Genomic DNA, 110,011 nt, shown 5'->3' with positions numbered 1-110,011 from the left:
GCCACGCAGATGTACGACACCCTTCTCCAGATGGTCCGTTAAGGGGAGCCGACCCATGACCCGTGTTGCCACCATTCCGCTCCAGCGCACCATGGCCAGCGCCATCTCCGGCGCGCAGGAAAAGCTCGCGATCACGCAGAAGCAGCTGTCCACCGGCAAGAAGGCGACCGACTTTGCGTCGCTCGGCACCGAAGCGGTGCGCAACCTTTCGGCGCACACGCTGCTCGAGCAGCAGAAGGCGCAGTCGAACGTCTCCAAGCGCGTCGGCACCACCATGTCGCTGTACCAGGGGCATATCGAAGGCGTGCAGACCGCCAACACGGCGCTGCGCCAGCAGATCCTGAGCGCCATCGGCACCGGCCAGTCTTCCGGCCTGCAGCAAGCGATGGAAAGTGCCTTCTCGCAGATGCGCTCCTCGCTGAACGCGAACGAAGGCGGCGTGCCGCTGTTCGGCGGTTCGCAGACCGACAGCGCGCCCTTCTCGGTCTCGACGCTCGCCGATGCTGCGACGGTACCGGCAGATCAGGCCTTTCATGACGACAATGTGCTCGCCAGCGCCCGCGTCGCCGACGGCCTCGACGTCCAGTACGGCGTCAATGCGAGCTCGTTCGGCTCCGGCCTGTACGAGGCCTATCGGGCGATGGCGCAGATCGGCCCGATCGGCGACAAGCTTACCGACGCGCAGGTGACCGCGCTGCAGGGCGTCGTCACCAAGATGGATGCCGGCCTGAAGCAGCTCAACGCCGTCAATGCCGACAACGGCCGCAAGCAGAGTCAGATCGACGATCTGACCAAGCGCGGCGAAGAGCGCTCGCTGCTGCTGCAGCAGGTGATCCAAGACAATGAGGACGCCGATCTCGGCCAGGTCGCGATCGACCTGTCGCAGCAAAAGACCGTGCTCGAGGCGAGCTATTCGGTATTCTCGCAGCTCTCCAGCCTGAGCCTCGTCAAGTATCTCTGAGCGCGATCGCGCGCTCGAACACTGCGCTCAGCATCGGCTCGGTCAGCCGGCCGATGCTCTGATTGTACCGCGACACGTGATAGCTATCGAGCACCGTCTGCCCCTTGGGCAGGCGGTGCTCGGCGCCATGTGCGAAGCGCGCCTTGGGCAGCTTGCCGCCCAGCGCCTTCACCGCCGACTGGTGCGCGATCTCCCCCAGCGCCACGACGATCGGCGCGTGCAGCTGACCGGCGAGGAACGGGCGGCAGGCATGGATCTCGGCCGGGGTGGGGCGGTTCTCCGGCGGCAGGCAGCGCACGGCGTTGAGGATCTGCACGCCCGTCGGCTCGCCCGCTTGTGCCAGCCCCAGCTTCTCCAGCACCGCGAAGAGCATCGTTCCCGAATCGTCGCCGGTGAAGGCGCGGCCGGTGCGGTTTGACCCCAGCCGTCCGGGCGCGAGGCCGACGATCGCGATCGGCGCGTGCTGGTCGCCGAGCATCGGAACAGGTGCGTTCCACCAATCGGGCTGTTCGGCGCGCAGCTGCGTGCGCAGCGCGACGAGACGGGGGCAGAGCGGGCAGTCGCGATCGGGTTCGGGGCTTGGCGTGGACATCAGGGGGCGATAGGCGCGGGGACGTGTCCGTCACAAGCTACATCATCGCCCTTGGCTCTAACCGTCGCGGCCGCCACGGCAGCCCGCGCGCGGAGGTGCGGTCGGCGCTGGCGGCGATCGGCGGGGTATGCGCGGTCTCGCGCATCCACGAAACGGCCCCGCTGGGGCCTTCGATCCGGCGCTTCGCCAACGCCGTTGCGTGGATCGAGACCGAGGAAACGCCCGAGGCGCTGCTGCGCCGGCTGAAGGCGGTCGAGCGCGCCTTCGGCCGGCGGCGGGGGCAGCGCTGGGGTGCGCGGGTAATCGATCTGGACATCGTGCTCTGGTCTGGCGGCTGCTGGGCGAGCCCCACCCTTACCGTGCCGCACCCCCAGTATCGTGCGCGTCGCTTCGTCCTGGCCCCGCTGGCGGAGGTGGCCCCGCATTGGCGCGATCCGGTGACGGGGCGCACGACGCTTCCGTTGCTCCACGCGGTTGACCGGCGGCGCCCCTGCGCCTAGGTGGCGGGATGTGGGTCCGTAGCTCAGTCGGTAGAGCAAGCGACTTTTAATCGAGAGGTCCCGGGTTCGAATCCCGGCGGACCCACCACCGCCTCTCGGGAAGCCTATCAATGCCGCAGAACGGCGCATTGGGGCGCCGCGCGATGGTCCGCCGGCAGCGACAGGATCGGCCGCGGCGGGAGTTGCGCGCGACTTGCTTGTCCAGATGCCGCATCCCTCGCCCGAATATCGATGATTCTGCCCCGGTCGCGACGCGTGCCGTCGAGATCGTAGCCGGCGCGCTGCGTCGGTATTGGGCTTGTTCAGGTACGATGCAGTAATAACCGATTCATAACCTGAGGGAGTGTGTCATGTTCCTGCCCGTCGCCGCGACCATCGCTGTTGCCACGCCATCCGCTCTCCCTGCCGCGATAAAGCGCGCCAAGCCCGGCGACGTGATCCAGCTGGCAAGCGGGAACTACGGTGCGGTTGTTCTGGATGACGCGCAGGTAACGATCACCAGCGCCGACCCGAACCGACGCGCGCTGATCTCGCGCATCACCTTGAACAACGTGCGCAACACCACCCTTTCGGAGCTGGAATTCTCCCATGTGCCCGCGCCGGGAGAGGGCAACGGCCAGGCGGCGATCCGGATCAACAACGGATCGAACATCAAGCTCGACAATCTCTATGTGCACGGCGTGATCGACGGGCAGGTCGCGGGCGATGCTAATGGCATTTCCGCGATCAATGTCGACGGGCTTACCGTCACGAACTCGCGGTTCCTCGAGGTCAATGCCGGCATTTCAGTAGTCGGCAGCCGTCGCGTCTCGATCGACCACAACGACATCGGCTTCATCGGTTCGGACGCAATCGAGATCCCCGGCGCCAACACCGTCACGATTTCCTGGAACAAGATCCACGATTTTCGTACCAACCCCGGGATCCATCCCGACGGGATCCAGTGCTGGACAACGCGCCAGCCGTCGGGCTGCAAGAACGTCCGCATCTTCCGTAACGAGATCACCGGCAGCCCGGGGCACGAACCCCAGGGGATCTTTTTCGGCGACGAGGACAGGGTGGGCGGCTACGAGAACATAGAAATCACCGGGAACCGCTTCGTCTGCACCATGTGGCATGCGATCAATCTGTACGGCGGCCCCAGGAATGTCGTGATCCGCTTCAACAGGGTGATCGCCGGGCCCAACTTCATCCCCTGGATTCGTGTCGATGCCCCGGCGAAGCTGGAGGGCAACTCCGCGCCCGCCTATTTCATCGTCAATATGAAGATGCCCATCCTTCCTCCCGGAAACGCCATCGGCGGCCGACTCGGTCAATAGCCGGCCACGTTCCAAGGCGAAAATCCCATGCCGCCGGCGTGATGCGCAACGTCGAGTCTGGCACACAGGGATTGCCGGCGCTGCTGCTCGCGTCGGCCTTTGCACGTTTTGATCGTGCCCCCGTGCGGCCATCGCTGAGAAATAAAACGAAGCTCGGCAATTTCGTCTTGATACCATATATCATCCCCGATACATCCCCGCGTCACGCTCCCTTCAGAAAGCAGAATTTGATGTCGCGTCGCGCCCTTCTCCTGTCCTCTTCGCTCGTGCTGTTGCCGGTCTCGGCGTTCGCGGATCCCGATCGCGCAGCGCCTGCGCCCGCCGAGACCGAACAGGCGAAGGATGCGGTGGCCCAGCAGCCGCCGGCGATCATCGTCACCGCGCCCTATCGGCTGAGCGAGACCGACGTGCTGTCCGGTACCTCGGTGGTGACCGGCGAGGAGCTGACCCGTAACCTGCGGCCGACGATCGGCGAGACGCTGGCGCGCCAGCCGGGCGTGTCGGCCAGCTCGTTCGGCCCGAACGCCTCGCGGCCGATCCTGCGCGGCTTCCAGGGCGAACGGGTGCGCGTGCTGACTGACGGGATCGGCTCGATCGACGTGTCGAACACCTCGGCCGATCACGCGGTGATCATCGATCCGCTGCTCGCCGAGCGCGTCGAGGTGCTGCGCGGTCCCTCGGCGCTGCTGTTCGGCTCGTCGGCAATGGGCGGCGTGGTCAATGTGATTGACAGCCGCATCCCGCGCAGCGTGCCCGAGAAGGGCTATCGGCTGAGCGGCATCGGCACCTATGGCTCGGCCGCGGAGGAGCGTTCGGTCGGCGGGGCGGGGGATGTCGCGGTGGGCAGCCACCTCGTGCTGCACGCCGACGGCTCCTATGCCAAGACCAGCGACCTCAAGATCGGCGGCTATGCACTCGCCGCCGACAAGCGGCGCCAGGCGCTGGCGAGCGCGGCGCTGCCCGCCGATCCGGACGCGGAAGAGCCGATCGACTTCGCGGCCAACGCCGCGGTGAAGAACCGCCTGCCCAACAGCGCTGCCAAGACCTGGACGGCGGGTGCGGGGGCGGCGATCATCACCGATACCGGCACGCTCGGCATTGCCTACAGCCATTATGACAGCCTCTACGGCGTGCCGATCCGCTTCGCGACCCAGCCCGGGGAAGGGCAGGAAGCGCCGCGGCTGAGCGTCGTCCAGAACCGGCTCGACCTGCGCGCCGAGGCGGAGACCGGCGGCGGCTTCCTCCAGAAGGTGCGGCTGCGCGCGGGCTATGCCGCCTATCGCCATTTCGAGCTGGAGCCCGATGGCGGTGTCGGCACCGCCTTCTACAACAAGGGGCTGGAGGGCCGGCTGGAACTGGTCCAGGCCGATCACGGCGCCTGGAAGGGCGCGAGCGGCATGCAATATTTCGCGCGCGACTTCGACGTGCAGGGCGACGAAGCCTTCCTGCCGAAGAACAAGACCCAGCAGGTCGGGCTGTTCACCCTCCAGCAGCTCGACCTGGGCGCACTCAAGGCCGAGGCGGGGCTGCGCTACGAGTTCACTGATCTCTCGGCCAATCCGGTGCTGGACGATACCCGCTTCTTCAACGGCAAGCGCAGCTTCCAGGCGCTGTCGGGCTCGGTCGGTGCATCCTACGGCGTCAGCCGCGACGTGCGGATCGGCTTGAACCTGTCGCACACCGAGCGTGCGCCGTCGGCTGAGGAACTGTTCGCCAATGGCGCGCATGCCGGCACCGAGGCCTATGAGCTAGGGAACCCCGATTTCCGGCTCGAGAAGAGCTGGGGGCTGGAAGCCACCGTGCACGCGCATGGCGACGGCTACAGCTTCGACGCCTCGGCCTATTACAACTGGTTCTCCAACTATATCAGCGACAACCAGGCGCCGCAGGCAGTCTGCCAGGCGGCGGCGGCACCCAGTGGGCGCACGGTCGACCTGCCCTGCTTCCAGTTCACCCAGCGCGACGCGCGCTATTATGGCTTCGAGGCCGAAGGCTCGGTGCGGCTGGCGCAGCTCGGCGACTATACGGTCAACCTCGACGCGCTGGGCGACTATGTCCATGCCAACATCGTCGACGAGGGGCCTGCGCCGCGCATTCCGGCGCCGCGCGTGCTGGGCGGCATCGAGGCGCAGTCGGAGCGGATTACCGGCCGGCTGGAGGCCGAGCATGTCTTCGTGCAGAACCGCATCGCCGCGTTCGAGACGCGCACCGCGCCCTATACGATGGTCAACGCGACGCTCAGCCTGAAGCCGTTCCCGACCATGCCGGGAACCACGCTGACGCTGTCCGCCAACAATCTGTTCGATGTCGAGGCGCGGCGCGCGAGCAGCTATCTGAAGGACTATGCGCCGCTCGCAGGCCGCGACCTGCGCGCGACGCTGCGCTTCAGCCTGTAGTCGAGCTCGTCGCGTCGAGCAGGTCCCCGATCGCGCCCGTCGGGCTCGCTTCGGGGATTGCCGCCATCGCCGCGCTGATCCGGGCCGGGTCCACGTTCGGGGTCGGCTGGGTCAGCAGGTCGAAAGCCTGGGCACTGGGGAGTGCCTTGAACGCGGCGCCGTAACGCGCGCGCAGCGCCTGCAGCTTGGCTTCCTGGTTGAGCATCGCCAGCGCCACCGCTTGGCGGAGCACGATCGCCTGGGCGGGCGGGGTCATCGCGCCGGGCGCGGGCAGCGTGGCCTCGTTCTCGGTGATGAACGAGCCCCAGTTGCGCGTGCGCCAGTGGATCTCGCTGCGCACGCCGCTGCCGCCGGGTACGCCGTCGAGCGCGGCCATCGCCGCATCCTCGCGGCCCAGCTTGTAGAGCGCCACCGCCTCGATCCGCTTGCGATCGAAGCGCATCGCGTCCGAATAGCTGGCCTGCTCGGTGGCGTGGAGCGTGTCGAGCGCCTTCACCGGATCGCCGGAAAGGATGAACAGCGACGCCACCTTCACGGAAAGCGGGCCCTGCGCCACGTCCTGGCGACGCTGCATCAGCTGGTACTGGAGCAGCTCGGCCGCGCGCGGATAGAGCCCGGCATCCTGCAGCCGCTGGGCGAGGCGCAGCGCGAGCGCGTCGCCTTCGGCACCGGCGGGCCCTAGTTCCTTATAGTCCCAGTAGAGGCCGGCCGCCTCGGGCAGCGGGGTGCCGCTGTCGGGGGCGAGCATCTCGGCAAGCCAGGTCTGGATCTGCTTGAGCATCGGGCCGGAATCGCCGTCCGGGCGATAGAAGCGGAACAGCGTGGCGGCGCTGCGCAGCGCGGCGCGGCGATTGTTCGTCTCCAGCGCGAGCTGATATTCAAGCCGGAGCGCGCCCGCCTCGATCTCGTCTCCGCGCCAGCCATAGCGCAGCGCCTCGAGCTGCTTGACACCTTCGGCCGGATCGATGCGGTGAAGCTTCAGATCGCCTTCGATATGCGCAAGCTTGGCCTCGGCCTGGATCTCGGGCGAACCGCTCAGTTCGGCGCGCGACAGGCGGAACAGCCCCTCGGCGGGATCTCCCGAGGCGAGCAGCGCCTTGCCGCGCAGCAGATTGGCCTGCGGGTCCTGTTCGCCGAACAGCTTGAGCCAGGCAATCGCCGGCTGGCCCTGGCCGATCGCGATCGCACCACGCGCGGCGGCGAGGGTGAAGGGCTTGCGCTCCTGTGGCGCGCGCCCGTTGATCGCGGGCACCGCGCAGTTGATCTGGCGGGCGGCGGCCTTGGCGTCGCCGGTGCCGGCCAGCGCGCGGACACGCCAGGCACAGGCCTCGGCATTGCCTTCCAGTTCTGGCAGCGACAGCGCCTCTACCGCGTCGCGGTTATGGCCGATCATCACCAGCGCGGCGCCGGTGGCGAGCTGGAACGGCGCGACGAGCGCGAGATCCTCGTCGTCGGCCTCCATCGTCTCCAGCACGCCCAGCGCCTCGGCGCCCATGCCGCGGCGGATCAGCGAGCCGACATAATGCCAGCGGGCGAGCTGGCGGGTTTCGGGCTTGGCGTGGATGATCTCGTCCCATGCCGCTTCCTCGCTCAGTTCGGGCCAGTCGCGGCTGTCGGTGACGATCGGCATCTGCGCGAGCGTGGCGGCGAAGGGCGGCAGCACCGGGCGGCCGGCAGCCGGCGCTGCGGGTGCGCTAGCCTCAGCGGTCGGCGCGGCTGGGGCAGCACCATGATCGGCCGGCGCATGTGCCGGATCGCTGGGCGGGGCGGCGGCGGTGCTGGCGAGCAGCGCGACGATCAGCAAACGGCGCATCAATGGGCTCCGGCCATGAGGTAGGTGACGACCGCGCCGCCGAGGATGCAGGCGATGATGAAGATCATGGCAGGCACGATCGGCAGTCCATCCGCGCCGGCGGCTTCTGCCGGCCCGGCCTGGCCGTTTTGCGTCTCGCTGGTGTCGACGGCATTGCCGCGGGCGCCCGCATCGGCGACGACGCGCATCCGGGCGGGGCGTTGATCGTGGCTCATTTGTAATCCGTTAAGTGCTTGTCCCTTATTTATAGGACGTGCGTGGCCGCAGCGGCGGCCGCACCCATACGATTAGCAGGAGAAATTTGGTGCGCGGCAAGCAGACGCTGGCGATGCTCGGACTGGTGGCAATTGCGGTTTCGCCGCTGCCGGCGGGGCGTGCGCTGGCCTCCGGCGGCGGTGGCGAGGGCGAGGGTCTGCATCTGGTGAAGATGGAGCCGATCGCGGTGCCGATCGTCGATTCGGACCGCGTCGCGGGCACGCTCAATTTCCAGCTGGTACTCGAGGTGCACGACGCCGCCAGCGCTGAAAAGCTTGCTGCGGCGATGCCGAACCTGCGCATGGCGGCGATCGCCGGCGGCGTGGAATTCGCGCGACTCGACGCCTCGGCACTCCGCGCGGTGAACGTCGCGGATCTCGACAAGACGCTCACCGGCGCCCTCAAGACCGTGGCGCCGGACCTTGGCCGCGTGCTGATCGTCGAAGTAGGCGCCTCGCAGAACTGAGCACTTCGGGGGGCGCCACGCGGTGCGTCGGCCTTCAATTCCACCCGCCTAGACTCGTAGCGCCGGCGTCAATGGGTGGATGTCGATTAACCTGCGCGTGGAACGGCGGGTGCGAGCATGCCCGGCGCCGCCGCCGTCGCGCGTCGGCCATGGCCGGTGGTCCGGCGCCCTAGCCAATTGGCGATATGGTGGCCCGGCCACGCGAGCAGGATCGCTTCGGCTGCGAATGCGGCCTGTCCGTTCGCCCCAACGAACGGACGAGCGGCTATCCGTAGATAGGCGGGCCCCGGCCTTGGCCGGGACCCGCGATATGCATCGGCGTGCCGAGCCTCAGCGCGGGCGCGGCGTGCCGCCGAAGGGCATCGGCGTGGCCGGGCGACGGTCGCGGCGGGGAAGCTGCGCCTGATAGGCGTGGCCGCAATGGTCGACGCAATAGGGGAAACCCGGGTTCACCTTCTCGCCGCAGAAGTGGAAGTCCGGCTCGCCCGGATGGCCGAGCGGCCATTTGCAGATCTTGTCGTTCAGATCGAGCAGCGTCGTCTTGCCGGCGATCGCCTCGCTCGGCTTGGCGGGGACGAGGCGGCGCGGCGGGGCGGGGGTGCTCGGCGGGGCCTGCTCGCCCGGGTTCTGGCGGATGAAGCCGCCCGGGCCGACCGAGCGGAGCACCGGCTGCGGCGCGCGCGGTGCGGCGGGCTCGGCAGCGTCGGAGTCGCCGTCGTCGGCAGCATCGAAGGGCGCGGGTGCGGCGGGCGCGGGCGGCGCCGCGCGCGGGGCAGGGGCCGGCGCGGCCGCCTGCGGGCGCGGCGCGGCGGGGGCCGGCGCGGGCTTGGGCGCGGGCGCCGGCTTGGGCTCGGCCGGTGCAGCAGCAGCAGCAGGTGCCGCCGCGGCAGCCTTGGCTTCGTTGGACTTCACCGGCGACGGGCGCGAGGGCAGGCCGAGGCGGTGGGCCTTGCCGATCACCGCGTTGCGCGACACGCCGCCCAGTTCCTCGGCGATCTGCGTCGCGGTCAGGCCGCTGTCCCACATCTTCTTCAGCGTCTCGATACGCTCGTCGGTCCAGCTCACTTCGGTTCCTTCGTCTTGCGGGCGGCGGCGTCAGCGGGTACGCGATCGCGTCATGAGCAGCCACCCCGAAATCGGTTCACAGCTTCCCGAGCCGGGCGTTCCGGTGATTCGCAACGTCAACTGGGGAGGCTTGCGCACCCTCTATATCAAGGAGGTGCGCCGTTTCTTCAAGGTGCAGCTCCAGACGGTGTGGGCGCCGGCCGTCACCACGCTCCTTTATCTGGTGATCTTCACGGTCGCACTGGGGGGCGGCGGGCGGACCGTCACGCTGGACGGTGTCTCGATTCATTACGCCGATTTCATCGCCCCCGGCCTGATCGTGATGGGCATGCTGCAGAACGCCTTCGCCAATGCCAGCTTCTCGCTGCTGGTCGGCAAGATCCAAGGGACGATCGTCGACTATCTGATGCCGCCGCTGTCCACCGGCGAGATGCTGGCGGCGCTGGCCGGCGGATCGGTGACGCGGGCCTTCTGCGTCGGCGGCACGGTATGGCTGGCGATGGCCTTGTGGGGCGTCCACGTCTTTCCGGCGCATCTTTGGGCCGTTCTCTGGTTCGGTTTCCTCGGCTCGCTGTTCCTCGCGCTGATGGGCGTGCTGACCTCGATCTGGGCGGAGAAGTTCGATCACGCCGCCGCGATCACCAACTTCGTCGTCGCGCCGCTGTCGCTGCTCTCGGGCACCTTCTACTCGGTCGAGAACCTGTCGCCGGTGTTCCGCGCGATCAGCCATGCCAACCCGTTCTTCTACATCATCTCGGGCTTCCGCTATGGCTTCCTCGGTGTCGCCGATTCGCCGGTGCTGCTCGGCACGGCGGTGATCCTGGGGCTCGACGTGGTGCTGGGGCTGTTCTGCTACGGGCTGCTGCGCCGCGGGTGGAAGATCAAGAGCTGAGCGAAACCCGGTCTTAAGCCGACTCCCGCTATGGCTGCGTCCCCCGATGGACGCCGCCCATGCTGCACTATGATTCCGCCCATTTCGACGCCCGGTCCGACGACACCACCTCGCTGGCCGAGATACTGGGTGCCTTTTCCTACGCGCTAGACCTGACCGAGGGGCAGCCCGCCGGCCATTCGCTGCGCGCCTGCTGGATCGCCAGCCGGATGGCGGTGGCGTTGCGGTTGTCGGCGGCGGACCGGCGGACCGTCTATTATGCGACGCTGCTCAAGGACCTGGGCTGCAGCAGCAACGCCGCGCGGATCGCCGAACTCTATCTCGCCGACGACCGCAAGGTGAAGCAGGAGCACAAGCTGCTGGCGGTCGGGCTCGGGCCGACGCTACGCTATGTCTTCACCCGCACCGGCCAGGGCGAGCGGCTGGGCGCGCGGGCCAAAGCGATCCTCGCCATCCTGCGCGACGGCAACGCCATCGTCACCGATCTGATCCAGACCCGCTGCACCCGCGGCGCCGACATCGCCCGCCAGCTCCGCTTCCCCGAGCCGGTGGCGCAGGCGATCGCCGCGCTCGACGAGCACTGGGACGGCAGCGGCAAGCCGCTGGGCCTGCGCGGCGACGCGATCCCGCTGGCGGCGCAGCTGGCGCTCCTCGCCCAGATCGCGGACGTGTTCCATGCCGCGGGCGGCCCGCAGGCGGCGAGCGAGGAAGTCGCGGCGCGCGCGGGCAGCTGGTTCGATCCGGCGCTCGCGCGGTGCTTCGCGGTGCTCGTTGCGCGCGAGCCTGGCTTCTGGGCGGACCTTGCCCATCCCGCGCTCGAGGCCCGGGTCCGCGCCTTCGAGCCGAAGGAGCAACGCGTCGCGATCGACGAAGACTATCTCGATGACATTGCCGCCGCCTTCGGCGCGGTGATCGACGCCAAGAGCCCCTATACCGGCGGCCATTCGGGTCGGGTGGGCGCCTATACCGAAACGCTCGGGCAGATGCTGGGCGTGGAAGGTGCCAAGCTGCGCACGCTCAAGCGCAGCGCGATGCTCCATGATGTCGGCAAGCTGGCGGTGAGCAGCCGCGTGCTGGAGAAGCCGGGCAAGCTCGACGAGATCGAATGGGAGGAGATGCGCAGCCATGCCGCGCATACCACTGCGATCCTATCGCGCATCGCGCCGCTGCGTGACATGGCGGCGGTGGCAGGCGCCCATCACGAGCGGCTGGACGGGCGCGGCTATCCGCTGGGGCTCGACGCGATGCTGATCGCGCGCGAGGCGCGGATCATCACCGTGTGCGACTTCTACGACGCGCTCACCGCCGATCGCCCCTATCGCGCGGCGCTGCCGGTGGAGCAGGCGCTGGGCATCATGGCGGCCGAAGTCGGCAAGGCGATAGACGGCGAGGTGTTCGCGGCATTGCGCGATATCGTTACGAAGGAATAACTTCTATCCGATAGCGAAGAAGGATCGGCGCGCGGGGGCGGGCCGGAGGACGGGGGTCGCGATGAAATCTTGGGGCTGGGTGCTGCTGCTGGTCGCGGCAGGATGGTCGCTGGCGGGGTGCAGCCAGCCGCGGCCGAAGCCGATTCTGGGCTGCGCCTATCAGCTGGTGCCGCTTACCGTGCAGACGCCTGGCGGCCCTGCGCCGATGCGGCTCCAGGCGATGCCCGATGCCGAGCGCTGGGGCGAGGTGCTGCGCGAGCGCCGGCGCCTGCGGTCGGGCGCGGTGCAGGCCAAGCGGGGCACGCCGCCCGCCGACCAGTTCCTCGCGCTGAGCGGCGGCGGCCAGCACGGCGCATTCGGCGCGGGCTTCTTCTACGCGATGGGCACGCTGCCGAGCTGGGACATCGTCACCGGGGTCAGCACCGGTTCGCTTCAGAGCACCCTGCTGTTCCTCGCCAACCAGCCGGTGCCCGAGGACCGCACCGATTACAGCTGGGTCGACGGCCCGCTGTCCGGCCAGGGAGGCGATGGCCGGTTCGTGGTGCGGCCGCATGTTTCCAATGTCGGCGACCTGGTGCTTGCCTATTCGATCGCGCGCGAAGGCGATCTGCTGCAGGTTCGCAAGGGCGGGGCGGCGCTGGGCACGGTGTTCCGCGGCTCGGCGGCGCAGTTCGGGCCGCTGCGCGCGCGGCTGCTGAAGATCATGACGATCGGCACGCTGCGCGCGGTCGGCCGCGAATGGCGCGACCAGAACCGCCAGCTGTTCGTCGGGGTGAGCAACCTCGACGACGGCGAAGGCTATGCCATCGACATGACCGAGCTCGCCGCGCGGGCGCTGACCACCGAGGCACCGGCCGAGCTGTCGCGGATCCAGGGCTGCTATGTCGATGCCCTGCTCGCCTCGTCCTCGGTGGCACCGGGCGTGCCGCCGCTCACGCTCGACACCCGCCGCGGCACCGAGATGTACATGGACGGCGGCGCGCGCTTCGGCGTGTTCCTCGAGCCCATGCTGCGCGCCTTCCAGGATGCGGGCGGGGGGCGCGCGCAGGTGACGCTGATGGTCAACACCACCATGGAGGCGCCGCGCTGGAGCGGCGGGGAGGGGCCGCGCCAGCGCTGGTCCGCCGCCGATGCCGCGGCGCGCGTGGTGAAGCTGCTGGAGACTCAGGTCTATCGCTTCTCGGCCGCGAGCGTGGAGACGGTCAGTGCGATGAACGGCGGGGTCGACATGGCCTATCTCGGCACTGCCGGCATCGCCGGCGGCGAAGCGCCGCTCGATCACCAATATAACGGCAAGAGTTGCGCCGCGTGGCTGGCGCTCGACGCTGCTGCCAAGCCGCTGCAATTCTCGCCGCGCTACATGGCGTGCATCGCCGATTACGGCCGGTCGCGCGGCGCAATCGCGCAGTGGAATCGCCGCCTGCCAGCACAGCCATAAAGGCAGGTTGACCTGCGGCCCCCTGCGGCCCTAGATATGCGCGAGGGCGGCCCGGATAGGTCGCCCTTTTGCGTTTCTGGAGTTTCCCCAACCTTTTTTCGTCAAGGAGTATCGTTCCCATGACCATCACCCCGCTCATGCCCGTCTACCCGCGGTGCGGTGTGCGGCCGGTGCGAGGCGAGGGCTGCTACCTGATCGGGGAACGAGGGGAACGCTATCTCGATTTCGCCGCCGGTATCGCCGTCAACGCGCTGGGCCATGGGCACCCGCATCTGGTCAAGGCGATCGCCGACCAGGCGGCCACGCTGATGCACGTGTCGAACCTCTACGGCAGCCCGCAGGGCGAGGCGCTGGCCGAGCGTCTGCTCAAGCACAGCTTCGCCGACACGGTGTTCTTCACCAATTCGGGCGTCGAGGCGATCGAGTGCGCGATCAAGACCGCGCGCCGCTACCACTATGCCAACGGCAACCCGCAGCGGCACAAGCTGATCACCTTCAAGAACGCCTTCCATGGCCGTTCGCTGGGCGCGATCTCGGCAACCGACCAGGGCAAGATGCGCGACGGGTTCGAGCCGCTGCTGCCGGGCTTCGACTATGTGCCGTTCAACGATCTCGAAGGTGCGATCGCCAAGATCGACGACGAGACCGCCGGCTTCCTGGTCGAGACGATCCAGGGCGAGGGCGGGATGACCGCCGGCAAGCCCGAGTTCATCCAGGGCCTGCGCAAGGCGGCGGACGAGCACGGACTGCTGCTGATCCTCGACGAGATCCAGTGCGGCTATGGCCGGACCGGCAAGATGTGGGCCTATGAGCATTACGGCATCACGCCCGACATCATGACCTCGGCCAAGGGCATCGGCGCCGGCTTCCCGCTCGGCGCCTGCCTCGCCACCGAGGAAGCGGCCAAGGGCATGGTCGCCGGCACCCACGGCTCCACCTATGGCGGCAACCCGCTGGCGATGGCGGCCGGCATGGCGGTGCTCGACGTGATGGAGGAGCCCGGCTTCCTCGAGCATGTCACCCGGATGGGCGAGCGCCTTCGCCAGGCGTTCGAGCAGCTGATCCCCAACCATGATCACCTGTTCGAGGAGATCCGCGGCAAGGGCCTGATGCTCGGCATCAAGATGAAGGACACGGTGGTCAGCCGCGACTTCGTCGCTCATCTGCGCGACCATCACGGGCTGCTGACCGTGGCCGCGGGCGAGAATGTGTTCCGCGTGCTGCCGCCGCTGGTGATCGACGAGAGCCACATCGCCGAGGCGGTGGACAAGCTGAGCGCCGGTGCGCGCAGCTTCGCGCCCGCGGCTGCGGCCTGAGGACTGAACCGATCCTCCCCGGGACGGGGAGGGGGACCATGCGAAGCATGGTGGAGGGGGTTCTCCGCAAAGGGCGTCGCTGGTGGAGGGCCCCCTCCACCCCGACGCTCCGCGTCGCGGTCCCCCTTCCCGTGCCGGGGAGGATGTTATGACCCGCCACTTTATCGATCTCACCGATGCCGGCCCGGATGCCATTGCGGCGATGCTGAACGACGCGATGGCGCGCAAGCAGGCCCGCGCCGGCTGGCCCAAGGGCAAGCCCGACGCCGATGCCCCGCTCGCCGGCCACACCCTTGCGATGATCTTCGAGAAGAACTCCACCCGCACCCGCGTGTCGTTCGACATGGCGATCCGCCAGCTCGGCGGCACCAGCATCGTGATGGACGCCGGCTCGATGCAGCTCGGCCGCGGCGAGAGCATCGCCGATACCGCGCGCGTGCTCTCGGGCTATGTCGACGCGATCATGATCCGCACCGACGACCACCAGAAGGTGATCGACATGGCGAAATACGCCAGCGTGCCGGTGATCAACGGCCTCACCGACGCCTCGCATCCCTGCCAGATCATGGCCGACCTGCTGACCATCCTGGAAAACGGCAAGGCGCTGCCGGGTCTCAAGGTCGCCTGGCTGGGCGACGGCAACAACGTGCTCGCCTCGATCATGGAAGCGGGCGGGCTGATGCAGTTCGACGTCGTCGCCGCCTGCCCGCAGGGCTATCAGCCGAGCGACGCCGACGTGGCGAAGGGCAAGGGCCGCGCGCGCGTCGTCGGCACCGCGCGCGAGGCGGTGGAGGGCGCCGACATCATCGTCACCGATACCTGGATCTCGATGGGCCAGGCCCATGCCGAGACCAAGCTCAAGGCGATGATGCCCTTCCAGGTCACGCAAGCGCTGATGGCCGCCGCCAAGCCCGACGCCCGCTTCCTCCATTGCCTGCCCGCGCATCGCGGCGAGGAAGTCACCGACGCGGTGATAGACGGGCCGCAATCGCTGATCTGGCCGGAAGCGGAGAACCGTCTCCACGCGCAGAAGTCGGTCCTGCGCTGGTGCTTCGGCCAGCTCTGAGGAAAGACCTTTGAGCCTGTGTTCCCCTCCCGCTTGCGGGAGGGGCTAGGGGAGGGGAGAACGGTCTAGCATGTGGTGGCGCTGGAGACGGCGCCGCAACGTCAGGCCCTCCCCCAATCCCTCCAGCAAGCGGGAGGGGCTTTAGATCCCCGCCAGCGCGCTCACTGCGACGACATCGGCCATCGGCAGCGCGCCGATCGCCTGCTCGACCGAGGCCAGTGCCTGCTCCGCCGATTGCTTGTCGCTGCCGTCGCGGGGGTCCTCGTCGCGATGCTTGTGGTCCTTGCGGCGTAAGGCGGCCTTGAGCTCGCGGGCCAGGGCGCGGGCTTCGTTCTTGAAATCGTCGTCGGCCCTGGCACGCGCGGCATCGGCGGCGCGCTTCTCGTCCGCCGCCTTGTTCGTGCCGAGCGCGGCCGCGTCGGGCTTGGTCGGGTCGGCCTCGTCGGGGGCCTTGTCCTTTTCGGCGGTCTCGGCAGCGGGCGTCGCTTCATTCGCACCTGCGGCAGGCGCGTCGGGCTTGGCCTCGGCCGCCGGCGACGCTGCGCCGGCCGAGGCATCGCCGCTATCCGCGCCCGCCAGCTCGACCGTGCTGCCGCCGGCACTGGTATAGCTCTTCACCGCCGCGGCGAGCTCGCGCGCGATCTGCGCGGCGGCACGGGCGAGCTTCTTGGGGTCGCCGGCATAGATCATCTTGAGCGCCTGCAGCCGCGCCTTCAGCTCCTGCACCTTCTGCGCGGCGCGTGCCTTCTGGTCGTCCTTGGTCTTGGTCTTGATCGTCGCCAGCGTCTGGACCGCCTGCTTGGCCTCCTCCAGCTTGCGCGCGGCCATCTCGTCTTTCTTGGAGAGCGGCGCGGTGGTGGCGGCGTTCGCCCCGGTGCTGCGCGGCCGCGCAGCGGGGGCGAGGGCGGCAAAAGGCGCGAGCGAGAGCTTCATATCTACTTCATAGAAGAAATAGGTGTCGCAAGACGCAACGGGTTGCGTAACAAATTGAACAGGACGCCTAACAATCCCGGCCGGACACCCCATTATAGATAGCGCTGACGTCGCATGCGACGGATATCGGGCCGCCTCGGCTCCTCCCTTTGTCCCTTTCTAGCCTCACCGAAGCCGGGATGCGCCGCTGTTGGCGCATGCCCGTCATGCCTGGGACAAAGGATGCCCAATATGATCACCGGAACCGTGAAATTCTTTAATAACGACAAGGGCTATGGCTTCATCGCGCCGGAAACCGGCGGCGGCGACGCGTTTGTCCACATCTCGGCTGTCGAGCGCGCCGGCATGCACACGCTCGATAAGGACCAGCGCGTTTCCTACGAGCTGGAGACTGATCGTCGGGGCAAGACCTCGGCAGTGAACCTTCAGTCCGCCTGAAGCACGGCCGTTCGGGCGGGCGCTGTCGTGCTCGCCCGAATTCATGAAGATCCGGCGGGGGAGACCCCGCTTCCGGGAAGGTAGAACGGCATGTCCAGAGCAATCAATGTGCGCGCGGAGAAGGACCACGTCGTGGCGACCTGCGCCAAGCGCAAGATCGCGATCAGCGCGATCGAGACGCTGCAGTCGGGCGGTACGCGCGTCGTGATGAACAGCGCGGCCGATACGGCGATCATCGCCAAAGCCTATGGCAGCAAGGTAATCGCCGGTGCCGTGACGCGCGTGCCGACGAGAATGGGGAGACTGTAAGAGATGGCGGCATATAGAGCCCCGAATTTCCAGGAACGCGCCACGGCGGCGTCTGAGGCCAAGCGCAAGGCGCTGGCCCAGCTGCGGGCAAGGCCCGTGGCGGATGCCGCTACCCTGGCGGCGGCCAGGGAGCGGCGCCTGGCCGCCGAACGTGCCGACGCCGAGAAGCGCGCCGCGGTCTTGGCCGAGCGCGAGCAACACGCCGAAGCCGAGCGTGCGAGCGAGGCCGAGGCCGCGCGTGCGGCAGAGGCTGCTGCAGCAGCAGCGGCAGCAGCGGCAGCAGCGGCGATGCCGGTGCTGACCGAGGCCGACCGCAAGGCGGCGCGGGATGCCAGATATGCGGCGCGCAAGAACAACAAGCGCGCGCGTTGACCCGATCGCGGCCGCAAGGTCGTGACGGTGCAGGGGACAGGAGCAGCGATGGCCAAGGGTCAGAAAAAGTCGAACAAGGAAGTGCGCAAGCCGAAGGCCGAGAAGCCTCCGAAGCAGAATGCCTCCAACCCTAGCACCAAGGGCAAGCCGGTCGAGATGACCACGCTGAAGTCCTGACAGGGAGGGGGCGGCTTCGGCGGTCCCCTTCGATCGCAGTTCGCCTTCCTGCCTCAGAAAATTGGTGGTGCCTCCTGCGGCACGCCTCTTGGCGTCGATGCGATAGCATGTACCTTCCGTCTCGTTCAGCCAGATCCGTCGATGCGCGGGTCCGGTAAACCGGGGGCAAGGTTTGTCGTATCTTCGATCAGGCAGGCGACGACATTTTGCGGTGGTCATCCTTTTGGGCGTTGTCGCGTCTTTGGCCGCGGGCAGCTACTCGGGCAGGGCGAAGGAAGCGTATTTCGATCATGTCTTTGCCACGTGCTACGGCGGCAAGGTTCGCGCAGGCACCTGGACCGACCCGCTGGACCGCGGCCTCGGCACGCTCGACGCGACGTCCCGAGAGTTCGTGGCGCGCAGCGAAACCGATAAAGCGATAATCGCCTGCACGAAGCGCTGGGCCGGCTGGATCATCGAGGACGCGCCGCCACGGGACGACAGAAGTCCTTGTGCGCTGAGAGTCACCGTGGGGGGGCAGAATGTGCGACCGCTCGGCTACGACGTCACGATCCATCACGAGAGATGCGTTCGATCGTTGCATGCCGACTGCATGCCAAGCAGATCCTCGCAGCGCCTAAACTTCCTAAGCTTCGCGCCGCCGCCGCCGCCGCTGCTCCGCATTGTTTCCCGCCGCAAAGCCCCTATTTACACCTCCGAACCCAGAAAATGCGTTCGTCGGAACGCGCGGAGTCACCCCGACTTCTCGCGGCCGCAAACGAATGCCGGAGACGTATCGTGACTCACCCCGTTCCCGCCGCCGATCTCGATCGCGTGACCGGCTTTGCCATCCCCGAGCGCCATGTCCGCGGCCGCGTCGCGCGGCTGGGGCCGGTGCTGAACGAGATCCTCTCGGCCCATGCCTATCCCGCGCCGATCGAGAAGCTGCTGGCCGAGGCGCTGACTCTCACCGCGCTGCTCGGCAGCACGCTCAAGGATGCCGAGGGGCAGATGACGCTGCAGGCGCAGACCCAGCGCGGCATCGTCAGCCTGATGGTGTGCGACTACAAGAATGGCGAGCTGCGCGGCTATGTGCAGTTCGATGCCAAGCGGCTGAGCCAGCTCGGCAAGAACCCGTCGCTCAGCGCGCTGTTCAACGGCGGCTATCTGGCGGTGACCTTCGACCAGGCGCTCACCAACGAACGCTATCAGGGCATCGTGCCGCTGGAAGGCGCCTCGATCGCCGAGGCGGCGCAGAGCTATTTCTTCCAGTCGGAACAGATTCCCACGCTGGTGCGCCTCGGCGTGCACAAGGACAAGACGACCGGCAAGGTGATCGCCGGCGGCCTGTTCCTCCAGCATCTGCCGGAAGGCGAAGTGGGGCGCGAGCGGCTGCACGTGCGGCTCGACCATCCCGAATGGCAGCACGTCGAGGCGCTGGGCGGCACGATGGGCGCCGACGAACTGGCCGATCCGGCGATCCCGCTGGAAGGGCTGGTGTGGCGGCTGTTCAACGAGGAGAGCGAGGTGCGCATGCTCGCCGGGCATGATCTGTCGCGCGGCTGCCGCTGCGGGGCGGACTATATCCAGCAGGTGCTCGCCAAGTTTCCCGAGGAAGAGCGCGCCGCGATGGCCGACGAGGGCGGCGTGATCAAGGTCGATTGCGCCTTCTGCTCAAAGCAGTTCCCGGTGGCGCTCGCCGATTTCGTTCCGCCGTCGTTGTAAAGCCGTAATCCTCCTATGATATGTGACTCGGCGGACGGTGCCGTGGGAGCGGCGCCGTCCCCGACAAGGAGTTTGAACGGGTGAACAAAGGCGTGCTGTGGGCGGCGGTGGTCGGGTTGGCGCTGGTGACGGCGAGTGCATCGGCGCAGCAGCGTCCGGGTGCGGCGGCGGCGACGGCGCGGCCGGTGGACGTGCCGGCGATCAACCTGATCCAGAAGGGCAAGTGGTCGGCCCGCGACAGCGAGGGCAACGAGCGCGTGATGTGCGTGCGCGACCCCTATCAGATCCTCCGGCCCGAGAAGATCACCACGCCCTGCCAGAATGTGGTGATGGAAAGCGCCGCCAGCCGCGCAACGGTGCGCAGCGTCTGCACCGGCCATGGCACGATGCTCACCCGCATCACCACCGACACGCCGCGCCAGGTGACCGTGGAGATGCAGGGCGTGATCGACGGCCAGCCCTTCTCCGAAACCTATGACGCAAAGCGCATCGGGGACTGTTCCTGAGCGCGTTGGTTACCATTCATTAACCGGTTGAGGATAGAAGGATGAGGTCCCCAGGGAGGTGTCTCTCCCTGGTTTGGTTTTCCCATTTCTATCCTTTCCGGCCGTCCCTTCGGGGGCGGCCATTTTTTTGCCGGCGAAAGCGCCTACATGCCGCCGATGACTCAAAGCATTGCCATCGCCCTGGTATCGGGCGGACTCGATTCCATGGTCTCCGCCGCGCGTGCCCGCGAGGACGGCCACCGCCTGCTCGCCCTGTCGATCGACTATAATCAGCGCCACAAGGTCGAGCTGGACGCGGCGGCAAAGATCGCCGCCATGCTCGGCGCCGAGCGCCATGTCGTGCTGCCGCTGGACCTGCGCGCCTTTGGCGGCTCCGCGCTGACCGCCGACATCGACGTGCCCAAGACCGGCGTCGGCAGCGACATTCCGGTCACCTATGTTCCGGCGCGCAACACCATCTTCCTCAGCCTCGCGCTGGGCTGGGCCGAGGCGGCGGGCGCGCGCGATCTGTATATCGGCGTCAATGCGCTCGATTATTCGGGCTATCCCGATTGCCGGCCCGAGTTCATCGCCGGGTTCGAGAAGCTGGCCGAGCTGGCGACCAAGGCGGGTGTGGAGGGCGAGCCCTTCCGCATCCAGGCGCCGCTGCAGAACATGAGCAAGGCCGATATCGTCCGCGAGGCGGCCCGGCTGGGGCTCGACGCGGGGCTCAGCTGGTCCTGTTACGATCCGACGCCCGAAGAGCTGCACTGCGGGCTGTGCGACAGCTGCCGGCTGCGGTCGCGCGGGTTCGAGGAAGCCGGGCTGCCCGATCCGACCCGCTACGCCACCCACCCATGAGCTACGCCGTCAAGGAGATGTTCCTCACCCTGCAGGGGGAGGGCGTCAACGCCGGCGCGAGGGCGGTGTTCGTCCGCTTCGCCGGCTGCAACCTGTGGTCAGGGCGCGAGGAAGATCGCGCGACGGCGGTCTGCCGCTTCTGCGACACCGATTTCGTCGGGATCGACGGGCTGGGCGGTGGCCGGTTCGCGGATGCGGCGGCGCTGGTCGCGGCGGTGGAGGGCCACTGGGGTCCCGGCCACAACAAGCGCTTCGTGGTGCTGACCGGCGGGGAGCCGATGCTCCAGATCGACGATGCGCTGGTCGAGGCACTCCACGCCCGCGGCTTCCGCATCGCGATCGAGAGCAACGGCACGCTGCCGGTGCATCCCGGCATCGACTGGGTGTGCATTAGCCCAAAGGCGGGGAGCGAGGTGGTGCAGCGGCGCGGCGACGAGCTCAAGCTGGTCTGGCCGCAGCCGGGCACCGACCTGGAAGCGATCGAGGGCTGGGACTTCGCCCATTTCCTGATCCAGCCGATGGACAGCGCCGAGGCCGAGGCGAACACCCGCGCGGCCATTGCAGTCGCCATGGAGCGGCCGCGCTGGCGGCTCACGCTCCAAACCCACAAGCTGCTGGGCCTGCGCTAACGAAAAAGGGGTGGCGCGACGGCCACCCCTTTTTGTTTCGGCTTGGGCTTGATTCAGCCCAGGGAGCCGCACTTGCGTACCTGGTACTCGCCGTTCCGCCAGCACTTGTCGTTGCCGAACTGCGGCAGCGGGCGCAGGACCGGCCAGACGAAGGTCACGCGGCGGGTGCGGAAATGCTGCTCGCCCCAGGCCTTGAGGCTCTCGCGCAACTCGCGCATCCGGCGTTGCGCCACATCACCCACCGTCCCGCGCGGCGCGTACACCACCTCCTGGCCGATTGAGGCGGCCGTCTGGCAGAAAGACAGCTGACCAGAGACGGTGGAAAAGCTCGAATAGACGCGGGTCGAGAACACGTCGAGCGCGTTCTGTGCGGCCTTCTTCGTCTTCGCGGTTTTTAGGAAATATTTCTCGAGCGTATCATATGCTTTATTGAACTCGTCATCATGATCTTTGCGGGCGGCGACATAGTTGTCGTCGGCCAGCAGCGTCGGCTCGAACTTGCATTGCAGTGCAGCAACGTTGAGCCCGGCGCGCAGGCTCCATACCAGCGCTGCCCGTAGCTCTGCCGGGGACGCGCCCGGCATTGCCTGGGCGATCATGCCCGGCTCGGTGCCGGTGACCGGCGGACCCGAAAGATCCACCGACTTGAAGAAGAATTGCGCCGAAGCAGGCGCCGAAACGCACATTGCCGCGAGGGCAGCCATGCCCAAAGTGATACGCCGACCGAGCATCCCATCCTCTTGATACCGCTATGAGAGATGTTCGTTAGGGCGTTTCGATTCGTCGCCCAAGCCCCTTTTTTCCAAACACGACGATCTGTGGTGCGCGGGGCGGGGCCGACCCCGAAACGAGAAGGGCCGCCCGGTTGCCCGGACGGCCCTTTCGTAACGTACGCCGAAGCGCGATGATTACATCGCGTTCGAAGCGTTCATCGTGCCGTTGTCGACGACGGCGTTGTCAACCGGCGCAGCGACGTCAACGTTGGTGACTGAAGCGTCGGTGGTGTTTTCCGGAGCAACGACTTCGGTGGTGTTGTTGACGTTGGTTTCGGTGTTGCTGCTGCAAGCCGAGGCCAGGAGGGCCGCACCGGCGATCATCGAGCCAGCAACGATCTTCGAAAGGACTGCACGCATGTAATAGCTCCCTAGATAATGGATTTGGACGACGCTTGTACGCCGTTAATACCCAAACCGTGCTGGACATTAGACGGTTCGGGGGACACCCTCAAGACTCGAATTTATCCCGCGCGATCCAGAGCGTCCAAAAATGGCAAAAATGTGGCCTGCAGCGCCTGATCGAAGCGGTCCGTCGCAATCGGTTTGCCCAGCCTGGCGGCGCTGGTGACGGGGAATTCGGCGATTCCGCAGGGCACGATTCCAGTGAAATGGGTCAGATCGGGATCGAGGTTGATCGCGAATCCGTGCAGCGTCACCCATTGCCGGATTCGTACGCCGATGGCGCCGATCTTCGCCTCGACGCCCTGATCGAGCGTCCAGATGCCGATGCGGCCGGGCGCGCGGAACGCCTCGATGCCGCAGTCGCCCAGCGCAGCGATCACCCAGCCTTCGATCGCGTGGACATAGTTGCGTACGTCGCGCAGCCGCTCGCGCAGGTCGAGCACGACATAGCCGATCCGCTGGCCGGGGCCATGATAGGTATAGCGCCCGCCGCGCCCGGTGCGGTGGACGGGGAAGCGAGGATCGAGCATTTCGGCGGGATCGGCGCTGGTGCCGGCGGTGTAGACGGGCGGGTGCTCGAGCAGCCAGACCAGTTCCTGCGCACTGTGCGCGGTGACGGCGGCGGCGCGCGCCTCCATCGCGGCATGGGCTTCGGCATAGTCGATCGGCCGGGGCTCGACCCGCCATTCGATGGTTTCGTGCATGATCGTCGCCGCTTGCGCCCTTCCGGCCGCCAAGGCAAGCATTGGCAAGGCGGTGCCCCCCGGCTAACACCCCGGGTCCCTCACGCAAGGACTTCGCCGCATGGCAAAAATGAGCATCGTCTGGGATCGCACCACGGCGTTTGTCGGGGAGAATCTGGGCACGCTGGTGCCGCTGGCGCTGGCGGCGTTCGTAGCACCTGGCGTGATCAACAGCTGCGCCTCGGCCGCGGCGGCGACGGCGAGCCCGGGCGTGCGGTTGGCGGTCGGCGCCCTGGTGGTGCTGGTGTCGATCGTTTCCTTCTGGGGTTCGCTCACCGTGATCGCGCTGGCGACCGGCGCGGGCGCCCGTGCCGATGCGGGGCGGCTGGCGGTACGGCGGCTGCCGGCGGCGCTGCTCGTCTCGATCGGCATCGGGCTTGCCGCGGCCGTGGCGATGCTGCCCCTGCCCGTGCTCCTCGCGGCGCGCGGCTATGACGTGCTGACGATCGCCACGGGGCAGGCGAGCGGCATGACCATCGATCCGCAGACGTCGAGCATGGTCGCGCTCTGGGTGCTGGTGCTGGTCCTGGCCTTCTTCTTCCTCTTCACCCGGCTGCTGCTGGTCAGCACGGTGGTGCTGCGCGAGGGCTTGCTGTTCGGTGCGGTCGGTCGTTCCTGGGCGCTCACCCGCGGGCATGGCTGGCGGATCTTCGGCCTGCTGCTGCTGTTCACGCTGATCGGCGGGGTCGCGCAGCTCGCCGCGCAGCTGGTGTTCGGCAGCGTATTCGCCCTGCTCTTCGGCAACGCCCCGGGCCTGACGACGGCGATGCTGCTTACGACGATCGTCACCGCGAGCGTGCAGGCGGTGGTGATGCTGCTGCTCGCGGCATTCCAGGGCAAGCTCTACGTGGCGCTGACCACGACCGATTCGGTGTGGCCCGCATGACGCTGCGCCTGGCTGGCCTGTTCGCCGACGCAAAGACCCTTTGGCAGCGCGAGCGTGCACTGGTGCTGCCCGTCGCGGGGCTGTTCTTCCTGCTGCCGAGCCTCGGCATGCTGCTTCTGATGGTGCAGGGTGCCCCCGATCTGGAATCGCTTTCCGATCAGGCGGTGCTGCTCGCCTTCTACCAGAAGTTCGTCGAGGCGAACGTCGTGCCCATCGCGCTGGCCTATCTGGCCGTCGATTACGGCATCTTCGCGCTGTTCAGCCTGTATCTGCGCGGGCAGGGGCAGACGCTGGGGCAGGTGATGAAGGCGGCGCTGCGGCGGCTGTTTCCGTTCCTGGTACTGGAAGTGGCGGTGAGCATCGGCTTCCAGCTAGGCTTCTCGCTATTCATCGCGCCGGGGCTGTTCGTCTTCGCGCGGACCTGGCTGGCGGCGCCCGCCTATGCCGCCCGGCCCGAGGCGGGGCTGATCGAGGCGTTCAAGCAGGGCTGGGTGCGCAGCAGCGGCGTAACCGGGCTGCTCTTCCTGCTGGTCGCGGCGATGGTGTTCGTCGGCGGCATCGGCGCGATGGCGGTATCGAGCATCTTCACCGGGCTGATCGCGACCGCGGCGGGCGGGGGCGTGGTGCCGGAGTTCCTCGGCTATCTGCTGCTGTCGATGATCGGTGCGGGCGTGTGGACCGCGCTGGTGATCCTGCGCGTCGCTGCCTATCGCGCGACCGAGCCCAGGCAGGGAATGTGAGGCGCCGCGTCCGGCGGTAGCACGCCGAGCAGGCGCGGGTCGGGAAAGGTTTCGATTGTGCGCTTGTACGGCACGAAGCCGTGGCGGCGATAGAAGCCGAGCGCGGCGGGGTGGTCGAGCGTGCAGGTATGGACCCAGACGCGCGTCACCTCCTTGCGCCAGGCGAAGGCCAGCGCTTGCGCCATCAGCCAGGCGCCATGGCCCTTGCCGGTGATCTCCGGCACCAGCCCGACATAGGCGAGTTCGCAGGTGGCAGCGGTGCGGAAATCGAGCTCGAGCATGCCGACCTCGACGCCCGCCCGGTCCACCACCGCGTAGACCGCGACCTGCGGATCATCGAGAATCGCCCGCAGCCGCGCCTCCTCCATCACCAGCCGCGAGAACCACAGCCACGGCCCGCCCACCCGGCGGAACAGCGCGCGATATTTATCGCTGTCGGGCGCGGGCCAGTGGACCAGCCGGAACGGGGAGGGGGCCATCGGTCGCGGCCTGGGCCGTTCGCGCATCTCCAGCGCGGTGACGATGGTGGCGATATGGTCGTTTGCGACGGGCAGCAGGCCCATGGGCTCAGCTCCAGGCGGCCATCGGCGGCAGGCTCATCAGGATTGCATCGACATTGCCGCCGGTCTTGAGGCCGAACAGCGTGCCGCGATCGTAGATCAGGTTGAACTCGGCATAGCGGCCGCGCCATTCGAGCTGGCGCTGGCGATCGGCATCGTCGAACGGCTGGTCCATCCGCCGCCGCACCAGCTTCGGGTACACGTCGAGAAAGGCGCGGCCGACATCCTGGGTCAGCGCGAAATCCGCCTCCCAGTCGTTTTCGAGATGATCGTAGAAGATGCCGCCGACGCCGCGATGCACCTTGCGGTGGGGGATGTAGAAATAGTCGTCCGCCCATGCCTTGAAACGCGGATAATAAGACGGGTCGTGCGCGTCGCAGGCGGCCTGTAGCCGGGCGTGAAAATCGGCGGTGTCCTCCTCGTACGGCAGCGGCGGGTTGAGATCGGCGCCGCCGCCGAACCAGCGCTTGGTGGTGGTAAGGAAGCGCGTGTTCATATGGACCGCGGGCACGTGCGGATTGGCCATGTGCGCGACCAGGCTGATGCCGGTGGCGAAGAAGCTGGGGTCCTCGCCCGCGCCGTGGATGGTCTTGGCGAAATCGCCCTCGAACGCGCCGCCGACGGTGGAGACGTTGACGCCCACCTTTTCGAACACCCGGCCCTTCATCACCCCGCGCACGCCGCCGCCGCCGGGCGCGCCGCTGGCGTCGACACGGTCCCAGGCGAGGTATTCGAACGAAGCGTCCGATCCGGCCTCGCGCTCGATCGCCTCGAATTCGGCGCAGATCGAATCGCGCAGGCCCTCGAACCAGGTGCGGGCGCGTTGCTGCTGGTCGTCGAGCGTGATCATTGCGGGAATCCTTCGGTCTGGCGTAGCGCCTCGGCCAGCCCGATGCCCGTTGCGACCGCGAGGTTCAAGGAGCGCAGCTCCGGTCGCAGCGGTATTCGCACTGCAGCATCGGCCCGGTCGTGCACGAAGTCCGGCACACCGCTGCTCTCCGCACCGAACAGCAGCGTGTCACCGGCCTCGAAGCGGGCCTCGGGCAGGCGAATGCCGCCACGGGTGGTGAAGAGCACCAGCCGCGCAGGCAGCCGCGCTTCGAAGGCGCTCCAGTCGGCATGCCGCACCGTTTCGGGTTCATAGTCCATCGCCGCGCGCTTGCGGGCGCGATCGCCCCAGGGAAAACCCATAGGTTCGATCAGGTCCACCGCCACCCCCATGCACGCCGCCAACCGCAAGATGGTGCCGACATTTCCTGCAATTTCAGGCTGGAACAACGCGACGCGAATTGTGGAGGGCGAAGTCATTTTGCAGTGCAACATTAAGGCCTTGGAGACGAGAAGATGAAAAACCCTGTTGGCAAAGCTGCATCGCGCCGTCTATCAAACTTAGGATAGCCACCGGAAACCCGGCCGGCACTGAGCTTCGTTTCGTCCGCGTTCCTCTCTCCGCGGTTCTCATGCGGAAGAGTTCCCGAAGTGCAAGGGCTAGAGCATGGCAACGTTTGAAGAAGGCGTTACTCCCGATCAGACCGTAGGCCCAGGCGGCGAAATCCTCGAGAATCCCCGTCGTCGCGATTATCTTCTCTATGCCGCACCTGCGGTTGCCGCGGTCGGTGCCGGCGTGGTGGTGCTGCCGCTCGTCAATTCGATGAATCCGTCGGCCGACGTGCTGGCGCAGTCGACCACCGAGGTCAATCTCGCGGCGATCGAGCCGGGGCAGGCGATCAAGGCCAGCTTCCGCAAACAGCCCTTGTTCGTCCGCAACCTCACGCCGCAGGAAATCGCCCAGGCCGAAGCGGTGCCGATCTCGAGCCTGCGCGATCCGCAGACGCTCGATCAGCGCACCAAGGAAGGCCACAAGAACTGGCTGATCACGCTGGGCGTGTGCACCCATCTCGGCTGCGTGCCGCTGGGGGCGGGCGAGGGCGAGAGCCGGGGGCCGTTCGGCGGCTATTTCTGCCCGTGCCATGGCTCGGCCTATGATACGGCCGGCCGTATCCGGCAGGGGCCGGCACCGAAGAATCTCGAAGTACCAAAATATAATTTCACGTCCGACACGGTTGTCACAGTCGGGTGAGGAGAGACCTGGATGAGCTTTCCCTGGGCGCGCCATTACGAGCCGAAAAACCCGGTGATGAAATGGGTGGACGATCGGCTGCCGCTGCCGCGGTTTGTCTATAACGCGATCGGCGCCGGCTATCCGGTGCCGCGCAACCTGAATTACTTCTGGAACTTCGGCATTCTGGCCGGGCTTTCGCTGGTGATCCAGATCGTCACCGGCATCGTGCTGGCGATGCACTTCCACAGCTCGGCGACCGGCGCGTTCGAATCGGTCAACGGCACGATCATGCGCGACGTGAACGCAGGCTGGTTCCTGCGCTTCGCCCACGCCAACGGCGCCAGCATGTTCTTCATCGTGGTGTACATCCACATCTTCCGCGGCCTCCATTACGGATCGTACAAGGCGCCGCGCGAGATGGTGTGGCTGCTCGGCGTGGTGATCTTCCTGCTGATGATGGCCACCGCCTTCATGGGCTATGTGCTCCCCTGGGGGCAGATGAGCTTCTGGGGCGCGCAGGTGATCACCGGCTTCTTCTCGGCGATCCCCGTGGTCGGCGACTGGATCCGCGTGTGGCTGCTCGGCGGCTATGCGCCGGACGATGCCGCGCTCAACCGCTTCTTCTCGCTCCACTATCTGCTGCCCTTCGTGATCGCGGGCGTGATCATCCTGCACATTTGGGCGCTGCACATTCCCGGCTCCAACAACCCGACCGGCTTGGAGGTGAAGGGCGAGCAGGATACGGTGCCGTTCCACCCCTATTATACCGCCAAGGACGGCTTCGGGGTCGGCATCTTCCTGATCCTGTTCTCGATCCTGATCTTCTTCTATCCGGACTATCTCGGCCACCCGGACAATTACATCCCGGCCAACCCGCTCTCGACGCCTGCGCACATCGTGCCCGAATGGTATTTCTGGCCCTTCTACGCGATCCTGCGCGCCTTCACCGCGGACTTCATCCTGCCGGCGAAGCTGTGGGGCGTGCTGGCGATGTTCGGCTCGATCCTGCTCCTGTTCTTCCTGCCCTGGCTGGATCGCTCGCCGGTGCGCTCGGCCAATTACCGGCCGATGTACCGCGTCGCCTTCTGGGTGCTGGTTGCCGACGTGCTGATCCTCGGCTGGTGCGGCGGTTCGCCTGCGGAGCCGGTCTATGTGATCACCAGCCAGATCGCCGCCGCCTATTATTTCGCGCACTTCCTGATCATCGTGCCGATCATCTCGCGGATCGAGACGCCGCGCCCGCTGCCCAATTCGATCACCGAAGCGGTGCTCAAGGGTGAAGGCGGATCGCGCATCACCGCCACCGCGGCGACGGCATAAGGGGGCCGGGAACCATGACGTCGATCTTCTTCCGCTCGATCAAGTTCCTGATCGGTGCCGGCTTCGTCTTCGTGCTGCTGCTCGCCCTGCTGGGCAGTATCACCGGCCTGATCAAGGAACCGCCGAAGCAGACCGCCGAACAGGCGCTGCACAAGCATCCGAAGGAGCTGGACCTCCCCTCGAACGGGCCGCTCGGCAAGTTCGACACCGCCCAGCTCCAGCGCGGCTTCAAGGTGTACAAGGAAGTCTGCGCGGCGTGCCACTCGCTGCACATGATCGCCTTCCGCAACCTCAAGGACCTGGGATATAGCGACGCCCAGGTGAAGAAGATCGCGAAGGAATGGGCGAACAAGCAGCCGGCGTTCGACGAGAAGGCCGGCACCTGGGGCGAGCGCGACAACATTCCCTCGGACCATATCCCCAAGGTCTATTATGCCGGCACCGGCAACCCGCCGGACCTCAGCCTGATCACCAAGGCGCGGCATGACGGCGCCGCCTATGTCCATTCGCTGCTGACCGGCTATGGCGAGAAGCCCGATCCGGCGAAGGCAGCGCAGTTCCCCGAGGCGACGAAGACGCCCGACGGCATGTACTTCAACCCGTATTTCGCCAATCTCAACATCGCGATGCCGCCGCCGCTGACCAGCGAGGGCCAGGTGCAATATGACGACGGCACCCGCGCCACCGTCGACCAGATGGCGAAGGACGTCTCCGCCTTCCTCGTCTGGACCGCCGAGCCGACGCTGCAGACGCGCCACCAGGCGGGCGTGGCGGTCGTGATCTTCTTGCTGTTTGCCACCGGGCTCGCCTATGGCGCGTACCTCACGGTTTGGCGCGGCATGAAGCATTGATGGACACCCAGCAGAACGAAGACATCCGCAGTCGCATTCGCACCATCCCTGACTTTCCGAAGCCGGGGATCCTGTTTCGCGACATCACCACGCTGCTGCTCGATCCCGAGGGGCTGCGGCTGACGATCGAGAAGATGGCGGCGCAGGTTGACGGGAAGATCGATCTCGTTGCCGGCGTCGAGGCGCGCGGCTTCGTGTTCGGCGCGGCGCTGGCGGTGCGGCTCGGCACCGGCGTGCTGCTGATCCGCAAGGACGGCAAGCTGCCGGGTGCAACGATCGCCGAGGATTACGCCCTCGAATATGGCACCGACCGGATCGCCATCCATGCCGATGCGCTGGTGCCCGGCGCCCGCGTGCTGCTGGTCGACGACCTGATCGCCACCGGCGGCACGGCGCGCGCGGCGGTGCGGCTGCTGCGCAAGGCGGGGGCGGAGGTGGTCCAGGCCTCGTTCGTTGTCGACCTGCCCGATCTGGGCGGCGCGGATGCGCTGCGCAGTGACGGGATCGCCGTCGCGGCGCTCGTCGCGTTCGAGGGCCACTGACGGAACTCCGGCGGGCATCCGTGCGCTTCTCCGCCCGAGGGGCGCGGCCGGGGGCACTGCCCCGCCGCGCCCCTCCGGCACAGGAGCGTGACTCATGCATATCGGCTTGAAATCCATCCTCGGCGCGGCGCTGCTTGGCAGTGCGGCGGCACTCGGCGGCTGCATGGATGACGGCTATGGCTATGGCGGGTCACGTGTGGCGGTGGGCTACGGCGCAGGCTATGGCAGCCCCTATTGGGGCTGGTACGACGACTATTATTATCCCGGCACCGGTGTCTATGTGTACGACCGGTATCGCCATCGTCGCGCCTGGAACGATGGCCAGCGCGCCTATTGGGAGCAGCGCCGCGGTGCCTGGCGCGGCGAGCAGCGCTGGCGGAACAACTGGCGCGACTTCCGCGGGCGCCCAGGCGGGTGGCACCGGCGTTGAGTGCCGCCTGTACCATCGCGTGATGCACCTTCGCGTGCCTAATCCTCTCATTTACTAGATATGCATCGGCTGTGGTATTCGAAGGACCCCGATCATCGCCCGGCATTATCGAGATGCAGATCGGAAGGTAAATGTGTTGCTAGTACAATGATATTTCGCTCGTGCCTACGTAACTTTCCTCTATCTGCAAATCCGTAACCGCAACCTTCCAATCTCCTATGATATCTTTGACAGAGATCAAGGACTGGGGTGCGGTATGGAGTGGTTCAAGGCGAATGCACCGATTCGACTGAAGCTGTTGATCGCCTTCGGTCTGTTCGTCGGCTTCATGGTGGCGGTTACCGCCGTGGACGCGATTCTGCCTTGGGCGCTGTCGCTGGAGGTCGATGCCGGGCTTACCTTGTGCGCGCTGATCTGCGCCTGGTGGCTGCGCGAAGCGATCGCCGTACCCTATGTCACTACCGTCGTTCGCATGGAGGCACTGGCCGCCGGCGACCTCAAGAGCCCGGTCGCCTATACCGACTTCACCGATTGCGTCGGCCGCCTGACGCGCGCCATGGCCAGTTTCAAACAGGCCGCCGAGGCGCAGATCGAGCAGAATGCGCTCGCCAAGGAGCATGCGGCGGTGGTCCGCGGTATGGCCGTGTACTTCCAGCGCCTCGCGGACGGCGACCTCAGCGCCAAGATCACCGAGCACTATCCGCAGGAATTCGGCGATCTCAAGGATGGCTACAACGGCGCGATCGATCGCCTGCGCGACCTGATCGACGCGCTGATGGACAGCACCCAGTCGATCGAGACCGGCAGCCGCGAAATCGCGCAGGCCTCGGGCAATCTTGCGCGCCGCACCGAGCACGCCGCCGGCGAGCTCAGCCAGACCGCGGTGGCGGTGAAGCAGATCACCGGTAGCGTGCGCGAAACCGCGGCCGCAGCAGACCAGTCGCTCGCCGCCAGCCACTCGGCGCGCTCCGCGGTAACCGAAGGCCGCAATCGTACCACTGCCGCCACCGTAGCCATGGAGGCGGTGACCGAAAGCTCGCGCGCCATCGACGGCGTGATCGAGGGGCTGGAGAAGATTGCCTTCCAGACCCGGGTGCTCGCGATGAACGCCGCGGTCGAGGCAGGCCGCGCTGGTGAAGCGGGCCGCGGCTTCGCGGTCGTCGCCGACCTGGTGAGCGCGCTGGCCCTGCGGGCCGAAACCGAATCGGCGAGCGCCAAGGAACAGCTCACCCGCGCCCGAGACGAGATCGGCACCGCCGTCGCCGCGGTCGGCCTGATCGACGAGGCCTTCCAGACCATCGAGGCCTCGACCGAGGACAGCGCGCGCCGGGCCGACGAGATCGCCCGCGCCAGCCGCGAGCAGGCCGATGCGACCAAGGCAGTGTCCGGGGCGCTCAGCTCGATCGAATCGGGCATTCAGCAGAATGCCGCGATGGTCGAGGAAACCTCGGCGGCGACCACGCACCTGCTCCGCGAAGTGGAAGTGCTGAGCGGCCAGACCGGCGCGTTCAAGCTCGAGCGCGGTGCCGCCAAGCGGCGCGCGGCCATGCTGGAGGCGGCCTGAGGTATTGCGCGACAGGTGCCGGACGTAGCCGTCGGAGCGATCCCTACCGCACTCGGCCATGCGCGTGCGCGAACAGCTGCTAGGCGAGGCCGATGCCGCCGGGCGGGCCCAGTGGTCGCTGGTGGTGCTTCATCGGTAAGGGGGGCGCAGAAATCGGCCGCCCACATCACCGATGCTTATCATCACGCCGGCATCGATTCCAGATGCGCCGGACGCCGGATCACGCCGTCGTGCGGCGCGCGATCAGGGCGTTGGCGATAAAGGTGAGGACCGCTTCGCCCTGCTGGTTGAAGCTGGTCAGCCGGCTGCGGACGATGCCCATGTCCGGGCGGCTCTGCGAGGCGCGGGCTTCCAGCACTTCGGTTTCGCAGCGGAGCACGTCGCCGGGGTAGACCGGCTTCAGCCAGCGCAGTTCGTCCACGCCTGCCGCGCCCAGGCTGGCGATCGGGTCCGCTTCGTAGTGCGCGACCAGCATTGCCATCGTCATCGCGTTGGTGTGCCAGCCGCTCGCCGCCAGCCGCCCGAAATGGGTCTTGGCTGCCGCCTCGTCGGAGAGGTGGAACGGTTGAGGATCATATTTGCGCGCGAACTCCAGCACTTCCTCGCGGGTGACCTCGTAGCGGCCGAAGCTGGCGCGATCGCCCGGGCGGATATCGTCGAAGAAGCGCATGGCAACGAGTTTCATTCAGAAACCCGACGCTGGCAAGCGGATTCAACGGGGCTGGAGCAGGCCCCGAAACGGCACGTCGTCGCCGTCGAGCCCTGCCTTGGGCGGCAGCCCGAGCAGGTCGCGGAGCAGCGGGGCGACGTCGACATTGTCGAATGCTGGCAGCGTGCCGTGGCGGAAGGCGGGGCCGGCGGCGACGAACAGCGCGGCCATGTCCGGGCTGCGATTGTCATAGCCGTGCTCGCCGCGGGTGAAGGGCGCGCCGGGCAGCGTCTCAACGATCATCCAGCGCGGCTCGGCGAGGCAGAAGAGCGCGGGTACGCGCGCGTTGGTGCCGAAGCGGAACCGCGCCGGGATGTCCGCCTTGCGCCAGCATTCCATGTGGGGATGCGGCCGGAGCAGCGCCTGCTCGACCAGCGCTTCCTTGCCGGGCAGTGGGTTCAGCGCGGCGAAGGGGCCGCCTTCGATCAGGTGGTAGCTGTCCTTGGGCAGGCCGAGCGGGATGACGCGGGTGTCGCTGGTCTCCGACATGCCATGGTCGGAGACGACGATCAGGTTTGCAGGCTGGTGTAGCGCCGCCAGCCCCTCGATCAGCGCGCCAATCTGCGCGTCGACCTGCGCCGCCGCCTGCGTGACTTCAGGCGAGTCCGGACCATGACCGTGGCCCACGGTGTCGACGCGGTCGAAATAGAGGGTGACGAAGCGCGGGCGGTTGGCGGCCGGGCGGCGGAGCCAGTCGAGCACGGTGTCGACGCGCTGCGTGTCGTTGATCGCCTGGTTGTACTGGAGCCAGTCGCGCGGACGGGTGCCGCCGGCATAGTCGCCGTGGTCGGGCCTGGTGACACTGCTGCCCCAGGCGACGTTCGCGCCGGGCCAGAACACGGTGCCGGTCCGGATGCCGGCCTTCTCCGCCTCCACCCAGATCGGCGCGGCGGCGTTCCACCAATAGGGCGCGTCGCTGGCGGTGGTGAAGGTTTCGTTCGGGTGGGCGGGATCCTCCATCCGGTTGCCGACGATGCCATGGTGATCGGGCACCAGCCCGGTGACCAGCGTCCAATGGTTGGGGAAGGTCTTGCTCGGGAAGCTTGGGCGCATCGACCCGGTGATGCCCTGCGCGGCTAGGCGGGTGAGGTTGGGCGTGACGCCGCGCTGGAGGTAATCGGCGCGGAAGCCGTCGATCGAGATCAGGATCGTGACGGCCGGGCGGGCTTCCACCGCCGCGGGGGGCGGGGGAGGCGCCTGGACCGGCGGAGTGGCACAAGCCTGGAGGACCGCGATCAGCGCGGCGGCGGCGATTCTGGTGGTCCAGCGCATGCGGGGCTGCATGCGCCGTAATTGTTGCGGGGGGAAGACCGGGCGTTTCCCCCTCCACCATCGCCTTCGGCGGCGCGGTGGAGGAGGCGCCCCGCGCTTACCGCCCCAGCGCCAGTCGCGCGAACAGCGTATAGCTCACCGGCGCCTTGCCATAGGCCGCATCGAGCACGCTCGGCTTGGCGTAGGCGGCGACTGACCCGCCCAGCGCCAGCTCGGTCTGGTGCGCAAGCGGGATGCGATAGGCATAGCCGCCCTCGAACCGCGTCACCCGGAACTTGGTGTCGTGCAGCGGATCGTCATGATCCGGGAAGAGCTCGTCGTTTGCGACATTCTCAACCCGGCCGAATAGGCTGTGCCGACTGGTCAGGTCCCAGTTCGCCTCGGCGGTGAACGCGCTCAGCACCGGCCCGGGCAGGCGGTGCTTGGCGGCATAGGCGACCATCGCCGAGACTTTGCCGCTGCTATAGTGGAGGCTGGCGGTGGTGCGCTGCTCGTCCTCGCCCTGATGGGTGACTTCGGGGCTCTTGAGGTGCCCGGTCGAGACCTGCGCTACCCAATTGTCCGAAGGCGACCAGCTGGCGCGGACGCTCCAGCTGTCTAGCTTGATGCGATCCACGTCCCAGCGATGCTCGTCGGGCTCGCGGCCGTTGAACCAGGAGCCTTCCAGCTGCACGCGGCCCGCCTGCACGCCGCCGGTAACGACCCCATAGGTGATGTGGCTGCTGTCGAGCCAGTGATGCGCGATCGGCGACAGCGCGAAATAGCGCGCCGAGCGGCGGTGCATGAACGCGCTCGGCCCGAGCGCGGGCTCCGCGACGGGACCGCCATAGACGAACAGCTTGGTGCCCGGCGCGACCTGGGTATCGACGCGCGCGCTCAGTTCCATGAACAGGTCGTGCGGGTGCTGGCGATCGACCAGCGGCTGGCCGTTGGCGGTCTCGCCGCTGGCGAAGAGATTGGGATAGCCGCCCTGGCCCATGGCGGGCTCGAGACTGCCCATCGCGCGGAGCTGCACCGAGGTGCCGCCCCAATCGCGGCTGGCGCTGAGCATCGCCATCGATTCGACGAACGCCTCGTCCTTGCCGCGCGGCCCGCCCTGATCGGTATAGACGCCCCAAAGGTACCCGTGCGCCATCACCATCCAGTCGCCATCGCCGAGCATCACGCCGCGCATCGGCCCGTCGGCCTGGGGCAGCAGCGATGTGCCCGAGCCGCCGGCGGCATGGTCGGAGCCGCCCATCCGCATGGCCGACATCGGTTGGGACATGTCCATGCCGGCCATGTTGTGACCCATGGCGGCGTGGTCCTGCGGCGTGGGCTCGGCGGGCATGGCACCCATGTCGTGCATGCTGTGATCCTCCTGCGCGAGCGCGGGCAGGGGCGCGAGCAGGGCAAGGGCGGCGAGGGTGGTACGCAAGGTTCAGACTCCGAGCAGGGGGCGCGCGAGCATCCAAAGGCCCATCGCGATCATCATCAGGTTTTCGGTGAGCGACACGAAGCCCAGCGGCACGTTGCTGTCGCCGCCGACACAGGCGCATTTCAGCTCGCGGCGATCGACATAGACCGCCTTGAACACCGAGACGGCGCCGATCCCGCCGATGAACAGCGCGAGTGGGGCGGAGAACCAGGTCAGCACGTTCGCGGTCATCAGCAGCCCGGCCGCGGCCTCGGCGAAGGGATAGAGGGTGGCATAGGGCACCCAGCGGCGGGCGAGCAGGTCGTAGCCGAGGAACATCGTCGCGAAGCCGGACACGTCGCGCAGCTTGAGCATCGCCAGCAGGCACATCGAGAAGCTGACGAACCACTCGCCCGCGCGCATCGTGAGCGGCGTCGCATAGGCGGCCTGGCTGGTGGCGAGCGCCATCAGCGCAGCGATGGCGAACAGCGCGAGTACCGGACGATAGGTCTTCGCCTTGGGATCGCGGACCTTCAGGCCGAGGAACTGGCGGAGATCGTCATGCCCGCCGATCCGCCGCTCGCCGATGAAAACCTGCGGCGTGCTCGTCACGCCGTGGCGGGCCTTGAACGCGTCGGTCTCCTCGCGGGTGGTGAGGTGGCGGTCGTCGACCGTGTACCCGTGGCTTTTGAGCAGGTGCAGGGCGCGCAGGCCCCAGGGGCAGACATGCGTGCCCATCACCATGCGATAGAGAATTGCGTGCTTTTCCGAGGCGGATGACATGGGCTTTCCTTCACTCCGCACCCCATATAGGCTCCGTACCATGGTACGGAGTCAAGCCATGTCGCAACTGACGATCGGAAAGCTGGCGGACGCCGGCGGGGTGGGGGTGGAAACGGTGCGCTATTACCAGCGGCGCGGGCTGCTGCCGACGCCCGAGCGTGGCGGCGGGCCCGATGCGGGCGTGCGTCGCTATGGCGAGAAGGAAGTGCGGCGGCTGCGCTTCATCCGCTCGGCGCAGGCAGCGGGATTCACGCTGGAGGAAATCGGCGAGCTGCTCGAGCTCGACGCAACCGACGACCGCACCCGGGCGCGGGAACTGGCTCGGACGCGGATTGCGGCGCTCGACGTGAAGATCGCCGAGCTGGTCCAGGCGCGCGAGGGGCTTGCCCGGCTGGCGCGGGAGTGCGGATCGGGCAGCGCGGGGCCGTGCCCGATATTGGCGGCGTTCGAGGGGTAGGGGGGCAGGTAGGTCCTCTCCCCGCAGGGGGAGGATCGGAGGTTCAGTACGCCATCTCGAATGCGGGCTCGGCGGCCGCGCCGCTGCGATACCCCACCACCTCTTCGTCCACCCGGAACGCCTCGGCGTTGCCGAGCAGCGTCGCCGCCTCGCGGTCGAGCGAGCGGGCGGCGGCGGAGGTCTGCTCCACCATCGCGGCGTTCTGCTGGGTGGCCGCTTCCATTTCGACCACCGACCGGGTGATGTCGGAAATCGCGCCGGCCTGCGAGCGATTGTCCTCGCGCAGCGCCTGGAGCAGTTGCTGGACACTGTCGAAATTCTCGACGATCTCGACCAGCGCCGTGTCCACCGCGCGGACCTCGCTGGCGGCGGTGGCGACGTCGATCTGCGTCTCGTTGATCAGCTCGCGGCCGCGCTTCGCCTCTTCCTCGGCACGCAGCGCAAGCGCAGAGACGAGGTCGGCGACCACCGCGAAGCCGCGCCCGGCCTCCCCGGCACGACCGGCCTCGACGGCGGCGTTCATCGCCAGCACGCGCGTCTGGAAGGCGATCTTGTCGAGCCCCTCCACCACCGTATCGATCGCGTTGGCGCGTTCGGAGACGCTGTTCATCGCGGTCGCGGCGTTCTGCGCGGTGCTGCGGCCCGAATGCACCATCGCCCCGGCCTGTTCGGCGCGCTGCATCGTGATTTCCGCCGATTGGCTGCTGCTCTTCAGCCGGTTCTCGATCAGCTGGATTGCTGCGCTGGTTTCCTGGAGTGTGTTCGCGGTCATTTCGGTGCGGCGGGCGAGATCCTCCGAGGCGGTGGCGATTTCGCTGGAGCCGGTGCCGATGTTGCGCGCGCTGTGGATGGCGGTGCGGAGCATCGCGGAAAGTGCTCCGGCCGCGCGGTTGAAGCTCAGCCGCACGGGCTCGTAGACGCCGGGGAAGGGGGTGGCGATGCGGTGGCGCAGATCGCCTTTCTCCAGCGCGGCAAGCGCGGCGCCCAGCATCTCGCCAACATTTTCCTGCTCGGCGAGATGCGCCGCATCCATCTCGGCGCGGCTGCGCGCGGCAGCGTGGAAGCGGGCGACAGCCTGGGCGATGTCACCCAGCTCGTCGGTGCGGTCACGATAGGGAATGGCGGTGTCCTGGCCGCGCGACAGCATCGTGGTCGCCTGGGCGACCTGCGACAGCGGCTGGGCGACGCGGCGAGTGAGCCACCAGGCGAACCAGCCGATCGTGCCGAACAGCGACAGCGCGAGCAAGGTCAGCACGCCGATTGAGGCCCAGAGCGACTGGGACGAGCGGCCGCCGAACGCCGCCTGTTCCTCGGCGGTGGCGCTGACCAGCGCGTCGATCGCCTTGCGGTGCGCATCATAGGCTTGCGTGAGTACGGCGTAACGGGCGCGGGCGGTGACCATGTCCTTCGCGGCGATCGCGTCGAGAAACGCGCCCTGAGCCTCCTGCCAGAAGCGCATCGCCGGGGTATGCGTGTCGGCGAGGATCGCGCGCTTCAGATGGTCGGGCAGAGCGGACTGTTCCCACACCGCATGGCGCTCATCATAGGCCTTGCGCAGCTCGGCAAGCCGGGCGCGGGTCGCTTCGATCCGCTCGGGATGGTCGAGCAGCAGCGTCGCTTCCAGATAGGGCTCGATGATATATTCGGGCGGGGGCAGAATATCGGCGTTGAGATCGGCGATCTCCATCGATGCGCGGTGCATCGGCCCGCCCATCCGGATCGCATGGATCCGCCACGCCGATACGGCGAAGGCGATAGCCAGAAGCAGGATCAGCGCAATCGCGCCGCTGCGAACCCGCGCGGTAATTGTCATGGAAATCCCCCCGAGGGCCGATGCCCCCGTACCGGACCCATTGTAGAAACATTTCCAGCGCGTTGCCGGTCCGAGCGAAGATTTGTTGCGCATCCGCTCTATTCCGGTCGACGACCGGCGCCAAACGCGGACTAAGTTCACATAGGTTATCGTCGCACGCCGCGGAATGAACGATCGCGGAGGAGAAACATTCTGCCAGCCGCGGCGGCAGACGTGATACCTTGCGTGGAGGAATGGATGGGCGAATCAGGCTACCCGATCGGTGGGGGGCAGCTCGGGCAGCTCATCCGGGATTTCAACTGGGCGGCCACGTCGATCGGGCCGCTGGCGCAGTGGCCGCAAAGCCTGAAGTCGGTTACCCAGATGCTGCTGCTGTCGCCCGTGCCGATCGTGCTGCTGTGGGGCGACGACGGCGTGATGATCTACAACGACGCCTATTCGGAATTCGCCGGCAGCCGGCACCCGGCGCTGCTGGGATCCAAGGTGCGCGAGGGTTGGTCGGAGATCGCCGACTTCAACGACAATGTCATGCGGGTGGGCCTCAGCGGGCAGACGCTTGCCTATCGCGACCAGGAGCTGGCGCTGCAGCGGCGCGGCAAGCTGGAGCCGGTGTGGATGGACCTGGATTATTCCCCCGTTCTCGATGAATCGGGCACGCCGGCAGGGGTGATCGCGATCGTCGTCGAGACGACGCAGAAAGTACTCGCCCAGCGCCAGTTGCGCGAAAGCGAGCGGCGGCTGCGCGCGTTCGTAGAGGCGACTTCGGACGCGATCTACCGGATGAGTCCCGACTGGTCCGAACTCCTCCACATGGACGGCGGCACCTTCCTCACCCACGCCAGCGCCGCCCAGAGTGACTGGAAGGAGACCTATCTCCATCCCGAGGATTTTCCACGGGTGCAGGCTGCGATCGCCGAGGCGGTGGCGACGCGCCGGCCGCTCGAGCTCGAACACCGCGTTCGCCAGGCGGACGGCAGCATCGGCTGGGTGGCGTCGCGCGCGGTGCCGCTCGCCGACGAGGCGGGGACGCTGGTGGAGTGGTTCGGCGCGGCTTCCGACATTACCGAGCAGCGCCGCACCAACGAGCATCTGCGGCTGGTGATCAACGAGCTCAACCACCGGGTGAAGAACACGCTGGCGATGGTGCAGGCGATCGCGATGCGCACCTTCCGCGCCGCGCCCGATCTGGCGGTGGCGCAGGAACAATTTGCCGCGCGTCTGGTGGCGCTGGCCCAGGCCAACGATTTGCTGACCGGCGAGCGCTGGGCAGGCGCGTCGCTGCGCGAGGCGGTCGATCAGGCGGTGCGCCCGCACCAGCATGATCCGGCGCGCTGCACGCTTGTGGGCGCGGACGTACGCATCTCGCCCAAGACTGCGCTGGCCATGGCGCTGGCGATGCACGAACTTTCCACCAATGCCGTCAAATACGGCGCCTGGTCGAACGAAACGGGCCAGGTGGCGATCGCCTGGTCGGTGACGAACGGCCAGCTGCGCCTGGAGTGGCGGGAACGCGGCGGGCCTGCTGTGTTGGCGCCGGCGCGCCGCGGCTTCGGTTCGCGGTTGATCGAGCGTGGCCTGGCGGGGGAACTTGGCGGCACGGTGACGCTTTACTTCGAGCCCGAGGGGCTGCGCTGCACCGTCGAGGCGCCGCTCGCCGCCGTTACCGTAGAGTAGGATTTTTTGCCGTGCGTGTCCTGATCGTCGAAGATGAAATGACGATCGCCTTCCTGATCGAGGACATGCTGGCGGATCTCGGTCACGAGGTGGTGGAGATCGCCATGCGGCTGCCCGAGGCGCTGGAGGCGGCGCGGCGGGTGGAGGCCGATCTGGCGATCCTCGACGTCAATCTCGACGGCCACCATTCCTTCCCAGTCGCGGACATCCTTGCCGAGCGCGCGATCCCCTACGCCTTCGCCACCGGTTATGGCGCGCTGGGGCTGGAGGGCGCCTATTGCGAGCGGCCGGTGCTGGCCAAGCCGTTCCTGCGCGAGCATCTCGCCGCGCTGATCGCGAAGGCGTGCGGATAGCGGAGCTTCTTAGCCCCTCCTTCCTCTATTCTCCCCTCCCGCTTGCGGGAGGGGCAGGGGGAGGGTGTGTGCGGGTAGCGGGCGACACCGTGTCAGCAAGCGCCTCCACGTCGCAACCTCCCCTAACCTCTCCCGCAAGCGGGAGGGGGAAATATTCTCAGCTGTGCAGGAAGTGCATCACGTCGCCGTCCTGGACGACATAGGCCTTGCCTTCCGCACGCAGCTTGCCGGCTTCGCGCGCCTTGGCTTCGCCGCCGAGCGCCACGAAGTCGTCGTACGCGATCGTCTCTGCGCGGATGAAGCCCTTCTCGAAATCGCTGTGGATCTCGCCCGCGGCGTTGGGCGCGGTGGCGCCGCGATGGACGGTCCAGGCGCGCGCTTCCTTGGGGCCGACGGTGAAGAAGGTCAGCAGGTCGAGCAGCTTGTAGCCGGCACGGATCACGCGGGCGAGGCCGGTCTCCTCCAGCCCGAGCTCGCCGAGAAACTCGCCGCGCTCCTCCACCGGCATCGTCGCGATCTCGGCCTCGATCGCCGCCGAGACGACAACCGCCTGCGCGCCTTCGGCCGCCGCCTTGGCGAAGACCTTGGCGGACAGTTCATTGCCGTTGGCCGCGTCTTCCTCGTTGACGTTGCAGACGTAGAGGATCGGCTTGCCGGTTAGCAGCTGGGCGAGCCGCAGGTGGCGGGCCTCGTCCTCGTCCTTGGGCACGGTCAGCCGCGCGGGCTTGCCGTCGCGCAGCAGGTCGAGCGCCTGGCCGAGCACCGATGCGGCGGCTTTCGCTTCCTTGTCGCCCTGTGCCGCCTTCTTGGCGAGGTTGGGCACACGCTTCTCAAGGCTCTCGAGGTCGGAGAGCATCAGCTCGGTCTCGACCGTCTCGGCATCGGCGATCGGATCGACGCGGTTGTCGACATGCTGGATGTCGTCATTTTCGAAGCAGCGCAGGACGTGGACAACCGCGTCCACTTCGCGGATGTTGCCGAGGAACTGGTTGCCCAGGCCTTCGCCCTTGCTGGCGCCGCGCACCAGGCCGGCGATGTCGACGAAGCCGAGCTGCGTCTCGATGATCTTCTGCGAGCCGGCGATTTCCGCCAGCTTGTTCAGCCGCGGATCGGGCACGGCGACATTGCCGACGTTCGGCTCGATCGTGCAGAATGGATAGTTGGCCGCCTGCGCTGCGGCCGTCTCGGTCAGCGCATTGAAAAGCGTGGACTTGCCGACATTGGGCAGGCCGACGATGCCGCAACGGAAACCCATGGTAGTTCGATCCTGTCGTGAAGGGGGCCGGCGGGCGCGCCGGCGATATGCGGCGCTCGATACGCGCAGGCGACGGCTTTTTCCAGTGTAACGCGTCCAGCCTTGACGCAGGGCCGTTCATCTGGGGTACAGGGGGCCAAGGCATTTCCTGTGGTGCGCCAGGTTCTCGAGGAGTTTTCGTATGATTCGCCGTTATGTCATTTTGGGCAGCGCCGCGGCTGCGGCCGCGCTGGCAAGCTGCAGCGGCGGTGGGAACTCCTCGCCCACGCCGACGCCGACCCCCACCTCAAGCGGCTCGGCGACGCCAACTCCGACGCCCACCGCTACCTACACTGCCTTCCCGCTCACCGCCGCCGCCGAATTCAGCACGCTGAACGCGACGACCAACTATACCGGCGATCCCGCCGCGGGCGCCGTGACGCTGGGCGTGACCGCGACCGAGACCTTCACCAGCCGCGTCAAGCTGGCCGCGACCACCGACCTCACCAACGGCACCTTCGTGATGGACGAGGCGACCGAGGAGTCGCGCTTCACCGGCACCAACGTCACCGCCACGGCGGCACCGACGGTGACTGAATTCGTCTATCGCAGCGTCAGCACCGCGACCGGCGCGGCGGCGGGCAATTTCAGCCAGCTCGAAGTGCTCAACAACATCGGCGCAGCGACCGTGACGACCAGCGACAGCCTGCTCAAGCAGCTGACCGTGCTGAGCTATGCCAACTGGTGGCGCGGCGATTCGACCACCGGCCAGAAGCGCCTGACCTATGCGATCTGGGGCTATCCGACGCTGAGCTACGACATGCTCACCACCGGCACGGCGAGCTACAATGCGCGGATCGTCGGCCGCGCGGTCAGCGTCGCCAACAACGCGACGACGATCGTCCGCGTCGGGGGCACCGCGACCGTCTCGGTCAACTTCGCTACCGGTCTCGTCACCACGGCGATGAACCTGACGACGCTGCCGAGCGGCGGCGCCGAGACCGCCTATGTCACGCTGAATGCCCAGGGCGCGATCCCGATCGGGCAGAACCAGTTCAGCGGCAGCCTCGTCAGCGGTGGTCCGGCGACCGGCACGATCACCGGCGCCTTCTACGGCTCGAAGGGCGTGAACCTAGGCATCGTCTTCGGCGCCTCGGGCACGATCAACGGTGCGGACACCCGCATCGTCGGCGAAGTGGTCGGCGTGAAGCAGCAATAAGCGACGCCGGTGTCTGAAACGAAAAAGGGGGCCCGGGAAACCGGGCCCCCTTTTCGTCTGTCCGTTGATCAGCCGCGCTGGACTTGCGCGGTGCGAAGCTTGCCCGCGGCGTCATATTCGATCCGGTAGATCTCGAAGCTCGGCCCCGTTGCGCTGCGGCCGAGATAATAGATATCGGCTGACGGACCGCTGGAATCGGGTTCGCCAAGCAGTTCCCGCACCGCCTCGCGAGATGCCCCTGCCACGACGCCTGCACCACCTAGTTGCGACACCATTGCGCCACGGCGGTTCTCGCCGTCATAATTGCCGCGCTCCGCTGCCCAGGCACTCTTGTCGAACTGCATCTGCGCGCCTCCACAGCCGGCCAGCGCCAGCGCCACGATCGTCCCCAATGCCGTACCCGCCTTCACGACCCGTTCGCGCTGGCATCGCCCTTGGGCGTCTGCATGACCCCATCCGCCGGGCGGGGATCGGCCATGCCGTGCTGCCCGCGGGCAACGGTGTCGCTGGGCGCCAGGTGCCCGCTGCGATCGACCACCATCAGCTCGCCGTCGTCCAGGGCCTTCTGGACGAGGTCCGCCAATGCCTCGGGGGATGCCCCGGGGTGTTCGACCGCAATGCGGCGACCGACTTCGTTGTTGTACAAATCCATCGCCTCCCGCACCGCGCCGTTGCCAGGCAGCCCTTCATGCGCCGTGGTGAACTGCTTCGTCCAGTTCTCGCCGAACTCGGCGGTGAGGCGGGCGTTCCAATAGGCGTGCCGGAACGCATCGGTATGGCCGTCATTCTTGGGATAGGCGCGGGCGGCGAGCGCTTGCTTCTCGGCAGGCAGCGCCGCGATCTGTTGCCGCGCGCCTGCGGGAATCGTGGTGGGCGGCGGCACCCGCTTTTCCGATACCGAGAATGCTTCGTCGGCGATGTTCTTGAAACTGTTGAGGCCCAGGATTCCGCGATCGCGGGTAAGATTGTCGAGCAGCTTGCCTTCGGTCTGGGTGATCGTGCGAGTGCCGCCGATCCCACCGAGGGGGATCGCGCCGAACAGGCTCGGGCTCCAGGCGATCGTCTTGTCGTCGGGCACCTGATAGTCGCGCTCGATCTGCCGCGGATCCGGTCCATGGCCGATCGGCGTTAGCGGCCGTGCATAGGGTGCGCCCGCGGCGCCGCTTCGGTCGATGGCCAGCATATCGGTCCTCCATTGCCAAGTGCGTGGCAGGGTCGCCGATGCTGCGCCGCTGCGCCATCAACGGATCGACTAGATGGCCCTGCGCCTACCGCGCGCCTGCGAGCGGCGGGGAATAGTCCGCCATGGTCATGAAGATGCTCTCGACCTTGGTGACGATCTTGCCGTTCGCCTCGGACTCGGCGACCACCTTCTGCCAGTCGGGATCGGCGCCGAACGCCTTCCAGTCCGCCTCGCGGGCTTCGCGACTGGGATAGGCGAGGATGTAGACCACGCGGCCCTCGGGCGCATCCGGCCGGGGCAGTTCGTTCCAATAGGCGACGTTGCGCATGCCGTGCCTGGCGAACAGCTTGAGCGTGTGGTTGCGGAAGCGGGCGTTGAGCGCCTCGGCCTTGCCCGGCGCCGGATAATAGATGCGCAGCTCGTAGACCGGCTGCGGCGCCGGGGCGGGGGCGGTCTGGGCCGCGGCGGGCGCGGCGAGCGGCAGCAGCGCGAGCAGGGCGGGCAGGACGAGGCGCATGGGGCATCCCTTCATCGACAGTTGCCCCAGGATGGCACGGGCGGTGCTACCGTTCCATCGCAACCTCATTGATTCAGGGTAAGAACCCGAAGCGCCCGGCGCTCAGTCCTGCATGCGTCGCGCGACTTCGTTCATGAAGCGCACATCGTCGCCCGCCGCCAGCCAGGGCGCCTCGGCGGCGATCGCACCGAGCATGTCGGACAAGGGCTCGATCTCGGCCTTGGCATAGTTGCCGAGCACATAGCCGGTCACCCGGTCCTTGTGTCCCGGATGGCCGATGCCGAGGCGCACTCGGCGGAAGTCGGGCCCGAGATGCGCGTCGGTCGAGCGCAGGCCGTTGTGGCCCGCCGTGCCGCCGCCGCGCTTCACCTTCACCTTCATCGGCAACAGGTCGAGCTCGTCGTGGAAGACGGTGACGTCTTTCGGCGCCAGCTTGTAGAAATCCAGGGCGGACCGCACCGCCCGTCCGCTCTCGTTCATGAAGGTGCCGGGCTTGAGCAGCACGACCTTGTCGGTGCCGATTCGGCCTTCCTGGGTCCAGCCCTGGAACTGCTTCTTCGGCGCCGAGAAGCCGTGCACCTCGGCCAGCGCATCGAGCGCCATGAAGCCGACATTGTGGCGGTGCATCGCATATTGCGGCCCCGGATTGCCGAGACCTACCCATAGCTGCATCACCTACACTCCCGAAAAGAAAATCGCCCCCGCACCTAGGGTGCGGAGGCGATCTTTTGAACCCGTGAAGGGAAGGCCGATCAGCCCTCGGCCGACTCGGCTTCCGCTTCGCCGTCCGCCGACTTCAGCGCCGACGGCGCGACGACGGTGGCGATGGTGAAGTCGCGATCGGTGATCGACGGGGTCGCGCCCTTGGGCAGGGTCACGGCCGAGATGTGCAGCGAGTCGCCGACTTCGAGGCCCTTGACCGAGATCTCGATCTGGTCGGGGATCTCTGCCGCGTCGACCACCAGCTCCAGCTCGTGGCGGACGATGTTGAGCACGCCGCCGCGCTTCAGGCCGGGAGCCAGCTCTTCGTCGACGAACACGATCGGCACTTCGACGGTGACGGTCGCGTGCTCGGAGATGCGCAGGAAGTCGACATGCAGCGGACGATCGGTGACGACGTCGAAGGCGACGTCCTTGGCCAGCGTGCGCTCGCCGTTGACCATGATCACCGAGTTGAAGAAGTGGCCGGTGTTCAGCAGCTTCTGCAGCTCACGCTCGTTGACGTGGATGCTGGCGGGATCCTGCTTGTTGCCATAGATCACGGCGGGGACGCGGCCTTCACGACGCAGCGCCCGGGAGGCTCCCTTGCCAGCCCGGTCGCGCGTTTCGGCCGACAGCGTAAGCGTGTCGCTCATGTGTCGATTTCCAATGCGCTAAATGTTTCAACGTGCATGCAGCGGCAGGCCTCCAGGGATGACCCTGCCACGGCAAGCGCGCGCCTATAGGCGAAGCGCAGCGGAATCGCAAGGCAGGTGTTCGGCCCCCGAAAGTTCCGAAAGTTCCGGCAAAACGACATCTGCGCTCTCTGCCCCCGCACCGGCATGGGCCGATCTGCCGAGACATACACCCGAAGTGCAGCTGTAGGGAAGTAAAAGTTCCGCTTTCGTTCTCGTCGGTGCTGTTATTGCAGCCGCTCCACCTTCAACCCGGCCTTGGCCAGCAACGCCAGCACGCTCGCATCCCCCGCCAGATGGCCGGCGCCGACCGCGACGAACACTGTCCCCGGCGCCTGCATCCGCTTGGCGATCCAATCCGCCCAAGCCCGGTTGCGGCGGAGCAGCAGCGTGTCGCGCAGCTCGGAATTGCCGGCGAGATCGGCGTTGAGCATCCGGGCCAGCGTGTCCGCATCGCCCTTGCTCCAGGCGGCGACGGCGGCGTCGATGTTGGCACCGGTCTCGGGCAGGCCGTTCAGCGTGTCGCCGAGCAGACGCCCCTGCGCGGCGGCGGAGAGACCGTCGAAATAGCCGAACTGCTGAGCGGCGGTCTCCAGTCCGGCCAGCCGCTTGCCGGCTTTCTGCGCGGCGGCCTGCAGCACCTGCTCGACGCCGTTCGCATCGTCATAGCCCAGCTTCTGTAGCGGTAGCAGCGAGAGGGTGAGTGCGGCCAGCCATGGCTCGTCGCGGTCTAGCGACTGCGGCGCGAGCCCGGCGGCATGGAGCGCGGCTTCGAGCTTGGCGTGTTCGGGCGCGGGCAGGGCGGCGACGGTCGGGTCGCCGGGCGTGCGGCCCAGCTTGTCGAGCAGCGCCTGCGTCTCCGCCTCGGGCGGCATCACCAGTTCGAGGACGAGCGTGTCCGAGCGCTCGAACGCGGTGCGCACCGGGCCCTCGAACCAGCGCAGGTCGGGGCGGAGCAGATGGACGGTGCCGAACAGATAGAGGGTCGTGTCGCCGTCGCGCACCGCCCACAGCGCAGGCTTGGCCTCGCGCGGCGCGGCGCCGCAGCTGCCGAGGAGGAACAGGGCGGCGAGGAGGAGTGCGCGGAACATGGGGGCGGGCTTGGCGAGATGGGGGCAGGGGAGTCAACGGGTCCCGCCACTCCCACGCCCGTCATCCCGACGAAAGTCGGGATCCATTCGCCCCTCCGCCGGGGATGAAGCCGCGCCGGAAACCCCAATGGATCCCGGCTTCCGCCGAGATGACGGCTGAGGGAGAGGGCACGGCCCCCCCCCTCCCGGTTGACCCCCTCGGCGCCCTGCGCCAAAGCGCTCTCCAAACCTTACAGGGTGACCAACTTGTCCGAACCTCTCAGCTTCCAGCGCATGATCCTGACGCTCCACGACTATTGGAGCACGCGCGGCTGCCTGATCCTGCAGCCCTATGACATGCGGATGGGCGCCGGCACCTTCCACCCCGCCACCACGCTGCGCGCGCTGGGGCCGGACTCGTGGAACGCCGCCTTCGTCCAGCCCTGCCGCCGCCCGACCGACGGCCGCTATGGCGAAAACCCCAACCGGCTGCAGCATTACTACCAGTATCAGGTGATCCTGAAGCCGAGCCCGCCCGACCTGCAGGAACTGTATCTCGGCAGCCTCGCCGCGATCGGCATCGACTTCACCAAGCACGATATCCGCTTCGTCGAGGACGACTGGGAATCGCCCACGCTCGGCGCCTGGGGCCTGGGCTGGGAAGTCTGGTGCGACGGGATGGAAGTCACCCAGTTCACCTATTTCCAGCAGATGGGCGGGTTCGACTGCAAGCCGGTGGCGGGCGAGCTGACCTACGGGCTCGAACGCCTCGCCATGTACATCCAGAACAAGGACAGCGTGTACGATCTCGCCTTCAACGACGCGGGCGTGACGTACGGCGACGTGTTCCTGGAGAATGAGCGCGAGATGTCGACGTGGAACTTCGAGGTCGCCGATACCGACGCGCTGTTCGACCTGTTCCGCAAGGCCGCGGCCGAGTGCGAGCGCTCGCTGGAGGCGAAGCTGCCGATCCCGGCCTATGAGCAGGCGATCGAGGCGAGCCACATCTTCAACCTGCTGAATGCGCGCGGCGTGATCTCGGTGGCGGAGCGCCAGGCCTATATCGGCCGGGTGCGCGATCTGGCGAAGGGCGCCTGCACGGCGTGGATGGAAAAGAACGGGTGGGCAGCGTGACGGACTTTCTTCTCGAACTCCGCTCGGAGGAAATCCCGGCGCGCATGCAGGAAAAGGCGCGGGAGGATCTCGCCCGCCTGTTCGCGGCCGAGCTGGAAAAGGCCGGGCTCAAGGCCGCCGAGGTCGTGTCCTACGCGACGCCGCGCCGGCTGGCGCTGATCCTGAAGGGCCTGCCCGAGCAGACCGCCGCCGTCTCCGAGGAGACCAAGGGCCCGCGCGTCGGCGCGCCGCCTCAGGCGCTCGAAGGCTTCCTCCGCAAGACCGGCCTGACCGCCGACCAGTTGGTCGAGCGCGACGGCGTGCTGTTCGCGATCGTCGACAAGCCGGGTCGCGCAACCGCCGAGGTGCTGGCTGCCGCGATCCCCGCCGTGATCCGCGCCTTCCCCTGGCCCAAGTCGATGCGCTGGGGGGCGGATTCGCTCTCTACCGAGAGTTTGCGCTGGGTGCGTCCGTTGCAGGGCATCGTCGCGCTGTTCGGCAGCGACGTGGTGCCGTGCGACATCGCCGGGGTGACCAGCGGCGCGGCGACGGTTGGACATCGCTTCCACCATCCGGGCACGATCACCATCGGTTCGGCCGACGACTATGTCGAGAAGCTGCGCGCCTGCCATGTCATCGTCGACGGCGCCGAGCGGCGGGGCATCATCGCGCTGGGGGCGAAGATGGCCGCGCAGAAGGCCGGGCTCAGCCTGATCGAGGACGAGGGCCTGCTGTTCGAGAATGCCGGGCTGACCGAATGGCCGATGCCGCTGCTCGGCCGCTTCGAGGAGGCCTTCCTGGCGGTGCCGCCCGAGGTGATCCAGCTCACCGCGCGCGTGAACCAGAAGTATTTCGTCTGCCGCGATGCTGCGGGGAAGCTGGCCAACGCGTTCGTCTGCGTGGCGAATATCGACGCGGCCGATGGCGGCGAGAAGATCGTCGCGGGCAACCAGAAGGTGCTGGCGGCGCGGCTGAGCGACGCGCGCTTCTTCTACGAGACGGACCTGAAGGTGCCGCTCGAAGCGCAGGTGGGGAAACTCGAGAAGATCGTCTTCCACGAGAAGCTGGGCACGGTGGCCGAGAAGGTCGAGCGCGTGGCCAAGCTGGCCGAGTGGCTGGCGGCCGAGAAGATCGTGCCGAACTGCGATCCGGCACTGGCACGGCGTGTGGCAGAACTGGCCAAGGCGGACCTCGTCACCGGCATGGTCGGCGAGTTCCCCGAGCTACAGGGCCTGATGGGCGGCTATTACGCCGCCGCGCAAGGGGAAGACCCGGCGGTCGCGACGGCGATCCGCGATCACTACAAGCCGGTCGGGCAGGGCGATGACGTCCCCGCCGATCCCGTGACGGTGGCGGTGGCGCTGGCGGACAAGCTGGATACGATCAACTCGTTCTTTGAGATTGAAGAGTTTCCGACCGGGTCAAAGGATCCTTTCGCACTTCGTCGTGCGGCGATTGGTATTGGACGGCTTATTCTTGAGAATGGCCTTCGCGCTGATCTCGGCCAAGTCATTCGCCTTGGCTGGCTTGGGCACGCCGCGGACAAGACGCTCAGCGACGAAGACGTCGCGCGTCGGAAGGTGGCAATCTCTGTGGTCGACTTCGTAGTCGACCGCCTCAAGGTCCAGCAGCGTGAGGCGGGTGTCCGCCACGACCTAATCGACGCGGTGTTCGCGCTCGGCGGCGAGGACGATCTCGTCCGGCTGCTCGCGCGGGTGAAGGCGCTGCAGGCGTTCGTCACCACCGAGGACGGCGCCAACCTGCTCGCCGGCTACAAGCGCGCGGCGAACATCCTCAAGAAGGAGGAATGGGGAGCCGGCGCCGTGAACGCCGCGCCCGAACCCGCCGAGGCGGCGCTTGCCGCAGCGCTCGACGCGGCCGAGCCCAAGGCGACCGCCGCGATCGAAGCCGAGCAGTTCGAGGATGCCATGGCCGCGCTCGCGATTCTGCGCGCCCCGATCGACGCCTTCTTCGATCAGGTGACGGTCAACGATACCGATCCGGTAAAGCGCGCCGCGCGCCTCGGCCTGCTCGCGCGGATGCGTGATGCAGTGCACAAGGTGGCGGACTTCGCCAGGATCGAAGGTTGAGGGGCTTAATTGTACGATTAATATCCGTAAATTGGCCTGAAACTGCCATCGTCCCGAAATAATCGGATACCGACAACGTAGTCAGCGGTTCCGCCTTCTTCGCACCTGCGATAGCGCCCTTTCTGTCTTGAAAGGGCGCTTCGATCGGAAGGGGATCAGAATGACGCAATATGTGTACCGCTTCGGCGGTGGTGTTTCGGACGGTGGTGCGGGCGACAAGAATCTGCTCGGCGGCAAGGGCGCGAACCTTGCCGAGATGGCCTCGATCGGGCTGCCGGTGCCGCCGGGCTTCACCATCTCCACCGCGATGTGCACGCGTTATTATGAGGAAGGCGAGACTTTCCCCGAGAGCGTGAAGGCCGAGGTGGCGAACGGCATCGCGCATATCGCCGCGATCACCGGCAAGCAGTTCGGGGACGCCGCCGATCCGCTGCTCGTCTCGGTCCGCTCGGGCGCGCGCGTCTCGATGCCGGGGATGATGGACACCGTCCTCAACCTCGGCCTCAACGACCAGACGGTGCAGGGGCTGGCCGCGACCAGCGGCGACGATCGCTTCGCCTGGGACAGCTATCGCCGCTTCATCCAGATGTATGCCGATGTGGTGCTGGGCCTCGACCATGGCCGGTTCGAGGAAGCGCTGGAGATCGCCAAGGAAGATCGCGGCTTCACGCTCGACACCGAGCTGTCGGCCACCGACCTCCAGGCGCTGGTCGCCGAATACAAGAGCATCGTCCAGGAGCTGTGGAACAAGCAGTTCCCGCAGGACGTGCACGACCAGCTCTGGGGTGCGATCGGCGCGGTGTTCGGATCCTGGCAGTCGGAGCGCGCCAAGGTCTATCGCCGGTTGAACGACATTCCCGCGGACTGGGGCACGGCGGTGAACGTGCAGGCGATGGTGTTCGGCAATATGGGCGACACCTCGGCGACGGGCGTCGCCTTCACCCGCGACCCTTCCACCGGCGAGCGCGCCTACTACGGCGAGTTCCTGATCAACGCGCAGGGCGAGGACGTCGTCGCCGGCATCCGCACGCCGCAATATCTGACCCGGACCGCCCGCGAGGCCGCAGGCGCCAAGCCCGCCTCGATGGAAGAGGCGATGCCCGAGGTCTATGGCGAGCTGGCGGCGGTATTCGACCGGCTCGAGACGCACTATCGCGACATGCAGGACATCGAGTTCACCGTCGAGCGCGCCAAATTGTGGATGCTGCAGACCCGCAGCGGCAAGCGCACTGCCAAGGCGGCGCTCAAGATCGCGGTCGACATGGCGAATGAGGGGCTGATCACGCGCGAGGAGGCGATCCTGCGGGTCGATCCGGCGGCGCTCGACCAGCTGCTCCACCCGACGCTCGACCCCAAGGCGCCGCGCGACGTGCTGACCAAGGGCCTGCCCGCCAGCCCCGGCGCGGCCTCGGGCCTCGCGGTGTTCGACAGCGACACGGCGGAGAAGCGCGCCAATGCCGGCGACTCGGTGATCCTGATCCGCGTCGAGACCAGCCCCGAGGACATTCACGGCATGCACGCGGCGCGCGGCATCCTCACCGCACGCGGCGGCATGACCAGCCATGCGGCGGTCGTCGCGCGCGGCATGGGGCGCCCCTGCGTCTCGGGTGCCGGCAGCCTGTCGATCAACGCGCGCGAGAAGGTGATGCGCGTCGGCAGCCGTGAGGTCCGCGAGGGCGACATGGTCACCATCGACGGCGCCACCGGCGAGGTGATGGCCGGCCAGGTGCCGACGGTGCAGCCCGAGCTGTCGGGCGATTTCGGCACGCTGATGACCTGGGCCGACGAAGTCCGCCGCCTCAAGGTTCGCGCCAATGCCGAGACGCCGCTCGACTGCCGCATCGCGCGCGAGTTCGGCGCCGAGGGCATCGGCCTGTGCCGCACCGAGCACATGTTCTTCGATTCGGCCCGCATCACCGCGGTGCGCCAGATGATCCTCGCCGAGAACGAGGCGGGCCGTCGCGCTGCGTTGGATAAGCTGCTGCCCGAACAGCGCAGCGACTTCCTCGAGATCTTCGAGGTGATGGCGGGGCTGCCGGTGACGATCCGCCTGCTCGATCCGCCGCTGCACGAGTTCCTGCCGCACGAAGAGGCGGAGTTCACCGAAGTCGCCACGGCGGCCGGGGTGGATGTGGACACGCTCAAGCGCCGCGCGGCCGAGCTGCACGAGTTCAACCCGATGCTCGGCCATCGCGGCTGTCGCCTGGGCGTGACCTATCCCGAAATCTACGAAATGCAGGCGCGCGCCATCTTCGAGGCCGCGATTGCCGTGGCGGAGAAGTCGGGTGCGGCGCCGGTGCCCGAAGTCATGATCCCGCTCGTCGCCACCCGGCGCGAGCTGGAGCTGATGAAGGCGGTCGTCGACAAGGCAGCGCAGGCGGTGTTCGCCGAAAAGGGCCGCACGCTCGACTATCTGGTCGGCACGATGATCGAACTGCCGCGCGCCGCGCTGATGGCGGGCGAGATCGCCGAAGTGGGCGCCTTCTTCTCGTTCGGCACCAACGACCTCACCCAGACCACGCTGGGCGTGAGCCGCGACGACGCTTCGCGCTTCCTCACCACCTATGTCGAGAAGGGCATTTACGCCAAGGATCCGTTCGTGAGCCTCGACGTCGAGGGCGTCGGCCAGCTGATTGCGCTCGCCGCCGAGCGCGGCCGCGCGACCCGGCCCGACATCAAGCTAGGCATCTGCGGCGAACATGGCGGCGATCCGGCGTCGATCGCCTTCTGCGAAAAGACAGGGCTCGATTATGTCTCGGCTTCGCCCTATCGCGTACCGATCGCGCGGCTCGCGGCAGCGCAGGCGGCAATTCGAGGAAAGTGATGCTGGTAGTGGCGGTAGCGGTAGCGACGGACGATGCGGCGGCCCTCAGCCGCGAGCTTCTCGCCAGTCCCACCGCCACCGCCGTGCTGGAACGCCGCTGCGGGGGGCCGATTCGGGCGGAGGTCGACCGGACGGCACACAAGGATCCGACGCCCGAGCAGCGGATGCGGCTGGGCGTGGGGCCGGGCGAGCGGGTGGTCTATCGCGGCGTGGTGCTGAGCTGCGCAGGCGTGGCCTTTTCGGTCGCTGAGAACTGGTATGTGCCCTCGCGCCTGACGCCGGCGATGAACGCCGCGCTGGAGCAGGGGGATACGCCGTTCGGCGCGGTGATCCGGCCGCTCAAGCCCCATCGCAAGCCGTTGGAGCAGGTGCTGACCGGGATTGCGCCCTATGTGCTCCGCCACCGCGCGCTGGTGCTGGACGGCGAAGGGCGAGCGCTGGCCGAGGTGGTGGAGAACTACACGGCAGCGGTGCTGCGATAGACGCAGCAGCCTGCACGGCCCCCCTCCAGGGGAGGGGCTATTGTGTGCCTGCTACAGCTTCACCGCGGCATTCCCGCCGTCCGCCCAAAGCGCGGAGCCCGTCACGAAGCTCGCCATGTCGCTGGCGAGGAACAGCGCGGCCTGTGCGATTTCCTCCGGTGCTGCGATCCGCTTCATTGCGTGCAGGCCGGCGGCCCACTCGCGTTGCATATCGTCCCCCGCCATTTCGGTGGCCGTACCGCCGGGGAGGAGCGCGTTGGCACGGATCCCGGCGGCGCCATAGTCGGCGGTGATGCCCCGGACGAGGCCGAGCAGCCCCGCCTTGGCCGCGGCATAGGCGCTCATCCCCGGCAACCCCACGCTCGCGCCGACAAAGCTTCCGGTGAACACCAGCGCGCCGCCGCCGCTTGCCAGCATCGCCGGAATCTGCGCGCGTGCGCCGAGGAACGCGGCGGTGAGGTTTGTCGCCAGAACCGCCGACCAGTCGGCCGGATCGATCGTGGCGAGCGGCTGCATCGCGCCGACCACGCCGGCATTGTTGAAGCCAATGTGCAGCCCGCCGAACCGCGCTCGCGCAGCAGCGACGGCAGCTTCGTGGGTCGCCATGTCGGTAACGTCGCCTGCGACGGTGATGGCGCGCCCGCCTGCTGCTTCGATTGCCGCAGCGACGGAATCGAGCCGATCCTGGCGACGCGCGACGAGGATCAGCGATGCGCCGTGCGCGGCAAACAACTGGGCGGCGGCCCGCCCGATCCCCGAACTCGCCCCCGTGACGATCGCAACCTTACCGGCAAGCAACTGCATCTTCGAACTCCTTCTTTGGAGCCGGCCGGATAGCGGGAGCGGCAAGACGGGGCGTCCCGTTGCTTGTCGTTAAATCGCGGTGGCGGAGATTCCCCAAAGAAAATGCCCTCCTTCCACAGGGGAAGGAGGGCAGGTGGGGATTATCCGGTTTGGACGATCAGAACTTGGCGGTCGCCGACAGGTAGAAGGTGCGGCCGGTAAGGCTCGTCATCTGGAAGGTGTTGGCGTTCGTCTGATACGCCTCCTCCCGCGTGTTGTTCAGGTTGATGATGCCGCCGGTGAAGCCCAGCCACTTGGTCGGCGTGAAGCCGAGGGCGAGGTCGAGCTGGGTGCGGCTGCGCACCGTGTGGATCTGGCCGCCGTCGACGAAGAAGCTGCTGGCCGCATCCTGCTTGTACGAACTGCGATGGTTCACCGAGAGGCGGACGCTGAACATCTGGTTTTCCCAGTACGGCGTCAGATTCCAGGTGAGCTTCGACAGATCGCGCAGGTTGAAGCCGGTGCCGAGCGCGGGCGAGTCCGCATCGACCACGGTGACGTTGCCGGTCGCGCCGAAACCCTTGACCGGCAGGAATTCGTCGAAGCTCTGCGACGCGGCGACTTCCACGCCCTTGATGTGGATGACGCTGTTGTCATTCAGCTTCCGGCTGAAGTTATAGTCGACCTTGCCGTCCGCCGACTGGCAGTTGCCGACCTGGCCGTTCAGCGTCACCCCGTTGAACGCGGTCGGGCAGTAGAACTGGGTGAAGGTGCCGTTCTTCACCGCCTTGTAGAAGCCGGCGATGCTGATCGAGTTGCCGCGGCCATAATAATATTCGAGGCTGATATCGGCCTGGTTGGCGGTCAGCGGCTTCAGGCGCGATTCACCGTTCGATACGGACACGCTGGGGCGGATGCCGGTATTGTCGGTGACGAAGGTGTCGGCCATCTGCGTCTGGCTGTTGAGCAGCGGGCGCACCAGCACCTTGGCGGCCGCGACGCGCGCCACCAGCCGGTTGGTGAGGTCCAGCGCGAAGGAGGCGCTGGGCAGGACGTTGCCGTAATCCTGCACCACATGCTGCGTGCCCAGTAGCGGCGAGCTGCTGTCGGTGCCGGCGGTGAGGTTCGAGGCGACATTCTGGTGGGTATGCTCATAGCGTACGCCCAGGTTGCCGCGTAGCGCCTTGTCGCCGAGCATCGTGTCGATATTGGCCATCGCATAGACCGCCGGGATGTAGCGATCGACGCGGTAGCTGTTCGCCCAGTCGCGCACGTCGGGCACGGTGATGCCCTTCGAGGCGAGGACCGACTGCCAGAGCGGCGCATTGGTCTCGCGGAAGTTGGTCGGGATCGCCATCCGCCCGTCGAGGAAGTTGGTGATCTGCTTGCCGGTGGTGCTGAGATCCGGGATGAACGCATATTCCGGATAGAGGTCCGGCCGGGTCACGTCCGCGTCGCGATCATGGCGGAAGGCGTCCGTCTGGAAGCTCTCGTGGTGATACTTCACACCGAAGGCCAGCGACTTGATGCCGAAGGCGCCGATATCCTTGGTGACGTCCAGCTGTGCTGCCTTGTCCTTGGCGCTCTGGATGTGCGTCGCACCGTCGACAAAGGCGAAGAAGGTGCGATTGGCCGGCGTGAACAGCGAGCCGTTGAGCACGCCGGCTGCGGTGGTGAACTTGACGTTGCTGGGATTGCTGATGTCCAGCGTACCGCCGCTTGCGACGTCGATCGAGTCGATCGAGGCATATTCCTGGAGGTTCGCATCGCCCTTGGTGTAGTGGGCCACGGCGTGCACGTTCCAGCCTTCGCCCGGCTGCCAGTTGATCGTGCCGGTATAGGCCTGCGTCTTGAGGTTGCGGATTTCGGGCTGGTTGTTGTTGCCGACGCCGAACTTGCTGATCGTGATCTGGTCGGCCACGCCGTTGGCGGTGTGGTTGACCTTGATCGCGCTCGTGTCCCAGCGGCCGAACACCAGCTGCTGCGTGTCGTAGCGGGTATCGTCCTTCGAATATTCACCCTGCAGCAGCACTTCGAAATTGGACTGCGGCTTCCACTGGATCGCGCCGCTGGCCATCAGCTGCTTGCTGTCGCGGTCGATACGACGCAGGCGGAAATTGCCCGGCACATAGTTGGTGGGATCGACAACGCCCGGGTTGTACCAGTTCTTGATGAAGGCGTAGTCGCCGCGATCCTTCAGCTTCTGGTAGCTGACGTTGGCCATTACGCCCAGCGTGCCGCCGGCGAAGCTGTCGATATACGCCCCGCTGACCTTGGGCGTGACTTCCTTGCCGCGATAATCGGAATTGTAGCCCTTCACGCCGACGATGAAGCGCGGGCCCTTATAGGCGAGCGGCTTCACGGTATCGATGTTGACGGTGCCCGACAGGCCGCCGGTGTCCATGTCCGCGGTCGGCGACTTCACCACCTGGATCGCGCTGGCGAGATCGGTCTGGATGATGTCGTAGCGGAAGCCGTCCTTGAAGTCGGCGCTGGCGAAGGTCTGGCCGTTGATCGTGGTGCGGGCATATTGCGCGCCGAGGCCACGGATGCTGATCGTCGAGCCGCGGCCGTTGATGTTGGACATCTGGACGCCGGCGATGCGCTGGATCGCTTCCGTGATGTTCTGCGCCGGGAACTTGCCGATATCCTCGGCCGAGATGCCGTCGGTGATGCGGATGTCCTTGCGCTTCGCGTCAAGCGCGGAGGCGAGGCTGGAGCGGAAGCCGGTGACGACGATGTCGCCGCCGGTATCGTCCTGGCCCTGCGCGGCGGGGGCGGCGTCGGTCTGGGCGAAGGCGGGGTCGCCGAGCGCCAAGGCTGCGACACAGCCTGCGGAAAGCAATACCAACTTGGTACCGGAAACGGCGCGACGCGCCTTGGTCGTCGAAGGACTCAACATCAAACCACCCCTCATCAAAAACGGCGAACCCTGCTGCGGTGCTCTGTTTTTTGTGTCCCGAGCTTGCTGCCCGTGGTCCGACAAATGTCCTAGAGGCCTGACCAGTTGTCAAGCCAGTATAAGACAAAGGCATGACCTATTCGGGGCGTGGTTATGAATCGTTCGCGATCGGATATGGCGGAGGTAAAAATTTTATAGGCGTTGAGCAGTTTTCACAAGTGCAAAAGGTTGTGCCTAACGTACGGGAAAGCGGGCACTATCGTACCTTCTCCGCCAGAGGTGCCGCGGCGGTTCCCCATTTGGCGCGCCCACAAAAAAAGCGCCCGGGCGTTGCGCCCGGGCGACAGTCAATCTCTGTTGTAAGGCAGGATCAGGCGTGGTGGCCGAACCTGCGGGCATGTTCGTCGGTCTCGCCTGCACGGAGCAATGCCGCCTGCTCGCGCCAGCGTTCCTCCACGATCGTGCCCTGCGGCAGCCCGAGTCGTTCCTCCAGTGGCCGCTCATCGCCACGCGGCAGTTCCTCGATGTCGCGGAAATGCTGGATGCCCAGCTGGTTGAGCTGGCGCTCGCGATGTTCGTCGATGCCGCGGATCCGGGCAAGCACGTCGGTGCCGCCGTAGAACCAGCTTCGGATCGCGGAATCACGCTTGGTCGGGGCAGGGTCGGCGACCGGCGCCGCAGCCGGGCGGCGATCGGCGATGGTACGCTCCAGCCGCGAATTGGCGGCTTCGAGATCGCGGACGCGGGTGTGGGCGGTGGCGAGTTCCTCACGCAGCGCCTGGTGCGCGTCGCGTTCCGCTTCATAGCGTTCGCGCCAGCGGCGGCCGGCGCTGCTGCTTGCCATGCCGAGCAGCCAGCCGGCGACCAGCGCGAGCGCGAGGCCGAGGAACTGCAAGGGGGTGGTATAGGGCAAGTCGGTCATCAGTCGGGCTCCCGGCAACCCGCCAACAACCTGTCACCCCGCGTTCGGTTCCGTAAGCGTCAATGCATCAGCGAGTCGTTGATCGAGCAGGCAGCGGGCCCGAGGATCACGATGAACAGCACCGGCAGGATGAACAGGATCAATGGAACGGTCATGATCGCAGGCAAGCGCGCGGCCTTTTCTTCCGCCCGCATCATTCTTTCATTGCGGAATTCTGCAGAGAGGACGCGGAGTGCCGAGGCGAGGGGGGTGCCGTATTTCTCCGTTTGGATCATGGTTGTAACGACACCGCGAATTGCATCCAGATTGATGCGCATCGCCATGTTCTCGAAGGCGGCGCGGCGATCGGTGAGGAAGCCCAGCTCGATCGCGGTCAGCGAGAATTCCTCGCCCAGCTCAGGATAGGCGCGGCCCAGTTCCTTGGCGACCCTGCCGAAGGCGGCGTCGACGGTGAGGCCGGCCTCGGCGCAGATCACCAGCAGGTCGAGCGCGTCGGGCAGGCCCTTTCGGATCGCGTCGGTGCGCTTCTGGATGCGGTTCTTGAGGTAGAGGTCGGGCGCCTTGTAGCTGAGCAGGAAGCTGCCCGCGACCAGGCCATAGGCCTTGAGCGGCTCCCAGTCGGCGAACATGTCGGTGCCGTAGACGAAGTAGAGCATCGGTCCGCCGATCACGATCGGCAGCACCAGCCGGCCGAGGATCACGCCCACTGCCCATTCGCGCCTGCGAATGCCGGCCTGGAGCAGCTTGACCTGCGCGGCCTTGACCTGCTCGTCCTGCAGCACCTTGAGCGAGCTGAGGAAGCTGCGGATCCGGTCGGTGGTGTCGCTGCGCTGGACCAGCTTGGCGCGGCGCTTGGACGGGGTGGCGACGATGCCGGCCTTGAGCTGCTCGCGGCGTTCGTTGAGCATCTTCACCCGGCGGCCCATCGGGTTGCGCACCGTGGTGGCGGCATAGATGGCGACGAGCACCGCAAAGGCGGCGATCGCCGACAGGATCGTCGCGACCCAGAGGACGTCGATGCCGAGCAGGGTGGGGCCTGGGGTGGGTGCCATCGCCGTCAGATCTCGAAATTGACCATCTTGGCCATGATGAAGGTGCCGATCGCCATCCACACCAGCCCGCCGCCGCCGGTCACGATCAGCCGCTGATCGGTGAAGAAGTGCATCATATATTCGTTGTTGATCGACCAGATCAGCCCGAAGACGATGAAGGGCAGCGCGCCGACGATGATCGCCGAGGCCTTGGCTTCCGACGACATCGCCTTGATCTTCAGCTTCATCTGCGCGCGCTTGCGCAGCACGTCGGAGAGATTGTTCAGCGTCTCGGCCAGGTTGCCGCCGGTCTCGCGCTGGATCTGGATGGTGATGGTGAAGAACTGGAACTCGGGGGTGCCGAGCCGGTCGGCGGTCTCCTGCAGCGCCGCGTCGAGGGTGCGGCCGATCTTCATCTTGTCGCTGATCGCGCGGAATTCCTCGCCCACCGGCCCCGGCATCTCGAAACCGACCACGCCGATCGTCTCGGTGATCGGCAGGCCCGAGCGCAGGCCGCGGACCAGCAGGTCGATCGCGTCGGGGAAGGTGGCGGTGAACTTGCCGACACGCCGCTTGATCAGGAAGCCGACGACGAAATGGGGGAGGCCCAGCCCGACGAACAGCCCGAACACGAGGGACAGCAGCAGCGGCGCGCCCTTGAGGAACAGCAGCAGCGCCACCGCCAGCGCCAGCCCCAGCGTGGCAAGGCCGTACTGGCCGAGCGTCCAGCTCTTGCCGGTCATCGCCAGCCGCTTTTCGAGCTGTTCCTGGTTGGGCAGCAGCCGCGCGAAGGTGAGGTCGAAGCTGCTGGCCTGCGTCGTCGAGATGCGACGCAGCTGCGCTTCCATCGCATTGGCGCCGGTGGCGCTCACCATGTGCCGGTCGCGCAGCGAGGTCAGCCGCCGCGCGCTCGCCCGCTGCGCCGAGGGGCCGGACAGCGCCAGCACCAGCAGCACCAGCACCGCGGCGACGCCCAGGCCCAGCATCAGGAGGGGCAGCAGCGGCATCGCCCGATTACTTCTTCTTGCTCGCCATCAGCGCCTTGAGGTCGCCGAGCTTGCTGAGCAGCGAGCCGCCCTTGGCCGCTGCCTTGCGCTCGCCTTCGGCGCCGGCATCGGTGATCTCGAGAATGCGGCCAGCGAGCTCGCCGATCGGGGCGAGCCCGCGGTTGGTGCGGCCCACCTCCGCCATCGGCTTGCCGAGCTTGGCGGCTTGGGCGGCCAGCTTCGGATCGAACGGAACGACGAAGTCGATCGGGCGCTCGATCGAGCCCTCGAATTCCTTGCGGCTGATCTCGAGCAGCGCGGGCTGCGGCATCTTGTTGGCGAGGAGGAAGATCTGGGTCTGTGGCGCGTTGGACTTGAACCAGCTGAGGATGCGGATCGTGTCGCGCGCGGCGGCGAGGGTGAGCTCGGTGACCAGCACCGCGACCTGCATGTCGGCGATCAAATGGGGGTGCTGCACCAGCATCTGCCGCGGCAGATCGGTGATCGTGCACTCGAAGGCGCTGCGGATCTCTTCCTGGAGCTGGTAGAAGGCGGCGCCGTCGCCGGTCATCGGCGCGTTGATCGGCGCCTCGGCCGAGAGCACCGCGAGCCGTTCGGAGGCGCGGACCATCGCGCGTTCGATGAACAGCCCGTCGATGCGGCTCGGATTCTCGATCGCGTCGGTCAGGCCGCGGCCGGGCTCGAGGTCGAGCGCCAGCGCGCCGGTGCCGAAATGGACGTCGAGATCGAGCAGCGCGGTGGTGCGGCCCTGTCGCTCGCCCATCAGCCAGGCGATCGACGTCGCGATGCTGGTCGCGCCGCAGCCGCCGCGGGTGCCGATTACGGCGGTCGCCGAGTGGGGCCGGCCGGCGCTTGCGTCGCTATGCTTGGGCGCCGCCAGCGCGGTCTGCGCCTGGAGGAAGGCATCGCGCAGCATGTCCGGGTTGATCGGCTTGAGCAGATAATCCTGGATGCCGCTGGAAATCAGGTCGCGGTATAGCCGCACGTCGTTCACCGCGCCGGCGGTGAGCACGATCGTGCCCGGCTCGCACACTTCGGCGAGCGCGTTGATATCGTTGAGCGGGTCGCCCGATTCGGAGAGGTCGACGAACAGCACGTGCGGGCTGGCCGAGACGGCGAGCGTCTGCACCGCGTTGCGCAGCCCACCCTTGTTGACCTTCTCCGGCGACCAGCCGAGTTCGACCGCGATCGGCCGCATCAGCTCGGCCGTGGCCTCGTCGCAGACGAACGCGGTGAACGGATCGCGGCTAGCTGCGCGGCCGGGGTTGAAGGGGGCGTTCACTTCGGACCCCCGCTCGATTCGGCCTTTACCGTGCCGCCGCCACCGCCGCTGGGCGCGGCCGCGCGATAGGCGCCGATCGCCTTGCTGACGGTCAGCGGGTCGGCGGTGGGGGCGCCTGGGGCGCCGCGCACCAGATCGGCCGGGTCGGCGACCATCGCGGCGAGGTTCGCGGCAGTCGCGCAGCCGAAATTGGAGCTGGTGCTGGCATCGGCGGTCGCGCCGCTGAAATGGCGATAGTCGGGGCAGCCCGGCACCGCGGCGCTGGTGCGGGTGAGCACCACGCGGACGGTGCCCGGCGAGTCCGGGCGGCCCGTGGCGGGCGCGCGATCGGCGAGCAGCAGGCCGTAGCGCCCGGCGGCGGCGGCGATGTCGCTGCGGCCGGTGCTGCCGTCGGCGCCGTCGTCGATCGCGATGCGGTCGCCATAGCGCAGGTTCATCGCGCCCATCCATTCGGCGAGGCGACGGTCTTCGCCGGGGGCGAGCCGGCTGCCGTCGGCCTGGAGGTCGAGCGTCAGGTCTTGGCGGCTGACGATCGGCTGGTGCACCGAATCGAGGCCGCCATTATAGCCCGCGCAACCGGCGAGCAGCAGCGCGGGGGCGAGCAGGGCGAGAGCAGGGCGCGGCAACAAGGCGGTTCTCCTCGACGGGCGCATCACAGGCCGAAGCCCGGCGCGGCGGCGGCGTTCTTGGATTTGCGGGGTGGGCTGGCCGGCGCGATCGGGGCGGGGACCAGCGCGCCGGTGGCGGGGGCCGCGCTTTGCGGCGCCATGCTCGGCATCGGCCGCTCGCCGCCTGACTTGCCCTCGCCCAGCGAGCCCAGGAAGATACGGTCGAAATCGTTGGGTGCCTTGTAGCCGTCGGTCGGCAGGCGGATCTGGTTCGCGTTGACCGGGCGGACGAGGTACGGCGTGATCACGATCACCAGCTCGGTCTCGTTGCGCTGGAACGCATTCGAGCGGAACAGCGCGCCGAGGATCGGCATGTCGCCCAGGCCCGGCGTCTTAGTAATCGAGTTGTTGTGGCTGTTCTGCAGCAGCCCGCCGATCACCATGCTCTCGCCCGAGCCCATCTCCACCGTCGTCTCGCTGCGCCGCGTGGTGAGCGCGGGGATGGTCGTGTTGGCCAGCGTTACCGCCCCCGAGGAGGAGAGCTGCGAAACCTCGGGGCGGACGTGCAGCGAGATCCGCCCGTCCGCCAGCACGGTGGGAGTGAAGGCGAGGCTGACGCCGTATTGCTTGTATTCCACCGTCGTCGTGCCGAGTGCCTGCGCGATCGGGATCGGGATTTCGCCGCCCGCGAGGAAATTGGCGGTCTCGCCCGACAGCGCGACGAGGCTGGGCGAGGCGAGGGTGGAGACCTGGCCGATCGTCTCGCCGAAATCGAGGCTGGCGAGCAGATCGGTGCCGAGGAAGCGGCCGGCCGCACCGAGCATCGTGTTGCCGGTGCTGGGCGCGGGGAAGGAGAAGATGCTGGCCCCCGGCGGCGCGCCCGTGGCGGGGTCCGCGGTGGTGCCGGTGTTAGTGGTGATCGTCCCCGCCTTGCCCTGGCTGATGCCGAACAGGAAGCTGCCGCGATCGCGATTGGTCAGGTTGACGTTGAGGTTCTTGACGAAGCTGCGGCTCACCTCGGCGAAGCGGACCTGCAGCTGCACCTGCAGCGGCGTCGCCGTGCGCAGCCGGTTGACCACGCCGATCTTGAGCGACGCGTTGGGGTCGCTGAGCTTGACGCCCGGGTTGAGCATCGTGGTGAGCAGCCGTTCCGCCTGCTCGCTGTCCTGCGGCGAGCGGACGGTGCCGTTGAGCACCGCGAGCTGACCGACGGTGGTGACGGTGATGTCCGCATCGGGCATCGCCGCCTTCATCATCGCATCGATGCTGCTGATGTTCTGGCTGACGCGGATGTTCGCCGAATAGACGACCGCCCCGGCGGCATTGGTGGCGAACACCGTCGCCTCGCCGAACGCCTTGCCGTAGAGGTGGATCTGTCGGCTGCTCGCGACATAGACGTCGGCGACGCTTGGGTTTGAGGTCCAGACATTGGCCGCGGCGGCGGGAAGGGTGACGAGCTCGCCCTCGCCGATCGACAGCAGCACCTCGCGCACCGGGCGCTGGCTGCCGGCGGGCAGCTGCGCCATTCGGGCGACGGGCTTGGCGCTGCGGTTCTGCGCGAGCGCATGCGGAGCGGCGAGCAGCGCGACGAGGGTCGCGGCGCCGAGGAGGGGGGAGCGCTGCATCTCAGTTCTTTCCGCCGACGGGGACGAGGCTGGCATCGCTGCCGCGCACGACGCGCACCACCGGGCCGATCGGTTGTGCCGCTACCGGCGCGCTGTTCACCGCCGCAGCGGCGGGCGCAGCCGTGCCGGGGGGCGGGCCCTGCGTGGCCGGCACGGTACGACGCTGGAAGCGCGACACATCGGCGCCGGTGACATAGGAATCGCCATCGTCCTGCGGACGGCTGGTCGCGCGGGCGAGGAACGCCTTTTCCTTCTTGGGATCGTCGGGCACGCTCACCGCACCGCTGGCGATCGCCTCGTCGAGGTCGGTCTGCGTATCGGCGAGCGAGCGCAGCGACAGCGACAGGGTGCCGACGGTCTGGGCGACGGCGATCTTCTCGGCGATCTTCGGCGTCGCCTCGACGGTGACGGTCGAATAGGCGGTCACCACGGTCTTGCCCTTGTCGTCGGTCTGCTTGTCGGTGCGCTGGTCGGTGGCGAGAACGCGCAGGTTGCGCAGCACGGTTTCCGAGGCGCGCAGCGGCGCGCCTTCGCCGCTCACCGTCTGGGTGAGGATCAGGTCGATATGATCGCCCGGGAAGACGAAGCCCGCGACGGCGCTCTGGGCGGAAACGGGAACGGTGACGGCGCGCATGCCGGGGCCGAGTGCTGCGGCAAGGAAGCCGCGGTCGCCGGGCTTGACCAGCGCGCCCTGCGTCACCGGCTGGCCGGCAGGCACCGCGAAGCGGACAACAGCGCCCTGCAGCTTGGCGGGCTCACTCTCGCCGCGGACATAGTACGCACCTTCCACGAGGTCCTTGGGCCAGGGGCGGAATTCGAGCGCGGTGGCGTCGAGGATCGTGCCCACCGGGAGTGCGCGCTTGGCGACCAGCACTTCGGTGGTGTTGACCGGCGCGGCAGCAGCTGCGGGCGCTCCCGGCGCCATCGCCCCGGCAGCGGGTGCGGCCGAGCCGAGCACCAGCGTGCGCGCCATGAACGCGGTGATGCCGGCGACCAGCAACGCGCCGACGAGCAGCAATAGCCTACGTGCGTCCATGTTGAACTACGCCTTTTCGTATTCTTTGGCCGACCCGGTTGTGGCGGCGTTAAGCATCACCCAATCCGGTTAAGAATCGGTTCGTAGAGGACAAATCCGGCGCCGAGCGTGATCGCGACGCCGTACGGCACCTCGATCGCGCCGGTGCTGCCGCGGCGGCGCAGCCGCTGGTGGAGCAGCATCCCCAGCGTCAGCGCGCCGCCCAGCAGCGACATCAGCACCAGCATGCGCAACAACGGCACCAGCGGCAGCCACAGCGCGAGCGCGCCGATCAGCTTGACGTCGCCACCGCCCATCGCGCCGATGGCGAACACGCCGATGAACAGCGCGAAGACGATCGCGGCGCAGCCGATCTGCAGCGCGACGTCGGGCCACAGCGCCATGCCGCTCGCCCACCACCAGAGCGGCGCGGCGAGCGCGATCGCGGCGTTCTTGGCATTGGCGATGGTGCGGAAGCGCACGTCCTCGATCCCGGCGGAGAGCAGGAGCAGCGCCAGCGCGCCGAGCAGACAGGCCTGGAAGATCGCCCCCATGGGCCAAATGGGTAGACGGACCGGCTTACGAAACCGTAACCACGCGGCATGGCAGTTTCCCGGAATTTTGCGCGTGCGATCCCCGAGGGCGCGGTGATCGACCGCTGGAGTGCCCCCGATGGCTGGCCGCTCCGCCGCTTCCACTGGCCGGCCGAGGGTACCCCGCGCGGCAGCATCCTGTTCCAGACCGGCCGCGGTGACGTGTTCGAGAAGTATCTGGAAAGCTTCGCGCATTGGCACGGGCAGGGCTGGACGATCACCGCCTTAGACTGGCGCGGGCAGGGCGGATCCGGGCGGCTGACGCCCAAGGGCGATTGCGGCCATATCGACGATTTCGTGACCTATATCGACGACCTCCGCGCTTTTGCCGCGCAGTGGCAGGCGGAGACGCCAGGGCCGCACGTCGTGATGGGCCATTCGATGGGCGGGCATCTGGTGCTGCGCGGGCTGGCCGAGGGAGCCATCGCGCCCGACGCCGCAGTGCTGGTCGCGCCGATGCTGGGGGTACGCAGCGCGCTGGGCAAGCTGGCGCCGCCGATCGCGCGGGTGCTGGCGCGGCTCGGCGATCCGCGACGGTCGGCATGGAAGGGCAACGAGAAGCCCTATACCACCGAGACCCGCGCCAACCTGCTCACCCACGACCCCGCGCGCTATGCTGACGAGCTGTGGTGGCAGGCCAAGGACCGCACGCTGCTGACCGGCGCCCCGAGCTGGCAATGGCTGGTCGCGGCGTTCCGCTCAATGGCGGCGCTGGAAGCGGCGCCGCTGGAGTCGGTGCGCACGCCGCTGTTGTTCGTGATCGCTGAGGCGGACGGGCTGGTCGACGCGCGCGCCGCGCTGCGCATCGCGCCGCGGCTGCCGCAAGCGGAGATGCTGCGCTTCGGGCCGGAAAGCGCGCACGAGATCCTTCGCGAAGCCGATCCGGTGCGCGATCGCGCGCTGGCGACGATCGACGGCTTTATCGCCGCGAGGGCGCCGCGCGCATGACCAAGTTCGACGTCGCGATCGTCGGGGCGGGCATCGCAGGGGCGAGCCTCGCCGCCGAACTCGCGCCGCATGCGCGCGTGCTGCTGCTCGAGGCGGAAGAGCGGCCCGGCTATCACGCGACAGGGCGCTCCGCCGCCTTCTGGTCCGAAACCTATGGCGGGCCGGACATCCAGCCGCTCACCACCGCCTCGGGCCCGATGCTGCGCGAGGGCGGGTTTCTCGATCCGCTGGGGGAACTTCATCTGGCGCGGGCCGGCGACCAGGGGCGAGTCGATGCCTTCCTCGCGGCGTTCGAGGGCAGCGGCGTGGCGCTCCACGCGGTCGACCCGCGCAGCATCGTGCCCGGCCTGCGCGACGACTGGGCGCTCGGCGTGCACGAGCCCGGCTGCGCCTATATCGACGTCGCCGCGCTGCATCAGCATTTCCTCGCCCGCGCGAAGGCGGCAGGCGCGGTGCTGCACTGCTCGGCCGGGCTGGCCGGGACGGTGCGCGAGGGCGGCACCTGGCGGCTGGACACACGGGCCGGCACGTTCGCCGCAGACCTGCTGGTCAATGCCGCCGGCGCATGGGCGGACGAGGTCGCCGCGCTGGCGGGGGCCGCGCCGATCGGCATCCGCGCCTATCGCCGCACCATGGTCCAGCTGCGCACCGATCCGGCCCCACCCGCCGGCTGCCCGCTGGTCAGCGACCTTGGCGGCAGCTTCTACTTCAAGCCCGAGGCGGGCGGGCGCCTGTGGCTCACGCCGCATGACGAAGTGGACAGCCCACCTTGCGACGCCGCGCCCGAGGAAATCGACATCGCCACCGCCATCCACCGCTTCGAGCAAGTGGTCGACTGGCGCGTCGCGGCGCTGGAGCATCGCTGGGCAGGCCTGCGCAGCTTCGCGCCCGATCGGCGGCCGGTCTATGGCCTGGATCCCGCGACGCCCGGCTTCTTCTGGTGCGCCGGGCAGGGGGGCTTCGGCATCCAGACCGCGCCCGCGGCAAGCCGATTGGCCTGCCAGCTGTTGCTGGGGCAGATCCCCGCGCTTGATCCCGACCGTTACTTGCCCGATCGTTTTCGGGATTGATTGGTAAGGCCAAAGGCTTTGCGAAAACCCGTCGCTCGCCTATGAGAGTCGGTGATGAAACTGAACCGAAGCAAACTCTACCAGCGCGTGGCCGCGTCGATCGCCGACGGAATTGAAGGCGGCCGCTGGGCGCCCGGCACGCGTCTGCCCGGCGAGCGTGATCTGGCAGAAGAGTACAAGGTCAGCCGGCCGACGATCCGCGAGGCGATGATCGCGCTGGAGATGAAGGGCTGGATCGAGGCACGCCACGGCTCGGGCCTCTACGTCACCCACCGCGACAGCTCGGGCGGGCTGCGCGAGGATGCGCTCAACCTCGACATCGGCGCGTTCGACCTCACCGAAGCACGGATCCTGTTCGAGGGCGAGGCGGCGGCGCTCGCCGCAGTGTCGATCACCGCCGAACAGCTGGCCGAGCTCGATCACATTGCCGAGGAAATGGCCGACCCCGCCACCGGCAACGCGACGCTGTTCGACGCCGATCACCGCTTCCACATCGCGGTGGCCAATGCGACAGGCAATGCGGCGATCCGCAGCGTGGTGGAATATCTGTGGGAGCTGCGCACCCGCTCGCCGCTCTGCGCCAACATGTTCGATCGCGCGCGCCGCAACGGCGTCAACCCGCGCTATGACGAGCATCGCCCGATTCTCGACGCGCTTCATGCCCGCGATCCGCACGGGGCGCGCGCGGCGATGCGCAAGCACCTGCGCGGCGTGGTCGACGACCTGCTCGAAGCGACCGAGCTGGAACTGCTCGAACGCGCCCGTCACGAACTCGACGCACGTCGGGATACGCTGGCCAAGCGGCTGGAAATCGGCCCGGCCTGATCGCCTGCCGCTACGGCATGCGTGCCCGGCGCAAGATCGTGCCATCCGCGGCAATTTAAGCGTGCGCAGGGTCGCTTGTTCGCCTGTGCTGGTCTATGATGCAGGGGTGAGCAACGCTGCGATTCCCTTCGAATTCCGGGTCGACGTCGAACAGGACGATATCGACTTCATGGGACACGTGAACAACGCGTCCTATCTGAAGTGGGTGCAGGCGGCGGTGGTGAGCCACTGGCAGGCGCTCGCCCCGGTAGAGGCGGTGGCCGAGCATCTGTGGGTCGCGCTCAAGCACGAGATCACCTATCGCCGCCCGGCCTTTCTCGAGGACGACGTGGTCGCCACGGTGCTGCTGGAGAAGGTGCAGGGCGCCCGCGCCTTTTACGAGACGATCATTCGCCGCGGGTCCGAGGTGCTGGCCGAGGTGAAGTCGAGCTGGTGCTGCCTCGACGCCGAAACCAAGCGTCCGGCGCGGCTCGCCAAGGACGTGATCGACCATTTCTTCGTCAAGAGCGCCGATTGACGGAAACATGGCGGACGCATAGCGTCCCGCAATGTTGCCCGCGTTCCGTCGCCGCTATCTCGACCTCTTGGGGTCGATCTACATTTACAATGAGCATCGCGGCTATACGAGCATCGACCGGGTGCTCGAGGCGGTGCGGGTGCGCGCGCCGGACGACCATGCGCTGATCGCCGCGATCGAGAAGCACCGCGCCGACGAGCGCAAGCATTACCATATGTTCAAGCGCTGGTTCGAGCTGCAGGGGCGCATGCCGCTCGCGGTCGACCGGACCTGCGGGCATATCGACCGTTTCGTCGAGATCATGTTCCGCCGCACGATCGACACGCTCGATACCCAGGCGGTGATCGACGACGACGCGCAGTTCGAGAAGCTCTGCCGGGTGATCTCGCTCACCGAACAGCGCGGGCACAAGCAGGTCCACATTTTGCTGAATCATCCGGCGGTGCTGAGCGACAAGGTGCTGACCCGCATCTTCCGCATCATCGAGAAGGACGAGCCGAGCCACTGGGCGCCTTATGACGGCTGGCTGCGCGCAAACGGCAAGCGTGAACCCCGCTGGTGGGAGCGGGCGGTCGACACGTTCATCCACTCCGAACTGCTGTTCGTGAAGCTGCCCTTCCTGTTCCTCAACCCCTTTGTCCGTCGCCGCACCGACTGGGCGGATGACGGCGAGAGGTTGCGTCCGGTGCAGGTGCCGGTGGCCGCCTGAGCGCTTGCGCGGGACTGCGGGCGCGCGCATGGGCCACCGCAGTTTCCATGATGCGAGTACCCGCATGGCCGCCCTTCGTCGTTGGATCGATCCCTATCTGCTGATGCTGCTCGGCACGGTCGGATTGGCCGCGCTGTTCCCTGCTCGAGGCATGTGGGCGAGCATTTCGGACGAGGCCGTGACGATCGCGGTGGCGCTGCTGTTCTTCCTCTACGGCGCCCGACTGGCCCCTTCGGCGATCTGGGCAGGGCTCACCAACTGGCGGCTGCAGCTGACCGTCTTCCTCAGCACCTTCCTGCTCTTCCCGATCCTCGGGCTCGGCGCCTACGCGGTGGCCGGACAGGTGCTGCCGGGCGGAATCGCGCTCGGCATCCTGTTCCTCTGCCTGCTGCCGTCGACGGTGCAGTCGTCGATCGCCTTCACCTCGATCGCGCGCGGCAACGTGCCGGCTGCCTTGTGCAGCGCCTCGCTCTCCAATCTGATCGGTGTGATCATCACCCCGCTGCTCGTGGCGTTGCTATTGCCTAGCAACAGCGGCGCAGGCTTCTCGCTCTCCCAGCTGGAATCGATCGCGATGCAGATCCTGCTGCCCTTTGCGGCGGGGCAGGCGGCGCGGCCCTTGATCGGCGGGTTCATCCTCAAGCACAAGCTGCTGACCATGGTGGTGGATCGCGGCTCGATCCTGCTCGTCGTCTATGCCGCGTTCAGCGAGGGCATGGTGGCGGGGGTGTGGAGCAGGGTGTCGCTCGCTGATCTCGCGCTGGTGCTGGCGTTCAACGCGGTGCTGCTCGGCATCGTGATCGCGGCGACGATGGTCGGCAGCCGCAAGCTGGGCTTCAGCAAGGAGGACGAGATCGCCATCGTCTTCTGCGGGTCGAAGAAGAGCATGGCCAGCGGCATCCCGATGGCGACGATCCTGTTTCCCGGCGGCGCGGTGAGCCTGATCGTGCTGCCGCTGATGATCTTCCACCAGCTCCAGCTGTTCGTCTGCGCGGTGCTGGCGCGCAAATATGGGGCGCGCGACTGATGCGGGTGCTGCTCACCGGATCGTCGGGCTGGCTGGGGCGCTTCCTGGCGCCGATGCTGCGGGGGGCGGGGCACCAGGTGGTCGGGCTCGACGTCGCGCCCGGCGTGGATACGGACGTGCTGGGCTCGGTTGCCGATCGTGCGCTGGTCGAGCAGGTCTTTGCCGAACATGGCGTCGAGGCGGTGATCCATGCCGGCGGGCTGCACAAGCCGGACATCGTGCGATACCCGGCGCAGACCTTCGTCGACGTGAACGTGACCGGCACGCTCAATCTGCTGGAGTGCGCCAAGGCCGCGGGACACGACCGGTTCGTCTTCACCTCCACCACCTCGTTGATGATCAGCCAGGCGATCCGCGACGAGGCGGGCGAGGCGGCGGTGTGGCTCGACGAGGCGAGCGGCCCGCTCGCGCCGCGCAACATCTACGGTGTCACCAAACTGGCCGCCGAGGGGCTGTGCCGGATCGCTTGGGCAGAGCAGGGGCTCGCCACCATCGTGCTGCGCACCAGCCGCTTCTTCCCCGAGGACGACGACACCCACGCCACGCCGTCGGGCGAGAATCTCAAGGCCAATGAGCTGCTCCACCGCCGATTGACGGTGGAGGATGCCGCGCGGGCGCATCTGGTGGCGCTGGAGCGGGCGCCGGCGATCGGCCACGGCGTGTTCGTGATTTCCGCGCCGACGCCGTTCGCCCGCGCAGACTGTGCCGCGCTCAAGCAGGATGCCGCCGCGGTGATCGCGCGCGCCTTCCCGGATGCACCGGCGCTCTACGCCGCGCGCGGCTGGACGCTGCCGGCCCGCATCGGTCGCGTCTATGATTCGAGCCTCGCCGAGCGCGTGCTCGGCTTCCGCTGCGAGACCGACTTTGCCGCAGTGCTCGCCGCGCTGCGCCAAGGGGCGTCGCTGCCGTTCGCGCACGACCCCGCCTATGTCTCGCCGAAGGAAGTCGTCGGCTGAACGCTGGCGAAGACCACGAGCCGCTGGTCTGAGTTTTCGGCGCCTCCCAAACGGGGCAACTGCAATGTACACGGACTATTGACTTCCCCGACCGGCAACAATAGCGTTGCCATGTTAACGTGAACATCGCTCGACGGGAGCGAGGCGGTGGTGCGCTCTAGCGTACCATGGCCGGGTGTTTCGCGCGACTGGTACGATAACCAAGGCGTTGAACTGGAGAGGAGCCGATCGGTAGCCGTGATGCACTTGCTGCATCGCGACAGGAATGATGCGTCCTGACGTTGTCGGCATGCTCGGCGCGTCCCGCCGCGCATTCGCCGCCGCTTCCCCGCCGGTCCGAAGATCGGACGCCGAAAAAGGGAGGTGAGGATGTTCTACGATAAGAGGGATCGCCGCCGCTTGTTGCTGCGGACCACGTCGCTTGCCCTGAGCGTCGCCGGGCTCGGCTTCGTGGCGCTGCCGGCGCTCGCGCAGACCGCGCCCGCGCCGCAAGCCCAAGCGAACGAGGACACGGTCCCCCAGACGCGGGCGGATGCGCAGGATAGCGAGATCATCGTCACCGGCTCGCGCATCGCAGTGAGCGGCTTCAACGCGCCGACGCCGACCACGGTGCTGGGCGAGGAGCAGATCGCCGCGAACGCCCAGCCCAACGTCTTCACCACCATATCGCAGCTGCCGTCGCTGCAGGGCTCGTCGGGCACGCAGGTCAACACCTTCAGCACCTCGAGCGGCCAGCAGGGGCTCAGCTCCTTCTCGCTACGCGGCCTCGGCACGATCCGTACGCTGACGCTGCTCGACGGGCAGCGGGTGGTCGGCGCCAACGTCACGGGCGTGCCGGACGTGAGTCTCTTCCCGCAGCTGCTGGTCAAGCGAGTCGACATCGTCAACGGCGGCGCCTCGGCCTCCTATGGCTCGGACGCGGTAGGCGGCGTGGTGAACTTCATCACCGATACCCGCTTCAAAGGCATCCGCGGCAACATTCAGGGCGGCATCACCACCTATGGCGACGACGCCACCGGGCTGGTGCAGTTGGCGGCAGGCACCAGCGCGCTGGGCGACCGGCTCCACCTCGTCGGCAGCGCCGAATATGACAAGGAGGAAGGCATCGGCGGCGGCGAGTTCGGCACAAGGCTCGCCAACGGCCGCACCTGGTTTACCCAGCGCACCTTGGTCAATCGCGGCGTGCTCAACGACGGGACACCGCAATATCTGGTGCGCGACTGGGCGCAATCGACCACCTTCACCAAATACGGCCTGATCACCGCCGGACCGCTGCAGGGCATCGCCTTCGACCAGAGCGGCCAGCCCTTCCAGTTCCGCTACGGCTCGAACGGCGTACCCGCGAAGAATGCCGCCGGCACCATCCTCGGCTGTTTCCCCGGTTTCTGCGAGGGCGGCGACTTGTCGGGCAATGTCGATGCGGGCCGCTCGCTCAAATCGGCGATCGAGCGGATCAACGGCTATGGGCGCGCCGGCTTCGACATCGCGCCGGACAACGAACTCTACTTCACCATCAACATCGGCCAGGTGAAAACCAACAACCAGCCCGTCAACGGGCAGAACCGGCCGGGCCTGACGCTGCAATGCGCCAATCCCTATGTGCCCGCCCTGGTGCAGCAGGCCTGCGCGACCGCAGGGATCACCAGCTTCCAGTACGGCACCAGCAATGCGGCACTGGGCAATACCCGCGTCTATACCGATCGCCGGCAATATCGCTTCGTGCTGGGCGGCAAGGGGAAGCTGGAGGTCGCCGGCACGCCCTGGAGCTACGACATCTATGGCGAGCACGGCACCAACTATACCGATATCGACGTGCGCAACATCCTGCTGTCGCGTCGTTTCAACCAGGCGATCGACGCGACCACGCTGAACGGCGCGATCGTCTGCCGCGACGCTACCGCGCGCGCCAATGGCTGTCAGCCGCTCAACATCATTGGCGGCAATCCTTCTGCGGCGGCGCTCGCGTACATCATGCCCGAACACGGGCCGTTCCAGCGCACTCGCCAGACCCAGGACGTGGCGAGCATCAACATCTCCGGCTCGCCGATAGACCTTTGGGCCGGGCCGCTGTCGATCGCGTTCGGCGGCGAGTTCCGTCACGAATATTACAAGGTCCGTGCCGACGCTTACGGCGCGGGTTTCGACGCCACCGCACCGGGCGGCGATTATCCGAACGATCCGGTACTGCTCGCCACCGGCAACAACTGGTATGCCGGCAACTACAAGAACGGGCAGGGCGCCTACAGCGTCAAGGAAGCGTTCTTCGAGGCCAACCTGCCGTTGCTCAAATCGGAGAGGCTCGGGCGCGCCAACCTCAACGGCGCGGTGCGCGTGACCGACTACAGCACCTCGGGCACCGTCTGGGCGTGGAAGATCGGCGGGACCTGGGAGCTGCCGATCGACGGTCTCCGCATCCGCGGCGTCACCTCGCGCGACGTGCGTGCGCCCAACCTGTCCGAGCTGTTCGCCGCGCCGGTGACCACGACGCTGCCCAATTTCTTCGACCCCTTCACCAACACCAACGTGCTGGTGATCCAGAACGCGATCGGCAACACCGCGCTCAAGCCGGAGATCGCGCGCAACACCACCGCCGGCATCACGCTTGCCAACCCGGGCTGGCTGCCGGGGCTGAACCTCTCGTTCGACTGGTACAAGATCAAGGTCGACGAGGTGATCTCGAGCCTCGCGGCAGCGGACATCGTCCAGCTCTGCTTCCAGAAGGTGCTGCCGGAGACCTGCGGCGCGTTCAACCTGAGCAACACCGCCGGCCCCAATTTCATCAATGTCCAGGCGTTCAACCTCGCCTCGATCCGCACCGAGGGCTTCGACATCGAGGCGAGCTATCGCTGGGCCCGGCCGCTGGGTCTGCCCGGCAACTTCACGCTGCGCGCGCTGGCGACGCATGTGATCAACAACATCACCGATACCGGGCTGCCGGGCACGATTCCGGTCGACAATGCCGGCAACAACCTAGGCGCAACGCCGAAGTGGAAGTGGCTCGCGGTGCAGACCTATGACAGCGGCCGCTTCTCGCTGCTGGTGCAGGAGCGCTGGTTCAGTTCGGGCACGATCGGCAACCAATATGTCGTCTGCCAGAGCGGCTGCCCGGCCTCGACCGCGGCGCGGCCGACGATCGACAACGCCTATATGCCGGGATCCTTCTACCTCGATGTCGGCGCGACCTTCGATGTGATCAAGGACGTGACGCTCTACGGCAAGATCGACAATCTGTTCGATCGCGACCCGGCCCGCTCGACGATCTTCAACAATCCGGCGCTCTACGACCAGATCGGCCGGGTGTACCGGGCAGGCGTGCGGTTCAAGTTCTGAGCTGCGCTGGCGAACCTCGCCCCGCTTTGGCATAGCCCTTTTTGTCCCCCTCCCGCTTGCGGGAGGGGTTAGGGGAGGTGAGTCAGGCGAGCGGGCGACAGCTTGATGTTGGATGCGTGCGGCGCAGCCCCGCTTCTTCGATCGCAGACTCGGCTTCCCGCACACACCCTCCCCCAGCCCCTCCCGCAATCGAGAGGGGAATTTTAGTTTGGGGGATGGCGATGCGGATCTTGGTACGACTGGGCTTGGGCGCGGCAGCGTTCGCGGTGGTGGCCGCGGGCGGGCTGTACGGCGCGTCCGAATGGGTCATCCGCCGCAGCCATGCCGTGCCGCTCACGCCCATCGCGGTGCCGCACGACACACGGCGTCGCTGGCGGAGGGATCCCGGCTGGCGACGCTCACCGGCTGCAAGAGCTGCCATGGCGACGGCAAGGGCGCGGTGTGGACCCCGGTTGACTGGCGCGAGGGGCAGGTCGCCCCGCCGCCGATCGCCCGTAGCGCCGCGCGCTATTCGGATGCCGAACTCGCCCGGCTGATCCGCCAAGGGGTGACCAAGGAGGGCCGTACGGTCTTCCTCATGCCCGCCTGGTCGATGACGTACCTCGCGGACGACGATGTCGGCCGGATCATCGCCTGGGTCCGAAGCCTCAAGCCCGGGCCCGACGACGTGCAGGCGACGACCTGGTTCGGCCCGGTCGGGCGCTGGAAGATCCTGACCGGCGCGACCCTGCCGAGCTTGGTGGTGGCGCCGCACGGGGTGGCGAAGCGGCCGGCCGATCCGGGGCGGTACCTGACGCGGGTGCTCTGCTCCGAGTGCCACGCGCTCACCGAGCCGCGTGCGCATGACGGCAAGGTGGTACCGCCGCTCGCGCCGATGGCGGCGGGCTATGCACCGGCGGACTTCCAGCGGCTGCTGCATCAGGGCGTTGGGGCAGGGGGGCGCGATGTCGGCTTCATGGGGACGATCGTGAAGGAAAACCTCCACGCGCTGCGGCCGGACGAGGTGGCGGTGGTGCAGCGCTATTTACGTGGGGTGGCGGCTGGGCGGTGATTGGCTGGAAGTGATGGGAAGCTGCCGTCCGTTACGCTTTTCGAGTGCGCGCTTTTCTATCAGCCCACAGCTCAACAACGTTCATAGCAAAGAGAGTAGCACAGAAGCAGACCATGAAACCTTTTTCTAGCGTTGGGTTGATGTGAATGAGTTTCCAATAAGATGCAGCAAACAGCGCGCCACAGATCATACCCGCCCCGCCGATAACCTGCCGAAGTGCGGCCATCCCCTTCTTCTCCACCTGGAGTTGAATAGCAGCGAAATGGGCGGTTGTGCGAACGTCCGCAAGTAGGCGGAATCCGCCCTTCTTGAACCTCGTGCGCCTCACCTCTCCTCTCCCGCCAGGGCGGGGCAACGCATTAGGTCAAAATAGCCGTCATCCCCGCGAAGGCGGGGATCCATTGGCGCTGTTGCCGAGGCTCTTTCCCCAGCGCTCATGGCAATGGATTCCCGCCTTCGGGGGAATGACGAAGGATTTTTGGTGCTGCCGGTCCTTCGATCCACATCCTAAGCTTCCCGCCCAGGTGAGAATTAGGCGAGGCAGAAAATGTCCCCGAACCTTGCATCCACGCACGATTCGATTAAAGCGCCCGCCATGTCGAGTGAACCGCGCACCCTGTACGAGAAGATCTGGGCCGACCATGTCGTCGAGCGCCGGGACGATGGCACCTGCCTGATCTATATCGATCGGCACCTCGTCCACGAAGTCACCAGCCCGCAGGCCTTTGCCGGCCTCCGTGCGGCCGATCGCACGGTGCGCCGCCCCGACCTTACCCTCGCGGTGCCCGATCACAACCTGCCGACCACCCCGCGCGTCGATGCCGCCGGCAACCCGCTGCCGATCGCTGATCCGGCCAGCGCCGGCCAGCTCTCCGCGTTGCGCGGCAATGTCGCCGAGTTCGGCGTGCCCTATATCGATGCGCTCGATGCGCGGCAGGGGATCGTCCATGTCGTCGGGCCCGAACAGGGCTTCACGCTCCCCGGCACCACGCTGGTGTGCGGCGACAGCCACACCTCGGCGCACGGCGCGCTCGGCGCGCTGGCCTTCGGCATCGGCACCAGCGAGGTGGAGCATGTGCTCGCCACGCAGACGCTGCTGCTCAAGCAATCGAAGACGATGGAAGTCCGCGTCGACGGCACGCTCGGCCACGGGGTCAGCGCCAAGGACGTGGTGCTGGCGATCATCGGCAAGATCGGCGCGGCCGGCGGCACCGGCTATGTCATCGAATTCACCGGCGAGGTGATCCGCAACCTCTCGATCGAGGGGCGGCTGACCGTCTCCAACATGTCGATCGAGGGCGGCGCGCGTTCGGGCCTGATCGCGCCGGACGAGAAGACCTTCGCCTATCTCAAGGGCCGCCCGCTTGCCCCGACCGGCGAAGCCTGGGACCGCGCGGTCGCCTATTGGAAGACGCTGCCGACCGACAAGGGCGCGGTGTACGACAAGGTGGTGACGCTGGACGCGGCCGATATCGCGCCGTCGCTCACCTGGGGCACCAGCCCCGAGGACGTGGTGCCGATCACCGGCGTCGTGCCCGATCCGGAGAGCTTCGCCGATCCCTCGAAGCGCGCCGCCGCGCAGCGCTCGCTCGACTATATGGGTCTCACCCCCGGCACTGCGATGCAGGACATTCCGGTGGAGCACATCTTCATCGGATCGTGCACCAACAGCCGGATCGAGGATCTGCGCGCCGCTGCCGCGGTGGTGCAGGGCCGCAAGGTGGCCGACCGCATCCGCCAGGCGCTGATCGTGCCGGGCTCGGGGCTGGTTAAGCGCCAGGCCGAGGAGGAAGGGCTCGACCGGATCTTCCTGGAAGCGGGCTTCCAGTGGCGCGAGCCGGGCTGCTCGATGTGCCTGGCGATGAACCCGGACAAGGTTCCCGCTGGAGAACGTTGTGCTTCCACTTCGAATCGCAATTTCGTAGGACGCCAGGGCCCGGGATCGCGCACGCACCTCGTCTCGCCCGCAATGGCGGCGGCGGCGGCGGTGACCGGGCACCTGACGGACGTTCGCGAGTTGATGGCGGACCAGGCGTAATAGTGAAGGGGAGAGACGCCGTGAAAAAGGCGCTCGTCGCATTGATTGCCGGAACGATCCTGAGCGGTGTCGCCGCTGCCTATGCGGGTGCGTACCCGCGGCCGGAAACGCCGATCAAGACCATCCCGGCGCTCGAGCGGACTGTCGTCGCACCGCGCTGACGCGGGCGGCCGATTGCCGGAAATTCGGGATGGCCGCCGGCCATTCGTTAGGGAAGCTGTGTCCATGCATCTGAACACCGTGTCGGCGGAGCGCCGCTGATGGAGCCGATCCAGCAGGTTTCGGGTCGCGCCTATCCTTGGGGCGCCAAGAACATCGATACGGATATCATCATCCCCGCGCACTGGCTGAAGACCACGACGCGCGAGGGGCTGGGCAAGGGCGCCTTCGAAAGCGTGCGCGCGGAGCCGGGCAATCTGTTCGACGATCCGCGCTATGCGGGTGCGCCGATCCTGGTGGCGGGCGAGAATTTCGGCTGCGGCTCCAGCCGCGAGCATGCCGCCTGGGCGCTGGCCGACATGGGCATCAAGGCGGTGATCGCGCCGAGCTTCTCGGACATCTTCTCGGGCAACGCCTTCAAGAACGGCATCGTCACCGTGGTGTTGCCGCAGGAGGCGATCGACCGGCTGGTGCAGGTGGCGACCGTCAACAACATCACCGTCGACCTGGAGACGATGACCGTCACGACCGACTTCCAGGACCGCTTCGCCTTCGAGCTCGACCCGTTCCGCCGCGACTGCCTGATGCAGGGGCTGGACGAGATCGGCATGACGCTGGCACAAGATACCGCGATTTCGAAATTCGAATCCGCGGCTGCGCAGGAACGTCCGTGGATCGCTGTAGGAGGCGGACATGAAGGCGTTGCTGTCGAAGGCATCGGGCGGACCTGATACTCTAAGCCTGGAGGATGTGGCTGATCCCGTAGTGGGGAAAGGCCAGGTACTGGTCGGCGTGCACGCCTGCGCGATCAACTATCCCGACGTGCTGATCATCGAGGACAAGTACCAGTTCAAGCCGCCCCGGCCGTTCGCGCCGGGCGGCGAGATCGCCGGCGTGGTGGAAGCCGTCGGCGAAGGCGTGACCGACTGGGCGCCCGGCGACCGGGTGATCGCGGTGCCGGGCCATGGCGGGCTGGTCGAGAAGCTGGTGCTGAGCCCGGCGCAGCTCTACCGCCTGCCCGAGGGCCGCAGCTTCGAGGACGGCGCGGCGCTGCTGCTCACCTATGCGACGACGATCCATGCGCTGCTCGATCGCGGCAGGCTGACGGCGGGCCAGACGCTGCTGGTGCTGGGCGCGGCGGGCGGGGTCGGGCTCGCGGCGATCGAGCTGGGCAAGGCGTTCGGCGCGACGGTGGTGGCGGCGGTCTCCTCCGAGGAGAAGGCCGAGGCCGCGCGGGCGGCGGGGGCGGATGCGACGCTCGTCTATCCGCGCGGGGCCCTCGACAAGGAAGCGTCGAAGGCGCTGGCCGAGGCGTTCAAGGCGGCGGTCGGCCCCAGGGGCGCGGACGTGATCTACGATCCGGTCGGCGGCGACTATGCCGAGCCGGCGCTGCGCGCGATCGGCTGGGAGGGGCGCTATCTCGTGGTGGGCTTTCCGGCGGGTATTCCCAAGCTGCCGCTGAACCTCACGCTGCTCAAGAGCTGCGACGTGTGCGGCGTGTTCTGGGGCGCCTTCGCCGCGCGCGACCCGCAAGCCAACCGCGCGCATGTCGACACGCTGTTCCGGCTGTGGAGCGAGGGCAGGATCGCGCCGCGGGTGACGGAGGTGTTTCCGTTTGCGGAGGGCGGTGCGGCGATCGCCAAGATGGCGGCGCGGGCGGTAATCGGGAAGGTGGTGGTGCGGATCGGAGACTAGCCGGCGATGCGCTTTTCCCGAGGCTGCGACAGTGTTAAAAGGGCGCATGTCCTCGCCGGCCGTTGCTGATCGACCTCGCCGCGTCGGCGCTCAAATAACGCTCGGCGTGTTGCTGGGTCTATGGGCAAATGCGTTCGTTGCCGTTGTCACGGCGTCCGAGCGCTACGCACCGCAGCTTCATAGCTGGGCAGTATATTTTGTGCTTGCCGCGCTGTGTCTTGTTTCCGCGTTTCGTTGTGCGCGAGGCTGGAAACGCTGGCTCGCGTTGTTTTTCCTGGTCTTGCTGGCATGGTCTGCCGAGATTCCGCTCGAACGCAGTTTCTATTATGGTCAGTGGTGGGACTCTTAAGCGAGGCGCCAACTGCGGATTGGCGGTGACAGAAAGCTCCGTCGCCATCCGGAACCTCCCCCGTTGCCAGCGCCGCCCCGTCCTCCTATCTCGGGCCGGAGTTTTGCTAAGGGGCATGTAATGAGCACATTCGACGATCGCGAACGGGCGTTCGAGGCGAAGTTCGCGCGCGACGAGGATATGGCGTTCCGCATCACGGCGCGCCGCAACAAGCTGCTCGGCCAGTGGGCCGCCGCCAAGATGGGCCTCACGCCCGAAGAGACCGACGCCTATGCCAAGGCCGTCGTCCAGGCCGATTTCGAGGAAGCCGGCGACGAGGACGTGATCCGCAAGCTGCTCGGCGACATGCTCGCGGCGAATGTCGAGATCGACGACGCCACCGTGCGCCGCGCGATCGAGGAGCAGACCGTCGAGGCGCGCCGCCAGCTGATGGAATCCAAGTAACATGCCGATGGCCGCTGCCGAGATCGAGGCGCTGATCCGCGCCGGCATCCCCGACGCCCAGATCGAGATCACCGATCTCGCCGGCGACGGCGACCACTATGCAGCGCGGGTTGTCGCCCCCATGTTCCGGGGCATGCCGCGCGTGCGGCAACACCAGGCCGTCTATGCGGCGCTGGGTGGACGGATGGGCGGCGTGCTCCACGCGCTCCAGCTGACCACCGAAGCGACGCCCGAGGAGTAAGCAATGACCGACGATACCCAGGCCCGCATCCAGCAGCTGGTCGATGGCAGCGACGTGCTGCTGTTCATGAAGGGCAGCCCCCTGTTCCCCCAGTGCGGCTTTTCCAGCCGCGCCGTGGCGATCCTCAACCATCTCGGCGTCGAGTTCGACAGCGTCGACGTGCTGCAGGACCAGGGCGTCCGCCAGGGCATCAAGGCCTTTTCCGATTGGCCGACCATCCCCCAGCTCTATGTAAAGGGCGAGTTCGTCGGCGGTTCGGACATCATGATGGAAATGTACGAAAGCGGCGAGCTGACCCAGCTGATGGCCGACAAGGGCGTCGCGGCTTCGGCCTGACGCACCGGCTCGTACGGGTAATAGGGAAGGGCTCTCGCCGGCGGCGGGGGCCCTTTTCGTTTGTGGGGCACGCTCTCCGCCACCCGGTCGTCATTCCCGCGGAGGCGGGAATCCATTTGCCAGGACGCTTGGGACACGAGCCGGGACGGGCCCACCAATGGATCCCCGCCTTCGCGGGGATGACGATGGTGTGCGAGGTCGGCGCGGGATGAGGGTGGGCGTGGGCGCTGTGAAGGCGTGGACCCGGAAGAACCCCGGTGCGGGCGGGTCGATGGCCATGCCGGTGAACCATCGACCCGCCCTGAAGCGTCTTTGGGGGACGCTGGAGCATTTTTGGGGAATGCTCTGGGTGTCTCATGCTTTGCAGGGTGCGTGCCAGATTCCGGCCTGCACGGCGTTCCGCGGATTGCGATGGTGAAGCGCTGTTAACCGCGCTTCGCGGGTGTAAACTCTCCCGACGGTTTGGGGGCGACGACCTCCGGTTCATTCCGTATTCAGCGCCTTGACTACAGACGTAATCGAAGCGATTACACGCGTAGTCAGAGAGGGCGTATGACCGAACGAATCAGCGAAGCCGAACATGCGGTGATGGAAGTGCTCTGGGAAGAGTCGCCGCTCACCGCGCAGGAAGTGGCCGAGCGCGTGCCCGCCGACCGCGACTGGAGCGCCAACACGGTCAAGACGCTGCTCGGGCGGCTGCTCGCCAAGAACGTGATCGCGCATGAGGAGGAAGGGCGACGCTATCGCTACCGCCCGCTCGTCGCGCGCGGCGATTATGTCGTGGGCGAGTCGCGCAAGCTGATCGACCGGCTGTTCGGCGGCCGGCTGACGCCGCTGGTGGCGCATCTGGCGGAACGCGACGCCATCACCGACCAGGACATCGCTGAGATCGAAGCACTGCTCAAGGAGCTGAAGCAATGATCGGCTGGTGGATCGAGACGCTGTTGGCGAGCACGCTGCTGATGCTGCTCGCGCTCATGCTCCGTGGACCCGTGCGCCGCGCCTTCGGGCCGCAGTTCGCCTATGCATTGTGGGTGCTGCCCGCCGCGCGGATGCTGCTGCCGCCGCTGCCGGGGCAGTGGCATCTGAGCCAATGGCTCGCGCCGCTCACCCGCAGGATGGCCGAGGCGCCGGCAGTAGCGACGGGCGTGCTCAATCCCGAGAGGCTGCCGGCGGGAGTCGACCAGGGCGCGGTGCTCACCATCGATCTGAGCGCCGGCGGGCATCACATCCCCGCCGCGCTGGTCGCGCCGACGCCGGTGGCCGAGGGGCTCAACCTTACGCTGCTGGTGCTCGCGCTGTGGGCCGCCGGTGCGCTGCTGTTCCTCGCCTATCATCTCGTCGCGCACCGCCGCTTCTGTCGGCATCTGTTGTCGCGGGCGCGGGTGGATCGCACGGTGGCGCAGGGCCGCGTGCGGGTGATCGAAACCGATGCGGCGCACGGGCCGCTCGCCTTCGGCATCTTCCGCAAATATGTCGCCTTTCCGCGCGACTTTGCCGAGCGCTATGACGAGGTCGAACGCGATCTCGCGCTCGCCCACGAGCTTGGCCACCATCTGCGCGGCGACCTGATCGCCAATTGGGTCGCGCTGATCGTGCTGGCCGCCCATTGGTTCAATCCGGTCGCATGGCGGGCGTTCCGCGCCTTCCGCGCCGACCAGGAAATGGCCTGCGACGCCCTGGTGCTCGCCGGCCGCGCCCAGGCACTGCGCCATGCCTATGGCCGTGCGATCGTCAAGTCCGCGCATGGGGGCGCGGTCTCGGCGGCTTGTCACCTTCACACCATCAACGACGTCAAAGGGAGATTACGCATGCTCTCGATCCACCGGAAGCTTTCCCCCATCCGCATCGGCGCGGGGCTGGCCGGTATCACCACCGTCTCGCTTGCCGCGCTGGCGCTGACCGCCTCGGGCAGCCAGGCCGCCGAGCGTATCCGCAACAGCGTGGATGCCGCCGTGCATGGCCAGGACGTGCCGGTCGCCCCCGCTGCACCGGCGGCGCCGGCGGCACCACAGGCGGCGATCGCCCCGCATGCGCCCGTCGCGCCGCAGGCCGCGCCCGCACCGGTTGCGCCGCCGGCTCCGGCCGCGCCGGCGATGACCGGAGAGCCCGCGGGCAGGCATCATAGCCTGCGGACCGATCAGACGCTCGGCGACGGCAAGGGCATCAAGAAGATGGTGATCATCCAGCGCGACGGAAAGCGCCAGGAAATCACCATGCCCGACATGGCGGCGATCCAGGCAAGCATCCCGGAAATCCGCAGCGGCAAGTGCGGCAAGGGCACTGCGCCCACCGTCGAGCACCGTAGCGAGGGCAACAAGCAGGTGATGATCATCTGCAGCGACCGCATGGCCGCGATGCAAATGAACGCGAGCAAGATGGCCGCGTTCGACGCCGACCACGCCGCCGCGATGGCCGAGAACAGCAAGAAGATGGCGATGAACAGCGCGCTGATGAGCCTGCAGCATGCCCGCCGCACGATCGAGATCCAGTCGAGCCTGAGCCCTCAGCAGCGCGCCGAAGCGCTGAAGGGCATCGATGAGGCGCTCGCCGAACTGCGCGATGACGCCAAGGACGACGACTGAGTGTAGCACGCCGCCGCAACGTCTCACGGCGGCGTGCTCGGCGGGGCCGGCCTACTCCTTCGGGGCCGGTCCCGCTCCCCTGCGTCTTGCGTCCGGCGCCTTGCGCGAGCGCCTTGTCGTTGCGCGCCGAATGCCCAAATGGCGTGCCATGACCGATGACGCGCCCACGGGCCTCGCGATGACGCTCGAACGGCTGGTGACGCGGGTGCTTGCGAACAATCCTTCGCCCTTCACCAATACCGGCACGCAGACCTATCTGGTGGGCACCACCGACCTGGCGGTGATCGATCCCGGTCCCGACGACGCCGAGCATCTCGCCGCGCTGCTGGCGGCGATCCGCGGGCGCCCGGTGCGGGCGATCCTGTGCACCCACACCCATCGCGACCACAGCCCGGCCGCCCCGGCGCTGAAGGCGGCGACGAACGCGCCGATCATCGGCTGCGCACCGCTGGTGCTCGACGATGCCGGTCCGCGCGCGGATGCCGCGTTCGACACCGGCTATGCCCCCGATCGCGTGCTGGGTGACGGCGAGCAGGTGGCGGGGCAGGGCTGGACGCTCACCGCGGTGGCGACGCCCGGCCACACCTCCAACCATCTCTGCTTTGCGCTCGAGGAAAGCGGCGCGCTGTTCACCGGCGACCATGTGATGGGCTGGTCGACCACCGTGGTGGCGCCGCCCGACGGCAACATGGCGGCCTATATGGCCAGCCTCGAGACGCTGATGCTGCGCGCGCAGGACCGGATATATTATCCCGCGCACGGCGACCCGATCGAACGGCCGCAGCGCTTCGTGCGCGGGCTGGCCGGGCATCGCAAGCAGCGCGAGGGGCAGATCCTGCGGCTGCTGGCTGAGGGCGTCGACGCGGTGCCGGCGATGGTCGCGCGCATGTATGTCGGGCTCGATCCGCAGCTGCATGGCGCGGCGGGGCGATCGGTGCTGGCCCATCTGCTCGACCTCCAGGCGCGCGGCAGGGTGGCGTGCGCGGCAGATGCCTGGCGGCTGCTGCCCGAGTAACGATCCGAAGTGGGTATAGTAGAATTGCCCGTTATTGTGGAATGGTGGAAGTAGAGCTATTCTGCACCCAAATTGGAGGGGTGGGGAAATGGCAACGATTGCGCAGGCGCCGCCGCGGGTGCGCGCCGGGGATACGCGTTTCTTTCTGGTGATGGCGCTCGTGATGGGCGCGATCGATGTCGCCGGATTCTCGCTCAACCTGGCGGCGGGGCGATCGAGCTTCGCGGTGCCGCTGATCTTCCATGTCCATGCCTTCGTGTTTTTCGGCTGGATCGCGCTGTACATCGCGCAGACTCTGCTGGCCGATGGCGGAACGGTGGCGCTGCATCGCCGGCTGGGCTGGGTGGCGCTGTTCTGGGTGCCGCTGATGGTGCTGCTGGGCACGGTGATGACGGTGCTGTCGGTACAGCGCGGCGCGCCCTTCTTCTTCGATGTCCGCGAGTTCCTGATCAGCAACCCGCTGCAATTGCTGCTGTTCGCCGGTTTCGTCGGGGCGGCGCTGGTGCTGCGGCGGCAGACCAGCTGGCACCGCCGGCTGATGTTCTGCGGCATGGCGATCCTTACCGGTCCCGGTCTCGGGCGGCTGCTGCCGATGCCCCTGTTCATGCCCTATGCCTGGTGGGTGACGGTGGTCGCGGTGCTGGTGCTGCCGGTGATCGGCGCGATCGCCGACCACCGGCGCGCGGGACGTGTCCACCCTGCCTGGCTGTGGGGTATCGGGCTGACGCTGGCGGTGCAGCTGACCGCCGACGCGATCGCATTCAGCCCGGCGGGCACCGCTCTCGCCCGCAGCGTGATGGCCGGCACCGCTGGCGCGCATCGCCCGATACTGCCTGCCTTCCCTTGATCCCGCGGCCCGACCGGGCCATGTGGCGGGCGCACAACGGGAGTTTAGGGAATGGACGCGCGCAACGGCATCGGCGGCAGCCTGGCGGGACTCGATCTCCGCGCCGAGATCGAGCGGCTGCGCAAGGAGCGCAACGCGGTGATCCTCGCGCACTACTACCAGAAGCCCGAGCTGCAGGACCTGGCCGACTTCGTCGGCGACAGCCTCGACCTCAGCCGCAAGGCGGCGGAGACCGATGCGGACGTGATCGCGTTCTGTGGTGTGCGCTTCATGGCGGAGACCGCCAAGATCCTCTCGCCCGACAAGGTCGTCGTGCTGCCGGACATGGACGCCGGCTGCAGCCTGGAAGACAGCTGCCCGCCCGACCAGTTCGCGGCGTTCCGTGCGCAGCACCCCGATCACATCGCGCTGACCTATATCAACTGCTCGACCGAGGTGAAGGCGCTGAGCGACATCATTGTCACCAGCTCCTCCGCCGAGAAGATCCTCGCGCAGATCCCGGCGGACCAGAAGATCATTTTCGGCCCCGACCGCAACCTGGGCGGCTATCTCCAGCGCAAGACCGGGCGCGAGCTGCTGCTGTGGCCGGGCGTGTGCATCGTCCACGAGGCGTTCAGCGAGACCGAACTGCTCAAGCTCAAGGCCGAGCATCCCGGCGCGCCGATCGCCGCACACCCGGAATGTCCGGCCTATATCCTCGATCACGCCGATTATGTCGGCTCGACCAAGGGCATTCTCGATTTCTCCAAGACGATGCCCGGCGACACGCTGATCGTCGCGACCGAGCCGCATATCATCCACCAGATGCAGAAGGCGATGCCGGAGAAGAACTTCATCGGCGCGCCCGGTGCCGACGGCAACTGCAACTGCAACATCTGCCCGTACATGGCGCTCAACACGATGGAGAAGCTGTACCTCGCGCTGCGCGACCTCAGCCCCAAGATCGAGATCGAGGAAGGGCTGCGGGTGCGCGCGAAGAAAAGCCTCGACCGGATGCTCGAGCTGGCGAGCGGCACGGTGGGACAGGGCGACCTGGGACCGGTGCCGGCCTGATCGCCTAGGCCCGTCCGTCGGAAAGCAGCGCGGCGAGCCGCGCGGCCGTGCTCGCAATCCCGAGGTTGGGGATGCGCCGCCGCCGCGCCGAGGCCGCCGCCGGCGCTGCCCCGTGCTGGCGTTCGGCATGGCCGTCGCGGATCGCGACGAGGATCGGAGCTTCCGCGAGGTCTATCGCCCGCGCGACCGAGCGGGCAAAGCCGATTGCGTAGATCGGCGCCCCGCAGCGATCGAAGCGGGCGGATTCGAGCGCAATCAGATGGTTGCGGCCGATGCAGGTGCGATCGGCGAGCTGTTCGAGCGACCAGCCCAGCGCCTCGCGCCGGTCGCGTAGTGCGGCTGCGGCTTCCGTCCAGCGCTCTGGCCAGAGGCCCGGCCCATTTTCCGGCAGCATTCCCTGTTTCATTTTGATACAGCGACCTCAGCTACGTCGACCAGCCCATTGATCTGGGCTAGTAACGATTCGCTACTTTCGGCGTACTCATTCTGAGTGGGGCGAATGAGGACTTGTGTTATCTTTGCCGCTGGGGCCGATTTTGCCGATGCAGGATATGATCCGATCCGCGCCTGTCGTCGATCGCAAGCACATGGCGATGCCACATGGTCGGCTGATCGTGCGGTTGATCGCGGCGCTGGAAACGACGATGATCGCGGCCGGCGTCCGCGCGCTCGACGGCGATCTGGATCGGGCGATCATCTTCATGGTGGTGGCACGCGCGAGTGAAATGCTGTCGCCGCACGGCGCCGGCCATGCCCGCCGCGACGGGCGCGGCGCCAAGGCGATCAGCATCAATGCGCTCGCCGCGTCGCTCGGCCGCCCGTTCGAGACGATGCGGCGGCATATCCACGCGCTCTGCGCGGCGGGCCTGTGCGTGCGCGGCCCGGCCGGAGTGACGGTGCCCGAGGCGGTGCATGCCCGCCCCGAAATCGTCGCGCTGTTCCGCGGCAACCACGATGCGCTGGTCGCGATGGTCGAGGAGATGCGCAGCTTTGGCGTCGCCCTGCCGGAGACGCGCGCGCATCTCGGCTATGACTGGCATACCGGACTCGCCGCCGCGCATGACGTGCTGCTGACCGGCATCGAATTCCACGCCCACCGCTTCCAGTCCTGGACCGATCTGGTGCTGGCCAACGCGATCCTGTGCGCCAATGCGCGACCGCTCAGCGAAAATCGCGATCTCGCGCTCGCCTATGCCGAATTCGGCACGCCGCCGCCGGATGGTCTGTGCCAGCCGGTCTCGACCGGATCGGTGGCACGGGCGCTGGGCCTGCCGCCGTCGACTGCCCACCGCCGCGTGGCCGCGATGATCGAAGCCGGCTTCCTTGCCCGCCGCGCGCGCGGCGTGGTGCTCACCGAAAAGGCGCTGACCGATCCCGAGCGGATCGAGGAACACCGGACGAGCATGCTCCACGTCCGCCAGATCCTGATCCGCCTGGCAGCCGGCGGCTTCCGCTTCGACCAGCCCGCCGCCAACTATCTCGACGGACGTCCGGCGCCGCTACAGATCGCGTAGACGCGCGCGGCCGGGGATTCTACAGCCCGGCCATGACCTTCGCGCTTCCTGGTTTCGATTGCGACTCGTTCGTCCGCGCCACGCTGGCCGAGGATCTCGGCAGCGGCGGCGACATCACCGCTGCGGCGGTGATCCCCGCCGAGGCGCGCTTCGAAGGCGTGATGGACAGCCGCGATCCGATCACCGTAGCCGGGCTGCCGATCGCCGAAGCCTTTTTCCGTGCGCTCGACCCCGAGGTGGAACTGGAACGCCTGGTCGAGGACGGCGCGCAGGTCGCTTCCGGCACCGCGCTGCTCCGGCTGCGGGGCAAGGCCCGGGCGATGCTCACCGCCGAGCGCTCGGCGCTCAACACCGTCCAGCATCTCAGCGGCATCGCGACGATGACGCGCAGCTATGTCGATGCGATCGCCGGCACCGGTGCGACGCTGCTCGACACCCGCAAGACGCTGCCCGGCCTGCGCGTGCTCGAAAAATACGCAACCCGCATGGGCGGTGCGACCAACCACCGCATGGGCCTGTGGGATGCGGCGATGATCAAGGACAACCATGTCGCGGTTGCCGGATCGGTCGAGGCTGCGGTGGCGCGCGCGGTGGCGGCAGGGATCGAACGGATCATCGTCGAGGTCGATCGGATCGACCAGATCGAACCCGCGCTCGACGCCGGGGCGACGCATCTGTTGCTCGACAATATGGGCCCGGCGCTGCTCCGCGAGGCGGTGGCGCTGGTCGCCGGGCGTGTGCCGACCGAGGCTTCGGGCGGGGTGCGGCTCGATACGATCCGCCCGATCGCCGAGAGCGGCGTCACCTATGTCAGCGTCGGCCGGCTGACCCAGTCGGCCCCGGCGGCCGATGTCGGCCTCGATTTCGCACATATTTGAGGGAGACGGCGATGAAGGCGATTCTGGCAGGCTTGGGCGTCATTGCAGCGCTGTTGCCGGGAGCGGCGCTCGCGCAGGCGCAGATGTGCATGGCACCGAACAAGGTCGAGCGGCCGCTGCCCGATCTGCCCAGCGCCAAGGAGCCGCAGCGCATCCTGCCGATCGGCAGCTACACGCTGGCGCTGACCTGGGCGCCGGGCTTCTGCCGTGCGCATGGCGACGAGCCCGGCAAGACCTTCCAGTGCGGCGGCCAGAACCGCTTCGGCTTCACCCTGCACGGGCTTTGGCCGGATGGGCGCGGCAAGCTGTGGCCGCAATATTGCAAGGCGACGCCGATCCTGCCGCCCGCGTTGATCCGCAAGACGATGTGCGCGACGCCTTCCGAGCAGCTGATCCAGCACGAATGGGCGAAGCACGGCACCTGCATGAAAACGACGCCCGAGGCCTATTTCCAGCGCTCGACGAGCATGTATCGGGCGATCCGCTACCCCGACATGGAGGCACTGTCGCGCGATCCGCTGACGGTGGGTGCGTTCAAGCAGGCCTTTGCCGCGAAGAACCGCGCGATCCCGGCGAGTGCGATCCGGGTGACCACGACGCGCGAGGGCTGGCTCGACGAGCTCTGGCTCTGTCTCGACACCCGCTTCCGCTACCGCCGTTGCGAGGCGGGAACGGGCGGCGCTGCGGACGACGCCGCGCTGAAGATCTGGCGGGGTCGGTGAAGCAAACCTTCTAAGCCCCTCCTCTTCAGGGGAGGGGTTTGGGATGGGGTAGTGTTTCGCAAAGACCAACCTCTGTTCTGGAATCCCTGCACCCCAACCCCTCCTCCAAGGAGGAGGGGCTTATTGCTGCAGACGTCACCCGTCGATCACCACGCTCGCCGGGTGGTGCTTGTCGAGATAGCGCTTGATCAGCCGCACGTTGCGAGTGTTCGAGCGGAAAAAGAAGTCCGGCACCGCGCCGACGAACGGGATCATCCCCAGCGCCCAGTCGACGCCGATATTGCCCGCCATCCGCGCGATGGTGCGCTTGGGCATGCCGAGGTTGCGCGCCTCCCAGGCGAGATAGGCGCCCATCGCCGCGGCGACGCTGGGACCCACCGCAGGGACGAAATCGAGCAGCACGTCCAGACCCACCTTGCGGCGGGTGCCGGGGATCGTCACCATACCTTCCAGCAAATGCTCCATCGCCTCGATCCGCTGGCGCACCGCCGCGGCATCGGTGCCGATCGGCAGCCTCTGTGCGAAACCCTCGTTCAACCGTGTCGCCCGTGCCATCCTGCCCTCACTGCTTGCGCAGATGGTTCAACGGGTGCCAGGCGCGCGCGTTCCCCTGCCAGCTGGACAGCCGCAGCGCGACGATCGACCAGCGCAGCGGCTGGGCAATCGGCAGGAAGGCAACGTCGCTGGCGAGCATCGCATCCGCCTCGGCGATGCGATGGGTGCGGTTGTACAGATCGGGCGCGTCGCGCGCTGCTGCGATCAGCGTCGCGGTGTCATCCGAACAGGCGCGGCAGGCTTTCGCCAGATACCAGCGGCCGCTGTCATAGGGCGCCACCTCGTCGACCAGCTCCAGATCCGCGCGTGGGTCGCCCAGCCCCACGCGGTGCGGGGTAAGCCCGATCGCGATCATCGAGGCGGCGAGATGGCCCCAGAGCAGGGTGCCGCCCGCGCCGGAGGGGAGGGCGAGGATGATGTCGACCGGCCCGCGATGCACCGCCTGCCATTCGCGCACACGCTGGCTGGCGAGCGTGCGGCGCTGGTCCGGCGCGATCGTCATCCAGCTGCCGGGGGCGGGCGGCGCGGCCGAATCCATCTGCGCGGGCAGGACCGTCTCGGCCGGGGACCAATCGGACGCGATCGCTTTGGTCAGCGCGCCGCGATCGATCGCCATCGCGATGGCCGCGCGGTTCTGCGGCGTGGAGAGGAAGCCGTCGCGGTGCAGCACTGCCAGCCCGAACAGCCCGACCGCGGAATCGATTCGGACATTCTCCGGCGCGATGCCCGCCGCGTCGACGATCGGCCAGTCGACCAGCGACCCGCCGAGCACCAGATCGGACGCGCCGGCGCGGAAGCGGGCGATGGCGGCCGCCGCACGTTCGCCGCGCAGGCGGACATATTCCTGCGGGGCGGGGGTGGCCTTGGGGTCGTCGCCCGGCTCCTCGGCGGGGCGGAGCAGCAGCCCGTCGCGCTTGCCCGCCACGATGCGGAACGGCCCCGATCCGGCGAAATTGCGCCCGCGGAAGACCGCCATTTCCGGTTGTGCGAACAAGTTGAGCAGATCGGGGCGGGGGCTCTTCAGCCGTACTTCGATCACCTGCGGCGTCATCTCGACGATCTCGTCGATCACGGCAAGATAAGGCTCGAGACGGCTCCGGCTGTTCGCCGCCACCGCGCGGCGCAGCACCCGCACGATCTCGCCCGCCGTGACCGGCTGGCCATCGGGCCAGGTCGCTTCGCCCAGGCGGAAGATATAGCTGCGCGCATCGTCGAACACCGCCCAGCGTTCGGCGAGCGCCGGCTCGATCTGACCGGCGCGATCGAAGCGGACCAGCCCCTGCGCCGTCGCCGAGAGCGCAACCGCCTGTGCGGTGTCGATCGCGATAGCGCTGGGATCGACCAGCAGCGTCTCGTTGCCGATCGCACTGACCACCACCGGCGTCGTGTCCTTGCGCTGCCCCGTCTGCCCGCCGCACGCAGTGGCGGTGAGCAGCAGGGCGATCACGGGCAGGCGCAGGCGTGGCATCGGCGGGTCCCTGGCGACGAAACCCAAGCTCTATGGGAGCGAGCCCTTGCTGCCAACCCCGGTGGGTTCCGCGAGCGCGTTCGGGCGCCTATCAGACTGATATGGCATCGAATCGGCTCCGCTCGCATCCGGCCGTGGCGTCGGCGATCGCGCTGGCGCTGCGCGGCTATCTGGCGGCGCGGACGGTGGGCTGGTTCGTCACTCGGCCGCAGACACGCGGGGTGCGGGCGATCGCGCTGACGCCCGCGGGGCAGGTGATCCTCGTCCGCCACAGCTATATCCAGGGCTGGCACCTGCCGGGCGGCGGGCATGAGAGCGGCGAGACCGCCGAGCAGGCGGTGCTGCGCGAACTCCGCGAAGAGGCCGGCATGGTATCGCATGGGGCGTTGCGCGTGCTCGGCACGCTGCAACATCGCCCCAATTTCCGCCGCGACACGGTGACGCTGGCGCTGGTCGAGCAGGTCGACTTCGCCTTTCGCCCGTCGCTCGAGATCGTCGAGGCGCGCGCCTTCGATCTCGATGCACTGCCCGCAGACGTCGCTGCCGGCACCGTTCGTCGACTGGTCGAATGGCGCGAGGGGCGCCCTGTGGCGAGGGACTGGTAGCGCGGGCGTTCGCCCCGCAACAGGGATGCGACAAGGCCCGGGCGCCGGCTGCGATGCCGGTACCCGGGCCTTGTCAGCATCGGCTCACCGCCATGCTGGTGCGGACGGCGGGACTCGAACCCGCACGCCTCGAAAGGCAGAAGATTTTAAGTCTCCGGCGTCTACCGGTTCCGCCACGTCCGCGTGGGCGGCAGGCAAGACGCTGCCGCACGCCGCGTGTCAAGCGCGCATCACATGTTGAGGCGGATGCGCATCTCTTTGCCGGGCTTGAAATAGGGGACGCGCTTGGCGTCCACTTCCACGGACTCGCCGGTCCGCGGGTTGCGACCGACGCGTGCATCGCGCGCGCGGGTCGAAAATGCACCGAAGCCGCGCAGTTCCACGCGACCATCTTCGCTCAGCCGGCCGACAATCTCGTCGAAGAAGATCGACACGATCTTTTCGACTTCCCGGACAGAAAGGCCGGGATTTTCCTGCACCAGCAATTGAACCAACTCAGACCGGATCATCCGGGCCCCTCCCTTGGCGAAACGCGCCCCCCAATGGCCGCGCAACGGCTATCCCCAAGGAAACCTTAGCGCTTTTTCCCAATCTGCAGCAACCAGAAGATGTGGTTGACGCTGTCCTAAAATCAAAAAAGAAGGGCCCGGGAGCCGCTTGCACGGCGCCCGAGCCCCTCTTCAGGTCGCAAAATTAGTTGTTCTGGCTGCGGGCCTTGAGGGCCTCACCCAGAATGTCGCCCAGCGACGCGCCCGAGTCGGACGAGCCATACTGCTGCACGGCCTGCTTCTCTTCGGCGATCTGCATCGCCTTGACCGAGAAGGTCGGCTTCTTCGAACGGTCGAAGCCGGTGACCATCGCGTCGAACTTCTGGCCGACCTGGAAGCGCTCCGGACGCTGCTCGTCGCGGTCGCGGCCGAGGTCGGTGCGCTTGATGAAGCCGGTCGCGCCATCGTCGCCAACCTGCACCTCGAGGCCCGCGTCGCGGACTTCGAGAACGGTGACGGTGACGATCGAGTTCTTGCCGAGGCGATCCGCACCACCGGTCGAACCGGCAGCGGCGACGCCGCCACGCTCGAGCTGCTTCATGCCGAGCGAGATGCGCTCCTTGTCGGCTTCGACGGCCAGAACGATCGCGGTGACGGTCTCGCCCTTGCGGTGCAGGGCCAGCGCGTCTTCACCCGAGATGCCCCAGGCGATGTCGGACATGTGGACCATGCCGTCGACGTCGTTGTCCAGGCCGATGAACAGGCCGAACTCGGTGGCGTTCTTGACTTCGCCCTCGACGGTCGAACCGACCGGGTGCTCTTCGGCGAACTTTTCCCACGGGTTCTGCTGGGCCTGCTTGAGGCCGAGCGAGATGCGGCGCTTTTCCTGATCGACCTCGAGGACGACCACATCGACTTCCTGCGAGGTCGACACGATCTTGCCCGGGTGGACGTTCTTCTTGGTCCAGCTCATTTCCGAGACGTGGACCAGGCCTTCGATGCCCGGCTCCAGCTCGACGAACGCGCCGTATTCGGTGATGTTGGTCACGCGGCCCGAGAGCTTCGCGCCGACCGGGTACTTCACGCTCGCGCCATCCCACGGATCGCTCTCGAGCTGCTTCATGCCCAGCGAGATGCGCTGCGTGTCACGGTTGATGCGGATGATCTGAACGCGGACGGTGTCGCCGATGTTCAGCACTTCCGACGGGTGGTTGACGCGCTTGTAGCTCAGGTCGGTGACGTGCAGCAGGCCGTCGATGCCGCCCAGGTCGACGAACGCACCGTAATCGGTGATGTTCTTGACGACGCCGTCGATCACCTGGCCCTCGGCGAGGCTCTGGATCAGGCCCGAGCGCTGCTCGGCGCGGGTTTCCTCGAGCACCGCGCGACGCGACACGACGATGTTGCCGCGCTTGCGGTCCATCTTGAGGATCTGGAAGGGCTGGGCGATGTCCATCAGCGGGGTGACGTCGCGCACCGGACGGATGTCGACCTGGCTGCCCGGCAGGAAGGCCACAGCGCCGTTGAGGTCGACGGTGAAGCCGCCCTTGACGCGGCCGAAGATGACGCCTTCGACGCGGGTGTTCTGGGCGAATTCCGCCTCGAGCTTGTCCCAGGCGGCTTCGCGGCGGGCGCGGTCGCGGCTGAGCATCGCTTCGCCGTTCGCGTTCTCGACGCGATCGACATAAACTTCGACTTCGTCGCCGACCTTGAGGTCCGCCTTCTGGCCGGGGGCTGCGAACTCGCGCAGCGGCACGCGGCCTTCGGACTTGAGACCCACGTCGATGACGGCGAGGTCGTTCTCGATGCCGGTGACGGTGCCGATCACAACGCGGCCTTCAAAGCCGTCCGCCTGACCGAAGGTTTCGTCGAGCAGTGCCGCGAAATCGTCGCGGGATGGGGTTGCCGTAGTGGCCATAAAAAAGTGGTTCCTAACGTTCGTTTTTTCCGGCCAACCGGTTGGATCCGGCGGTCTTGTGGGCCAGAAATGCCGCGGCGGCCGAATGCCGGTCGCGACATCCTTTGCACGGGTGCAGGCAGGGGACGGCCAGACGCGCCGAAACGCGAAAAGGGCGCATGGAAGCAAGGCTCCCAGCGCCGTCCCCCACGAGCACCCGCCCGCAGGATGCGCGCGCCATACTGCGGATGGGGCGGAAAGGCAAGGTTTTCGGGGGGGCGGGCCTACTTAGCCCCTCCTCCATGGAGGAGGGGTTGGGGGTGGAGGGATTCCAGAACCTGCGTTGGCCTCTATCGAGACACAGCCCCACCCCAACCCCTCCCCCCCGAGGGGGAGGCGCTTAAGCGGTCGCCACCCGCTTCTTCTCGACGATCTCGATCGCCCGCTGCACCGCCGCGTCGATCGAAAGGAAGCTGGTATCCAGCGTCACAGCGTCGGGGGCTTGTACCAGCGGCGCCTCGCTGCGCTTCGAGTCGCGCTCGTCGCGGGCGCGGATGTCGGCGAGCACCTTGTCGAGGCTGACGTTGATGCCGTTCTTGCGCAGCTCCAGATGCCGGCGCTGGGCGCGGATCATCGGGGTCGCCTTCACGAACAGCTTCACCTCCGCGTCGGGCGCGATCACCGTGCCGATGTCGCGGCCATCGAGCAGCGCACCGCCGGGTTGCTGGGCGAAGCGTTTCTGCCGGGCGAGCAGCGCCGCGCGCACCATCGGATGCGCGGAGACGATCGAGGCGGTCTGGCCGACCTCGTCGGTGCGCAGGAAGGGATCGGCGAGCAGCGCGTCGTCGAACCCGCAGGCGGCGACGGCATCGGCTTCCTTGGTGGGATCCAGCCCTTCGCGCAGTACCGTTGCGGCGACGGCACGATAGAGCAGGCCGGTATCAAGATGCGGCAAGTTGTACTGGCGGGCGAGGGCGCGCGCGATGGTGCCCTTGCCCGAAGCTGCCGGGCCGTCGACTGCGATAATCATGCGGTTTCCTTGCGAGGCGTGCGCCGTGCGTCAAGGGACTTGCCGTGAACTTGTCGCATTAGCTGTGAGTCAGTGCGTCCAGTGTGGCGAAGAAGTTCGGATAGCTGGTTGCCACCGGCGCGACGTCGTCGATCGCGGTCGGCTGTTCGGCGGCGAGCGCGGCGACGGTCATGCTCATCGCGATGCGATGATCGAGCAGCGTCGCGACCTTGCCCCCGCCGGCCAGCGGTGCGCCGGCCGAACCCTGGATGGCGAGTCCGTCCTCAAACTCCTCGGTCACGACGCCGCAGGCTTCGAGCGCGGTGCGCATCGCGGCGATCCGGTCCGATTCCTTGACGCGCAGTTCGTGCGCGCCCCGGGCGACGGTGCGACCTTCGGCAAGCGCGGCGGCGACGAACAGCACCGGATATTCGTCGATCATGCTCGGCGCGAGATCGGCGGGCACTTCGATCGCCTTGAGCGGCGCGTGGCGGACGACCAAATCCGCGACCGGCTCGCCGCCAACGGTGCGGGCGTTGGTTTCGGCGATGTCGGCGCCCATCATTCGCAGCGCCGTGATCAGCCCGGTGCGCGTCGGGTTCATGCAGACGTTGGCGATGGTGATTTCCGATCCCGGCACGATCGAGGCGGCGACCATCCAGAAGCCGGCGGAGGAGGGGTCGCCCGGCACGACGATGTGTTGGGGCTTGAGTTCGGCCTCGCCCCTGATCGAGATGATCTTGCCGTCGGGGCCGTCCTCGACGGTTAGCTCGGCGCCGAAGCCGCGCAGCATCCGCTCGCTATGGTCGCGGGTGGGGACGGGCTCGATCACACGCGTGATGCCGGGCGTGTTGAGGCCGGCGAGCAGGACCGCCGACTTCACCTGCGCCGAGGCGACCGGCAGGGTATATTCGATCGGCACCGCCGGGCACATGCCGCGGAGCATCAGCGGCAGGCGGCCGCCGGGGCTGGCGGTGATCTCGGCACCCATCTGGCTCAGCGGCTCGATGACGCGGCCCATCGGGCGGCCCGATAGTGACGCGTCGCCGGTGAAGGTGGCGGTGATGCCGTGGCTGGCGACCAGGCCCATTAGCAGGCGGGTCGAGGTGCCGCTATTGCCCATGTCGAGCGCCTGGGCGGGCTGCTGCAGCCCGCCGACGCCGACGCCCTGGACCCGCCACGTACCGTCGGCGCCGCGCTCCACCTGCGCGCCCATCGCCCGCATCGCCGCAGCGGTGGCGAGCACGTCCTCGCCCTCCAGCAGGCCTTCGATCCGGCTTTCACCGACGGCGAGCGCGGAAAACATGATCGCGCGGTGGCTGATCGACTTGTCGCCGGGAACGGTAACGGTGCCGCGCAGCGGACCACGGGCGGCGAGGGTGAGAGGGCGGGGATCGGTGTTCGACATGGGCGCGGCTTTGACAGGCGGCTTGCAGCATGGCAAGGCGCGCCCCACTTTCCGGGATCACATCCCGAAATCTCCGAACACAGCGAAAGGCGAAGAGGCAACACATGGTGAAGCCGGAATGGGGCACCAAGCGCAGCTGCCCGAAGTGCGGTACGCGCTTCTATGATCTGACCAAGGACGAGCCGGTCACCTGCATCAACTGCGGTTTCGCCTGGGAGCCTGAGCCCATCCTGAAGTCGAAGCAGCCGCTGCCGTTCGAGGCAGTGAAGGCCAATGCCGACAAGCCGGAAGCCGAGGATTCGGATCTGGTGGGCGATGACGATCTGGACATCGGGGCGGACGACGAGGAGCCCTCGCCGGACGACGACGTTGATCTGGGCGGCGACGACGACCTGGGCGTCGAGACCGTCAGCGACGACGACGAGCAGTAAGCTCGAAAAAATTTGGCAAGCGCGAAAAAGGCGCTTGCCAACCCCGCAAGGCCCTTATAGAGGGGCCGCCTTCCCGGGGAATGGGGCCGTAGCTCAGCTGGGAGAGCGTCGCAATGGCATTGCGAAGGTCAGGGGTTCGATCCCCCTCGGCTCCACCATTTCCCCGGAATTTCCGATCTGAAAACCGCCCTTCGGGGCCCCGCCGCCGCCTTGGCCGCGTTGTTTTGCTCGGGACTGCATGCGTCGATCGAGGCGCTTGCTACATCCAGATTCTTCCGAGTATTTGGGCTGAAAAGCCGGCGGGCGAGCCATAGGCTGCACCCGCCTTTCCCTTCATCCTGCGTCGAGCGTCGGATAGTCCGTATACCCCTCCGCACCGCCGCCCGCGTAGAATAGCGCCGGGCGTACCGAATTGAACGCATCCCCGCGCTTCAACCGCTCGACCAGGTCCGGATTGGCCAGCGCCAGCACGCCCAATGCTTCCACGTCGGCGAGTCCGGCCGCCACATCCGCCCCGATTCGGTCGCGCTGCCGACCGGGGCGGTTGAGCACCAGCGTGCCGCGGAACCGCTCGCGCAGCGCGGCGAGCAGCGGATCCTCGCCGCGGACGAACAGCAGGTGCAGATAGGCGAGGCCCATCGTGTCAAACTCGGTCGCCAGATAGCGGTAGAGATCGTCGTTGCCGGCCCCCTCCGCGATGCCGCCGGTCGGGACGCCGGGCGACAGCCGGATCGCGGTGCGTTCGGGGCCGATCGCATCGGCGACGGCGCGCACCACCTCGATCGCGAAGCGCGCGCGATTCTCCATCGATCCACCATATCGGTCGCTGCGCCGGTTGGCGTCGGTGGCAAGGAACTGGTGCACCAGATAGCCATTGGCGCCGTGAATCTCGACGCCGTCGGCACCGGCTTGGATCGCGCGTTTCGCGGCGTGTGCGAAGTCGGCGACGGTCTGCTCCACTTCTGTAGTGGTCAGCGCGCGCGGTTCGGGGATCGGCCGCATGCCGCCCAGGGTGAACATGTCCTCGCCCGGCGCGATCGCCGAGGGGGCGACCGGCTGGCGATGGTGCGGTGTATTGTCGGGATGCGCGCGGCGGCCGACATGCATCAGCTGGAGGAAGATCCGCGCGCCGGCGGCGTGGGCGGCATCGGTCACCGTCCGCCAGCCGGCAACATGGGCATCGGTGTAGATGCCGGGCGTGGCGAGATAGCCTTGGCCATCGTCCGAAGGCTGGGTGCCTTCGGTGATCAGCAGCCCCAAGCCGGCGCGCTGGGTGTAATAGAGCGGCGCGAGGTCGCCGGGGGTGCCGTCGGGCTTGGCGCGGCTGCGCGTCATCGGCGCCATGGCCAGCCGGTGCGGGAGCTGCAGCGTGCTGGTGGCGAGCGGGGTCCAGATGTCGGTCACGTGGTGTCTCCTTGCGGGCGAAGAGGTGATCAGAGGCGGCCGTCGGCCAGCAGTTCGCGGGTGCGCTCGAGCGTGGAGAGCAGGGCGGCCTTGTAGCCGCGCTCGCTGTCGAAGCTGGCCTGCTCGGCCTGTTCCTCGGGGCCGCCAGGTGCGCGGTCGCGCAGGCCGAGGTGGCAATAGAAGCGCAGCTGGAGCGCGCCGTCCGGGTCCTCGAACAGTTCGTTGACGATCGCGCCTTCCCGCGGGCCGGTCGCCTGGAAGAAGGTGATCTTGCGCTTCGGCTCCAGCACGATGATCTCGCGCAGATCGGCGCCGGCGATGGTCGCCTCGCGGACGAAATGGGTGGCGCTCTCCTCGGTCACGTCGCAGCCGGTGCACAGACCTTCGGGGAGGAACAGGCGGGCGTCGCGCGCCTTGGCTTCCAGACCCTTCCACACCTGATCGCGGGTGAGTGGGGTTTCGCCGGCGGGGTTCACCGGGACGGTGGCGGTCGAATAGATCATGGCGGAGGTCCTTTGCTGGCCGTTGCTTGGCTGACCCCAAAATTAGTGATCCGCAGGCGATCCAATAGACGCTATATATGGACGCAGTGTCTCGTAGGTGGAACGATATGGATCTGTTGGCGCTCGCCGATTTCAACCTCGTTGCCCGGCATGGCGGCTTCGGCAAGGCGGCGCGGGCGACTGGCCGGCCCAAGGCGACGCTGTCGCGGCGTGTTGCCGAGCTGGAGGCGGCGCTGGCTCTGCGATTGTTCGAGCGCGGCGCCCGCAACCTCCAGCTGACCGAGGAAGGCAGGGCGTTGTTCGCGCGCACCGGCCAACTGCTCACCGAACTGGAGGAAACGACGGCGGCAATTGCCTCGGGTGGCGATCGTCCGCGCGGGCGCCTGCGGATCAGCGCGCCGTTGCTGTTCTCCCAGGCGGCGATGGGCAAGATCGCAGCCGGCTTTGCGCTGACCTATCCCGAGGTGCGGCCGGAAATCATCGTCGAGGATCGCGCTGTCGACATGGTCGAAGAATCCTATGACCTCGTGATCCGCGTCAATCCGCAGCCGGATGTTGCTCTGGTCGGCCGCGCCTTCCTTCACGATCGGCAGGTGGTGGTTGCAGCGCCCGGGTTGGCGCGGCCGGCGTCGGGAGAGACGGTACCGGCGCTGGTGCGCGGGGCGCTGGGCGGCTCAGAGGTGTGGAAGCTGGCAACGCCCGACGGCCCCGTTGAACTGCCGGTGGCACCGGTGCTGGCCATGTCGTCGAACATGATGCTGCGCGACGCGGTGCGGATGGGAGTCGGCGCGGCACGGCTGCCGCTGTCGCTGGTAAGCGGCGACATCGCCAGCGGCCGTCTCGTCCATTGGGGCGATCTTGCCGGCGCGGCGGTGGCGTTATGGGCGCTGTATCCGTCGCGGCGACTGCTGAGCGCGCGAGTGTCGGCGTTCCTCGACTATCTGAAGGCGGCCTTCCCCAACGGTACGCCGGAGGAACTGGCCGCGTTCCTCGAGGGCTGACCTGCGACAAAACGCACCGGCCATTCCGCAGCCGATCGTGCATGCTGCGTGCGCTACAGGATCGCCAAGGGTCCGGAGCGGGCGCGGCAGCTGTGGCTGTTGTTGAGTCTGCGGGCAGTTAAGCATGTTCGGCAACCGCTCGTTCACATACTGCTGCGACACTGGCGCATCGGAGTAGCGCCATGATCGCCACCAACATTGCCCTATCGGGGGTCCAGGCCAGCGTTACGCGCATCAACGTCAGCGCGCAGAACGTCGCCAACGCCAATACCACTGGCGAGACCGCCAAGGCGGTGACGGCGGCGAATGCGATCGGCAAGACGATCAACCATGCCTATCAGCCGATCGCGATCTACCAGGCCGCGGCCGCGGCGGGCGGCGTCAATGCCAAGCCGGTGCCGACGGTGCCGGGCACGGGGCCCCGCTACGATCCGGAATCGCAGGATGCCGATGAGGATGGGAACATCGAGGCGCCAGACGTCGATTTCGCCAGCGAGGATGTCGAGCAGCGCAAGGCGCTGTTCTCGTTTCGCGCGAACCTTTCGGTGATCAAGACCGAGGACCGGATGATGGGCTCGCTGCTGGACATGCGGGTCTAAGGAGGGGCGGCCCGCTTCTCAATCGTCCTTCCCGCGAAAGCGGGAACGACGGAGTAGAGTGCCCTGGGGGATAACCCTCTCCCCGGAGGGAGAGGGCATCGCGTGATCACGCCAGCGTCAGTCCGACATTCACATTGCCGCGGGTCGCGTTGGAATACGGGCACACCTGGTGCGCGGCGTCGACCAGCTTCTGCGCTTCCTCGCGGTCGAGGCCGGGCAGGGTGACCAGCAGATCGGCGGTGATGCCGAAGCCGCCTTCCGAACGCGGGCCGATGCCGACCGTCGCGGTCACCGTCGTCTCCGCCGGGACCTTGATCTTCATGCCTGCGCCGACCGCCTTGAGCGCGCCGATGAAGCAGGCCGAATAGCCCGCCGCGAACAGCTGCTCCGGATTGGTGCCGTCGCCGCCCGCGCCGCCCAGTTCCTTCGGGGTGGAGAGCTTTACGTTGAGAACGCCGTCCTCCGACCGTGCGCTGCCGTCACGACCGCCGGTTGCAGTAGCCTTGGTGGTGTACTTCACATCGACCGACATCGGATGTCTCCTTATTAATGTAGCGACAATCGTTATCGCGATAATGGATAGATAGGCGAGGTTGTCCCTCTTGTCCAGAGAATTATTTATCGCGATATATGTTTCGTCCCGCCACAGTTCGGCGGGGAGGAGTTTCTGCCCATGCCTGCCCCGCTTCCGCTCGACGGCCAGCTCTGCTTCTCGCTGTACAGCGCGAGCATGGCGATCACGCGCGTCTACAAGCCGATCCTCGATCGGCTGGGGATCACCTATCCGCAATATCTGGTGCTCCACGCGCTGTGGGAGAAGGACGGCCGCACCGTCGGCGCGATCGGTGCGCGGCTCGCGCTCGAATCGAGCACGATCACCCCGCTGGTGAAGCGGCTGGAGGCTGCCAGGCTGGTCGAACGAAAGCGCAATCCGGAGGACGAGCGGCAGGTGCAGGTGTTCCTCACCGGCCAGGGCCAGGCGATCCGCGAGGAATGCGGCTGCTTGGGCGAGGCAGTGCTGGAGAAGACCGACCTGACGCTGGAGCGGCTGGCGCAGCTCAATCGCGAGGCGCAGGCGCTGCGCGACTCGCTCGCCCGCGACTGAGCGCTACGCACCAATCCCCGGTTTGCCGCGCGCGCCCATGCGGCTAAGGGGAGCAATCAATCCCCGAAATCTGTTGGAACCCCCGTTTCGATGCTGCGCCTGTCCGGACTTTCCCTGCCCCTCGATCATCCCGCCGATGCGCTCGCGCCTGCGATCGCGCAGCGGCTGAGCGTGGCGCCGGCGGACGTGCGCGGTTTCACCGTGTTCAAGCGCGGCAACGATGCACGGCGGCGCAACGCGATCCTGCTGGTGTATACGGTCGACGTCGATCTGACCGACGAGGCCGAGGTGCTGGCGCGGCTCGCCGGTGACAAGGACGTGCGGCCGACGCCCGACATGACCTATCGCCCGCCGGTGCACGCGCCCGAGGGCTGGAATGGCTTGCGTCCGGTGGTGATCGGCGCGGGGCCGTGCGGTCTGTTCGCCGGGCTGATCCTTGCGCAGATGGGGTTCCGCCCGATCATCGTCGATCGCGGCAAGATCGTGCGCGAGCGGACCAAGGACACCTGGGGCCTGTGGCGTCGCTCCGAGCTCAACCCGGATTCGAACGTCCAGTTCGGCGAAGGCGGGGCGGGCACCTTCTCCGACGGCAAGCTCTATTGCCGGGTCAAGGACCCGCGCTTCCTCGGCCGCAAGGTGCTCGAGGAGTTCGTGCAGGCCGGGGCGCCCGACGACATCCTGTGGCAGGCCCATCCGCATATCGGCACCTTCCGCCTCGTGACGATGGTGGAGAGCATGCGTCGCACGATCGAGGAACTGGGCGGCGAATATCGCTGGCAGACCCGCGTCGACCGGATCGAGCTCGACGGCGAGCGCAAGATGCGTGGCCTGCACCTCCACGACGGCAGCTTCCTCGATGCGGACCATGTCGTGCTGGCAGTCGGCCATAGCGCACGCCCGACCTTCGAGATGCTCCACCAGGCGGGCGTGCACCTGGAGGCCAAGCCCTTTTCGATCGGCGTACGGATCGAGCATCCGCAGAGCTGGATCGACCAGGCGCGCTTCGGCAACTGCGCCAAGCATCCCGATCTGGGCGCGGCTGCCTATGCGCTGTCACACCACTGCGCCAATGGCCGCACCGTCTACAGTTTCTGCATGTGCCCAGGCGGGCGGGTGGTGGCGGCGACCTCCGAAGAGGGTCGCGTCGTCACCAACGGCATGAGCCAGTACTCGCGCGCCGAGTTCAACGCCAATTCGGGCCTCGTCGTGGCGATCGATCCCGCGCGCGATTATCCCGGCGGTCCGCTCGCGGGCATCGAGCTGCAGCGCAAATGGGAGGACGCGGCCTTTATCGCGGGCGGCTCCAACTACAACGCGCCGGGTCAGCTGGTCGGCGACCTGCTCGCCGGGCGCCCCTCGACTGCGCTGGGCCAGGTGGTGCCGAGCTACAAGCCGGGGGTGACACCCACCGATCTCGCGCAGTGCCTTCCCGACTTCGTGATCGAGGCATTCCGCGAGGCGCTGCCGGTGTTCGGTCGCCAGATCGCGCGCTATGATCATCCCGAGGCGGTGATGACCGGGGTGGAGACGCGCACCTCCTCGCCGCTGCGGATCACCCGAGGACCGGACTTCCAGAGCCTGAACACGCCGCGGCTGTTCCCGGCGGGCGAGGGGGCGGGCTATGCCGGCGGCATCCTTTCGGCGGCGATCGACGGCATCAAGGTTGCCGAGGCGGTCGCGGCCAGCATCATGGCCGATTAACCACCACAATACAGTGCTGTGCGGAATCGTTCGTTCGCGGCGTCTATAATGGACGGCGAAGGGAACGATTGTGCAGGATTACCGGGAAGCGGCGCGGCTCGACGCGCTGCATCAGCTGAAGCTGCTCGACACGCCCCCGAGCGAGCATTTCGATCGCATCACGCGGATGGCCGCGCACGTCTTCGGGCTGCCCATCGCGGCGGTGTCGCTGACCGACAAGGACCGGCAATGGTTCAAGTCGCGCGTCGGTGTCGACCATTGCAGTATCCCGCGCGAAAAGGCGCCCTGCTCCGAGGTCGCCGAAGTGCGTGACGTGGTCGTGATCGAGGATTTCGCGACGCACCCCTTCTACGCCGACAGCCTGCTCGCGGCCCATGGCACGCGCTTCTACGCCGGCGCACCGCTGGTGACCAAGGAAGGCTATGGGCTCGGCGCGCTCTGCGTGCTGGGCACCGAACCGCGCGTCGCCACGCCCGGGGAACTTGCGGCGCTGGCCGATCTCGCCGCGATGGTAATGGAGCAGATCGAGCTGCAGCATTCCTTCGGGCGGATCGATCCGATCAGCGGCCTGCCGACGCGCGCGCAGTTCCGGGACGATCTCGCCGATCTTGCCCTCGACTGTCCCGGCCAGGCGCGGATCGCGGTGGTGGCCGATCTCGCCCGCGACGATCAGATCGCCAAGATCGTCGGGGCGATGGGTGCTGCGCGATTGGACGAGATGGTGCGCGAGGCGGCGCATGCGATCCAGGGCGCGCTTGGCGCGAACCGCACGGCCTATCATGTCGGCACCACTCAATTCGCCTTCCTTTCGCCGCCGGAGGTCGATGTCGAGGGCTATGTCGCGGTGCTCCAGCGCGGCTTCGAGGCGATCCGCGCCACATCGAGCGTGCGCTTCGTGACCAGCGTCGCGATCGGCGTGCGGCCGTTCCGCCTCGGCGAGGTGGCGCCGGAAGACGTGTTGCGTGGGGCCGCCAGTGCGGCGCAGGACGCGCGGCGGAACGATGGCGCGATCGCGCTCTATTCAGAAACGCGCGACAGCGAGATGCGCCGGCATTACGACCTGCTGCAGGATTTCGGCGAAGCGCTGGAGGCGGGGGACCAGCTGCGGCTGGTTTTCCAGCCGCGCGTGGATCTCGCCACCCGCCGGTGCCTGGGCGCGGAGACGCTGCTGCGCTGGTGCCATCCCACGCTGGGCGAAGTGTCGCCTGCCGAGTTCATCCCGATCATCGAGCAGACCGCCCTGGCGCGGCCGGCGACACAATGGGTGCTGGAGCATGCGCTCGACCAGCTCGCGTCGTGGAGCGCGGCGGGACTCGACCTGACGCTGTCGATCAACATCTCGGCCGCCAATCTGATGGAGGCCGATCTGATCCAGCGCATCCAGCTGGCGCTGATCGCGCGGCCGCTGCGGCCGTCGCAGCTGGAGATCGAGCTCACCGAAAGCGCGATGATGGCGCAGCCGGAAAAGGCGCTGGCGATGCTGCGCGAGCTGGCTGAGGCGGGCATTGCGCTGGCGATCGACGATTTCGGCACCGGGCATAGCAGTCTCGCCTATCTTCAGCAGGTGCCGGCGCATGTCGTGAAGATCGATCAGGCGTTCGTGCGCGGCCTGTCGGCCCCGCAGGGCGCCGATTACGTGCTCGTCGAGACGATGGTCGGCCTGCTCCATAAGCTCGGCCGCCGTGTAGTGGCCGAGGGAGTCGAGACCGAGACCGCCGCCGCGATCCTCGCCGGCATGGGTTGCGAGGAAGCGCAGGGCTATTGGTTTGCGCGGCCGCTGGAAGTGGCGGCGTTCGCGGAGTGGATCGAAGCGCGCAAGGCGCTGGCCGCCTAGGCGCTTTCGCTGAACTGCAGCGCGGCCAGGCGGGCATAGAGCCCGCCCTGCGCCACCAACTCGGCATGGGTGCCGGTCTCGACGATCCGCCCGCCGTCCATCACGATGATCCGTCCCGCCGCGCGCACGGTGGCGAGGCGGTGGGCGATCACCAGCGTGGTGCGGCCCTGCATGAGGTGCTCGAGCGCATCCTGCACCAGCTTCTCGCTCTCGGCGTCGAGTGCGCTGGTCGCCTCGTCGAGCAGCAGGATCGGCGCGTCGCGGAGCAGCGCGCGGGCGATGGCGAGCCGCTGGCGCTGACCGCCGGAAAGCCGCGCGCCGCCCTCACCGAGGAAGGTGTCGAGCCCGTCCGGCAGGCTGCGGAGGAACTCGGCGGCGTTGGCTGCCTCGGCGGCGGCCCAGATGGCCGCGTCGCTGGCGTCCCAGGCGCCGTAGCGCAAATTGTCGCGCGCGCTGGCGGCGAAGATCACCGTCTCCTGCGGCACCATCGCGATGCGGGCGCGGACCTCCGCCGGATCGGCCTTGGGGATGGCGACGCCGTCGATCCGGATCTCGCCGCTTTCGGGATCGTAGAAGCGCTGGAGCAGCTGGAACAGCGTCGACTTGCCGGCGCCCGAGGGACCGACCACTGCCACCGTCTCGCCGGGGGCGACGAACAGCGAGAAGTCCTGCAGCGCCGAGACTTCGGGCCGCGTCGGGTAGCGGAAGGTCACCGCGTCGAACGCGATCGCCCCTTCGGCCGGGCTGGGCAGCGCCACCGGATTGGCGGGCGGGGCGATGTCCGGCTCCTGTTGGAGCAGCTCGGCAAGCCGGCTGGCGGCGCCCGAGGCGCGCAGCAGGTCGCCATACACTTCGGTCAGCGCGCCGAACGAGCCGGTGACGAGGCCGGCGGTGATCACGAAGGCGGTGATCGCGCCGCCGCTGATCTGCCCGGCGGCGACGCCCGATACTGCATCCCACATGATCAGCGTGATCGCGGTGAACAGCAGGCCGATGACCAGCGCGGTCATCACCGCGCGCAGGGCGAAGCGCTTCTGCGCGGCGGCGAAGCTGCGCACCACCGCGTCCTGGAAGCGCTGTCCCTCGCGGCGCTCCTGCCCGAAGGCCTGGACGATCCGCATTGCGCCGAGCGTCTCGGAGGCGATCGCGCCAATATCGGCAACCCGATCCTGGCTCGCCCGCGAATATTGCCGCACGCGCCCGCCCAGCCACACGATCGGCAGCACGGTGAGCGGCATGCCGACAATGAGATAGGCGGCGATCTTGGGCGACAGCACGAACAGGTAGATCACCCCGCCGATGCCGGTCAGCAGGTTCCTGAGCGCGATCGAGACGGTCGATCCCACCACCTGCTCGACCAGCGCGGTATCCGAGGTGAGTCGCGAGGCGATCTCCGACGGGCGGTTTTCCTCGAACCATTTCGGCGGCAGGCGCAGCAGATTGCGGTGCACCGCGACGCGCAGGTCCGCCACGGTCCGCTCCGCCACCCAGGAGATGAAGAAGAAACGGACCGCCGTCGCGATCGAAAGCACGAGGATCACCGCCAGCAGGCCCTCGAAATAGACGCCGATCCTGCTGGTGTCGGCGCCCGCGGCAAAGCCGTTGTCGACGATCTGCTTGAAAGTGCGCGGGATCCACAATGTCGCGGCGGACGAGGTCAGCAGCGAAACCATCGCAATGGCGATCTGCAGCGGATAGCGGCGGGTGAACTGCCAGATGACGAGCAGGCTGCTGAGCTTGCGGCGCGGCGCCGGCGGCGGGGTCGTGTCGGCCATGCCGGACCGCGTAGCGCGGTTCGCAGGGCAGGGGAACCACCTCCGGTTCTCTCTGTTCCGCATAGCTACGACGTTGCGGCGCACAAGGCGCGCGTCTATATAAGTGGTAAGACAACCCCCGCTGCAGGGATCGGGGCACGGGGAAGGAATTTTATGCTGTACGACGCTTACGAATTCCAACGTTCAATGCTCGCCGGTGCGAGTGCTCTGGCCAATTTCGGGGCGGGCCTGCTCAACAATCCGGCCAACCCGTTCGCCTATTTCGGCGGCGGCCCGGTGATGGCCTCGGCGCTGGAGGTGTTCGCGCACGCCTCGGCGCCGCGTGGCAAGCCAGCCTTCGCGCTCGACTTCACCGAGATCGACGGCCGCAAGGTCGAGGTTCGCGAGGAGATCGTGCTGCGCAAGCCGTTCGGCCAGCTTAAGCGCTTCGTGCGCCAGGGTGTCGAGGGCGGGCCGAAGCTGCTGATCGTCGCGCCGATGTCCGGCCATTATGCCACGCTGCTGCGCGGCACAGTGCAGCGGATGCTGCCGGTGGCCGATGTCTACATCACCGACTGGCGTGACGCCAAGCTGGTGCCGACCAGCGAGGGCAAGTTCGACCTCGACGACTATGTCGATTACGTGATCGATTTCCTGGCGCATATCGGCGCCGAGGGCGATCCCCGGCCGCACATGCTGGCGGTGTGCCAGCCCTCGGTGCCCTGCTACGCCGCTGCGGCGGTGATGAGCGCGGACAACCATCCCAACCGGCCGGCGACGCTCACCATGATGGGCGGCCCGATCGACACGCGCGAAGCCCCGACGGCAGTGAACACGCTGGCGACCGAGCGGCCGTACAGCTGGTTCGAGCACAACGTCATCGCCACCGTGCCGATGACCTATGCGGGCGCGGGCCGGAAGGTGTACCCCGGCTTCCTGCAGCTCGCCGGCTTCATGACGATGAACCTCGGCAACCACCTCATCTCGCACTGGGAGATGTTCAAGCATCTCGTCCAGGGCGACGACGAGAGCGCCGATGCGACGATGAAGTTCTACGAGGAATATCGCTCGGTCTGCGACATGACCGCGGAGTTCTACCTCCAGACGATCGAAGTGGTATTCCAGACGCATGCGCTGCCCAAGGGCGAAATGCTGCACCGGGGCCGCAAGGTCGATCCGGGTGCGATCACGGACATCGGCATCCTCGCGATCGAGGGCGAGCGCGACGACATTTCGGGCATCGGCCAGACCAAGGCGGCGCTGACCATCGCGACCAACCTGCCGGAATCGCACAAGCAGTACCATCTGGCCGAAGGCGTCGGCCATTACGGCATCTTCAACGGCTCGAAATGGCGCAACCGCATCGCGCCGGTCGTCGAGCAGTGGATGGCCACGCACGGCGGTTGAGCCGATTGCCACCCCCTCTCCCCACCGGGGAGAGGGAGGGGCCCGCTGCCGAAGGCAGTGGGAGGGAGAGGGGCACTTCGACGATCGAGCAGCCAAGCGGCGCTTGCGCGCCGCTCACCCTCTCCAAGCTTCGCTAGGCGGCAAGCCGCCAAGCTTCGCTATCCTCTCCCTCAAGGGAGAGGATAGATAGGTCCAATCAAATCCCCCCTTCGTCCAGGCTGAGCAGCGTCGCGTTGCCGCCGGCGCTGGTCGTATCCACCGACACCGCCCGCTCCGCGCAGAAGCGGTGCAGATAGTGCGGGCCGCCCGCCTTCGGGCCGGTGCCCGACAGGCCCTCGCCGCCGAAGGGCTGCGAGCCCACCACCGCGCCGATCATCGAGCGGTTGATGTAGAGATTGCCGACGCGCGCTTCCGCCTCGACCAGCTCGGCCGAGCGGGCGATACGGCTGTGCAGGCCCATCGTCAGGCCGAAGCCCTTGGCGTTCACCCGCGCCACCGTCTCGGCGAGCTGGCCCGCCTTCCAGGTGGCGACGTGGAGGATCGGGCCGAACCATTCGCGGGTCAGGTCCTCCGGCCGGTCGATGCGGATCATCGTCGGCGGCACGAACAGGCCGGTCGCGGGGACCGGCACGGTCTTGATCCACTGGGCCTTGGCGCTGTCGCGATAGGCCATCAGCTTGTCATAGGCCGCCTGGTCGATCACCGGGCCGATATCGGTGCGCGGATCGGCGGGGTCGCCCAAGATCAGCAGCTCCATCGCGCCGCGCAGCATCTCGATCACGCCCTCGGCGATCTCTTCCTGCAGCAGCAGCAGGCGCAGCGCCGAGCAGCGCTGGCCGGCCGAGCGGAAGGCCGAGGTGAGCACGTCGGCCACCACCTGCTCGGGCAA

Annotated in this window: 115 protein-coding genes and 3 tRNA genes (2 of these 118 cut by a window edge); 71 read left to right on the top strand and 47 right to left on the bottom strand. The window is 67.5% G+C overall.

Translation table 11 applies throughout. The features are described 5' to 3' along the window. Both QZ670_RS04845 and QZ670_RS04840 read left to right on the top strand, forming a co-directional pair. On the top strand, positions 1-42 hold the end of the coding sequence (locus tag QZ670_RS04845; RefSeq protein WP_294252652.1) for a flagellar basal body rod C-terminal domain-containing protein. It extends 2,064 nt beyond the left edge of the window; the window shows 42 of its 2,106 coding nt (coding positions 2,065-2,106); the start codon falls outside the window, past its left edge; its stop codon occupies positions 40-42. Positions 43-55: 13 nt separating this feature from the next. After that, positions 56-961 carry a flagellin gene (locus tag QZ670_RS04840; RefSeq protein WP_294252651.1) on the top strand — a complete coding sequence of 302 codons (906 nt, stop codon included), beginning with the start codon at positions 56-58 and terminating at the stop codon, positions 959-961. Here QZ670_RS04840 and QZ670_RS04835 read toward each other — a convergent pair. Then, positions 948-1,553: a uracil-DNA glycosylase gene (locus QZ670_RS04835; protein WP_294252650.1), complete on the bottom strand. Its 606-nt coding sequence runs from the start codon at positions 1,551-1,553 to the stop codon at positions 948-950. The genes QZ670_RS04840 and QZ670_RS04835 overlap by 14 nt on opposite strands. 23 nt (positions 1,554-1,576) lie before the next feature. Here QZ670_RS04835 and folK point away from each other — a divergent pair, with 23 nt between their 5' ends. The 4 genes from folK (at position 1,577) to QZ670_RS04815 (ending at position 5,768) form a co-directional block, all read left to right on the top strand. Next, positions 1,577-2,053, top strand: a complete 477-nt coding sequence (folK, locus tag QZ670_RS04830) for a 2-amino-4-hydroxy-6-hydroxymethyldihydropteridine diphosphokinase (RefSeq protein ID WP_294252649.1) — start codon at positions 1,577-1,579, stop codon at positions 2,051-2,053. 12 nt (positions 2,054-2,065) lie between these two features. After that, positions 2,066-2,141 (top strand) — tRNA-Lys (locus QZ670_RS04825). Between the two features lie 262 nt (positions 2,142-2,403). Further along, positions 2,404-3,372, top strand: a complete 969-nt coding sequence (locus QZ670_RS04820) for a right-handed parallel beta-helix repeat-containing protein (RefSeq protein ID WP_294252648.1) — start codon at positions 2,404-2,406, stop codon at positions 3,370-3,372. Positions 3,373-3,602: 230 nt separating this feature from the next. Further along, positions 3,603-5,768, top strand: a complete 2,166-nt coding sequence (locus QZ670_RS04815) for a TonB-dependent receptor (protein WP_294252647.1) — start codon at positions 3,603-3,605, stop codon at positions 5,766-5,768. On the opposite strand, the gene QZ670_RS04810 is transcribed toward QZ670_RS04815, so the two are convergent. Together QZ670_RS04810 and QZ670_RS04805 are read right to left on the bottom strand one after the other, a co-directional pair. After that, entirely contained in the window at positions 5,758-7,581 is a 1,824-nt protein-coding gene (locus tag QZ670_RS04810) for a hypothetical protein (protein WP_294252646.1), read from the bottom strand. The two genes, QZ670_RS04815 and QZ670_RS04810, sit on opposite strands and share 11 nt — an antisense overlap. Then, positions 7,581-7,796 carry a hypothetical protein gene (locus tag QZ670_RS04805; RefSeq protein ID WP_294252645.1) on the bottom strand — a complete coding sequence of 72 codons (216 nt, stop codon included), beginning with the start codon at positions 7,794-7,796 and terminating at the stop codon, positions 7,581-7,583. The genes QZ670_RS04810 and QZ670_RS04805 overlap by 1 nt, the downstream gene beginning before the upstream one ends. 89 nt (positions 7,797-7,885) lie before the next feature. On the opposite strand from QZ670_RS04805, the gene QZ670_RS04800 reads away from it, so the two are divergent. Next, a complete protein-coding gene (locus tag QZ670_RS04800; RefSeq protein WP_294252644.1) occupies positions 7,886-8,302 on the top strand; it encodes a hypothetical protein in 417 nt (138 codons plus the stop codon). A 330-nt stretch (positions 8,303-8,632) separates the two neighbouring features. On the opposite strand, the gene QZ670_RS04795 is transcribed toward QZ670_RS04800, so the two are convergent. After that, positions 8,633-9,367, bottom strand: a complete 735-nt coding sequence (locus QZ670_RS04795; protein WP_294252643.1) for a GcrA family cell cycle regulator — start codon at positions 9,365-9,367, stop codon at positions 8,633-8,635. 52 nt (positions 9,368-9,419) lie between these two features. Here QZ670_RS04795 and QZ670_RS04790 point away from each other — a divergent pair, with 52 nt between their 5' ends. The 5 genes from QZ670_RS04790 (at position 9,420) to argF (ending at position 15,509) form a co-directional block, all read left to right on the top strand. Beyond that, positions 9,420-10,259, top strand: a complete 840-nt coding sequence (locus QZ670_RS04790) for an ABC transporter permease (RefSeq protein WP_294252642.1) — start codon at positions 9,420-9,422, stop codon at positions 10,257-10,259. A 59-nt stretch (positions 10,260-10,318) separates the two neighbouring features. Then, positions 10,319-11,689 (top strand): HD domain-containing phosphohydrolase, encoded by a 1,371-nt coding sequence (locus tag QZ670_RS04785; protein ID WP_294252641.1) that lies wholly within the window; start codon positions 10,319-10,321, stop codon positions 11,687-11,689. Positions 11,690-11,750: 61 nt separating this feature from the next. Continuing rightward, positions 11,751-13,127, top strand: a complete 1,377-nt coding sequence (locus QZ670_RS04780; RefSeq protein WP_294252640.1) for a patatin-like phospholipase family protein — start codon at positions 11,751-11,753, stop codon at positions 13,125-13,127. A 119-nt stretch (positions 13,128-13,246) separates the two neighbouring features. After that, positions 13,247-14,443, top strand: coding sequence for an aspartate aminotransferase family protein (locus QZ670_RS04775; RefSeq protein WP_294252639.1), 1,197 nt, complete (start codon positions 13,247-13,249; stop codon positions 14,441-14,443). 148 nt (positions 14,444-14,591) lie between these two features. Beyond that, entirely contained in the window at positions 14,592-15,509 is a 918-nt protein-coding gene (gene argF / locus QZ670_RS04770) for an ornithine carbamoyltransferase (protein ID WP_294252638.1), read from the top strand. A 141-nt stretch (positions 15,510-15,650) separates the two neighbouring features. On the opposite strand, the gene QZ670_RS04765 is transcribed toward argF, so the two are convergent. Further along, positions 15,651-16,442, bottom strand: a complete 792-nt coding sequence (locus QZ670_RS04765) for a hypothetical protein (protein WP_294252637.1) — start codon at positions 16,440-16,442, stop codon at positions 15,651-15,653. 231 nt (positions 16,443-16,673) lie between these two features. Between QZ670_RS04765 and QZ670_RS04760 the strand changes: the two genes are divergently transcribed. The 9 genes from QZ670_RS04760 to queE all read left to right on the top strand — a co-directional run bounded on the left by QZ670_RS04760 (position 16,674) and on the right by queE (position 21,417). Further along, complete coding sequence (locus QZ670_RS04760) at positions 16,674-16,880, top strand: cold-shock protein (protein WP_093294641.1); 207 nt, start codon at positions 16,674-16,676, stop codon at positions 16,878-16,880. 90 nt (positions 16,881-16,970) lie between these two features. Next, positions 16,971-17,189, top strand: a complete 219-nt coding sequence (locus QZ670_RS04755) for a hypothetical protein (RefSeq protein WP_294252636.1) — start codon at positions 16,971-16,973, stop codon at positions 17,187-17,189. Between the two features lie 3 nt (positions 17,190-17,192). Continuing rightward, on the top strand, positions 17,193-17,561 hold the full coding sequence (locus QZ670_RS04750) for a DUF6481 family protein (RefSeq protein WP_294252635.1): 369 nt from the start codon (positions 17,193-17,195) through the stop codon (positions 17,559-17,561). Between the two features lie 48 nt (positions 17,562-17,609). Then, positions 17,610-17,738 carry a hypothetical protein gene (locus tag QZ670_RS04745; RefSeq protein ID WP_294252634.1) on the top strand — a complete coding sequence of 43 codons (129 nt, stop codon included), beginning with the start codon at positions 17,610-17,612 and terminating at the stop codon, positions 17,736-17,738. Positions 17,739-17,979: 241 nt separating this feature from the next. Beyond that, positions 17,980-18,519: a hypothetical protein gene (locus QZ670_RS04740; RefSeq protein WP_294252633.1), complete on the top strand. Its 540-nt coding sequence runs from the start codon at positions 17,980-17,982 to the stop codon at positions 18,517-18,519. After that, the gene (locus QZ670_RS04735; RefSeq protein ID WP_294252632.1) at positions 18,516-19,442 is read left to right on the top strand and encodes an Hsp33 family molecular chaperone HslO; all 927 of its coding nucleotides are present in this window, start codon (positions 18,516-18,518) and stop codon (positions 19,440-19,442) included. The genes QZ670_RS04740 and QZ670_RS04735 overlap by 4 nt, the downstream gene beginning before the upstream one ends. A gap of 80 nt (positions 19,443-19,522) precedes the next feature. After that, on the top strand, positions 19,523-19,948 hold the full coding sequence (locus tag QZ670_RS04730) for a DUF3617 family protein (protein WP_294252631.1): 426 nt from the start codon (positions 19,523-19,525) through the stop codon (positions 19,946-19,948). A gap of 147 nt (positions 19,949-20,095) precedes the next feature. Continuing rightward, complete coding sequence (gene queC, locus QZ670_RS04725) at positions 20,096-20,788, top strand: 7-cyano-7-deazaguanine synthase QueC (RefSeq protein WP_294252630.1); 693 nt, start codon at positions 20,096-20,098, stop codon at positions 20,786-20,788. After that, positions 20,785-21,417, top strand: coding sequence for a 7-carboxy-7-deazaguanine synthase (gene queE / locus QZ670_RS04720; RefSeq protein ID WP_294252629.1), 633 nt, complete (start codon positions 20,785-20,787; stop codon positions 21,415-21,417). The genes queC and queE overlap by 4 nt, the downstream gene beginning before the upstream one ends. Before the next feature lie 53 nt (positions 21,418-21,470). Here the strand turns inward: queE and QZ670_RS04715 are convergent, their stop codons facing one another. The 3 genes from QZ670_RS04715 to lipB all read right to left on the bottom strand — a co-directional run bounded on the left by QZ670_RS04715 (position 21,471) and on the right by lipB (position 23,299). Then, positions 21,471-22,121 carry a hypothetical protein gene (locus QZ670_RS04715; RefSeq protein WP_294252628.1) on the bottom strand — a complete coding sequence of 217 codons (651 nt, stop codon included), beginning with the start codon at positions 22,119-22,121 and terminating at the stop codon, positions 21,471-21,473. A gap of 204 nt (positions 22,122-22,325) precedes the next feature. Then, positions 22,326-22,550 (bottom strand): hypothetical protein, encoded by a 225-nt coding sequence (locus tag QZ670_RS04710; RefSeq protein WP_294252627.1) that lies wholly within the window; start codon positions 22,548-22,550, stop codon positions 22,326-22,328. A gap of 104 nt (positions 22,551-22,654) precedes the next feature. Continuing rightward, entirely contained in the window at positions 22,655-23,299 is a 645-nt protein-coding gene (gene lipB, locus QZ670_RS04705; protein WP_294252626.1) for a lipoyl(octanoyl) transferase LipB, read from the bottom strand. 100 nt (positions 23,300-23,399) lie between these two features. Between lipB and QZ670_RS04700 the strand changes: the two genes are divergently transcribed. Continuing rightward, positions 23,400-24,224 (top strand): hypothetical protein, encoded by an 825-nt coding sequence (locus QZ670_RS04700; RefSeq protein ID WP_294252625.1) that lies wholly within the window; start codon positions 23,400-23,402, stop codon positions 24,222-24,224. Next, a complete protein-coding gene (locus tag QZ670_RS04695; RefSeq protein ID WP_294252624.1) occupies positions 24,221-24,964 on the top strand; it encodes a hypothetical protein in 744 nt (247 codons plus the stop codon). Before QZ670_RS04700 ends, QZ670_RS04695 begins: the two co-directional genes overlap by 4 nt. Here the strand turns inward: QZ670_RS04695 and QZ670_RS04690 are convergent. The 3 genes from QZ670_RS04690 to QZ670_RS04680 are packed head-to-tail and all read right to left on the bottom strand — an operon-like array spanning position 24,931 to position 26,814. After that, positions 24,931-25,527, bottom strand: a complete 597-nt coding sequence (locus QZ670_RS04690; RefSeq protein ID WP_294252623.1) for a GNAT family N-acetyltransferase — start codon at positions 25,525-25,527, stop codon at positions 24,931-24,933. The genes QZ670_RS04695 and QZ670_RS04690 overlap by 34 nt on opposite strands. A gap of 4 nt (positions 25,528-25,531) precedes the next feature. After that, on the bottom strand, positions 25,532-26,374 hold the full coding sequence (gene hemF, locus QZ670_RS04685; protein ID WP_294252622.1) for an oxygen-dependent coproporphyrinogen oxidase: 843 nt from the start codon (positions 26,372-26,374) through the stop codon (positions 25,532-25,534). Beyond that, positions 26,371-26,814, bottom strand: a complete 444-nt coding sequence (locus QZ670_RS04680) for a tRNA (cytidine(34)-2'-O)-methyltransferase (RefSeq protein WP_294252772.1) — start codon at positions 26,812-26,814, stop codon at positions 26,371-26,373. The genes hemF and QZ670_RS04680 overlap by 4 nt, the downstream gene beginning before the upstream one ends. A 205-nt stretch (positions 26,815-27,019) precedes the next feature. Between QZ670_RS04680 and petA the strand changes: the two genes are divergently transcribed. The 6 genes from petA to QZ670_RS04650 all read left to right on the top strand — a co-directional run bounded on the left by petA (position 27,020) and on the right by QZ670_RS04650 (position 32,293). Beyond that, positions 27,020-27,604, top strand: a complete 585-nt coding sequence (gene petA, locus QZ670_RS04675) for a ubiquinol-cytochrome c reductase iron-sulfur subunit (RefSeq protein WP_294252621.1) — start codon at positions 27,020-27,022, stop codon at positions 27,602-27,604. 12 nt (positions 27,605-27,616) lie between these two features. Then, entirely contained in the window at positions 27,617-28,906 is a 1,290-nt protein-coding gene (locus tag QZ670_RS04670) for a cytochrome b N-terminal domain-containing protein (protein ID WP_294252620.1), read from the top strand. A 14-nt stretch (positions 28,907-28,920) separates the two neighbouring features. Continuing rightward, positions 28,921-29,757, top strand: coding sequence for a cytochrome c1 (locus tag QZ670_RS04665; protein WP_294252619.1), 837 nt, complete (start codon positions 28,921-28,923; stop codon positions 29,755-29,757). Continuing rightward, on the top strand, positions 29,757-30,299 hold the full coding sequence (locus QZ670_RS04660) for an adenine phosphoribosyltransferase (protein WP_294252618.1): 543 nt from the start codon (positions 29,757-29,759) through the stop codon (positions 30,297-30,299). Before QZ670_RS04665 ends, QZ670_RS04660 begins: the two co-directional genes overlap by 1 nt. A 94-nt stretch (positions 30,300-30,393) precedes the next feature. Beyond that, positions 30,394-30,729 carry a hypothetical protein gene (locus QZ670_RS04655; RefSeq protein ID WP_294252617.1) on the top strand — a complete coding sequence of 112 codons (336 nt, stop codon included), beginning with the start codon at positions 30,394-30,396 and terminating at the stop codon, positions 30,727-30,729. 256 nt (positions 30,730-30,985) lie between these two features. After that, entirely contained in the window at positions 30,986-32,293 is a 1,308-nt protein-coding gene (locus QZ670_RS04650) for a methyl-accepting chemotaxis protein (protein ID WP_294252616.1), read from the top strand. Positions 32,294-32,513: 220 nt separating this feature from the next. On the opposite strand, the gene QZ670_RS04645 is transcribed toward QZ670_RS04650, so the two are convergent. The 4 genes from QZ670_RS04645 to QZ670_RS04630 all read right to left on the bottom strand — a co-directional run bounded on the left by QZ670_RS04645 (position 32,514) and on the right by QZ670_RS04630 (position 36,453). Beyond that, positions 32,514-32,963 carry a MaoC family dehydratase gene (locus tag QZ670_RS04645; protein WP_294252771.1) on the bottom strand — a complete coding sequence of 150 codons (450 nt, stop codon included), beginning with the start codon at positions 32,961-32,963 and terminating at the stop codon, positions 32,514-32,516. A gap of 42 nt (positions 32,964-33,005) precedes the next feature. Then, positions 33,006-34,274 carry an ectonucleotide pyrophosphatase/phosphodiesterase gene (locus QZ670_RS04640; protein WP_294252615.1) on the bottom strand — a complete coding sequence of 423 codons (1,269 nt, stop codon included), beginning with the start codon at positions 34,272-34,274 and terminating at the stop codon, positions 33,006-33,008. A 97-nt stretch (positions 34,275-34,371) separates the two neighbouring features. Continuing rightward, positions 34,372-35,691, bottom strand: a complete 1,320-nt coding sequence (locus QZ670_RS04635; protein WP_294252614.1) for a hypothetical protein — start codon at positions 35,689-35,691, stop codon at positions 34,372-34,374. Positions 35,692-35,694: 3 nt separating this feature from the next. After that, positions 35,695-36,453 carry a glutaredoxin gene (locus QZ670_RS04630; protein WP_294252613.1) on the bottom strand — a complete coding sequence of 253 codons (759 nt, stop codon included), beginning with the start codon at positions 36,451-36,453 and terminating at the stop codon, positions 35,695-35,697. Positions 36,454-36,511: 58 nt separating this feature from the next. Here QZ670_RS04630 and QZ670_RS04625 point away from each other — a divergent pair, with 58 nt between their 5' ends. Beyond that, a complete protein-coding gene (locus QZ670_RS04625; protein WP_294252612.1) occupies positions 36,512-36,910 on the top strand; it encodes a MerR family DNA-binding protein in 399 nt (132 codons plus the stop codon). 43 nt (positions 36,911-36,953) lie between these two features. Here the strand turns inward: QZ670_RS04625 and QZ670_RS04620 are convergent, their stop codons facing one another. Next, positions 36,954-38,723: a methyl-accepting chemotaxis protein gene (locus QZ670_RS04620; protein WP_294252611.1), complete on the bottom strand. Its 1,770-nt coding sequence runs from the start codon at positions 38,721-38,723 to the stop codon at positions 36,954-36,956. Positions 38,724-38,960: 237 nt separating this feature from the next. On the opposite strand from QZ670_RS04620, the gene QZ670_RS04615 reads away from it, so the two are divergent. Next, positions 38,961-40,397: an HWE histidine kinase domain-containing protein gene (locus tag QZ670_RS04615; protein ID WP_294252610.1), complete on the top strand. Its 1,437-nt coding sequence runs from the start codon at positions 38,961-38,963 to the stop codon at positions 40,395-40,397. A gap of 11 nt (positions 40,398-40,408) precedes the next feature. Next, on the top strand, positions 40,409-40,750 hold the full coding sequence (locus QZ670_RS04610; RefSeq protein WP_294252609.1) for a response regulator: 342 nt from the start codon (positions 40,409-40,411) through the stop codon (positions 40,748-40,750). A gap of 157 nt (positions 40,751-40,907) precedes the next feature. On the opposite strand, the gene ychF is transcribed toward QZ670_RS04610, so the two are convergent. Then, entirely contained in the window at positions 40,908-42,005 is a 1,098-nt protein-coding gene (gene ychF, locus QZ670_RS04605) for a redox-regulated ATPase YchF (protein ID WP_294252608.1), read from the bottom strand. 181 nt (positions 42,006-42,186) lie between these two features. Here ychF and QZ670_RS04600 point away from each other — a divergent pair, with 181 nt between their 5' ends. Next, complete coding sequence (locus QZ670_RS04600; protein WP_294252607.1) at positions 42,187-43,203, top strand: transferrin-binding protein-like solute binding protein; 1,017 nt, start codon at positions 42,187-42,189, stop codon at positions 43,201-43,203. Between the two features lie 68 nt (positions 43,204-43,271). Here the strand turns inward: QZ670_RS04600 and QZ670_RS04595 are convergent, their stop codons facing one another. From QZ670_RS04595 to QZ670_RS04570, 6 genes are all read right to left on the bottom strand, one after another. Then, the gene (locus QZ670_RS04595; protein ID WP_294252606.1) at positions 43,272-43,613 is read right to left on the bottom strand and encodes a hypothetical protein; all 342 of its coding nucleotides are present in this window, start codon (positions 43,611-43,613) and stop codon (positions 43,272-43,274) included. Next, positions 43,610-44,386 carry a hypothetical protein gene (locus QZ670_RS04590; RefSeq protein WP_294252605.1) on the bottom strand — a complete coding sequence of 259 codons (777 nt, stop codon included), beginning with the start codon at positions 44,384-44,386 and terminating at the stop codon, positions 43,610-43,612. The genes QZ670_RS04595 and QZ670_RS04590 overlap by 4 nt, the downstream gene beginning before the upstream one ends. Before the next feature lie 85 nt (positions 44,387-44,471). After that, on the bottom strand, positions 44,472-44,903 hold the full coding sequence (locus QZ670_RS04585) for an NIPSNAP family protein (protein WP_294252604.1): 432 nt from the start codon (positions 44,901-44,903) through the stop codon (positions 44,472-44,474). A gap of 102 nt (positions 44,904-45,005) precedes the next feature. Beyond that, positions 45,006-45,575, bottom strand: coding sequence for an aminoacyl-tRNA hydrolase (pth, locus tag QZ670_RS04580; protein WP_294252603.1), 570 nt, complete (start codon positions 45,573-45,575; stop codon positions 45,006-45,008). Between the two features lie 80 nt (positions 45,576-45,655). Next, complete coding sequence (locus QZ670_RS04575; RefSeq protein ID WP_294252602.1) at positions 45,656-46,258, bottom strand: 50S ribosomal protein L25/general stress protein Ctc; 603 nt, start codon at positions 46,256-46,258, stop codon at positions 45,656-45,658. A 266-nt stretch (positions 46,259-46,524) separates the two neighbouring features. After that, positions 46,525-47,388 carry a TraB/GumN family protein gene (locus tag QZ670_RS04570; RefSeq protein WP_294252601.1) on the bottom strand — a complete coding sequence of 288 codons (864 nt, stop codon included), beginning with the start codon at positions 47,386-47,388 and terminating at the stop codon, positions 46,525-46,527. Between the two features lie 273 nt (positions 47,389-47,661). On the opposite strand from QZ670_RS04570, the gene QZ670_RS04565 reads away from it, so the two are divergent. From QZ670_RS04565 to QZ670_RS04550, 4 genes are all read left to right on the top strand, one after another. Continuing rightward, on the top strand, positions 47,662-48,501 hold the full coding sequence (locus QZ670_RS04565) for a glycine--tRNA ligase subunit alpha (RefSeq protein WP_294252770.1): 840 nt from the start codon (positions 47,662-47,664) through the stop codon (positions 48,499-48,501). Further along, the gene (gene glyS, locus QZ670_RS04560; RefSeq protein WP_294252600.1) at positions 48,498-50,570 is read left to right on the top strand and encodes a glycine--tRNA ligase subunit beta; all 2,073 of its coding nucleotides are present in this window, start codon (positions 48,498-48,500) and stop codon (positions 50,568-50,570) included. The genes QZ670_RS04565 and glyS overlap by 4 nt, the downstream gene beginning before the upstream one ends. 160 nt (positions 50,571-50,730) lie before the next feature. Beyond that, positions 50,731-53,394, top strand: coding sequence for a pyruvate, phosphate dikinase (gene ppdK, locus QZ670_RS04555; protein ID WP_294252599.1), 2,664 nt, complete (start codon positions 50,731-50,733; stop codon positions 53,392-53,394). Next, complete coding sequence (locus QZ670_RS04550) at positions 53,394-53,876, top strand: hypothetical protein (RefSeq protein WP_294252598.1); 483 nt, start codon at positions 53,394-53,396, stop codon at positions 53,874-53,876. Before ppdK ends, QZ670_RS04550 begins: the two co-directional genes overlap by 1 nt. A gap of 51 nt (positions 53,877-53,927) precedes the next feature. On the opposite strand, the gene QZ670_RS04545 is transcribed toward QZ670_RS04550, so the two are convergent. The 10 genes from QZ670_RS04545 to QZ670_RS04500 form a co-directional block, all read right to left on the bottom strand. Next, positions 53,928-54,680, bottom strand: a complete 753-nt coding sequence (locus QZ670_RS04545; protein WP_294252597.1) for an SDR family oxidoreductase — start codon at positions 54,678-54,680, stop codon at positions 53,928-53,930. Positions 54,681-54,837: 157 nt separating this feature from the next. After that, positions 54,838-57,561: a TonB-dependent receptor gene (locus QZ670_RS04540; protein WP_294252596.1), complete on the bottom strand. Its 2,724-nt coding sequence runs from the start codon at positions 57,559-57,561 to the stop codon at positions 54,838-54,840. A 370-nt stretch (positions 57,562-57,931) separates the two neighbouring features. Further along, positions 57,932-58,483 carry a hypothetical protein gene (locus QZ670_RS04535; RefSeq protein ID WP_294252595.1) on the bottom strand — a complete coding sequence of 184 codons (552 nt, stop codon included), beginning with the start codon at positions 58,481-58,483 and terminating at the stop codon, positions 57,932-57,934. A gap of 59 nt (positions 58,484-58,542) precedes the next feature. After that, the gene (locus tag QZ670_RS04530; RefSeq protein ID WP_294252594.1) at positions 58,543-59,535 is read right to left on the bottom strand and encodes a type II secretion system F family protein; all 993 of its coding nucleotides are present in this window, start codon (positions 59,533-59,535) and stop codon (positions 58,543-58,545) included. A gap of 5 nt (positions 59,536-59,540) precedes the next feature. After that, a complete protein-coding gene (locus tag QZ670_RS04525) occupies positions 59,541-60,521 on the bottom strand; it encodes a type II secretion system F family protein (protein ID WP_294252593.1) in 981 nt (326 codons plus the stop codon). 7 nt (positions 60,522-60,528) lie between these two features. Then, positions 60,529-61,803 carry a pilus assembly protein CpaE gene (locus QZ670_RS04520; protein WP_294252592.1) on the bottom strand — a complete coding sequence of 425 codons (1,275 nt, stop codon included), beginning with the start codon at positions 61,801-61,803 and terminating at the stop codon, positions 60,529-60,531. After that, positions 61,800-62,429: a CpaD family pilus assembly lipoprotein gene (locus tag QZ670_RS04515; protein ID WP_365894606.1), complete on the bottom strand. Its 630-nt coding sequence runs from the start codon at positions 62,427-62,429 to the stop codon at positions 61,800-61,802. Before QZ670_RS04515 ends, QZ670_RS04520 begins: the two co-directional genes overlap by 4 nt. Positions 62,430-62,455: 26 nt before the next feature. Next, positions 62,456-64,036, bottom strand: coding sequence for a type II and III secretion system protein family protein (locus QZ670_RS04510; RefSeq protein WP_294252590.1), 1,581 nt, complete (start codon positions 64,034-64,036; stop codon positions 62,456-62,458). A 1-nt stretch (position 64,037) separates the two neighbouring features. After that, complete coding sequence (gene cpaB, locus QZ670_RS04505; protein WP_294252589.1) at positions 64,038-65,072, bottom strand: Flp pilus assembly protein CpaB; 1,035 nt, start codon at positions 65,070-65,072, stop codon at positions 64,038-64,040. A 56-nt stretch (positions 65,073-65,128) separates the two neighbouring features. Then, positions 65,129-65,605 (bottom strand): prepilin peptidase, encoded by a 477-nt coding sequence (locus QZ670_RS04500; protein ID WP_294252588.1) that lies wholly within the window; start codon positions 65,603-65,605, stop codon positions 65,129-65,131. A 48-nt stretch (positions 65,606-65,653) separates the two neighbouring features. Here QZ670_RS04500 and QZ670_RS04495 point away from each other — a divergent pair, with 48 nt between their 5' ends. The 9 genes from QZ670_RS04495 to QZ670_RS04455 all read left to right on the top strand — a co-directional run bounded on the left by QZ670_RS04495 (position 65,654) and on the right by QZ670_RS04455 (position 76,077). Further along, a complete protein-coding gene (locus tag QZ670_RS04495) occupies positions 65,654-66,592 on the top strand; it encodes an alpha/beta hydrolase (RefSeq protein ID WP_294252587.1) in 939 nt (312 codons plus the stop codon). Further along, positions 66,589-67,662 (top strand): FAD-binding oxidoreductase, encoded by a 1,074-nt coding sequence (locus QZ670_RS04490; RefSeq protein ID WP_294252586.1) that lies wholly within the window; start codon positions 66,589-66,591, stop codon positions 67,660-67,662. Before QZ670_RS04495 ends, QZ670_RS04490 begins: the two co-directional genes overlap by 4 nt. Positions 67,663-67,716: 54 nt before the next feature. After that, positions 67,717-68,487 carry a FadR/GntR family transcriptional regulator gene (locus QZ670_RS04485; protein ID WP_294252585.1) on the top strand — a complete coding sequence of 257 codons (771 nt, stop codon included), beginning with the start codon at positions 67,717-67,719 and terminating at the stop codon, positions 68,485-68,487. A 106-nt stretch (positions 68,488-68,593) separates the two neighbouring features. Next, the gene (locus QZ670_RS04480) at positions 68,594-69,004 is read left to right on the top strand and encodes a thioesterase family protein (protein WP_294252584.1); all 411 of its coding nucleotides are present in this window, start codon (positions 68,594-68,596) and stop codon (positions 69,002-69,004) included. A 31-nt stretch (positions 69,005-69,035) separates the two neighbouring features. Beyond that, on the top strand, positions 69,036-69,713 hold the full coding sequence (locus QZ670_RS04475) for a ferritin-like domain-containing protein (protein WP_294252583.1): 678 nt from the start codon (positions 69,036-69,038) through the stop codon (positions 69,711-69,713). 64 nt (positions 69,714-69,777) lie between these two features. After that, complete coding sequence (locus tag QZ670_RS04470) at positions 69,778-70,740, top strand: bile acid:sodium symporter family protein (protein WP_294252582.1); 963 nt, start codon at positions 69,778-69,780, stop codon at positions 70,738-70,740. Next, entirely contained in the window at positions 70,740-71,696 is a 957-nt protein-coding gene (locus tag QZ670_RS04465; protein ID WP_294252581.1) for an NAD(P)-dependent oxidoreductase, read from the top strand. The genes QZ670_RS04470 and QZ670_RS04465 overlap by 1 nt, the downstream gene beginning before the upstream one ends. Before the next feature lie 369 nt (positions 71,697-72,065). Further along, positions 72,066-75,026, top strand: a complete 2,961-nt coding sequence (locus tag QZ670_RS04460; RefSeq protein ID WP_294252580.1) for a TonB-dependent receptor — start codon at positions 72,066-72,068, stop codon at positions 75,024-75,026. 301 nt (positions 75,027-75,327) lie between these two features. Then, positions 75,328-76,077, top strand: a complete 750-nt coding sequence (locus tag QZ670_RS04455) for a cytochrome c (RefSeq protein WP_294252579.1) — start codon at positions 75,328-75,330, stop codon at positions 76,075-76,077. A 31-nt stretch (positions 76,078-76,108) separates the two neighbouring features. Here QZ670_RS04455 and QZ670_RS04450 read toward each other — a convergent pair whose 3' ends face one another. Next, complete coding sequence (locus QZ670_RS04450; RefSeq protein ID WP_294252578.1) at positions 76,109-76,303, bottom strand: hypothetical protein; 195 nt, start codon at positions 76,301-76,303, stop codon at positions 76,109-76,111. 369 nt (positions 76,304-76,672) lie between these two features. Between QZ670_RS04450 and leuC the strand changes: the two genes are divergently transcribed. From leuC to nadA, 13 genes are all read left to right on the top strand, one after another. Then, on the top strand, positions 76,673-78,115 hold the full coding sequence (gene leuC, locus QZ670_RS04445; protein WP_294252577.1) for a 3-isopropylmalate dehydratase large subunit: 1,443 nt from the start codon (positions 76,673-76,675) through the stop codon (positions 78,113-78,115). Positions 78,116-78,135: 20 nt separating this feature from the next. After that, positions 78,136-78,276, top strand: a complete 141-nt coding sequence (locus QZ670_RS04440) for a hypothetical protein (RefSeq protein WP_157105662.1) — start codon at positions 78,136-78,138, stop codon at positions 78,274-78,276. A 99-nt stretch (positions 78,277-78,375) separates the two neighbouring features. Continuing rightward, positions 78,376-79,005 carry a 3-isopropylmalate dehydratase small subunit gene (gene leuD / locus QZ670_RS04435; protein WP_294252576.1) on the top strand — a complete coding sequence of 210 codons (630 nt, stop codon included), beginning with the start codon at positions 78,376-78,378 and terminating at the stop codon, positions 79,003-79,005. Continuing rightward, positions 78,968-79,969, top strand: coding sequence for an NADPH:quinone oxidoreductase family protein (locus QZ670_RS04430; RefSeq protein WP_294252575.1), 1,002 nt, complete (start codon positions 78,968-78,970; stop codon positions 79,967-79,969). The genes leuD and QZ670_RS04430 overlap by 38 nt, the downstream gene beginning before the upstream one ends. A gap of 46 nt (positions 79,970-80,015) precedes the next feature. Then, complete coding sequence (locus QZ670_RS04425) at positions 80,016-80,318, top strand: hypothetical protein (RefSeq protein ID WP_294252574.1); 303 nt, start codon at positions 80,016-80,018, stop codon at positions 80,316-80,318. Between the two features lie 120 nt (positions 80,319-80,438). Beyond that, positions 80,439-80,762: a DUF1476 domain-containing protein gene (locus QZ670_RS04420; protein WP_125972823.1), complete on the top strand. Its 324-nt coding sequence runs from the start codon at positions 80,439-80,441 to the stop codon at positions 80,760-80,762. Between the two features lies 1 nt (position 80,763). Then, positions 80,764-81,003, top strand: coding sequence for a BolA family transcriptional regulator (locus tag QZ670_RS04415; RefSeq protein ID WP_084582176.1), 240 nt, complete (start codon positions 80,764-80,766; stop codon positions 81,001-81,003). A 3-nt stretch (positions 81,004-81,006) separates the two neighbouring features. Beyond that, positions 81,007-81,339 carry a Grx4 family monothiol glutaredoxin gene (grxD, locus tag QZ670_RS04410; RefSeq protein WP_084582175.1) on the top strand — a complete coding sequence of 111 codons (333 nt, stop codon included), beginning with the start codon at positions 81,007-81,009 and terminating at the stop codon, positions 81,337-81,339. A 552-nt stretch (positions 81,340-81,891) separates the two neighbouring features. Beyond that, a complete protein-coding gene (locus QZ670_RS04405; RefSeq protein ID WP_126000786.1) occupies positions 81,892-82,260 on the top strand; it encodes a BlaI/MecI/CopY family transcriptional regulator in 369 nt (122 codons plus the stop codon). Further along, positions 82,257-83,924, top strand: coding sequence for a M56 family metallopeptidase (locus QZ670_RS04400; protein ID WP_294252573.1), 1,668 nt, complete (start codon positions 82,257-82,259; stop codon positions 83,922-83,924). The genes QZ670_RS04405 and QZ670_RS04400 overlap by 4 nt, the downstream gene beginning before the upstream one ends. A 148-nt stretch (positions 83,925-84,072) precedes the next feature. Further along, on the top strand, positions 84,073-84,939 hold the full coding sequence (locus tag QZ670_RS04395) for an MBL fold metallo-hydrolase (RefSeq protein ID WP_294252572.1): 867 nt from the start codon (positions 84,073-84,075) through the stop codon (positions 84,937-84,939). Between the two features lie 88 nt (positions 84,940-85,027). After that, positions 85,028-85,786, top strand: a complete 759-nt coding sequence (locus tag QZ670_RS04390) for a hypothetical protein (protein ID WP_294252571.1) — start codon at positions 85,028-85,030, stop codon at positions 85,784-85,786. A gap of 51 nt (positions 85,787-85,837) precedes the next feature. Further along, on the top strand, positions 85,838-86,839 hold the full coding sequence (gene nadA / locus QZ670_RS04385) for a quinolinate synthase NadA (RefSeq protein ID WP_294252570.1): 1,002 nt from the start codon (positions 85,838-85,840) through the stop codon (positions 86,837-86,839). Between the two features lie 4 nt (positions 86,840-86,843). On the opposite strand, the gene QZ670_RS04380 is transcribed toward nadA, so the two are convergent. Next, entirely contained in the window at positions 86,844-87,245 is a 402-nt protein-coding gene (locus QZ670_RS04380; RefSeq protein WP_294252569.1) for a helix-turn-helix transcriptional regulator, read from the bottom strand. A gap of 145 nt (positions 87,246-87,390) precedes the next feature. On the opposite strand from QZ670_RS04380, the gene QZ670_RS04375 reads away from it, so the two are divergent. From QZ670_RS04375 to QZ670_RS04365, 3 genes are read left to right on the top strand one after another with little or no spacing between them, the layout of a single operon-like run. Further along, complete coding sequence (locus tag QZ670_RS04375; protein ID WP_294252568.1) at positions 87,391-88,353, top strand: helix-turn-helix domain-containing protein; 963 nt, start codon at positions 87,391-87,393, stop codon at positions 88,351-88,353. 32 nt (positions 88,354-88,385) lie between these two features. After that, positions 88,386-89,231 carry a carboxylating nicotinate-nucleotide diphosphorylase gene (gene nadC / locus QZ670_RS04370; RefSeq protein ID WP_294252567.1) on the top strand — a complete coding sequence of 282 codons (846 nt, stop codon included), beginning with the start codon at positions 88,386-88,388 and terminating at the stop codon, positions 89,229-89,231. Between the two features lie 11 nt (positions 89,232-89,242). After that, positions 89,243-89,953: a ribonuclease T gene (locus QZ670_RS04365; protein WP_294252566.1), complete on the top strand. Its 711-nt coding sequence runs from the start codon at positions 89,243-89,245 to the stop codon at positions 89,951-89,953. 135 nt (positions 89,954-90,088) lie between these two features. On the opposite strand, the gene QZ670_RS04360 is transcribed toward QZ670_RS04365, so the two are convergent. Together QZ670_RS04360 and QZ670_RS04355 are read right to left on the bottom strand one after the other, a co-directional pair. Then, positions 90,089-90,508, bottom strand: a complete 420-nt coding sequence (locus tag QZ670_RS04360) for a DUF4112 domain-containing protein (protein WP_294252565.1) — start codon at positions 90,506-90,508, stop codon at positions 90,089-90,091. Positions 90,509-90,515: 7 nt separating this feature from the next. Further along, positions 90,516-91,976: an ABC transporter substrate-binding protein gene (locus QZ670_RS04355; RefSeq protein WP_294252564.1), complete on the bottom strand. Its 1,461-nt coding sequence runs from the start codon at positions 91,974-91,976 to the stop codon at positions 90,516-90,518. Between the two features lie 101 nt (positions 91,977-92,077). Here QZ670_RS04355 and QZ670_RS04350 point away from each other — a divergent pair, with 101 nt between their 5' ends. Next, the gene (locus tag QZ670_RS04350; RefSeq protein ID WP_294252563.1) at positions 92,078-92,581 is read left to right on the top strand and encodes an NUDIX domain-containing protein; all 504 of its coding nucleotides are present in this window, start codon (positions 92,078-92,080) and stop codon (positions 92,579-92,581) included. Positions 92,582-92,677: 96 nt separating this feature from the next. Here QZ670_RS04350 and QZ670_RS04345 read toward each other — a convergent pair. From QZ670_RS04345 to aroA, 5 genes are all read right to left on the bottom strand, one after another. Next, a tRNA-Leu gene (locus tag QZ670_RS04345) sits at positions 92,678-92,764 on the bottom strand. Positions 92,765-92,811: 47 nt separating this feature from the next. Beyond that, the gene (locus QZ670_RS04340) at positions 92,812-93,090 is read right to left on the bottom strand and encodes an integration host factor subunit beta (protein WP_066719245.1); all 279 of its coding nucleotides are present in this window, start codon (positions 93,088-93,090) and stop codon (positions 92,812-92,814) included. A 184-nt stretch (positions 93,091-93,274) separates the two neighbouring features. Further along, on the bottom strand, positions 93,275-94,987 hold the full coding sequence (gene rpsA, locus QZ670_RS04335) for a 30S ribosomal protein S1 (protein WP_294252562.1): 1,713 nt from the start codon (positions 94,985-94,987) through the stop codon (positions 93,275-93,277). Positions 94,988-95,366: 379 nt separating this feature from the next. Beyond that, a complete protein-coding gene (locus QZ670_RS04330) occupies positions 95,367-95,996 on the bottom strand; it encodes a d(CMP) kinase (protein WP_294252561.1) in 630 nt (209 codons plus the stop codon). Positions 95,997-96,054: 58 nt separating this feature from the next. After that, the gene (gene aroA, locus QZ670_RS04325; RefSeq protein WP_294252560.1) at positions 96,055-97,383 is read right to left on the bottom strand and encodes a 3-phosphoshikimate 1-carboxyvinyltransferase; all 1,329 of its coding nucleotides are present in this window, start codon (positions 97,381-97,383) and stop codon (positions 96,055-96,057) included. A 104-nt stretch (positions 97,384-97,487) separates the two neighbouring features. On the opposite strand from aroA, the gene QZ670_RS04320 reads away from it, so the two are divergent. Both QZ670_RS04320 and QZ670_RS04315 read left to right on the top strand, forming a co-directional pair. Beyond that, positions 97,488-97,814: a TIGR02300 family protein gene (locus QZ670_RS04320; RefSeq protein ID WP_168844944.1), complete on the top strand. Its 327-nt coding sequence runs from the start codon at positions 97,488-97,490 to the stop codon at positions 97,812-97,814. An 82-nt stretch (positions 97,815-97,896) separates the two neighbouring features. After that, positions 97,897-97,972: transfer RNA gene (locus QZ670_RS04315), tRNA-Ala, on the top strand. A gap of 175 nt (positions 97,973-98,147) precedes the next feature. Here the strand turns inward: QZ670_RS04315 and QZ670_RS04310 are convergent. Both QZ670_RS04310 and QZ670_RS04305 read right to left on the bottom strand, forming a co-directional pair. After that, entirely contained in the window at positions 98,148-99,218 is a 1,071-nt protein-coding gene (locus QZ670_RS04310) for an alkene reductase (protein ID WP_294252559.1), read from the bottom strand. Positions 99,219-99,247: 29 nt separating this feature from the next. Beyond that, a complete protein-coding gene (locus QZ670_RS04305; RefSeq protein ID WP_294252558.1) occupies positions 99,248-99,721 on the bottom strand; it encodes an AtaL-like protein in 474 nt (157 codons plus the stop codon). Between the two features lie 107 nt (positions 99,722-99,828). Between QZ670_RS04305 and QZ670_RS04300 the strand changes: the two genes are divergently transcribed. Then, complete coding sequence (locus QZ670_RS04300) at positions 99,829-100,722, top strand: LysR family transcriptional regulator (RefSeq protein ID WP_294252557.1); 894 nt, start codon at positions 99,829-99,831, stop codon at positions 100,720-100,722. Positions 100,723-100,904: 182 nt separating this feature from the next. Beyond that, on the top strand, positions 100,905-101,321 hold the full coding sequence (locus tag QZ670_RS04295) for a flagellar biosynthesis protein FlgC (RefSeq protein ID WP_294252556.1): 417 nt from the start codon (positions 100,905-100,907) through the stop codon (positions 101,319-101,321). A 106-nt stretch (positions 101,322-101,427) separates the two neighbouring features. Here the strand turns inward: QZ670_RS04295 and QZ670_RS04290 are convergent, their stop codons facing one another. Then, on the bottom strand, positions 101,428-101,853 hold the full coding sequence (locus QZ670_RS04290; protein ID WP_294252555.1) for an organic hydroperoxide resistance protein: 426 nt from the start codon (positions 101,851-101,853) through the stop codon (positions 101,428-101,430). A 141-nt stretch (positions 101,854-101,994) separates the two neighbouring features. Between QZ670_RS04290 and QZ670_RS04285 the strand changes: the two genes are divergently transcribed. The 3 genes from QZ670_RS04285 (at position 101,995) to QZ670_RS04275 (ending at position 105,961) form a co-directional block, all read left to right on the top strand. Then, the gene (locus QZ670_RS04285; protein WP_294252554.1) at positions 101,995-102,426 is read left to right on the top strand and encodes a MarR family transcriptional regulator; all 432 of its coding nucleotides are present in this window, start codon (positions 101,995-101,997) and stop codon (positions 102,424-102,426) included. Between the two features lie 90 nt (positions 102,427-102,516). Next, positions 102,517-104,127 carry an NAD(P)/FAD-dependent oxidoreductase gene (locus QZ670_RS04280; protein ID WP_294252553.1) on the top strand — a complete coding sequence of 537 codons (1,611 nt, stop codon included), beginning with the start codon at positions 102,517-102,519 and terminating at the stop codon, positions 104,125-104,127. Between the two features lie 70 nt (positions 104,128-104,197). Then, positions 104,198-105,961, top strand: coding sequence for a GGDEF and EAL domain-containing protein (locus tag QZ670_RS04275; protein ID WP_294252552.1), 1,764 nt, complete (start codon positions 104,198-104,200; stop codon positions 105,959-105,961). Here QZ670_RS04275 and QZ670_RS04270 read toward each other — a convergent pair. Then, positions 105,958-107,736 carry an ABC transporter transmembrane domain-containing protein gene (locus QZ670_RS04270; protein WP_294252551.1) on the bottom strand — a complete coding sequence of 593 codons (1,779 nt, stop codon included), beginning with the start codon at positions 107,734-107,736 and terminating at the stop codon, positions 105,958-105,960. The two genes, QZ670_RS04275 and QZ670_RS04270, sit on opposite strands and share 4 nt — an antisense overlap. A 153-nt stretch (positions 107,737-107,889) precedes the next feature. Here QZ670_RS04270 and phaZ point away from each other — a divergent pair, with 153 nt between their 5' ends. Beyond that, entirely contained in the window at positions 107,890-109,122 is a 1,233-nt protein-coding gene (gene phaZ, locus QZ670_RS04265; RefSeq protein ID WP_294252550.1) for a polyhydroxyalkanoate depolymerase, read from the top strand. A 196-nt stretch (positions 109,123-109,318) separates the two neighbouring features. Here the strand turns inward: phaZ and putA are convergent, their stop codons facing one another. Then, positions 109,319-110,011: the 3' end of a bifunctional proline dehydrogenase/L-glutamate gamma-semialdehyde dehydrogenase PutA gene (putA, locus tag QZ670_RS04260; RefSeq protein WP_294252549.1), read on the bottom strand. 2,373 nt of this gene lie beyond the right edge of the window; the window shows 693 of its 3,066 coding nt (coding positions 2,374-3,066); the start codon falls outside the window, past its right edge; it ends in the stop codon at positions 109,319-109,321.

Origin of the sequence: uncultured Sphingomonas sp. (assembly GCF_913774285.1) — a bacterium.
Taxonomy (GTDB): domain Bacteria; phylum Pseudomonadota; class Alphaproteobacteria; order Sphingomonadales; family Sphingomonadaceae; genus Sphingomonas.
The sequence above is the reverse complement of the archived record's forward strand: the minus strand, read 5'-3'. Positions and strand labels throughout refer to the sequence as shown.

What these genes read in the sequence shown, in the direction of transcription:
- QZ670_RS04490 (WP_294252586.1), top strand. Translation starts at nt 66,589, where the DNA reads ATGACCAAGTTCGACGTCGCGATCGTCGGGGCGGGCATCGCAGGGGCG.
- QZ670_RS04670 (WP_294252620.1), top strand. Translation starts at nt 27,617, where the DNA reads ATGAGCTTTCCCTGGGCGCGCCATTACGAGCCGAAAAACCCGGTGATG.
- QZ670_RS04375 (WP_294252568.1), top strand. Translation starts at nt 87,391, where the DNA reads ATGATCCGATCCGCGCCTGTCGTCGATCGCAAGCACATGGCGATGCCA.
- QZ670_RS04625 (WP_294252612.1), top strand. Translation starts at nt 36,512, where the DNA reads ATGTCGCAACTGACGATCGGAAAGCTGGCGGACGCCGGCGGGGTGGGG.
- QZ670_RS04420 (WP_125972823.1), top strand. Translation starts at nt 80,439, where the DNA reads ATGAGCACATTCGACGATCGCGAACGGGCGTTCGAGGCGAAGTTCGCG.
- QZ670_RS04495 (WP_294252587.1), top strand. Translation starts at nt 65,654, where the DNA reads ATGGCAGTTTCCCGGAATTTTGCGCGTGCGATCCCCGAGGGCGCGGTG.
- leuC (WP_294252577.1), top strand. Translation starts at nt 76,673, where the DNA reads ATGTCGAGTGAACCGCGCACCCTGTACGAGAAGATCTGGGCCGACCAT.
- QZ670_RS04305 (WP_294252558.1), bottom strand. Translation starts at nt 99,721, where the DNA reads ATGATCTATTCGACCGCCACCGTCCCGGTGAACCCCGCCGGCGAAACC.
- QZ670_RS04780 (WP_294252640.1), top strand. Translation starts at nt 11,751, where the DNA reads ATGAAATCTTGGGGCTGGGTGCTGCTGCTGGTCGCGGCAGGATGGTCG.
- QZ670_RS04840 (WP_294252651.1), top strand. Translation starts at nt 56, where the DNA reads ATGACCCGTGTTGCCACCATTCCGCTCCAGCGCACCATGGCCAGCGCC.
- QZ670_RS04405 (WP_126000786.1), top strand. Translation starts at nt 81,892, where the DNA reads ATGACCGAACGAATCAGCGAAGCCGAACATGCGGTGATGGAAGTGCTC.
- QZ670_RS04565 (WP_294252770.1), top strand. Translation starts at nt 47,662, where the DNA reads ATGATCCTGACGCTCCACGACTATTGGAGCACGCGCGGCTGCCTGATC.
- QZ670_RS04750 (WP_294252635.1), top strand. Translation starts at nt 17,193, where the DNA reads ATGGCGGCATATAGAGCCCCGAATTTCCAGGAACGCGCCACGGCGGCG.
- QZ670_RS04380 (WP_294252569.1), bottom strand. Translation starts at nt 87,245, where the DNA reads ATGAAACAGGGAATGCTGCCGGAAAATGGGCCGGGCCTCTGGCCAGAG.
- QZ670_RS04300 (WP_294252557.1), top strand. Translation starts at nt 99,829, where the DNA reads ATGGATCTGTTGGCGCTCGCCGATTTCAACCTCGTTGCCCGGCATGGC.
- QZ670_RS04660 (WP_294252618.1), top strand. Translation starts at nt 29,757, where the DNA reads ATGGACACCCAGCAGAACGAAGACATCCGCAGTCGCATTCGCACCATC.
- QZ670_RS04695 (WP_294252624.1), top strand. Translation starts at nt 24,221, where the DNA reads ATGACGCTGCGCCTGGCTGGCCTGTTCGCCGACGCAAAGACCCTTTGG.
- QZ670_RS04460 (WP_294252580.1), top strand. Translation starts at nt 72,066, where the DNA reads ATGTTCTACGATAAGAGGGATCGCCGCCGCTTGTTGCTGCGGACCACG.
- QZ670_RS04710 (WP_294252627.1), bottom strand. Translation starts at nt 22,550, where the DNA reads ATGCGTGCAGTCCTTTCGAAGATCGTTGCTGGCTCGATGATCGCCGGT.
- QZ670_RS04320 (WP_168844944.1), top strand. Translation starts at nt 97,488, where the DNA reads ATGGTGAAGCCGGAATGGGGCACCAAGCGCAGCTGCCCGAAGTGCGGT.
- QZ670_RS04775 (WP_294252639.1), top strand. Translation starts at nt 13,247, where the DNA reads ATGACCATCACCCCGCTCATGCCCGTCTACCCGCGGTGCGGTGTGCGG.
- QZ670_RS04760 (WP_093294641.1), top strand. Translation starts at nt 16,674, where the DNA reads ATGATCACCGGAACCGTGAAATTCTTTAATAACGACAAGGGCTATGGC.
- QZ670_RS04285 (WP_294252554.1), top strand. Translation starts at nt 101,995, where the DNA reads ATGCCTGCCCCGCTTCCGCTCGACGGCCAGCTCTGCTTCTCGCTGTAC.
- phaZ (WP_294252550.1), top strand. Translation starts at nt 107,890, where the DNA reads ATGCTGTACGACGCTTACGAATTCCAACGTTCAATGCTCGCCGGTGCG.
- QZ670_RS04545 (WP_294252597.1), bottom strand. Translation starts at nt 54,680, where the DNA reads ATGCAGTTGCTTGCCGGTAAGGTTGCGATCGTCACGGGGGCGAGTTCG.
- nadA (WP_294252570.1), top strand. Translation starts at nt 85,838, where the DNA reads ATGGACGCGCGCAACGGCATCGGCGGCAGCCTGGCGGGACTCGATCTC.
- nadC (WP_294252567.1), top strand. Translation starts at nt 88,386, where the DNA reads ATGACCTTCGCGCTTCCTGGTTTCGATTGCGACTCGTTCGTCCGCGCC.
- grxD (WP_084582175.1), top strand. Translation starts at nt 81,007, where the DNA reads ATGACCGACGATACCCAGGCCCGCATCCAGCAGCTGGTCGATGGCAGC.
- QZ670_RS04590 (WP_294252605.1), bottom strand. Translation starts at nt 44,386, where the DNA reads ATGCTGGCCATCGACCGAAGCGGCGCCGCGGGCGCACCCTATGCACGG.
- QZ670_RS04415 (WP_084582176.1), top strand. Translation starts at nt 80,764, where the DNA reads ATGCCGATGGCCGCTGCCGAGATCGAGGCGCTGATCCGCGCCGGCATC.
- QZ670_RS04600 (WP_294252607.1), top strand. Translation starts at nt 42,187, where the DNA reads ATGATTCGCCGTTATGTCATTTTGGGCAGCGCCGCGGCTGCGGCCGCG.
- QZ670_RS04745 (WP_294252634.1), top strand. Translation starts at nt 17,610, where the DNA reads ATGGCCAAGGGTCAGAAAAAGTCGAACAAGGAAGTGCGCAAGCCGAAG.
- QZ670_RS04475 (WP_294252583.1), top strand. Translation starts at nt 69,036, where the DNA reads ATGTTGCCCGCGTTCCGTCGCCGCTATCTCGACCTCTTGGGGTCGATC.
- QZ670_RS04295 (WP_294252556.1), top strand. Translation starts at nt 100,905, where the DNA reads ATGATCGCCACCAACATTGCCCTATCGGGGGTCCAGGCCAGCGTTACG.
- QZ670_RS04620 (WP_294252611.1), bottom strand. Translation starts at nt 38,723, where the DNA reads ATGACAATTACCGCGCGGGTTCGCAGCGGCGCGATTGCGCTGATCCTG.
- QZ670_RS04330 (WP_294252561.1), bottom strand. Translation starts at nt 95,996, where the DNA reads ATGATTATCGCAGTCGACGGCCCGGCAGCTTCGGGCAAGGGCACCATC.
- QZ670_RS04525 (WP_294252593.1), bottom strand. Translation starts at nt 60,521, where the DNA reads ATGCCGCTGCTGCCCCTCCTGATGCTGGGCCTGGGCGTCGCCGCGGTG.
- QZ670_RS04280 (WP_294252553.1), top strand. Translation starts at nt 102,517, where the DNA reads ATGCTGCGCCTGTCCGGACTTTCCCTGCCCCTCGATCATCCCGCCGAT.
- QZ670_RS04510 (WP_294252590.1), bottom strand. Translation starts at nt 64,036, where the DNA reads ATGCAGCGCTCCCCCCTCCTCGGCGCCGCGACCCTCGTCGCGCTGCTC.
- QZ670_RS04650 (WP_294252616.1), top strand. Translation starts at nt 30,986, where the DNA reads ATGGAGTGGTTCAAGGCGAATGCACCGATTCGACTGAAGCTGTTGATC.
- QZ670_RS04270 (WP_294252551.1), bottom strand. Translation starts at nt 107,736, where the DNA reads ATGGCCGACACGACCCCGCCGCCGGCGCCGCGCCGCAAGCTCAGCAGC.
- QZ670_RS04390 (WP_294252571.1), top strand. Translation starts at nt 85,028, where the DNA reads ATGGCAACGATTGCGCAGGCGCCGCCGCGGGTGCGCGCCGGGGATACG.
- QZ670_RS04530 (WP_294252594.1), bottom strand. Translation starts at nt 59,535, where the DNA reads ATGGCACCCACCCCAGGCCCCACCCTGCTCGGCATCGACGTCCTCTGG.
- QZ670_RS04455 (WP_294252579.1), top strand. Translation starts at nt 75,328, where the DNA reads ATGGGTCATCCGCCGCAGCCATGCCGTGCCGCTCACGCCCATCGCGGT.
- QZ670_RS04355 (WP_294252564.1), bottom strand. Translation starts at nt 91,976, where the DNA reads ATGCCACGCCTGCGCCTGCCCGTGATCGCCCTGCTGCTCACCGCCACT.
- pth (WP_294252603.1), bottom strand. Translation starts at nt 45,575, where the DNA reads ATGCAGCTATGGGTAGGTCTCGGCAATCCGGGGCCGCAATATGCGATG.
- QZ670_RS04500 (WP_294252588.1), bottom strand. Translation starts at nt 65,605, where the DNA reads ATGGGGGCGATCTTCCAGGCCTGTCTGCTCGGCGCGCTGGCGCTGCTC.
- QZ670_RS04835 (WP_294252650.1), bottom strand. Translation starts at nt 1,553, where the DNA reads ATGTCCACGCCAAGCCCCGAACCCGATCGCGACTGCCCGCTCTGCCCC.
- QZ670_RS04400 (WP_294252573.1), top strand. Translation starts at nt 82,257, where the DNA reads ATGATCGGCTGGTGGATCGAGACGCTGTTGGCGAGCACGCTGCTGATG.
- QZ670_RS04290 (WP_294252555.1), bottom strand. Translation starts at nt 101,853, where the DNA reads ATGTCGGTCGATGTGAAGTACACCACCAAGGCTACTGCAACCGGCGGT.
- rpsA (WP_294252562.1), bottom strand. Translation starts at nt 94,987, where the DNA reads ATGGCCACTACGGCAACCCCATCCCGCGACGATTTCGCGGCACTGCTC.
- queC (WP_294252630.1), top strand. Translation starts at nt 20,096, where the DNA reads ATGCCGCCGATGACTCAAAGCATTGCCATCGCCCTGGTATCGGGCGGA.
- QZ670_RS04755 (WP_294252636.1), top strand. Translation starts at nt 16,971, where the DNA reads ATGTCCAGAGCAATCAATGTGCGCGCGGAGAAGGACCACGTCGTGGCG.
- QZ670_RS04535 (WP_294252595.1), bottom strand. Translation starts at nt 58,483, where the DNA reads ATGACCGACTTGCCCTATACCACCCCCTTGCAGTTCCTCGGCCTCGCG.
- QZ670_RS04790 (WP_294252642.1), top strand. Translation starts at nt 9,420, where the DNA reads ATGAGCAGCCACCCCGAAATCGGTTCACAGCTTCCCGAGCCGGGCGTT.
- QZ670_RS04655 (WP_294252617.1), top strand. Translation starts at nt 30,394, where the DNA reads ATGCATATCGGCTTGAAATCCATCCTCGGCGCGGCGCTGCTTGGCAGT.
- QZ670_RS04645 (WP_294252771.1), bottom strand. Translation starts at nt 32,963, where the DNA reads ATGCGCTTCTTCGACGATATCCGCCCGGGCGATCGCGCCAGCTTCGGC.
- QZ670_RS04585 (WP_294252604.1), bottom strand. Translation starts at nt 44,903, where the DNA reads ATGCGCCTCGTCCTGCCCGCCCTGCTCGCGCTGCTGCCGCTCGCCGCG.
- QZ670_RS04665 (WP_294252619.1), top strand. Translation starts at nt 28,921, where the DNA reads ATGACGTCGATCTTCTTCCGCTCGATCAAGTTCCTGATCGGTGCCGGC.
- QZ670_RS04810 (WP_294252646.1), bottom strand. Translation starts at nt 7,581, where the DNA reads ATGCGCCGTTTGCTGATCGTCGCGCTGCTCGCCAGCACCGCCGCCGCC.
- QZ670_RS04540 (WP_294252596.1), bottom strand. Translation starts at nt 57,561, where the DNA reads ATGTTGAGTCCTTCGACGACCAAGGCGCGTCGCGCCGTTTCCGGTACC.
- QZ670_RS04630 (WP_294252613.1), bottom strand. Translation starts at nt 36,453, where the DNA reads ATGTCATCCGCCTCGGAAAAGCACGCAATTCTCTATCGCATGGTGATG.
- QZ670_RS04365 (WP_294252566.1), top strand. Translation starts at nt 89,243, where the DNA reads ATGAAGGCGATTCTGGCAGGCTTGGGCGTCATTGCAGCGCTGTTGCCG.
- QZ670_RS04570 (WP_294252601.1), bottom strand. Translation starts at nt 47,388, where the DNA reads ATGTTCCGCGCACTCCTCCTCGCCGCCCTGTTCCTCCTCGGCAGCTGC.
- QZ670_RS04575 (WP_294252602.1), bottom strand. Translation starts at nt 46,258, where the DNA reads ATGAGCGACACGCTTACGCTGTCGGCCGAAACGCGCGACCGGGCTGGC.
- QZ670_RS04470 (WP_294252582.1), top strand. Translation starts at nt 69,778, where the DNA reads ATGGCCGCCCTTCGTCGTTGGATCGATCCCTATCTGCTGATGCTGCTC.
- ppdK (WP_294252599.1), top strand. Translation starts at nt 50,731, where the DNA reads ATGACGCAATATGTGTACCGCTTCGGCGGTGGTGTTTCGGACGGTGGT.
- hemF (WP_294252622.1), bottom strand. Translation starts at nt 26,374, where the DNA reads ATGATCACGCTCGACGACCAGCAGCAACGCGCCCGCACCTGGTTCGAG.
- ychF (WP_294252608.1), bottom strand. Translation starts at nt 42,005, where the DNA reads ATGGGTTTCCGTTGCGGCATCGTCGGCCTGCCCAATGTCGGCAAGTCC.
- queE (WP_294252629.1), top strand. Translation starts at nt 20,785, where the DNA reads ATGAGCTACGCCGTCAAGGAGATGTTCCTCACCCTGCAGGGGGAGGGC.
- petA (WP_294252621.1), top strand. Translation starts at nt 27,020, where the DNA reads ATGGCAACGTTTGAAGAAGGCGTTACTCCCGATCAGACCGTAGGCCCA.
- QZ670_RS04805 (WP_294252645.1), bottom strand. Translation starts at nt 7,796, where the DNA reads ATGAGCCACGATCAACGCCCCGCCCGGATGCGCGTCGTCGCCGATGCG.
- aroA (WP_294252560.1), bottom strand. Translation starts at nt 97,383, where the DNA reads ATGTCGAACACCGATCCCCGCCCTCTCACCCTCGCCGCCCGTGGTCCG.
- QZ670_RS04640 (WP_294252615.1), bottom strand. Translation starts at nt 34,274, where the DNA reads ATGCGCTGGACCACCAGAATCGCCGCCGCCGCGCTGATCGCGGTCCTC.
- QZ670_RS04765 (WP_294252637.1), bottom strand. Translation starts at nt 16,442, where the DNA reads ATGAAGCTCTCGCTCGCGCCTTTTGCCGCCCTCGCCCCCGCTGCGCGG.
- QZ670_RS04690 (WP_294252623.1), bottom strand. Translation starts at nt 25,527, where the DNA reads ATGGGCCTGCTGCCCGTCGCAAACGACCATATCGCCACCATCGTCACC.
- leuD (WP_294252576.1), top strand. Translation starts at nt 78,376, where the DNA reads ATGGAGCCGATCCAGCAGGTTTCGGGTCGCGCCTATCCTTGGGGCGCC.
- QZ670_RS04395 (WP_294252572.1), top strand. Translation starts at nt 84,073, where the DNA reads ATGACCGATGACGCGCCCACGGGCCTCGCGATGACGCTCGAACGGCTG.
- QZ670_RS04465 (WP_294252581.1), top strand. Translation starts at nt 70,740, where the DNA reads ATGCGGGTGCTGCTCACCGGATCGTCGGGCTGGCTGGGGCGCTTCCTG.
- QZ670_RS04430 (WP_294252575.1), top strand. Translation starts at nt 78,968, where the DNA reads ATGAAGGCGTTGCTGTCGAAGGCATCGGGCGGACCTGATACTCTAAGC.
- cpaB (WP_294252589.1), bottom strand. Translation starts at nt 65,072, where the DNA reads ATGGACGCACGTAGGCTATTGCTGCTCGTCGGCGCGTTGCTGGTCGCC.
- QZ670_RS04700 (WP_294252625.1), top strand. Translation starts at nt 23,400, where the DNA reads ATGGCAAAAATGAGCATCGTCTGGGATCGCACCACGGCGTTTGTCGGG.
- QZ670_RS04615 (WP_294252610.1), top strand. Translation starts at nt 38,961, where the DNA reads ATGGGCGAATCAGGCTACCCGATCGGTGGGGGGCAGCTCGGGCAGCTC.
- QZ670_RS04485 (WP_294252585.1), top strand. Translation starts at nt 67,717, where the DNA reads ATGAAACTGAACCGAAGCAAACTCTACCAGCGCGTGGCCGCGTCGATC.
- QZ670_RS04715 (WP_294252628.1), bottom strand. Translation starts at nt 22,121, where the DNA reads ATGGCTGCCCTCGCGGCAATGTGCGTTTCGGCGCCTGCTTCGGCGCAA.
- argF (WP_294252638.1), top strand. Translation starts at nt 14,592, where the DNA reads ATGACCCGCCACTTTATCGATCTCACCGATGCCGGCCCGGATGCCATT.
- QZ670_RS04425 (WP_294252574.1), top strand. Translation starts at nt 80,016, where the DNA reads ATGTCCTCGCCGGCCGTTGCTGATCGACCTCGCCGCGTCGGCGCTCAA.
- QZ670_RS04450 (WP_294252578.1), bottom strand. Translation starts at nt 76,303, where the DNA reads ATGGCCGCACTTCGGCAGGTTATCGGCGGGGCGGGTATGATCTGTGGC.
- QZ670_RS04550 (WP_294252598.1), top strand. Translation starts at nt 53,394, where the DNA reads ATGCTGGTAGTGGCGGTAGCGGTAGCGACGGACGATGCGGCGGCCCTC.
- QZ670_RS04350 (WP_294252563.1), top strand. Translation starts at nt 92,078, where the DNA reads ATGGCATCGAATCGGCTCCGCTCGCATCCGGCCGTGGCGTCGGCGATC.
- QZ670_RS04360 (WP_294252565.1), bottom strand. Translation starts at nt 90,508, where the DNA reads ATGGCACGGGCGACACGGTTGAACGAGGGTTTCGCACAGAGGCTGCCG.
- QZ670_RS04785 (WP_294252641.1), top strand. Translation starts at nt 10,319, where the DNA reads ATGCTGCACTATGATTCCGCCCATTTCGACGCCCGGTCCGACGACACC.
- QZ670_RS04820 (WP_294252648.1), top strand. Translation starts at nt 2,404, where the DNA reads ATGTTCCTGCCCGTCGCCGCGACCATCGCTGTTGCCACGCCATCCGCT.
- QZ670_RS04340 (WP_066719245.1), bottom strand. Translation starts at nt 93,090, where the DNA reads ATGATCCGGTCTGAGTTGGTTCAATTGCTGGTGCAGGAAAATCCCGGC.
- QZ670_RS04815 (WP_294252647.1), top strand. Translation starts at nt 3,603, where the DNA reads ATGTCGCGTCGCGCCCTTCTCCTGTCCTCTTCGCTCGTGCTGTTGCCG.
- lipB (WP_294252626.1), bottom strand. Translation starts at nt 23,299, where the DNA reads ATGCACGAAACCATCGAATGGCGGGTCGAGCCCCGGCCGATCGACTAT.